Annotated in this window: 89 protein-coding genes and 1 tRNA gene (2 of these 90 cut by a window edge); 48 read left to right on the forward strand and 42 right to left on the reverse strand. The window is 40.3% G+C overall.

What is annotated here, in order from left to right:
* The 4 genes in view from ACT29I_RS11995 to ACT29I_RS12010 are tightly spaced (each overlapping or abutting the next) and all read left to right on the forward strand, a layout consistent with a single transcriptional unit that may run on beyond the window.
* A protein-coding gene (locus ACT29I_RS11995) for a ferric reductase-like transmembrane domain-containing protein (protein ID WP_430931887.1) crosses the window boundary here: on the forward strand, positions 1 to 493 show its 3' portion. Its footprint begins 233 nt before the window's first position; only the last 493 of its 726 coding nucleotides appear in the window; the start codon falls outside the window, past its left edge; its stop codon occupies positions 491 to 493.
* Positions 486 to 2,264 carry an FAD-binding protein gene (locus ACT29I_RS12000; protein WP_430931889.1) on the forward strand — a complete coding sequence of 593 codons (1,779 nt, stop codon included), beginning with the start codon at positions 486 to 488 and terminating at the stop codon, positions 2,262 to 2,264. The genes ACT29I_RS11995 and ACT29I_RS12000 overlap by 8 nt, the downstream gene beginning before the upstream one ends.
* Positions 2,224 to 3,456 carry a sensor histidine kinase gene (locus ACT29I_RS12005; protein WP_444793557.1) on the forward strand — a complete coding sequence of 411 codons (1,233 nt, stop codon included), beginning with the start codon at positions 2,224 to 2,226 and terminating at the stop codon, positions 3,454 to 3,456. Before ACT29I_RS12000 ends, ACT29I_RS12005 begins: the two co-directional genes overlap by 41 nt.
* A complete protein-coding gene (locus ACT29I_RS12010) occupies positions 3,453 to 4,169 on the forward strand; it encodes a LytR/AlgR family response regulator transcription factor (RefSeq protein ID WP_430931893.1) in 717 nt (238 codons plus the stop codon). The genes ACT29I_RS12005 and ACT29I_RS12010 overlap by 4 nt, the downstream gene beginning before the upstream one ends.
* A gap of 83 nt (positions 4,170 to 4,252) precedes the next feature.
* Here the strand turns inward: ACT29I_RS12010 and ACT29I_RS12015 are convergent, their stop codons facing one another.
* Entirely contained in the window at positions 4,253 to 4,696 is a 444-nt protein-coding gene (locus tag ACT29I_RS12015; protein ID WP_430931895.1) for a DMT family transporter, read from the reverse strand.
* A gap of 247 nt (positions 4,697 to 4,943) precedes the next feature.
* Here ACT29I_RS12015 and ACT29I_RS12020 point away from each other — a divergent pair, with 247 nt between their 5' ends.
* On the forward strand, positions 4,944 to 5,816 hold the full coding sequence (locus tag ACT29I_RS12020; protein ID WP_430931897.1) for a UDP-2,3-diacylglucosamine diphosphatase: 873 nt from the start codon (positions 4,944 to 4,946) through the stop codon (positions 5,814 to 5,816).
* Positions 5,817 to 5,837: 21 nt separating this feature from the next.
* Positions 5,838 to 6,851, forward strand: coding sequence for a glycosyltransferase family protein (locus tag ACT29I_RS12025; protein WP_430931899.1), 1,014 nt, complete (start codon positions 5,838 to 5,840; stop codon positions 6,849 to 6,851).
* 342 nt (positions 6,852 to 7,193) lie between these two features.
* Here the strand turns inward: ACT29I_RS12025 and arsC are convergent, their stop codons facing one another.
* The 4 genes from arsC to ACT29I_RS12045 form a co-directional block, all read right to left on the reverse strand.
* Positions 7,194 to 7,535, reverse strand: coding sequence for an arsenate reductase (glutaredoxin) (gene arsC / locus ACT29I_RS12030; protein ID WP_430931901.1), 342 nt, complete (start codon positions 7,533 to 7,535; stop codon positions 7,194 to 7,196).
* Positions 7,536 to 7,741: 206 nt separating this feature from the next.
* Positions 7,742 to 8,840 (reverse strand): peptide chain release factor 2 gene (prfB, locus tag ACT29I_RS12035; RefSeq protein WP_444793558.1). Its coding sequence is split into 2 segments (ribosomal slippage): positions 7,742 to 8,776 and positions 8,778 to 8,840, totalling 1,098 coding nucleotides; the frame shifts between segments, so codons are not numbered across the junction.
* A gap of 54 nt (positions 8,841 to 8,894) precedes the next feature.
* Complete coding sequence (locus tag ACT29I_RS12040) at positions 8,895 to 10,280, reverse strand: tetratricopeptide repeat protein (protein ID WP_444793559.1); 1,386 nt, start codon at positions 10,278 to 10,280, stop codon at positions 8,895 to 8,897.
* A gap of 443 nt (positions 10,281 to 10,723) precedes the next feature.
* A tRNA-His gene (locus ACT29I_RS12045) sits at positions 10,724 to 10,799 on the reverse strand.
* A 133-nt stretch (positions 10,800 to 10,932) separates the two neighbouring features.
* On the opposite strand from ACT29I_RS12045, the gene ACT29I_RS12050 reads away from it, so the two are divergent.
* The 5 genes from ACT29I_RS12050 (at position 10,933) to lon (ending at position 17,667) form a co-directional block, all read left to right on the forward strand.
* A complete protein-coding gene (locus tag ACT29I_RS12050; protein ID WP_444793560.1) occupies positions 10,933 to 11,625 on the forward strand; it encodes a DNA alkylation repair protein in 693 nt (230 codons plus the stop codon).
* Between the two features lie 93 nt (positions 11,626 to 11,718).
* Positions 11,719 to 13,188, forward strand: coding sequence for an aminotransferase class V-fold PLP-dependent enzyme (locus tag ACT29I_RS12055; RefSeq protein WP_430931909.1), 1,470 nt, complete (start codon positions 11,719 to 11,721; stop codon positions 13,186 to 13,188).
* A 198-nt stretch (positions 13,189 to 13,386) separates the two neighbouring features.
* Positions 13,387 to 14,586 (forward strand): GNAT family N-acetyltransferase, encoded by a 1,200-nt coding sequence (locus ACT29I_RS12060; RefSeq protein ID WP_430931911.1) that lies wholly within the window; start codon positions 13,387 to 13,389, stop codon positions 14,584 to 14,586.
* Positions 14,587 to 14,717: 131 nt separating this feature from the next.
* Positions 14,718 to 14,981: a type B 50S ribosomal protein L31 gene (locus tag ACT29I_RS12065; RefSeq protein WP_430931913.1), complete on the forward strand. Its 264-nt coding sequence runs from the start codon at positions 14,718 to 14,720 to the stop codon at positions 14,979 to 14,981.
* Between the two features lie 262 nt (positions 14,982 to 15,243).
* The gene (gene lon, locus ACT29I_RS12070; protein WP_444793561.1) at positions 15,244 to 17,667 is read left to right on the forward strand and encodes an endopeptidase La; all 2,424 of its coding nucleotides are present in this window, start codon (positions 15,244 to 15,246) and stop codon (positions 17,665 to 17,667) included.
* 168 nt (positions 17,668 to 17,835) lie between these two features.
* On the opposite strand, the gene ACT29I_RS12075 is transcribed toward lon, so the two are convergent.
* On the reverse strand, positions 17,836 to 18,642 hold the full coding sequence (locus ACT29I_RS12075; RefSeq protein WP_430931917.1) for an ADP-ribosylglycohydrolase family protein: 807 nt from the start codon (positions 18,640 to 18,642) through the stop codon (positions 17,836 to 17,838).
* A 616-nt stretch (positions 18,643 to 19,258) separates the two neighbouring features.
* On the opposite strand from ACT29I_RS12075, the gene ACT29I_RS12080 reads away from it, so the two are divergent.
* From ACT29I_RS12080 to ACT29I_RS12110, 7 genes are all read left to right on the forward strand, one after another.
* The gene (locus ACT29I_RS12080) at positions 19,259 to 20,377 is read left to right on the forward strand and encodes an AI-2E family transporter (protein WP_430931919.1); all 1,119 of its coding nucleotides are present in this window, start codon (positions 19,259 to 19,261) and stop codon (positions 20,375 to 20,377) included.
* Between the two features lie 172 nt (positions 20,378 to 20,549).
* Positions 20,550 to 21,689, forward strand: coding sequence for a cytochrome c3 family protein (locus ACT29I_RS12085; protein WP_444793562.1), 1,140 nt, complete (start codon positions 20,550 to 20,552; stop codon positions 21,687 to 21,689).
* A gap of 140 nt (positions 21,690 to 21,829) precedes the next feature.
* On the forward strand, positions 21,830 to 24,817 hold the full coding sequence (locus tag ACT29I_RS12090) for a Fe-S-cluster-containing hydrogenase (RefSeq protein ID WP_444793563.1): 2,988 nt from the start codon (positions 21,830 to 21,832) through the stop codon (positions 24,815 to 24,817).
* Positions 24,818 to 24,920: 103 nt separating this feature from the next.
* A complete protein-coding gene (gene nrfD / locus ACT29I_RS12095) occupies positions 24,921 to 26,300 on the forward strand; it encodes an NrfD/PsrC family molybdoenzyme membrane anchor subunit (RefSeq protein ID WP_430931925.1) in 1,380 nt (459 codons plus the stop codon).
* Positions 26,290 to 26,829 (forward strand): DUF3341 domain-containing protein, encoded by a 540-nt coding sequence (locus tag ACT29I_RS12100; protein WP_444793564.1) that lies wholly within the window; start codon positions 26,290 to 26,292, stop codon positions 26,827 to 26,829. Before nrfD (ACT29I_RS12095) ends, ACT29I_RS12100 begins: the two co-directional genes overlap by 11 nt.
* Entirely contained in the window at positions 26,819 to 27,994 is a 1,176-nt protein-coding gene (locus tag ACT29I_RS12105) for a hypothetical protein (RefSeq protein ID WP_444793565.1), read from the forward strand. The genes ACT29I_RS12100 and ACT29I_RS12105 overlap by 11 nt, the downstream gene beginning before the upstream one ends.
* Positions 27,978 to 28,550, forward strand: coding sequence for a c-type cytochrome (locus tag ACT29I_RS12110; protein ID WP_430931930.1), 573 nt, complete (start codon positions 27,978 to 27,980; stop codon positions 28,548 to 28,550). The genes ACT29I_RS12105 and ACT29I_RS12110 overlap by 17 nt, the downstream gene beginning before the upstream one ends.
* A 156-nt stretch (positions 28,551 to 28,706) precedes the next feature.
* Here ACT29I_RS12110 and ACT29I_RS12115 read toward each other — a convergent pair whose 3' ends face one another.
* Complete coding sequence (locus tag ACT29I_RS12115; RefSeq protein WP_444793566.1) at positions 28,707 to 29,384, reverse strand: hypothetical protein; 678 nt, start codon at positions 29,382 to 29,384, stop codon at positions 28,707 to 28,709.
* Between the two features lie 110 nt (positions 29,385 to 29,494).
* Positions 29,495 to 30,106, reverse strand: a complete 612-nt coding sequence (locus ACT29I_RS12120; RefSeq protein ID WP_444793567.1) for an NUDIX hydrolase — start codon at positions 30,104 to 30,106, stop codon at positions 29,495 to 29,497.
* 7 nt (positions 30,107 to 30,113) lie between these two features.
* Here ACT29I_RS12120 and pyrE point away from each other — a divergent pair, with 7 nt between their 5' ends.
* Both pyrE and ACT29I_RS12130 read left to right on the forward strand, forming a co-directional pair.
* A complete protein-coding gene (gene pyrE, locus ACT29I_RS12125; RefSeq protein WP_444793568.1) occupies positions 30,114 to 30,746 on the forward strand; it encodes an orotate phosphoribosyltransferase in 633 nt (210 codons plus the stop codon).
* 332 nt (positions 30,747 to 31,078) lie between these two features.
* Entirely contained in the window at positions 31,079 to 31,486 is a 408-nt protein-coding gene (locus ACT29I_RS12130) for an SRPBCC family protein (protein ID WP_430931934.1), read from the forward strand.
* A 137-nt stretch (positions 31,487 to 31,623) separates the two neighbouring features.
* On the opposite strand, the gene ACT29I_RS12135 is transcribed toward ACT29I_RS12130, so the two are convergent.
* Positions 31,624 to 32,373 (reverse strand): biotin--[acetyl-CoA-carboxylase] ligase, encoded by a 750-nt coding sequence (locus ACT29I_RS12135; protein WP_444793569.1) that lies wholly within the window; start codon positions 32,371 to 32,373, stop codon positions 31,624 to 31,626.
* A 162-nt stretch (positions 32,374 to 32,535) separates the two neighbouring features.
* Between ACT29I_RS12135 and rsfS the strand changes: the two genes are divergently transcribed.
* From rsfS to ACT29I_RS12160, 5 genes are all read left to right on the forward strand, one after another.
* Entirely contained in the window at positions 32,536 to 32,910 is a 375-nt protein-coding gene (rsfS, locus tag ACT29I_RS12140) for a ribosome silencing factor (RefSeq protein ID WP_430931936.1), read from the forward strand.
* Between the two features lie 22 nt (positions 32,911 to 32,932).
* On the forward strand, positions 32,933 to 34,978 hold the full coding sequence (gene ftsH / locus ACT29I_RS12145; RefSeq protein WP_430931937.1) for an ATP-dependent zinc metalloprotease FtsH: 2,046 nt from the start codon (positions 32,933 to 32,935) through the stop codon (positions 34,976 to 34,978).
* A 2-nt stretch (positions 34,979 to 34,980) separates the two neighbouring features.
* Positions 34,981 to 35,619, forward strand: coding sequence for a LutC/YkgG family protein (locus tag ACT29I_RS12150; RefSeq protein WP_444793570.1), 639 nt, complete (start codon positions 34,981 to 34,983; stop codon positions 35,617 to 35,619).
* Between the two features lie 47 nt (positions 35,620 to 35,666).
* Positions 35,667 to 36,479, forward strand: coding sequence for a phosphatidate cytidylyltransferase (locus ACT29I_RS12155; RefSeq protein ID WP_430931939.1), 813 nt, complete (start codon positions 35,667 to 35,669; stop codon positions 36,477 to 36,479).
* A 124-nt stretch (positions 36,480 to 36,603) separates the two neighbouring features.
* Positions 36,604 to 37,176, forward strand: a complete 573-nt coding sequence (locus tag ACT29I_RS12160; protein WP_444793571.1) for a hypothetical protein — start codon at positions 36,604 to 36,606, stop codon at positions 37,174 to 37,176.
* Between the two features lie 364 nt (positions 37,177 to 37,540).
* On the opposite strand, the gene ACT29I_RS12165 is transcribed toward ACT29I_RS12160, so the two are convergent.
* The 10 genes from ACT29I_RS12165 to ACT29I_RS12210 all read right to left on the reverse strand — a co-directional run bounded on the left by ACT29I_RS12165 (position 37,541) and on the right by ACT29I_RS12210 (position 54,125).
* Entirely contained in the window at positions 37,541 to 40,735 is a 3,195-nt protein-coding gene (locus ACT29I_RS12165; protein WP_430931941.1) for a two-component regulator propeller domain-containing protein, read from the reverse strand.
* Between the two features lie 5 nt (positions 40,736 to 40,740).
* Entirely contained in the window at positions 40,741 to 41,718 is a 978-nt protein-coding gene (locus ACT29I_RS12170) for a hypothetical protein (protein WP_430931942.1), read from the reverse strand.
* Between the two features lie 9 nt (positions 41,719 to 41,727).
* Positions 41,728 to 43,140 (reverse strand): PKD domain-containing protein, encoded by a 1,413-nt coding sequence (locus ACT29I_RS12175; protein WP_430931943.1) that lies wholly within the window; start codon positions 43,138 to 43,140, stop codon positions 41,728 to 41,730.
* A gap of 3 nt (positions 43,141 to 43,143) precedes the next feature.
* Complete coding sequence (locus ACT29I_RS12180; protein ID WP_430931944.1) at positions 43,144 to 44,055, reverse strand: PorP/SprF family type IX secretion system membrane protein; 912 nt, start codon at positions 44,053 to 44,055, stop codon at positions 43,144 to 43,146.
* Between the two features lie 21 nt (positions 44,056 to 44,076).
* A complete protein-coding gene (locus ACT29I_RS12185; RefSeq protein ID WP_430931946.1) occupies positions 44,077 to 46,332 on the reverse strand; it encodes a T9SS type B sorting domain-containing protein in 2,256 nt (751 codons plus the stop codon).
* A gap of 322 nt (positions 46,333 to 46,654) precedes the next feature.
* Positions 46,655 to 48,112, reverse strand: a complete 1,458-nt coding sequence (locus ACT29I_RS12190) for a TlpA family protein disulfide reductase (protein ID WP_430931947.1) — start codon at positions 48,110 to 48,112, stop codon at positions 46,655 to 46,657.
* A gap of 3 nt (positions 48,113 to 48,115) precedes the next feature.
* Positions 48,116 to 48,592 carry a pantetheine-phosphate adenylyltransferase gene (gene coaD / locus ACT29I_RS12195; protein ID WP_430931948.1) on the reverse strand — a complete coding sequence of 159 codons (477 nt, stop codon included), beginning with the start codon at positions 48,590 to 48,592 and terminating at the stop codon, positions 48,116 to 48,118.
* 205 nt (positions 48,593 to 48,797) lie between these two features.
* Entirely contained in the window at positions 48,798 to 50,231 is a 1,434-nt protein-coding gene (locus ACT29I_RS12200) for a glycosyltransferase (protein ID WP_444793572.1), read from the reverse strand.
* On the reverse strand, positions 50,203 to 51,882 hold the full coding sequence (locus ACT29I_RS12205) for a hypothetical protein (RefSeq protein ID WP_444793573.1): 1,680 nt from the start codon (positions 51,880 to 51,882) through the stop codon (positions 50,203 to 50,205). The genes ACT29I_RS12200 and ACT29I_RS12205 overlap by 29 nt, the downstream gene beginning before the upstream one ends.
* A gap of 20 nt (positions 51,883 to 51,902) precedes the next feature.
* Complete coding sequence (locus ACT29I_RS12210; protein ID WP_430931951.1) at positions 51,903 to 54,125, reverse strand: amino acid permease; 2,223 nt, start codon at positions 54,123 to 54,125, stop codon at positions 51,903 to 51,905.
* Positions 54,126 to 54,509: 384 nt separating this feature from the next.
* Between ACT29I_RS12210 and ACT29I_RS12215 the strand changes: the two genes are divergently transcribed.
* Positions 54,510 to 55,727 carry a uracil-xanthine permease family protein gene (locus ACT29I_RS12215; RefSeq protein ID WP_430931952.1) on the forward strand — a complete coding sequence of 406 codons (1,218 nt, stop codon included), beginning with the start codon at positions 54,510 to 54,512 and terminating at the stop codon, positions 55,725 to 55,727.
* A gap of 59 nt (positions 55,728 to 55,786) precedes the next feature.
* On the opposite strand, the gene ACT29I_RS12220 is transcribed toward ACT29I_RS12215, so the two are convergent.
* The 4 genes from ACT29I_RS12220 to ACT29I_RS12235 form a co-directional block, all read right to left on the reverse strand.
* Positions 55,787 to 57,991, reverse strand: coding sequence for a hypothetical protein (locus ACT29I_RS12220; protein ID WP_430931953.1), 2,205 nt, complete (start codon positions 57,989 to 57,991; stop codon positions 55,787 to 55,789).
* A 402-nt stretch (positions 57,992 to 58,393) separates the two neighbouring features.
* Positions 58,394 to 60,706 (reverse strand): tetratricopeptide repeat protein, encoded by a 2,313-nt coding sequence (locus ACT29I_RS12225; protein WP_430931954.1) that lies wholly within the window; start codon positions 60,704 to 60,706, stop codon positions 58,394 to 58,396.
* Positions 60,707 to 60,885: 179 nt separating this feature from the next.
* The gene (locus ACT29I_RS12230) at positions 60,886 to 61,572 is read right to left on the reverse strand and encodes a response regulator transcription factor (RefSeq protein ID WP_430931955.1); all 687 of its coding nucleotides are present in this window, start codon (positions 61,570 to 61,572) and stop codon (positions 60,886 to 60,888) included.
* Positions 61,572 to 62,816 (reverse strand): sensor histidine kinase, encoded by a 1,245-nt coding sequence (locus ACT29I_RS12235; RefSeq protein WP_430931956.1) that lies wholly within the window; start codon positions 62,814 to 62,816, stop codon positions 61,572 to 61,574. The genes ACT29I_RS12230 and ACT29I_RS12235 overlap by 1 nt, the downstream gene beginning before the upstream one ends.
* 192 nt (positions 62,817 to 63,008) lie before the next feature.
* Between ACT29I_RS12235 and ACT29I_RS12240 the strand changes: the two genes are divergently transcribed.
* Complete coding sequence (locus ACT29I_RS12240) at positions 63,009 to 63,221, forward strand: hypothetical protein (RefSeq protein ID WP_430931957.1); 213 nt, start codon at positions 63,009 to 63,011, stop codon at positions 63,219 to 63,221.
* A gap of 182 nt (positions 63,222 to 63,403) precedes the next feature.
* Entirely contained in the window at positions 63,404 to 65,302 is a 1,899-nt protein-coding gene (locus ACT29I_RS12245) for a tetratricopeptide repeat protein (protein ID WP_430931958.1), read from the forward strand.
* A 414-nt stretch (positions 65,303 to 65,716) separates the two neighbouring features.
* On the opposite strand, the gene ACT29I_RS12250 is transcribed toward ACT29I_RS12245, so the two are convergent.
* From ACT29I_RS12250 to cysS, 6 genes are all read right to left on the reverse strand, one after another.
* The gene (locus ACT29I_RS12250; RefSeq protein ID WP_430931959.1) at positions 65,717 to 66,352 is read right to left on the reverse strand and encodes a ribonuclease H1 domain-containing protein; all 636 of its coding nucleotides are present in this window, start codon (positions 66,350 to 66,352) and stop codon (positions 65,717 to 65,719) included.
* A 3-nt stretch (positions 66,353 to 66,355) separates the two neighbouring features.
* Positions 66,356 to 66,955, reverse strand: a complete 600-nt coding sequence (locus ACT29I_RS12255; RefSeq protein WP_430931960.1) for a MarC family protein — start codon at positions 66,953 to 66,955, stop codon at positions 66,356 to 66,358.
* A gap of 200 nt (positions 66,956 to 67,155) precedes the next feature.
* On the reverse strand, positions 67,156 to 69,309 hold the full coding sequence (locus tag ACT29I_RS12260) for a S46 family peptidase (protein WP_430931961.1): 2,154 nt from the start codon (positions 69,307 to 69,309) through the stop codon (positions 67,156 to 67,158).
* A 115-nt stretch (positions 69,310 to 69,424) separates the two neighbouring features.
* Positions 69,425 to 70,033 carry a ribonuclease HII gene (locus ACT29I_RS12265; RefSeq protein WP_430931962.1) on the reverse strand — a complete coding sequence of 203 codons (609 nt, stop codon included), beginning with the start codon at positions 70,031 to 70,033 and terminating at the stop codon, positions 69,425 to 69,427.
* 127 nt (positions 70,034 to 70,160) lie between these two features.
* On the reverse strand, positions 70,161 to 71,153 hold the full coding sequence (locus ACT29I_RS12270; protein ID WP_430931963.1) for a M28 family peptidase: 993 nt from the start codon (positions 71,151 to 71,153) through the stop codon (positions 70,161 to 70,163).
* A gap of 26 nt (positions 71,154 to 71,179) precedes the next feature.
* Positions 71,180 to 72,652, reverse strand: a complete 1,473-nt coding sequence (gene cysS / locus ACT29I_RS12275; RefSeq protein WP_430931964.1) for a cysteine--tRNA ligase — start codon at positions 72,650 to 72,652, stop codon at positions 71,180 to 71,182.
* A 251-nt stretch (positions 72,653 to 72,903) separates the two neighbouring features.
* On the opposite strand from cysS, the gene ACT29I_RS12280 reads away from it, so the two are divergent.
* Positions 72,904 to 74,244: a sensor histidine kinase gene (locus ACT29I_RS12280; RefSeq protein WP_430931965.1), complete on the forward strand. Its 1,341-nt coding sequence runs from the start codon at positions 72,904 to 72,906 to the stop codon at positions 74,242 to 74,244.
* A gap of 411 nt (positions 74,245 to 74,655) precedes the next feature.
* Here ACT29I_RS12280 and ACT29I_RS12285 read toward each other — a convergent pair whose 3' ends face one another.
* The 5 genes from ACT29I_RS12285 to hisG form a co-directional block, all read right to left on the reverse strand.
* On the reverse strand, positions 74,656 to 75,876 hold the full coding sequence (locus ACT29I_RS12285) for an alanine dehydrogenase (protein WP_430931966.1): 1,221 nt from the start codon (positions 75,874 to 75,876) through the stop codon (positions 74,656 to 74,658).
* A 355-nt stretch (positions 75,877 to 76,231) separates the two neighbouring features.
* The gene (gene hisB / locus ACT29I_RS12290) at positions 76,232 to 77,359 is read right to left on the reverse strand and encodes a bifunctional histidinol-phosphatase/imidazoleglycerol-phosphate dehydratase HisB (RefSeq protein ID WP_430931967.1); all 1,128 of its coding nucleotides are present in this window, start codon (positions 77,357 to 77,359) and stop codon (positions 76,232 to 76,234) included.
* Between the two features lie 27 nt (positions 77,360 to 77,386).
* Positions 77,387 to 78,430, reverse strand: a complete 1,044-nt coding sequence (hisC, locus tag ACT29I_RS12295; RefSeq protein WP_430931968.1) for a histidinol-phosphate transaminase — start codon at positions 78,428 to 78,430, stop codon at positions 77,387 to 77,389.
* Positions 78,431 to 78,482: 52 nt separating this feature from the next.
* On the reverse strand, positions 78,483 to 79,766 hold the full coding sequence (gene hisD / locus ACT29I_RS12300; protein ID WP_430931969.1) for a histidinol dehydrogenase: 1,284 nt from the start codon (positions 79,764 to 79,766) through the stop codon (positions 78,483 to 78,485).
* A gap of 80 nt (positions 79,767 to 79,846) precedes the next feature.
* Positions 79,847 to 80,704, reverse strand: coding sequence for an ATP phosphoribosyltransferase (gene hisG, locus ACT29I_RS12305; protein ID WP_444793574.1), 858 nt, complete (start codon positions 80,702 to 80,704; stop codon positions 79,847 to 79,849).
* Between the two features lie 455 nt (positions 80,705 to 81,159).
* On the opposite strand from hisG, the gene ACT29I_RS12310 reads away from it, so the two are divergent.
* From ACT29I_RS12310 to ACT29I_RS12365, 12 genes are all read left to right on the forward strand, one after another.
* The gene (locus ACT29I_RS12310) at positions 81,160 to 82,113 is read left to right on the forward strand and encodes a 4Fe-4S dicluster domain-containing protein (protein ID WP_430931971.1); all 954 of its coding nucleotides are present in this window, start codon (positions 81,160 to 81,162) and stop codon (positions 82,111 to 82,113) included.
* Between the two features lie 17 nt (positions 82,114 to 82,130).
* On the forward strand, positions 82,131 to 83,468 hold the full coding sequence (nrfD, locus tag ACT29I_RS12315; protein WP_430931972.1) for an NrfD/PsrC family molybdoenzyme membrane anchor subunit: 1,338 nt from the start codon (positions 82,131 to 82,133) through the stop codon (positions 83,466 to 83,468).
* Positions 83,469 to 83,478: 10 nt separating this feature from the next.
* Positions 83,479 to 84,405: a c-type cytochrome gene (locus tag ACT29I_RS12320; protein WP_430931973.1), complete on the forward strand. Its 927-nt coding sequence runs from the start codon at positions 83,479 to 83,481 to the stop codon at positions 84,403 to 84,405.
* A 12-nt stretch (positions 84,406 to 84,417) separates the two neighbouring features.
* The gene (ccoS, locus tag ACT29I_RS12325; protein ID WP_430931974.1) at positions 84,418 to 84,618 is read left to right on the forward strand and encodes a cbb3-type cytochrome oxidase assembly protein CcoS; all 201 of its coding nucleotides are present in this window, start codon (positions 84,418 to 84,420) and stop codon (positions 84,616 to 84,618) included.
* Between the two features lie 18 nt (positions 84,619 to 84,636).
* Positions 84,637 to 86,796 carry a cytochrome-c oxidase, cbb3-type subunit I gene (gene ccoN, locus ACT29I_RS12330; protein ID WP_430931975.1) on the forward strand — a complete coding sequence of 720 codons (2,160 nt, stop codon included), beginning with the start codon at positions 84,637 to 84,639 and terminating at the stop codon, positions 86,794 to 86,796.
* A 3-nt stretch (positions 86,797 to 86,799) separates the two neighbouring features.
* Entirely contained in the window at positions 86,800 to 87,003 is a 204-nt protein-coding gene (locus ACT29I_RS12335) for a hypothetical protein (protein WP_430931976.1), read from the forward strand.
* A gap of 2 nt (positions 87,004 to 87,005) precedes the next feature.
* A complete protein-coding gene (locus ACT29I_RS12340; RefSeq protein ID WP_430931977.1) occupies positions 87,006 to 87,590 on the forward strand; it encodes a cbb3-type cytochrome c oxidase N-terminal domain-containing protein in 585 nt (194 codons plus the stop codon).
* Positions 87,591 to 87,683: 93 nt separating this feature from the next.
* The gene (gene ccoG, locus ACT29I_RS12345; protein ID WP_444793575.1) at positions 87,684 to 89,048 is read left to right on the forward strand and encodes a cytochrome c oxidase accessory protein CcoG; all 1,365 of its coding nucleotides are present in this window, start codon (positions 87,684 to 87,686) and stop codon (positions 89,046 to 89,048) included.
* A gap of 99 nt (positions 89,049 to 89,147) precedes the next feature.
* Positions 89,148 to 89,588 (forward strand): FixH family protein, encoded by a 441-nt coding sequence (locus ACT29I_RS12350; RefSeq protein WP_444793576.1) that lies wholly within the window; start codon positions 89,148 to 89,150, stop codon positions 89,586 to 89,588.
* A gap of 6 nt (positions 89,589 to 89,594) precedes the next feature.
* On the forward strand, positions 89,595 to 90,347 hold the full coding sequence (locus tag ACT29I_RS12355; protein ID WP_444793577.1) for a sulfite exporter TauE/SafE family protein: 753 nt from the start codon (positions 89,595 to 89,597) through the stop codon (positions 90,345 to 90,347).
* Positions 90,348 to 90,377: 30 nt separating this feature from the next.
* Positions 90,378 to 92,765: a heavy metal translocating P-type ATPase gene (locus ACT29I_RS12360; protein WP_444793578.1), complete on the forward strand. Its 2,388-nt coding sequence runs from the start codon at positions 90,378 to 90,380 to the stop codon at positions 92,763 to 92,765.
* 46 nt (positions 92,766 to 92,811) lie between these two features.
* The gene (locus ACT29I_RS12365; protein WP_430931982.1) at positions 92,812 to 93,540 is read left to right on the forward strand and encodes a CDP-alcohol phosphatidyltransferase family protein; all 729 of its coding nucleotides are present in this window, start codon (positions 92,812 to 92,814) and stop codon (positions 93,538 to 93,540) included.
* A 119-nt stretch (positions 93,541 to 93,659) separates the two neighbouring features.
* Here the strand turns inward: ACT29I_RS12365 and ACT29I_RS12370 are convergent, their stop codons facing one another.
* The 7 genes from ACT29I_RS12370 to ACT29I_RS12400 all read right to left on the reverse strand — a co-directional run bounded on the left by ACT29I_RS12370 (position 93,660) and on the right by ACT29I_RS12400 (position 100,383).
* Entirely contained in the window at positions 93,660 to 93,803 is a 144-nt protein-coding gene (locus tag ACT29I_RS12370) for a hypothetical protein (protein ID WP_430931983.1), read from the reverse strand.
* A 31-nt stretch (positions 93,804 to 93,834) separates the two neighbouring features.
* Positions 93,835 to 94,968 carry a cytochrome d ubiquinol oxidase subunit II gene (gene cydB, locus ACT29I_RS12375; RefSeq protein ID WP_430931984.1) on the reverse strand — a complete coding sequence of 378 codons (1,134 nt, stop codon included), beginning with the start codon at positions 94,966 to 94,968 and terminating at the stop codon, positions 93,835 to 93,837.
* On the reverse strand, positions 94,968 to 96,566 hold the full coding sequence (locus ACT29I_RS12380; RefSeq protein ID WP_430931985.1) for a cytochrome ubiquinol oxidase subunit I: 1,599 nt from the start codon (positions 96,564 to 96,566) through the stop codon (positions 94,968 to 94,970). The genes cydB and ACT29I_RS12380 overlap by 1 nt, the downstream gene beginning before the upstream one ends.
* Positions 96,567 to 96,577: 11 nt before the next feature.
* Positions 96,578 to 96,781 carry a DUF4492 domain-containing protein gene (locus ACT29I_RS12385; RefSeq protein ID WP_430931986.1) on the reverse strand — a complete coding sequence of 68 codons (204 nt, stop codon included), beginning with the start codon at positions 96,779 to 96,781 and terminating at the stop codon, positions 96,578 to 96,580.
* 805 nt (positions 96,782 to 97,586) lie between these two features.
* Positions 97,587 to 98,780, reverse strand: a complete 1,194-nt coding sequence (locus ACT29I_RS12390) for an ammonium transporter (protein ID WP_430931988.1) — start codon at positions 98,778 to 98,780, stop codon at positions 97,587 to 97,589.
* A gap of 47 nt (positions 98,781 to 98,827) precedes the next feature.
* The gene (locus ACT29I_RS12395; RefSeq protein WP_430931989.1) at positions 98,828 to 99,172 is read right to left on the reverse strand and encodes a P-II family nitrogen regulator; all 345 of its coding nucleotides are present in this window, start codon (positions 99,170 to 99,172) and stop codon (positions 98,828 to 98,830) included.
* Between the two features lie 206 nt (positions 99,173 to 99,378).
* A complete protein-coding gene (locus ACT29I_RS12400; protein WP_430931990.1) occupies positions 99,379 to 100,383 on the reverse strand; it encodes an outer membrane beta-barrel protein in 1,005 nt (334 codons plus the stop codon).
* 954 nt (positions 100,384 to 101,337) lie between these two features.
* Here ACT29I_RS12400 and gltB point away from each other — a divergent pair.
* The 3 genes from gltB to ACT29I_RS12415 all read left to right on the forward strand — a co-directional run bounded on the left by gltB (position 101,338) and on the right by ACT29I_RS12415 (position 109,528).
* A complete protein-coding gene (gltB, locus tag ACT29I_RS12405; RefSeq protein ID WP_444793579.1) occupies positions 101,338 to 105,855 on the forward strand; it encodes a glutamate synthase large subunit in 4,518 nt (1,505 codons plus the stop codon).
* A gap of 102 nt (positions 105,856 to 105,957) precedes the next feature.
* Positions 105,958 to 107,385 carry a glutamate synthase subunit beta gene (locus ACT29I_RS12410; RefSeq protein ID WP_444793580.1) on the forward strand — a complete coding sequence of 476 codons (1,428 nt, stop codon included), beginning with the start codon at positions 105,958 to 105,960 and terminating at the stop codon, positions 107,383 to 107,385.
* A gap of 901 nt (positions 107,386 to 108,286) precedes the next feature.
* Positions 108,287 to 109,528 carry a PAS domain-containing sensor histidine kinase gene (locus ACT29I_RS12415; protein ID WP_444793581.1) on the forward strand — a complete coding sequence of 414 codons (1,242 nt, stop codon included), beginning with the start codon at positions 108,287 to 108,289 and terminating at the stop codon, positions 109,526 to 109,528.
* Positions 109,529 to 109,692: 164 nt separating this feature from the next.
* On the opposite strand, the gene ACT29I_RS12420 is transcribed toward ACT29I_RS12415, so the two are convergent.
* A complete protein-coding gene (locus ACT29I_RS12420) occupies positions 109,693 to 111,564 on the reverse strand; it encodes a hypothetical protein (RefSeq protein ID WP_444793582.1) in 1,872 nt (623 codons plus the stop codon).
* Positions 111,565 to 112,267: 703 nt separating this feature from the next.
* Between ACT29I_RS12420 and ACT29I_RS12425 the strand changes: the two genes are divergently transcribed.
* From ACT29I_RS12425 to ACT29I_RS12440, 4 genes are all read left to right on the forward strand, one after another.
* Positions 112,268 to 113,287 carry a hypothetical protein gene (locus ACT29I_RS12425; protein WP_444793583.1) on the forward strand — a complete coding sequence of 340 codons (1,020 nt, stop codon included), beginning with the start codon at positions 112,268 to 112,270 and terminating at the stop codon, positions 113,285 to 113,287.
* Between the two features lie 2 nt (positions 113,288 to 113,289).
* Entirely contained in the window at positions 113,290 to 114,174 is an 885-nt protein-coding gene (locus tag ACT29I_RS12430) for an acetoacetate decarboxylase family protein (RefSeq protein ID WP_430931997.1), read from the forward strand.
* A 258-nt stretch (positions 114,175 to 114,432) separates the two neighbouring features.
* Positions 114,433 to 114,939 carry a hypothetical protein gene (locus ACT29I_RS12435; RefSeq protein ID WP_430931999.1) on the forward strand — a complete coding sequence of 169 codons (507 nt, stop codon included), beginning with the start codon at positions 114,433 to 114,435 and terminating at the stop codon, positions 114,937 to 114,939.
* A 66-nt stretch (positions 114,940 to 115,005) separates the two neighbouring features.
* On the forward strand, positions 115,006 to 115,343 hold the 5' portion of the coding sequence (locus ACT29I_RS12440) for a hypothetical protein (RefSeq protein ID WP_430932001.1). 37 nt of this gene lie beyond the right edge of the window; 338 of the gene's 375 nt are visible here — the first part of the coding sequence; its start codon is at positions 115,006 to 115,008; its stop codon lies off the right edge, out of view.

Raw genomic sequence — 115,343 nt, forward strand, 5'->3', positions numbered from 1 at the left:
GCTGATGCAGTTTTATTTGGCGCGAACCAATAAAAATATGCTGAAAATCCATAAGATGAGTAAGGTGCTTAATATACACAAGATTATTGGATACGTGTTTGTTCCGATACTCCTGGTTCACCCATTTTTGATCGTAGTCCCAAGGTATTTCGAAGCAGGGATTGATCCCTCAGATGCTTTTTTAACTTTGATCACGTCTTTCAACAACACCGGGGTTGTGCTTGGAATGATTGCCTGGGTTCTGATGTTCATTATCGGTCTTACTTCTGTATTTAGAAATAGTTTACCAATGACTTACAGTAGTTGGAGGGTGTTGCATGGGGTTCTGTCCATCCTTTTTGTGGTTCTGGCTGCCTGGCATGTAATAGAATTAGGGCGTCATTCCAGTGATTGGATGACCGCATTTATTGTGATTATAGCAACAGGAGGAATCCTCCTGTTGGCAAAAACATATTTCTCAAAACCAAACAAAGGAGGACAAAGTAATGTGTAAAAAAGATATATCGCGCCGTAAATTTCTAGGAATTACAGGAGGTGCATTGGGAGCGGCAGCCTTGGGATCAATGATTTTTTCTCAAGAGGGATGGGCCGAGAACAAACCGGAATTTAAGGTGGATGAAATGCTCGAGCAAGAGCTGGACACAGATGTACTGATAGTTGGTGGAGGTATGGCCGGTCTGTTTGCAACGGTTAAAGCGCACGATGCAGGAGCAAAAGTGATAATGGTATCAAAAGGTAGGTTGGGTTCTTCAGGTCAAACTCCTTTTGCCAAGGGTATTTTTGAATATGATGCCCAAACATCAAAATATAGTATCGATGAATTTGTGGAAGCAGTCTCACACTCAGCAATTGGAACTAATAATCCCGTTTATACCCGACAAGTAGCGGAGCATTCCAAAGCCAGGGTGCAAGAGTTGCGTGATTGGGGTTTCTTTGATTCTCCACTGTACCACAAATCATTTAGCAAACCGATACAGGAAAGGAACATTTCGGTGATCGAACGAGTGACGATTACTCATCTGATTAAGCAAAACGGGAAAATAGTTGGAGCGGCCGGTTTTAGTATTGATGAGGCAAAAACATATTTTATCAATGCCAAAAGTGTTATCCTTTGTACAGGAGCCGGCGGTTTTAAACCCAACGGATTTCCGATTTGTGATTTAACCCACGATGGAACCGTGATGGCATATAATATAGGTGCTAAAGTAACCGGGAAAGAATGGAACGATGGTCATCCCGGGAGATCGGATAATGCTGCGGCATGTTATGATGGCTGGGGAAATATGTTCGAACAAAAACCAAGCACCACCAGTATAGGTATTCGTCACGACCTGGGGGTCGATCTGAATTATATGGCCTATGTTAATGGAGGTGGTGCCGTAATGGGCCCTCCGGGGGCTAATAGAAGTTCAAAGGTAGTAGGTGGCCCATACCGTCCCGAAGGAATTTCGCAAGAAGGTCCTGGAGGTGGACATGGCCCTGATGATAAAGAGCGACCGTCTGGTGGAGGTAAAGGTCCTGGTAGGGGTAAAGGACCAGAGGGTGACAAAAGAAGAGGTAAAGAAGGGGATGGCCCGCCTCCCGGGATGGGCGGTAGCCCTGTGGGGGGATCTTCTGCAGGAATGGCCATTCACAAATCAGAAGGGCTTGTACCTATCAACGATAAATGTGAATCGAATATACCGGGATTATATGCCGCGGGCGACGCACTGGGTTCGTATATGGCGGGGGCAATTTATACGCAAATAGGTTCGTCTTTGGCGGGTTCCGCTGTGCAGGGAGCAATTGCAGGAGAGGCAGCAGCCGAATATGTGGGGAAGGTTGCGGCAGAACCTATCTTCGATCAAAAGAAGAAGGAGATTTTGGAAGAAATTCAAGCACCGTTGGAGCGCAAATCGGGTTATAGTCCGGCATGGGTCACACAGACCTTACAGGGTATTATGATACCTAATTTTATTCTCTATATTAAAAAAGAAAATTTAATGCGGGCTGCATTGGCTTATGTCGAAGAATTGCGGGATCATCACTTGCCATTGCTGAAAGCTTCTGATTTGCATGAGCTACGTTTGGCCCATGAAACAAGAAACATGGTTGTTAGTGCCGAGATGAAATTAAAGGCATCGTTAATGCGTACCGAAAGCAGATGCAGTCATTATCGTTTGGATTATCCTGAGCTTGACAATGAAAATTGGCGGGCATGGATAAACATTTATAAGGGAGAAGATGGAATTATGCAGTTTGAAAAACAACCTTTTAAAGGGTGAAATAAAATTTTTTAATACATTTGAATATCAGATAGAGCCTGAAGAAAAACAAATTCCCCAAATGATAAAACTTAGAATAGGAAGATTTCAGCAAATCATAACCATTTTTGTATGGGTATTGATATTTATCATCCCACTTATGTTTGGGGAACATAGAGATGGAATAATTAACTGGGATCACATTATTCGAATTTGGATTGAGTACGGAATTGTATTCTTGATATTCCTGATCAATAGAATGATATTGTTGCCACACCTGTATTTTAAAAACAAACGTATTAAATATTTCATCTCCCTGGCGGCAATTTTTTTGGTGTTTGGATGCATTATGTATGTCCGCGAGGTGTATCTTCAATCCGATGAGCGGGAAAGGATTGAGTACGAAGATCCGCTAACTATGGAAAGATCGCACAGAGGTGTTGAAAGACCAGATATGCCAGGGTCAGCAAGGGCGATGGATGAACAGCGATTAATGAGGCCGCCTAGGGAATTTATTCCCCCATATGCCAATTTATTCATGCTAACAATACTGTTGTTAGGTTTCGATACTGGATTGAAGTTTTCAACCAAGTGGTTGGATTCGGAGCAAACCAAAATTAAATTGGAAAAAGAAAATGTGGAAAACAAGATGGCTTTTTTGCAGAACCAAATCAGTCCGCATTTTTTCATGAATACACTTAATAATATTCATGCATTGGTGGATATTAGCACCGAGGAAGCCAAAGAAGCCATCATCAAATTGTCCCGAATGATGGGCTATATGCTCTATGAATCAAAAACAGACAAGGTGCCATTGAAAAAGGAAATGGAATTTATCACGAGTTATATTGAGCTGATGAAAATTCGTTTTACCGATGAAGTGGAAGTGGAGCTGGTTATCCCTGAAGTCTTACCGCCTGTCTCGATCCCGCCCTTACTGACGATATCATATATCGAAAATGCATTTAAACATGGCATCAGTTATACAGAACCTAGCTTTGTGCGTATTTCTTTTTCCTTTGAAAAGGGTAGGATGACGTTTGATATTATTAATAAAGTGTATGATAGAAAAACGGCCGATGCCAATTCTGGGGTCGGAGTGGAAAATGCCAGGAATAGGTTAGAACTAATTTATGGTAAGAATTACAAGCTGGAAATCGGCAAACTTCCAGACGATAAGCTGTTTGCCGTAAATTTAAACGTACCGTTATGATAACATGCATAGCCATTGATGACGAGCCTTTGGCGCTAAGGCAAATAGAAGGATATATAAAGATGACTCCATACCTGGAGTTGCAGGGTAGTTTTACGAATGCCATAAAGGCAATGGAGTATATAAATGATAACGCCGTTGACTTGATGTTTGTGGATATAAATATGCCAGACCTGTCGGGGATGGATTTTGTGAAGGCTTTAAGTAATCCGCCAAAAGTGATATTTACAACAGCTTACCGCGAATATGCCGTTGAAGGATTTCAGGTAGATGCCGCAGATTATCTGGTAAAACCAATAGGGTATTCCGATTTTCTGAAATCGGCAGATAAAACCAGACAACGGTTTTTCGCAGATAAAAAAACGGCGGAAACGGTTCAAAATAACGAACAGTTTCTGTTCATCAAGTCGGAGTATAAAATTATCAGGATAAATTATAACGATATATTATATGTAGAGGGCATGCGGGATTACGTCCGTATTCATCTCGACAACCAAAAGCCTGTGATGGCTTTGATGAGCATAAAGAAAATGCAGGAGCATTTGCCCGGGCAGGATTTTATGAGGGTACATCGCTCGTTTATCGTGAATCTGAAAAAAATTTCCACTATCGAGCGTAACCGCATTGTTTTTGATGGCAAAGTCTATATCCCCATCAGCGATCAGTACAAAGAACAATTCCAGGATTTTCTGGACAATAATTTTTTAAAGTAGATCTCTATAATTAACTGGGTGACTATTGCGATAATGAAAATAGTCACCGGGTTACTTAATAATCTGTTTCCGCGCAAGGCCCGCTAATATTTCTGAATTAGAAAAATTCCTCCTAGCAAAAGCACTATCCCAATAATTTTTCCGGCAGTGATCTGTTGCACCGATATGCCAAAGAAACCAAAGTGGTCGATGATAGAGGCAGCTATTAACTGCCCTGCGATGGACGCTGCCAAAACTGTGGTCACCCCAATCTTAGGAATAAAAAAGATGACGGAAGAAACAAAGATGGCACCCAGGCATCCTCCAAGAAACAGGTAGATGGGAGCAGTTTTTATATGTCCCCAGTCCGGTACCTGTGTTTTAAACACTAAGTTAAGCCCCACCAAGGCAATCGTTCCTACCAAAAAGTTGACCAGCGCACCCTGTAACGGATGCTTCAAATAGGTGGTCAATTGCGTATTTATACTTCCTTGAACGGCCAAAAAACATCCTATAAACAAAACGATAAGCGTGTATATGTATTTCACAATATGTAATTTTAGATTGTAAACACGAAGATAGATATTTGAGGTAAGCCTGCCAACACATTTTAGCATGACAAAGTGCGCACCATTCCCTGTTGAATAAATGTATAAAAAGTATCGGTTTTGACCTATTTGTAAGGGGTTACATTAAATTAACACGGAGGTGTTAATTTACAATTTCTTTGCGTTCAGTTTACGGTCGCTTTTTGTACGGCAATTATTTTTGTTGAAATAATTGTTGGATAAAATAATGAGATCAAATCAAAAGAAGAATCCCAGGAAGATTGAGGCTGTTGTGATTTCCGATACACACCTAGGTACGCGTAGCTGCAAATCGAGAGAGTTATTAGGCTATCTGAAATCGGTTCAGCCGAAGACTTTATTGTTAAACGGAGATGTCATCGATATCTGGCAATTTTCAAAATCTTATTTTCCAAAGCCACAGTTAAAAGTTGTCCGTCAAATTATTAAGATGATGGAACAGGGCACTAAAGTGTATTACATTATCGGTAATCACGATGAGTCCTTGCGTCGCTTTGTGGGTGTTGATATTGGAAATTTGTCCATTGTAAATAAGGTGTTGTTAAATATGGACGGCAAGAAAAGCTGGATTTTTCATGGAGATGCTTTTGATGTGGTTATGCATCACTCCAAGTGGTTGGCTAAGTTGGGAGCTACTGGATATGCAATTCTTACTGCTATCAATAAAATGGTAAACGAATTATTAGCTTTGTTTGGTCAACGCCGCATTTCGTTGTCAAGGGATATCAAAAGGATGGTCAAAACCTCCAAAAAAACTGAGGTGACCACTCGTTTCGAGAAGACGGTGAGTGACCTGGCCATCAAAAAAAACTATCAATATGCCATATGTGGCCATATACACTGGCCGGCCAAAAAGGTTATTTCAAATGAGCATGGGTCTGTCATGTATCTGAATTCGGGCGACTGGGTAGAGAACCTGACGGCACTTGAGTACTTCAATAAAGAATGGGAACTGGTGTATTATAATGATGAGGATGCTGCTGTAGCCGAAGAAGAAACGGGAAAGGTGAACGCAGATTATTTGTTGGGTTCAGATAAAATATTATTCAAGTCGATGTTTAGAGACGTTCTTAGCGATTAACACAACCAAAGAACTTTTGATATGAAGATTTTATATGCCATACAAGGAACAGGTAATGGACATGTAGCTCGTGCGCTTGAGGTATTTCCTATCTTAAAAAAATATGGTAAAGTCGATATTGCCTTAAGTGGAAACCAAAGTGATATCCAGCTTCCGTGGGAAATTAAGTATCGATTTCATGGCGCCAGCTTTATTTTTGGAAAAAAAGGAGGGGTCGACTTTTTAAAGACATGCAGGAATATTAGTATCCCTAACCTAATAATGGAGATTTTAAAGGTCCCGGTACACGATTACGACTTGGTGATCAATGATTTTGAACCCGTTGTTGCCTGGGCCTGTAAATTAAAGACTAAACACTGTATCGGGGTTTCGCACCAAGCGGCGGTATTGCACAAGTTAGCTCCAAAACCTATGGTAAGGAGCTTGGTGGGCAGGTCTATACTGAAATATTATGCACCAACCCACCTTAATTACGGATTTCATTTTAAAAGTTTGGGGGATGGTTTTTTTACTCCGGTTATTCGAAAAGATATTAGGGCTGTTGTGCCAAGTGAGAACAATCATTTTACAGTTTATTTGCCCGCCTATTCCGACGAAGCCATAGTCGATTTTCTTTTAAAATACGATGAGGTCAACTGGCAAGTTTATTCCAAGCATAATAAATCTCCGTTCACTCGTATGAATGTAAGTGTACAACCTGTTGATAAAAAGGGGTTTGTAAATAGCATGGTTTCGTCCAAGGGGGTGTTGTGCAATGCAGGTTTCGAAACGCCTGCTGAGGCTTTGTTCCTGAAAAAGAAGCTTTGTGTTTTGCCGATGACAGGACAATACGAGCAACAATGTAACGCCGCTATGTTGAAATCAATGGGAGTACCGGTTTACGGTACATTAAATCAGGTAGATGAACAATCGTTTAGGACTTGGCTAAAGAGCAACGAGATTGTTGATGTAAATTACGCCGATGATACGCATTGGATAATATCGTCTATTGTTAAAGCCCACGTAATTAAACTTGAAGAACCGGTTTTTGCTTAAGTATGATGGGGTCTTTAATTGTCTTCAAATCAGTCATTTGGTTTTTAGGATTGTTATTGTTAGAATCAGATAGTTAAACGAAAAAAAATCCTGAATCTAAGGTGAAGACCGATGCTGGCTCAATTTTGGCAGGTAACAAGGGCGATAAGTAAAAAAAGATAGGTTTATTTGTGGTATAACGTAAATAGCAAAGCTACTGGATTGGAACTGCACTCAATTCAACTATTAAATAAACCAAAGGGTACGACTGAAACCATACCCTTATTATCTTTTAAAGCTAGCCGCAAATCAATTATACGCTACCGTCGCACGGGTTATTCGTTCCCCATCAAATGGGCACAGTTATAATATTTCGTCAATTTTTTCGGCCGGTCTTCCCACAATAGCTTTGGGGCCATTGATAACGATAGGGCGCTCAATCAATTTTGGGTTTTCAACCATGGCATGAATCAATTCCTCATCCGAGAAATCCTTTCCTTTGATTTCTTTTTTGAAATAGGCTTCGTTAGTTCGGATTAAATCCATTGGTTTCATGTCTAGCTTTTGCAATATTTGCTTAAGCTCTTCGTAATTCAACGGCGTATCCAAATATTTTACAATAATAGGAGTAATTCCCTTTTCTTTTAGGTATTCCAGCCCCAAGCGGCTTTTTGAGCACCTTGGGTTGTGAAGCATGGTAATCATAAATATATATATATATTGGTTTTTTACTTCTGTTGTCTTGGGATTATACTACTTTGAATATTTACCCTGTTTGATATTTTTACACAGGGAGAATGAGCACTCGGTATTACAAGAATTCACTCAGGTTTTAGTTTCATAATTTAAGTCCCTCTAATCTGATTAATCTGTAAATGATCAAATAAATATTGCATGGCAATTATCTTTAGTTACTCTTCCTTTTTTCCGCTAAATTCCATTAAATAGGCTTTGGTAAACATATCAATATCGCCATCCATGACGGCCTGAACATTGGAAGTTTCCACGTTGGTGCGTAAATCTTTAACCATTTTGTACGGCTGGAAAACATATGAACGTATCTGTGAGCCCCACTCAATCTTCAACTTGTTGCTCTCAATCTTATTCTGCTCTTCCATACGTTTGCGCAACTCCATCTCATACAATTGCGATTTTAAAAGGCGCATTGCATTTTCCTTGTTGCCGAGCTGCGAACGCGACTCTGTGTTTTCAATGATAATGCCCGTTGGTGCATGACGCAATCTAACACCGGTTTCTACTTTGTTCACATTCTGGCCACCGGCACCACCCGAACGGAAAGTCTCCCAGGTAATCTCCGAAGGGTTTATCTCAATTTCAATGGTATCGTCAATCAGTGGAGTGATAAATACGGATGAAAATGACGTCATCCTTTTGTTGGCCGCATTAAATGGGGACAGACGAACCAACCGGTGTACCCCATTCTCACTTTTTAAATAGCCATAGGCAAAATCTCCCTCAAACTGGAGCGTTACGGTTTTGATACCCGCGTCATCACCCGGTTGGTAATTTACTTCCTTTACCTTGTATTTGTGTTTCTCGCCCCAGCGAATATACATTCTCATGAGCATTTCTGCCCAGTCCTGGCTTTCAGTACCTCCTGCGCCTGCATTGATTTTAAGTACGGCTCCTAGCTGGTCCTCTTTTCTGCGAAGCATGTTTTTAAGCTCTAAGGCTTCGGTTTTTTTCAGGGTGTCGGCAAATAACTCATCGATCTCTTCCTGTTGAGCTTCGCCTTCCTTTAAAAAGTCGAACAGAACGTTGATGTCCTCCATTTGGGTTTCAATCTCTTCATAGTCTTTAACCCATGACTTCAGCTCACGTAGCATTTTCATGTGCACTTCAGCGGCCTTTGCATCATCCCAAAAATCGGGCGCTTGCGAGCGCATTTCCTCTTCCTCTATTTCAATCTTCTTCCGATCGATGTCAAAGATACCTCCTTAACGCCAGCTGGCGTCCCGCTAAATCTTTTAGCTGTTCAATTGTTGTCATGATATTAATTTTGCGGCAAATTTAGTCTTTTTTTAATTAGCTGACATGTAAATGTTATCTATCATCTCTTCTTAAAGGGGTTTTGTTACAATATCTCGACAAGTATTTAATGGACTTATAGTGTCCCATTTGTCCGGCTGTGTCCCAGTCTTTACAACATTTTTGCTTCATTCCCAAATTATAATAAGCAAGACCCCTGTTAAAAAGTGCATGAGTGTCGGCAGAGTCAATATCAACAGCTTTATCCAAGTCCGTTATGGCTTCCATATAATTTTCGGTTTGGATTTGCAGGGTTCCCCTTATGGAATAAGCCCCGGGCAAGCGATGGTTAAGTTTGATTGCTTGGCTAATATCATACATAGCCGTTTCCTTGTCATTAAAATATTGTATTTTAAGTCGGCTTCTTTCGTAAAAACCATTTGCATAAAGGGGTGTTGACTTTATGGCCTGGTCGTAACATTTTTTCGCTGTTTCAAAATCGTTTCTTAGTTTTACTGCCAGCAATCCAAATTCAATAAGTGCAGGCGAAAAATAATCGTGGTTTTCTATGCTGGCTATCAGGCTTATAAAGGCATTTTTTTCATCCTTTTTTCTGATATATTCCATAGCTTGGTAGTAATGAATCAGAAAGTGCTTCGGATTTAAACGTTTAGCGTGATTGTAATCCAGGCGCATTCCAATATAATTTTCATATTGCCTTCGGGCCTCTCCCCGGAGTATATATGCCGCAATATTAGTAGTGTCGTTCTTTAAATAGGAAGTGAAATTTCTTGCTGCCTCCACCCAATCAGAATGTATAAAGTAAGCAATACCATCAAACATATATGGGTGCAGCTCAATATTGTTCTGTTCGTTACGCGTCTTCCAGGTTTCTGTTGCCAAATGATTTATCCAAAGCGAATCATTTAAAATATGCGTGCTTGCAAACAAGTGTTTTCTGCCTTTTTTTAAAAACTTGGCTACCCCAATCAGTTCACCTGCGTCATTGATAACCGGAGCCCCTGTCGATCGTTCGCCGAAATCGGAGTTTATCCCTACGAGCCTGTCGAGGTAGGGTGCCTGAAATACCTGGGTAACCACTCCCAGGCTTATCCCCCCTTGCGCCTCCTTTGGGTCGCTAAATATAAGAACTTCGCTATTTTCATTTTCAGTGCTTTGAGACGGGATAATATAATCAAAACCTTTTTCTCTATGGTCAAACGCTTTGAACATGGTGAGGTTGGCCATCTTATGGGATGATATAATTCTGGCGATTTTGTACTTTCTGCCATTTCTCAATGTAAGCGAAACAGAGTCGGAATCTAAAAAGATGTTGGAAGGTGCTAGTGCAATACCATCGTTGCTGATAAAAAATCCCGTTCGGGATCTAATTTCGTTTTCGTTTTTATCGAACGAAGATATGGTAAATACCGCTTTTTCAAGTTTCGATATTTTATCCATAACGTTTTGAGCAACAGTATGGGTGCTCAAAAGTAATATCAATAAACACATTGTCATATGATATTGGATAGGTCTCATATTGCACTTTGAATTTTAGGGAGGGCAATATAATAAAAAAGAGATATTATACCATTTGTTCAATTGGATATAGCGCTTTGTTTAAATGCAACAAGGTAGCTTAAAAAGCTACCTTGTTCTTTGTCATTGGGTTGGTTGTGCAATCAATGCCGAATCTTACTCGTCAAGTATTCAAATGTATGACGGTTTTTTGAGGAAGTCAATAGACCGTATTATTTAAATCAATGTCGGACGATTGTAAGGAGTTGTTAAATTGAATTTAAATTAAGGACTTTCCCTTTGTAAGTGTTGGCTTGTATGCCCGGATAAAATCCCTGTTAAACAAAAAACGCAGCTTTCAAATTGAAAGCTGCGTTTTTTGTTTTGGGTGAAAGACCGGTCTCGAACCGGCGACCTCTGGAACCACAATCCAGCGCTCTAACCAACTGAGCTACAATCACCATTTTCGCTAAAAGCGATGCAAAGATAACATTAAAAAAACTAGATTTGCAAACGTTTTCTTTAAAAAAATGAATAAAATTGTACCCCCGTAAGATTTGTGGTTGAATTTTAGCCGATTATAATATAATAAAAAATGAAGTTTTATTTGCAAGACGATACTTCCGGTAAAGTAGATGATATAATTCGACGTTTAAATAAACTGATGGACGGAGATGTTTCGATCCAAATGAAGGAGCATGGACTGGAATATCGCGTTAATTATGGTGCCAGTGTTTTATGGCTTCGAAATATGGCAAAACAATATAGTGGCGACAATGAATTGGCGGATCGCCTATGGCATCGCGAAATTAGGGAAACGATGATTCTGGCCACGTTGATCGCAGACAATATATCCGATAACAAAAAGAGGATTGAAGATTGGGCGTTATTATTGGGGCAAAACGAAATTGCCGAACAGTTGGGAGCCAATTTGTTGTGGCGAATGCCCGAAATTAAGAATACGGCTGAAAGTTGGCTGAAGGGGAATAACAAACACCTGAAAGATTCAGTTTGGACGGGCTTGGCTGTTTTTCTGCAACGGGGGGGTGAAATGGATGAATCGGAGATGAACAAATATCTTGATCTGATGGAACAAAGCTTTATGGCCACCGATAAATTCACATTAAGGGTTCAGGGGCGATTCTTAAGGCAATTGTGCAGGAAATCAAATGCTTTCATGAATAGTGTTGATCAGTTCGTGGATCACGTGAAAAAACACCCAAACTGCGCCTGGCTGATAGAAGATGTTCAAACGGAAATAAAATTTTTAAAAGACAGCAGCCTATAATTTGGCATAACCATTTGGCGTACATGCCAGGTAACAAAAGTCAGTTTTTTATAGCGTATGCATGTATATCTTTAGAGGCAAATCATATATGACATGTTAAGGTACGAATCGCATTTTAAAAAATTCAGAGAAAACACCATCGGTTTTAATGCCCAAATTGAAACGCCTTTGGGGTTGAAACCTCTTTTGTATGCGGATTGGATTGCAAGCGGACGACTTTATGGTCCTATTGAGGATGTGCTAAAAGAGAAGATAGGCCCGATGGTCGCCAATACCCATTCCGAATCGAGCGATACCGGTATGATTATGACCAATATTTATAAGCAATCCCATCAGATTATCAAGAAGCATGTGAATGCCGGCGATGATGATATTATCATAACCGCCGGTTCGGGCATGACATCCGTTGTGAATAAGCTGCAGCGAATTATGGGAATGAGAGTTCCCGAGCAGGCTAAGCAATACTATAATATTCCTCCGGAGCATCGTCCGGTCGTATTCATTACCCATATGGAGCATCATTCAAATCATACTTCATGGTTGGAGTCTACTGCTGATGTGGTGGTGTTGGAGCCCAACGATGAATTATTGGTGGACCCTGAATCTCTAAAAAAAGAAATTGTTAAATACGAAAACAGGACCCTGAAAATTGGTTCTTTCTCAGCTTGTTCCAATGTAACCGGTATTGAGGTGCCCTATTTTGAGTTGGCCAAAATAATGCATCAAAATGGAGGGTTTTGTTTTGTGGATTTTGCGGCTTCTGCCCCTTATATAAATATAAATATGCATCCTGAGGATCCTTTGATGGGGCTTGACGCCATTTTTTTTTCACCGCATAAGTTTTTGGGTGGCCCGGGTAGCTCCGGAGTATTGGTGTTCAATAGATCCATTTATCATAACCAAGCGCCCGATAATTCCGGAGGCGGTACGGTGGACTGGACAAATCGCTGGGGGAAATACAGGTACGTCGACGATATTGAAGCCCGTGAAGACGGCGGGACACCGGGTTTTTTGCAATCGATAAAGGCCGCACTATGTGTAAGGCTGAAAGAAGAAATGAACTGCCAAAAGATGCGGGAACGGGAAGAGGATCAGGTAGCTAAAATATTAAAGGCTTTCAGGAAGATTCCCGGGATGAATATCCTGGCCAACAACATGGATGATCGTATCGCCGCCATATCCTTTTATCTGGATGGTTTACATTTTAACCTTGTGGTACGTCTCCTAAACGACTTTTTTGGCATTCAGGTACGCGGAGGTTGCTCTTGCGCAGGTACCTACGGACACTATTTACTTCACGTGAATTATTATACTTCAAACAAAATAACCAGTAAAATCAACAAGGGCGATCTGTCAGAAAAACCAGGTTGGGTTCGCTTGTCGGTGCACCCTACCACCTCGGAAGAAGAAATAGACTATATTATTGAAGCAGTAAAACAAGTGGCGGAAAATGCCCGCGAATGGGAAAAGGACTATGAATATGTTTGTGCAAAAAATGAATATTTTCATAAAGGAACAAGCGTAAAAGAACCGTCATATTACGATTCATGGTATAATTTGTAAGTTTCAGTCATAACATTTTTTGTTGGCGCTATAATTTTTATAGCTTTATGGTCTCATGCATTAATGCCTGCCGATCTTACTAAAAACAAATTTTAAAAGGGAACTACTAATGGAAGTATTTTGATATACTACATTTGTTTTTATGTAGGCTATTTTAGGTATTAAGCTTTGATTGTAGAATCTAATTTCAGTTTCAATATGCAGATTATAGTTGTTGATAATAGAGCCACGCGGGCAAAGTTCTTGAGGGTGGTTGAAAAAATATACGAAGGAGACGAACATTATATTAGGCCGTTGGATTCAGACGTAGAAAACATCTTCAATCCTAAAGTAAATGTTTTTTTTAAGCAGGGCTCAGCAGTCCGTTTTGTTTTGGAAGACAAAGGAGAAGTGATTGGCCGAATTGCAGCTTTTGTAAACGAGAAAAAAGCCTATGGATATGAACAGCCCACCGGAGGACTTGGTTTTTTTGAATGTATAAATAATCAGGAGGCTGCGTTTAAATTGTTTGAGGCTGGTGTGGAATGGCTAAAGTCAAAAGGGATGGAAGCGGCTGATGGCCCCATTAATTTTGGCGAGAACGACAATTTTTGGGGCTTGTTGGTGGAGGGGTTTACCGACCCAACTTATGGGATGCAGTACAACCCTCCTTACTATAAAAAGTTCTATGAAACCTATGGATTCGAGAATTACTTTGAACAGGTAACCAATAAGCTCGATTTAAAAAAGCCGTTCCCCGAACGATTCTGGAAGATAGCTGAATGGATAGGCAATAAACCGGATTACGAGTTTAAGCATCTAACTTGGGATAAAAAAGATAAGTTCATCCGGGATATGGTTGAAATTTATAACGATGCCTGGAAATTCCATGAAAACTTTACGCCTTTAAGCAAAGAAAAAGTAGAGCCTTCGTTCGATAAAGCCAAGCCTATTGCTTTGGAAGAATTGTTGTGGTTTGCTTACTATAAGGGTGAGCCCGTCGGTTTTATTTTGATGTATCCCGATGTTAACCAAATTTTTAAGCATTTCAACGGCAAGCTTAATTTAGTCAACAAGCTAAGGTTTCTATGGTTGAAGCGCAAGAATACAATGACAAGATTAAGGGTTGTGATTTTAGGGGTGAAAACCAAATTCCAAAAATCGGGTGTGGAGTCTGGCTTGTTTTACCATTTGCGCAAACCTGTTTTTTCGCGAACCTGGTTCAGTGAAATGGAGCTCTCGTGGGTGGGGGATTTCAACCCGAAGATGAGGGCACTGCAAGATTCTATGGGTGCGGAGTTTTCGAAAAAACATATCACCTATCGGTTGATATTTGATCCGTCGAAAAGGAATAAAGTAAGAGCGTCTGCCATTCCGCGCGATTCAAAGGAGCGCGTGCTAAGGTCTAAAGCAGAATAATGGATTCCAAGAGTAAAATAATTATATGTATAAAGCACAATTATAAATTTTTACTTTTTCTTTTGCAGGTTAGATTTTAATATTTACCTTTGCACTCCGTTAAGTTTTTTGAATATTAAAGAGTTAAGAAAATGAAAAAGGAAATTCATCCGGATAATTATCGCTTGGTTGCTTTCAAAGATATGTCAAACGAGGAAACTTTTATTACTCGTTCTACAGCAAACGCCAAAGAAACAATTGAAATTGACGGAGTAGAGTATCCATTGGTGAAACTTGAGATCTCTAATACATCTCACCCTTTTTATACAGGTAAGATGAAACTTGTTGATACCGCAGGACGTGTTGATAAGTTTAAAAACAGATATCAAAAGCACATGGATAGCAAAAAAAAATAGGCTTGTTATAGCTTGACTTTATGAAAGCTTCGGTATAACCGGAGCTTTTTTTTTGGGTTCAACTTAGGGTCCTAACCGAATTATTCTGCCATTTATTTGGCCAAACATTGTACTGGTCAGGTGTTCTGTTCTTCTTTTGGCATGATGAGTATAATAGCTGGTCGCAATTAATTTTTGGCATACCTATTGCCATTAATATCGGCTGTGTCGAAGTTGCGTATAATGTGACAAGATGACACTTATTTTTACATATTGCAATATTATGAATGAAATTAAAATCTCAATCGACAATTTAGGTTTAAATGATGATTATGACTCGGATGCGGAATTTATTCCTATCGTATCCGATGAGGATGAGGCGGATGTAATTGATTTTGAGGTGCCGGATACTTTGCCAATTTTGCCGTTGCGAAATACGGTGTTGTTCCCGGGTGTCATTGTTCCCATTTCGTTGGGGCGCGACAAATCCCTTAAGTTAGTTAAGGAAGTTCAGCGTAATGGAGGTGTTTTTGGAGCGGTTGCTCAAAAAGAGGTTGAGGTAGAAGATCCGCTGGAAGAGGACTTGTATAAGGTGGGTACAGTAGCCAAGGTTATAAAGGTGTTGGAAATGCCTGATGGCTCTACGTCGGCGATAATCCAGGGTAAGGTCCGGTGTCAGATCGAGGCTTTGGTCGAGTCGGAACCTTATTTCAAGGCCAAAGTGTTTCAATTGCAGGATGTAACACCCGAAGATGATAAAACCCGCGATTATGAAGCGCTTGTGAGTTCATTGAAAGATCTCTCGTTGAGGATTATCAAATACTCGTCCAATATTCCTCCGGAAGCATCTTTTGCGGTAAAAAATATTGAGAACTCTTCATTTCTGATCAACTTTATTTGTTCCAATACCGACATATCTGTTAAAGAAAAGCAAGGACTGTTAGGTATTGACGATTTGCGGGCACGGGGAATGAAGTTGTTGGAGCATCTTACGCGCGAGGTGCAATTATTGGAGCTTAAAAACGATATTCAAAGTAAGGTTAAGCTGGACATTGACCAGCAGCAGCGTGAGTACATGCTTCATCAGCAGATGAAGACCATTCAGGATGAGCTGGGTTCCAGTCCTATCGAACAGGAAGTTCGTGAGCTGAAGGAAAATGCCAAGAAAAAGAAATGGGGTAAGGAGGTTTCCGAATTGTTCTTTAAGGAAGTGGATAAGTTAGAACGATTAAACCCTGCAACAGGGGAGTATTCAGTACAATATAATTACCTGCAAACCTTATTGGATATTCCTTGGAACGAGTATACCAAGGATAAGTTCGATATGGATTCTGCCGAGAACATACTGAATAGGGATCATTTTGGTTTAGATGGCGTTAAGGAAAGAATACTTGAGCACTTGGCAGTACTCAAGCTAAGAGGGGACCTGAAATCCCCAATCATCTGTTTGTATGGGCCTCCTGGGGTGGGAAAAACATCTTTAGGGAAATCAGTTGCAGATGCCTTAGGCCGTAAGTATGCCAGAATGTCACTGGGTGGTGTCCATGACGAGTCGGAGATTCGGGGGCACAGAAAAACCTATATCGGTGCTATGCCGGGGCGAATCATTCATAACATTAAAAAAGCAGGAAGTGCCAATCCCGTATTTATACTCGATGAGATAGATAAAATTGGAAGCAGTGCCCATGGAGATCCGGCGGCAGCGCTGCTGGAGGTGTTGGATCCGGAGCAAAACGAGAAGTTCCACGATAACTTTTTGGAGGTCGATTTTGATCTGTCAAAAGTAATTTTTATTGCTACAGCCAATACGTTGAGCACAATATCGCAACCCCTGCTGGACAGAATGGAGTTGATTGAGGTGAGCGGCTATGTTCTCGACGAAAAAACAGAAATCGCCAAACGACACCTATGGCCCAAGCAACTTGAAAACCACGGAATACCCAAAGGAAAAGTCTCGCTTTCGAAAAAAGTAATGAGCTTTATAGTGGAGAATTACACGAGGGAGTCAGGCGTTAGAGAGTTAAACAAAACTTTGGCTAAGCTGGCCCGTAAATATGCGCTTAAAATTGCCACCGGCAAGGAGTTTAAAAAAGCTATTTCTATAGATGATATAAAGGGAAATCTTGGCGTGGAGCGTTTTTCAAAGGAAAAATGGCAGGATACGCATGTTCCCGGAGTAGTAACAGGTTTGGCCTGGACAGCTGTAGGGGGCGAAATACTTTATATCGAGTCGAGCTTGTCGAAAGGGAACGGTAAACTGACCTTAACGGGTAATCTCGGCGATGTCATGAAGGAATCCGCAGTGTTGGCCTTGGAATACATCAAATCTAATTGCAAGGATTTCGGGATTGAAGCCAAAACATTTGACGAGAATAATATCCACGTACATGTTCCGGAAGGTGCAATCCCTAAAGATGGTCCATCGGCCGGAATTACTATGGCAACAGCGCTTGTGTCTACTTTTTCGGGCAGAAAAGTAAAAAAACGCATCGCTATGACAGGAGAGATTACATTACGTGGTAAGGTGTTGCCCGTGGGTGGCATTAAAGAAAAAATATTGGCAGCTAAACGAGCCGGTATTAAAGAGATTGTCCTATCCAAGAATAATTTAAAAGATGTTTCTGAGATCAAGGAAATTTATATCGATGGATTAGAGTTTCATTATGTCAATAATATCAAAGAGGTGTTAGATGTGGCAATCATCTAAATCTGAAACGTAACCCGCCTTATTCAGGGTAAATCTTGCATATGGTCTATAGCCACAGGTTTTATCAGGGTTATTCCGAAATAAAAACCCGAAGCATTAAATTGTTTCGGGTTTTCTGTTTTTACGTTTGTCGTAGTTTTTTTACTCGAGTAAATAGAAGATTGAATTCTAATGTAGGTTAATCAAAATCTCCTTCTGTTCGTTGGTGTTTTGCATGTGTTTTTCCTCAAATGAATTAATTAAACGTTCCATTTCCGGGGTTAACCTGTTTAACGCCCTTCTGATTATGCTTCGGGGAATGTGTTTGTAATAGGCATGGGCAATGGCTCCGGTAATTCCCGCAATAGTATTACTAGGCCCGCCAATGGATATTGCTTTTCGTATGGCATTTTCATAATTATCAGATAATAAAAAAACGGTAATCGCGACAGGTGCCGGTGAAGGTAGATTTGCTTGTGTCACTTCTTTGTGAAGTTCCTTTAAGTTTTTTCCTAAATCGTATTTGAATGTGTTTTCGATATACTCCTTAATAAAAGTTTTGTTTTTTCCGGTTTTTGCCAGGAAAATAGCTGCGGTGACCGCTTTGGAGGCTATTATTTTTTCTGGTTGGTTGTGTGTTAAAATAGTGGCTTTTTCGGCATTTTTTAAAGCTTCTTCCAGGGTTTCGGCTGCCAAACCAATAGGGCTGATTCTTCTTGCCGCTCCATCACCATTGCTAAAATATGGTTTTGGCGAGTTGGAATCTACCCATTCTTTAAAATTGCTCCGGTAACCGGCGTACGGGTATTTTTTAACCCAGCTTTTTAGGCAGTCTTCAAAGTCTAACCCGTTTGAAACGGCATCAGCTGTAGCCATGGTTAAAATGGTGTCGTGGGTAAATGAGGAAATGGGTTTAAACAATTGGAAATCAGTCGACGTTTTGTTGTTGTTTACAAATGCCGAACCAATAATGTCTCCGATTATAGCTCCTTTCATTCTTTTGGGATTTTGGTTAATAATTATGTTGCTTTGATTGCAGTAAAATTACTTTTTTATCTTGATAATCAATACAAATGTTAAAAAATATTAAATAATACTCGATTATTCCTTTCTTAGACGCTTTCGTTAAAGTCTTCGACCGTGTGTCGTTTTATAAATATTTAATATACTAATAGATACGGTGGTGTTTTTGTTTTTAAGGGTTGCTGTTGAAAATGTTTTTTGATATATTTAATAAGGGGAATAACTTGTAGCTTTGGTAAAAAATGGCATCAAATGCATTTTAAGAAAGATTATTTCCGTTAAATAGTTGGATATTTTGATGAATAAACGTTCTTGTAAGACGAACGCACGATGAAGTCTGGCTGTGATACGAACGTGCAAATTCAATCATTTTAATGACACAAATGGGAATAGCTTGTCCCGTAATTGATTCGGGAATTAATTTAATATGGAATTTCCCCGCAATGCAGAGGGCGAGCTGACGAAAACAATTTCGGGGCCGCTTGTTTCATAGTATTTCGGAAGGCTATATGACCAATAGATTGACCAACGTGAAATCTTGAACATCTTTAAAATAGAGACTTCCGTGAACTAAAGAAAAAATGAACATATGAAAGAGAATTTAAAGTATATTTTAGGTATTCTTGCTGCTATTTTAGGAATATATTTGCTCTGGTACTTCAAAGCAATCGTATTTTTTATTTTCGTTTCTGCCATATTATCGCTTGTCACCCGTCCGCTTTTCGATTTTTTCCAAGGCAATGTTCGGGGAAAAGCAAGACGGAGGTTTGCATTGTCAAAAGCATGGAGTGCATTGGCCACGGTATTGTTTATGTGGATGTTGATTTTGGGTTTTGTAGGTTACGTGGTGCCTTTTATTGTCGACGAGGTACAGTTCTTGTCAAAAGTTGATTTTTATTTAATATTGGAAAGGTTGGAGGGTACAACCAGTCCCGTTTTGACACCCATACAGGATTCATTCGTTGGGAACATTGGTTTTCCAATGATAAAGGAACAGATAAACGATTTCTTGGTGTCCATATTCAATATCGGAAAATTACAGGAAATGCTCGCTTCGGTGGCCGACTTTGTTGGAAGTGTGTTTATAGCGTTGTTTTCAATTTCGTTTATTACTTTCTTCCTTTTAAAAGATGAATGGTTATTAATGGAAAGCATCAAGCTTTTTGTACCCGAAGTTTATTATGTGGGCGTTGACCATATGTTGTGGTCGATAAACAGACTGTTAAGAAGATACTTTATTGGCATTATGGTTCAGATAACGCTTATTTCCTTCATGGTGACGGTAGGACTTTTAATAATTGGATTGGAATTTAGGCACGCTTTGATAATAGGACTCTTCTCAGGGTTTATTAATATCATTCCATATCTGGGCCCGTTAATTGGGGGGTTATTCGGAATATTGGTTTCCATGGTGGTTTATCTGCAAATGGCAAGTCCTCCCGTGTTCTTTCTTTTTTTCGGTGGCATCATCATGTTGTACATTTTGGTGCAGCTGACAGACAATATTATTTTTCAGCCGGTAATATTTTCGTCAAGTGTCAAGGCCCATCCGCTCGAAATATTTCTGGTGATCATCATGGCCGGTTATATGGCGGGTATGGCCGGTATGTTTATGGCCATACCGGTTTATACAATAATTAGGGTTATTGCCAAAGAATTTTTTTCAAAATATAATTTGGTACAGAAATTAACGGGCAAATTAGATTGACGTATCCAGTGGAATAATGAAAAATTAAAAAATGTTAAAGAAACGTGAACATTATGCCAGCTCGTTCCTTATTTATGTTAGCAACAAATATTTGTTAGGTTGAATATTGTTTGTAAATTGTAAGTGGAGAACGGATGGGCGGGGTGGAGTAACTGTAAAACCTTGATTTAACATGAATATATTATCCTCGTTTAAACCTGTTAATACCAAGTTTATTGTAATAGCTTACCTATTGTTTTCTTTTGTACCCCTGGCATTTTCTTCCGTAGAACACACTCCTTTCAACCAATCGGAGGAATATAATTTAATGATGGGCGAACGCCTTTATCATGGATTGATATCAACCGGGGGTGATAATCCTTCCTGTATTTCTTGCCATGCCAAATTTACCGGAGAGGAGATCAATTGGAATCCCTCAGCCATGGAAATTGTTATGGCTGCCGATTCTCTTTCTGCAGAGCAGTTTAAGAGTGCGGTTAATAGCCCAATGGATGGATTTATTGCCAAGGTACATAAAGGTTATAATTTAAGCGATGAACAGTTAGCGCAAATACGCCTGTACCTGAAAAAACTGGGTGCCGAAGGCGTGGGCGAAAAACCGGAAAGCTACCCGCAGTTACTTTGGTTCCTTTTTATGGGATTGTTGATGGCATTGGCAATTGTAGATTTAATTTTCACAAAGAAAATCCGTTACAAAGTAATTCACATCCTTATTATATTAGGAGGAATTTCGGTTCATTTAAAAATGGCTTATGTCGAGGCTGCCGAACTGGGCAGAAGTCAGGATTATATGCCCGACCAGCCTATTAAATTCTCTCACCAGGTTCATGCCGGAGACAATAAAATTGATTGTATGTACTGTCATTATAACGCGGAGAACAGTAAATCAGCCGGTATTCCGGGGCCCGGTTTGTGTATGAATTGCCATGTGATTGTTCGCGAAGGGAGCCGTTCGGGAAAATCCGAAATTGCCAAGTTGGTAAAACACTTCGAAGAAGGAACGGATATTGAATGGGTTCGCATTCACAACCTGCCCGACCATGTTTTCTTTAGTCATGCACAACATGTAAATGCGGGTAAGCTCGATTGTGCCGAGTGTCATGGAGCGGTTGAAGAGATGCATATTCTTAAGCAAGAAAACGACCTTTCGATGGGATGGTGCCTGGACTGCCACAAGAAAACCAACGTTCAGTTCGCCAACGATTATTATTCAATATACGACAAGTACCACAATGAGCTTTCCCAAGGGGTTAGGGACTCCATCAAGGCCGTAGATATTGGTGCCAATGATTGTATGAAGTGTCACTATTGATAGTATGGAGTGATGAGAGACAAGTAGCGGGTTCCGCATAATGAGAGCCGGAACATTAAACAGGTGTTAAGTAATGCTAAGTAACCAGTGGATTATGAATTAATCCCGAACTGAAATAATTATTATACAAATCGTTTCGAATGAAGAAATACTGGAAAAGCATAGAAGAATATAAACAAGGAGCCAAGGATGATAATGCCCACTTGCCCAATAAAATCCAAGCCAGTGAAGCATTAAAAGCTTCACGCCGGGATTTTTTAAAGTATTTTGGATTTAGTGTTGCTTCTGCTGCCGTATTGGCCAGTTGCGAGCGCCCCGTTAAAAAAGCTATTCCTTTATTGATCCAGCCTGAAGAGGTACGTCCGGGTGTAGCTAGTTTTTATGCGTCTACTTTCTACAATGGAGGTGAGGCCGTCCCTATTTTAGTGAAAGTACGTGATGGGCGTCCCATTAAAATTGAAGGCAACGATTTATGCATGATGACCGAAGGTGGAACCTCTGCTCAGGTGCAGGCTTCGTTGTTGAATTTATATGATGAGTCAAGGCCCAGAAATCCAACTTTTAATGGTGAGGAGACGAGTTGGCAAAAAGCCAACAGCGATATTACAGCCCAATTAAAAAATATAAGTGCTGATCAAGACATCATCTTCTTAACCCAAACGGTGATTAGTCCTTCGCAGCAATCACTGTTTTCAAAACTTCTGGCTATATACCCTAATAGCAAACAGGTTACTTTGGATCCTTATTCTTATTCAGGAATTAGGGAAGCATACAAAGAAGTGGTTGGGGAAGCCATAATACCGATGTTCCATTTTAATAAGGCTGAAGTTGTGGTCTCGTTTGCTGCCGACTTTCTGGGAACCTGGCTAATGCCAACAGCTTTTACCAATCAATATGTCAAAAACAGAAAACTGGAAAACGGTCAGAAAAAGATATCCAAGCATATTCACTTTGAAGGTTTTATGTCCTTAACCGGCTCCAATGCAGATGACAGATATGTGATTAAGCCATCGGAGGAAGGCAGATATGTACTATCGCTATACAACGAAATAGCTAAATCATTACATCTACCTGCTTTGAATAAGGGTGGGTTCGAAAACGAGGTAAGTAAGGTAGCGCAACAATTGGTACATGCCATGTCATCCTCATTAGTGGTTTCAGGTTCAAACGATAAAAATATACAGCTTTTAATAGCTGGCATTAATGCCATGCTCGGAAGTTTCGAATCGACCATCGATGTTAATAAGGAGATCAATCTTTATCAAGGAAATGATGTTGCATTGTCCGAATTAGTGAAGGGTTGTAAAGAGGGTAAAGTGGGCGCTTTGGTTTGTCTGGAATCGAATCCGGCTTATAATATGCCTGATGCCGTATCTTTTAAAGAAGCTGTCAAGAACGTTGGTTTCACGGTTAATGTTACCTCGCAAAAAGACGAAACCAACGAACTATGCCAATATGTGCTTCCCGCAAGTCATTTTCTCGAATCGTGGAATGATGCGGAACCGGTATCTGGAGTGTTCAGTTTAACACAGCCTGTAATACGGCCTATCTACAATACAAAAAGCATGAATGAGATATTCTTAAGCTGGCTGGGAGAGGAAGCCAGCTCGTACGAATATCTTCATCAGTATTGGAACGAGAATATTATTGCTAAATCTGAAGAGGATAACCCGTTTATCTCAACCTGGAAAAAAACATTAAGTGCAGGAATATGGGATATGGAAACCTTAAATAGAACCAGAAAGCTCCAGGTACCTGATCTAAGTTCCCCTGCCTCAATAGCACTTGCCGAAAAAACTGAAGCCGGATTAGAATTAATGGGGTACCAATCCGTGCCCGTCGGAGATGGCAGGTTGGCTAATAATCCCTGGTTGCAGGAATTGCCCGACCCGGTTTCGCGGGTTTGTTGGGATAATTACTTTTCTGTTTCGCCAAAACTAGCAGAGGAAGAAGGATGGAGCCAGGGGGATGTTATTTCTGTGGCCGGAATGGAGCTGCCAGTATTCGTTCAACCCGGTAATCATGATAAGGTTATCAGTGTGGCATTAGGTTATGGGCGAACCATGGAAGGCCCGAATCCGGAAGTGATAGGAAAAGATATTAAGTCTTTGCTACAAAATAAAGAGGGAGAGGTAACATATTATACGCCCATCAGTGATGTTAAAAGTACCGGTGGAACGTATGAGTTGGCAACAACGCAAACCCATCATTCGATGGAAGGAAGAGCGTTGGTTCGTGAGACATCGCTGAGTGAGTACCTGAAAGATCCTGCTTCAGGCAATGAGATGCATGCCGAAATAGAGAAACTTCACACCTCCTTATATAAGAAGCATGAATACAAAGGGCACCACTGGGCCATGTTTATCGACCTAAACTCATGTACGGGATGTAATGCTTGTGTGGTGGCTTGTTCCGTGGAAAACAACGTGCCTGTTGTTGGCCGGGATGAAGTCCGTCGTTCGCACGAAATGCACTGGTTGCGTATTGACCGGTATTATACGCAAGCACCTGATGATCCGGCCAGTTTAAGAGTGGTGCGCCAGCCGGTTATGTGCCAGCATTGCGATAATGCACCCTGCGAAAATGTTTGCCCTGTTGCTGCAACCAACCATAGTTCGGAGGGAATTAATCAAATGGCATATAACCGTTGTATCGGAACGCGTTATTGTAACAACAACTGTCCGTACAAGGTGCGTCGTTTCAATTGGTACGATTATACGGGGGCAGATGCCATTCCTTATAACAGGGTGGATGTTACCGGAATGTCAACGGACTTAAAAAGGTTGGTGCTCAATCCGGATGTAACCGTTCGTGCCAAAGGAGTCATCGAAAAATGTTCATTCTGTATCCAAAGGATTCAAGAGAAGAAGCTGGAAGCTAAAAAAGAAGGAGAGCCACTGCAGGATGGAGCAATTCAGACAGCATGTCAACAGGGGTGTCCGGCCAAAGCCATCACCTTTGGCGATATGAACGACAAAAATAGTGCGGTGAGCAAAATGATGAAAGACCCGAGAAGGTATCACTTGTTAGAAGAACTGCATACCTTGCCTAGTGTTGCTTATCTGACTAAAGTGAGAAATATTGAGGAAACAGTAAAATCAGAACCTGAACATAATACCGATCATTAAATGAATTGAACGTTAATTGAATTTTGATCATTACCGCTCATCTTTTATATATCGGCATGCAAGAGTATTTTATTATTATATAAAGGTATAAAACGCATAGCTAATGTATGTATCGCCAATAAGGGAGCCTTTGGTTACCGGGTCCAAAAGTTATAAACAGGTAACCGACGACATTACAAAGCCGATGGAAGGAAAACCGGGGCCGCTTTGGTATGCTGGTTTGGGTTTGGCCTTACTGGCCTTGGGCTTTGGTGGTTTTGCTATTTATATCACCGTTTGGGACGGGATCGGTACATGGGGATTAAACCGAACCATTGGTTGGGGCTGGGGTATCACCAACTTTGTGTGGTGGGTAGGTATTGGCCATGCCGGTACTTTTATCTCTGCTATTTTATTGCTGTTCAGGCAAAAGTGGCGTACCAGTATTAACCGGAGTGCAGAGGCTATGACTATCTTTGCCGTCATGTGTGCCGGGCTGTTTCCGCTGTTGCATATGGGGCGTTTGCCGCTTGGCTTTTTTGTTTTCCCATATCCAAACACACGTGATTTATGGGTGAATTTTAACTCGCCATTATTATGGGATGTGTTTGCCATCTCAACCTACTTCACCGTTTCTTTATTGTTCTGGTACATGGGCTTGATCCCGGATATTGCCTCTATTCGTGACAGACTAAAAGAAGGAATAAGAAAACAAGTATATACTGTACTAAGTTTTGGGTGGACCGGTTCGGCGCGTCATTGGTCCCGCCACGAAAGCATGAGTCTGATATTGGCTGGATTGGCTGCCCCATTGGTACTTTCAGTACACTCCATAGTTAGTATGGACTTTGCCACATCGGTTATTCCCGGATGGCACACCACCATCTTTCCGCCCTATTTTGTGGCAGGAGCGGTGTTCTCGGGCTTTGCCATGGTGCTTACTTTGATGATAATTACGCGCAAAGCATTAAACCTGGAAAACTATATCACGGTTGGTCATGTGGAATCCATGAATAAAGTAATCATTGCTACGGGTTCTATCGTCGGAATCGCCTATCTTACCGAGCTCTTTATGGCTTGGTATTCGGGCGTCGTCTACGAGCAGTATGCTTTTGTTAACCGGGCTTTTGGGCCGTACTGGTGGGCCTATTGGATTATGATGACGTGTAATGTTATCACGCCCCAACTCTTCTGGTTTAAAAAGATCCGGCGAAATCTAGCCGCCACTTTTATCATCTCCATTTTTGTAAATATTGGCATGTGGTTCGAACGTTTCGTGATTATTGTTACGTCTCTTCACCGGGACTTTCTGCCATCGAGTTGGGCTATGTATTCACCCACCTGGGTCGAAGTCGGGGTGTATATAGGAACTTTTGGGTTGTTTTTTACCATGTTCTTTTTGTTTATCAGGTTCTTCCCGGTAGTAGCTATTGCCGAAGTAAAAAGTGTGTTGAAGAGCTCGGGTGAAAATTTTATCAGGAAAGGAGGTCAGGATGCGAAATAATAAGTTTGTAACCGGAATATTCTGGGATGATAAAGATCTCATGAATGGAATAAAAGAAATTCAGGCCAAGGGCATTTCTATTTTTGATGTGCGAACGCCTTTCCCGGTTCATGGATTGGATGATGTATTAAAGCTAAAAAGATCACGTTTGCCTCGGTTAGGGTTTGTTGCCGGAGCATTGGGAGCTATTGTCGCTTTTGGGTTTCAGATGTGGGTGTTCACCGAAAGTTGGCCCATCAATTTCGGAGGTAAACCATACTTGTCGGTACCCTCCTTTGTGCCCGTGACGTTTGAGTTGGCCGTTTTATTTGCAGCCATTTCGTTGGTGTTCGGTTTCTTGATTCGTTCAGGATTAGGGCCTGGTGCCCCTACGGTTATTTTCGATGAGAGAACATCCGATGATGCTTTTCTGGTGGTAATTCTGGAAGATGAGAACAATCAATCCGATCGGATTACGGAGGTTTTAAATAGTGTCGGAGCACAGGAAGTAAAGCAAGTTGAACCTACTAAAACGCAAAATGATGGGTAAGCAATTTATCGTTTCAAAAAAACTGACAACAACACTGACTGTAACTGCAATAGTTGGGTTGGTGCTGAGCTTAGTGGGGTATTTTGCAGGGGGGATTGATGGTCATCGTTTTTGGGCCAATGTTTTGCTCAACGGATTTATGATTATCGGTTTGTGTCTGGGAGCTGGATTTTTTGTTGCTGTTCACCTGATTGCAGAATCGGGTTGGCAAACATCTATTCAGCGTATTGCCGAAGCCATGGGGAGTAAAATATGGTTGGGCGCTGTAATGATTATTCCTATTATTTTTGGAGCACATTCATTGTACCACTGGTCGCATACCGAACATTTGGATCGTGTGTTGCAAATGAAGCAAGGTTATTTGAATATGCCGTTTTTCATTATTCGCATGTTTGTTTATTTGGGTGGATGGATATTCTTATTTCACAATATCCGCAAGGTTTCCTTATTGAGTGATACCAATCCCGACTTAAAACTGTTTAATCGCCTTCGTACATTGTCCGGTTTGTTTATTGTGTTTTTTGCTATTACCAGCTCTACATCTGCCTGGGATTGGCTGATGAGTATCGATGCGCATTGGTTTAGCACGCTGTATGGCTGGTATACTTTCATCGGTATGTTTGCCAATTCCATAGCGGTTATTATCATCTTTTTAGTGGTGATGAAAAAGATGGGTTATATGGATCACGTCAACGATGAACATCTGCACGATTTAGGTAAGTACCTGTTCGGGTTCAGCATATTTTGGGCCTACCTATGGATTTCGCAGTACCTGTTAATTTGGTACAGTAATATACCTGAAGAAACCACCTATTATGTAACGCGCATCAAAGGCTTTGAGGCTTTGTTTTATGTAAATCTGATAATTTGTTTTGTAGTTCCGTTTTTTGCGCTGATGTCGAGGGGAAACAAACGTAAAACGGATTGGTTGCTTTATACGGCTATTGTTGTATTTGTTGGGCACTGGATTGATTTATTTCTGGCCATTATGCCTGGAGCAGTTGGAGCAGAACACGCACATATTGGTCTGTTCGAAATTGGACTATCGGTATTATATGTTTCCATCTTTGCTTGGTTTGTTTTTAAAGCCTTAACTAAAGGAAATCTGGTTCCTGAAAATCATCCATACTTTAAAGAAAGTTTTGACTATGAAAATATTAAGTAAACTTAGTGTTGTCATTATAATTGTTGCGGTTTTGATTTCTTGCGATAACGACAGGAATAAACCCGGATATAGTTATTTTCCTGATATGGAGCAGTCGAGAAGTTACGAAACCTATAGCGAAAACCCGGTTCTGGAAGGTGGGGTAACCAATCTGATGCCCGTTGAAAATACGATTCCTCGCGGAATGATTCCCTATGAATTCGAGAAGACCGATGAAAACCGCAAGCTGGCCGGTCAGAAATTACAAAACCCTTATGCAGGGGAATCAGGCAGCCAGGAGCTGTTAGCTGAAGGTAAGCGATTATATAATATTTACTGCTGGCATTGCCACGGCGATAAAGGGGATGGCAAGGGCTTTTTATACACCAGTGGCAAATATGCCTATCCTCCGGCAAGTCTGTTGGCCGATAAAGTAACCGCTAATCCCGATGGCGAAATCTTTCACGTAATTTCAGTGGGCTTTGGAGTAATGGGAGCCCACCAGGGACAAATATTACCGGATGACAGGTGGAAAATTGCTACTTATGTGAGGGAGGTGTTGATTAATGGGGAGTGAACAATGAAAATGGAGAAGATAAAGCAATAGGCAAGGACGATTTATAGAAAAGCCAGAAGGATACAATAATGAAAGGGGAGGGTAAAGTAAACGCCAACTGCTTCCCTCTATCTCCTCTTTAATCCCAGTGCCCTAAGCCCTTTTTCCCAGAACTTCTCAAAACTTAGCGGCGTAAGTAGTTGGAGCGGAATTCTGGTAATTAATGGAAATAGAATCATTTTCTTTTTTAATTTCAGGCGGTAATTGTTCCAAAGGAATTCTTCTGCCATCTTTTGTGGCGATAATAAACGAGTCGTTGAACCCCATTTTCTTTATGTTGTTCCAAAATCCCAAAGCCTTTTCGTATTCATCAAACATACCTAAAGTATATTGGTAAATACTGTCGTAAGTCTCCTGGTTGATGGTAACCAGGTTTGCCGAATAGTCGTTTAGGTTAATTTCCTTAAAGGCACCTATCTGAACACGGTATTTATAACCCGTTTCGTTGCGATCTATTTTGTTCTGGTCTACCATTTTATTTAAGCTGTCCCTGTACAATACCAATGTGGTTGAAAGGGCACTTTGTCTTTTTGAAAGCTCGTTATATTTTTCAACCAAAGAATCTATTTGTTTATTGGACGATGAATTACCCGAGAAATCAATCATTCCCCTTAAGAGTAAAACCCCAAATAAGGATACAAAAAAGAAAGCCTGAAAATATAAGGATTTACGAAGATTTGTGATTTTTCCCGACTGTTTCCTGCTAATCTTTCTAAGGCGTTGTAATTCTTTATCAACCGCTTCTAACCGTAGTTTGTCCTTTTTGCTCTCGAATTCTAGTTCCTGCGCTGTCATGTGTGTTGTGATTGAACTTTAAAAATAAGGATAAAAATATAAAAAAAAATACCGTATTGGTGCAGCTATCCCTATAAAACCTACATTTTGTGTCAAAAAAGATGTATTGGTCAAAAATCCACCTCTTCCAAAACTTCTTTTATGCTTGGATAGGTATTTTGCATCGCTTTATATATTTCGTTATGGGGAATCCACTCGGCCGCTGTTATATGCTCCTCTGCTTGTGGTTTGGGGTTGTCAAACCCCTCATACTTCATCTTGTACCAATACGTTTTTTTCAGTATTAACTTTCTCTTTAAAGTGTAGGTATGCCAGGTGGGATTTAAGGCTTTAATGATTTTTAGGGGCGAAATAGCGCATTCCTCTTCCACTTCCCTCACTGCCGTTTCCTGGATAGATTCACCTTTTTCAGCCTTTCCTTTGGGTAAATCCCAAACGCCCAATCGGTGGATAAATAATATTTCGTTTTTTTTATTAAAGACTACCCCGCCGGCTGCATCTATTCTTTTAAAGCAAGAAGAAAACAATTCCATTAGCTCGTCCATATCGTGATGGTATATATAAGCCTTCTTGATTTCCAGTTTTCTTTCGAAATTTAAAATAAAGTCCTGTAACTCCTTAATATTAGAGTATTTAAATATTGCGCCAAAATCGGAGCTTAGGTCCCGTTCAATATTGTCTGTTAAAAAAACAATTCTATCCTTAAAAAAAACTTTATACATTTGCAGCATGGAAAAAGTGTCAGAAACTATAGCAAAACAATTGCTGCAAATTAAGGCAATTAAATTGCAACCGACAAACCCGTTTACATGGGCTTCGGGATGGAATTCTCCTATTTATTGCGATAACAGGAAAACATTATCTTTCCCGGAAGTGCGGGACTATATTAAGTCGGAGTTTGTAGCTTTAGTGAATGAGTTATATCCTGAAGCCGATGTAATTGCAGGTGTAGCTACAGGTGCGATTGCCCAGGGTGCTTTGGTGGCCGATGCGTTGAAAAAACCATTTGTTTATGTGCGTTCTTCGCCAAAGGGGCACGGTATGGAAAACCTGATTGAAGGGGATATTGCGCCGGGTAAAAAAGTCGTGGTTATCGAAGACCTGATTTCGACAGGAGGAAGTAGCTTAAAAGCGGTTGAGGCTTTGCGTAAAGCAGGTTGCGAGGTGTTGGGTATGGCAGCTATTTTTACCTACGGTTTTCAAACCGCGGTTGATAATTTTACCGAAAAAGTAGTGAAACTGAATACGCTAAGCGATTACCAAACCTTAATAGCGGTTGCTGCACAAACCGGCTACGTATCGACCGATGATGTTAAAACGTTATCAAGCTGGAGAAATGATCCCGCTCATTGGGGTAAGTAAAGCTTGGTGCATAGTTCGCAGAGTTCAACAGTATAAAGTTTGAATGTGAAATTGTTATTTCTAACCTGAATACAATCACTTGCAATCATTTTTTTACTTTGAAATTCATTACGGAAATCATTGAGCCTTATAGCAGAGAGTTAGATTATAGATGACTTGTCGCGCAGTATTGCAAGAAGATGCTAATAACTCAATTTTAAGAGTTTTGAACTTGTTAACACATACCGTTGTTTTTGTAACGTGGGTATATGTTTGTTTTATTTTTTGAAGAAAGCTCACAAAAACAAAGTTTACAAACTTTTCACTTTAAACTTTAAGAACTAAAAGGAGATATGACAAAGTTCGAAAGCGAGATTAAAAAAGCTTTACATGGCGAGGAGAAGATTTTTACTTTTATTTCAAACTTCAATAATTTTGAAGATCTGATTCCCCAGGACAAAATCAAGGATTGGCAAAGCACCGAGGATACCTGCAGGTTTAAGGTGGATGGAATAGGTGAGGCCGGACTTAAAATTGTGGATAAAGAACCTGTAAAAACAGTAAAATATTCCACCGACGGAAAAGTGCCGTTTAACTTCTTTTTATGGGTACAGCTAAAGCAGGTGGACGTTAATGATACGCGAATAAAACTGACGTTGAAAGCGGATTTAAACCCGATGATGAAGATGATGGTGGGCAAACAGGTCGACAAGTTCCTGAATATGCTGGGAGACGCGATTGCCAATTATCATTATAATTAACGTATTATATTTGTCAGTGGTCGCTAGTCATCGGTCAATAGTTAACGGTCATTAGTCGTTAGTGGATTGTTCATTAGTAGGTTGTCAATAGTTGTTGGTAACATAACCGGTGGCTAATGACCAGTGACCAATGGCTATTAACTAATCACAAACTCCACCTCCTTAAAAGCGTAACTTCTTTTATCTCCATGGCTGGTTTCTAATTCCAGGTGCCCGTACTCGTTAATTCCGGTTATTCGTGCCATGAATTCACCATTTGCATCTTTGTAGGGATGAAACCCTTCTTTTCGATACAGGTTATTGAGGTATTGACGGTTTAATGAATCCGAATTTAAGGTTTTAATTTTTTCCAGGTATTTTAATATGGCGTTGACAACTTGTTCCAGCAAATTATTCAATTCAATATCAGTTCCGGTTATATTTTTTAATGAAACCGGATTTGGTGCGTCACTGGTAAATACTTCTTGATTGATGTTCAGGCCAATCCCAACAATGGATTCGGTAATAATATTCCTTGATATGGCATTCTCGATCAGGATCCCGCCTATTTTTTGATTTCTATAATAGATATCATTGGGCCATTTGATAGAAAAATCCTGCGAAAAGTTCATAAAAACATCTATAATACCTAGGGCAACAGCTTTGGAAATAACAAACTGGTTCTGAATTTCGATATAGGTAGGCTTCAACAACAAGCTAAATGTGAGGTTTTTGCCCGGTTCACTTTCCCACGAATTACCGGCTTGTCCTTTTCCCGCTGTTTGTGCACAGGTAATTACTACCGTAAATTCCGGTATTGCTTGATCTTTGCGTAGGGATTTAAGTTGGTTGTTGGTCGAAGGCAAGCGCTCAAACCTTACTATGTTAAAAGGATATTTTACTGACATACTAAAAAATAATTCCGCCAAATTGTCATCATGGCAGGTGTTTATAATTCCAGGAACAAAAGTAGTTAGTAAAACCGAATATAAAAAAGTAGTATCTTTGTGTTTTTCTAGTAATTTAGCAGCTTCAAAGGTAGGCGTAATTAAAAAAAACGGAAAGATTTAATGACAAATAAAGAGAATAACTCAACTGAACAATTGGTAGACGCCGTTGTTGAAGGTATTCAGGAAAAAAAAGGCACAAATATTGCTATTTTGGACATGCGGGAAATTGACGGAAGTATCTGTCAGTTTTTTATTATTTGTGATGGGGACAGTAACACTCATGTTGGTGCCATCGGAGATTCAGTTGAAGATTTGGTGAGAGAGAAACTGGATGAAAAACCATATCATATCGAGGGAAAAGAAAATGCGGAGTGGGTTTTGGTAGATTATGTGGATGTGGTTGTTCATGTTTTTCAGCGTCCTATACGCAGTTTTTACAATCTGGAGGAGCTGTGGGCAGATGCCAAACGTACCGACATAGAAAACTTATTTTAGTCAGTTATTTATTATTTAGCGGATGAGCGAAGAGCAAAAACAAAAGAACGAACCTGTTAATCAGGGCGGGAACAATTCAAATCCTAAGTTTCCTAAGTTTAACGGGTATTGGATATATGGTATAATTTTATTGCTACTGATTTCCTTTTTTATGGTAAAGCAGGAGGAGGTAGTGAAAAAATTGCCCTATAGTAAATTTACCGAACAGGTTTTACCTTCAGGTGATATTGAAATGTTAACGGTAATTACCAATGAAAACGCATTGGAGGTTATCATTAAAAAGGATAGGCTCGAAAATTATAAAGACGAATTTGGAGACAGCTTCTCAACCTTAATGGAAGGGGGGCCTCATTTTGTGGTGAAGGTTCCTTCCGTGGATAGCTTTGTGGAAGATTTGCGTCGTGTTGAGCAAAGTAAGCAAATAACCATCCCGAACCGTTACGAGCAACGATCAAACTATTTTAATGAGGTGTTGAGTTTTCTCTGGCCACTTTTGTTATTACTGGTTATTTGGATATTTATCTTCCGAAGAATGGGCGCTCAAGGCGGCGGAGGAGGAGCAGGAAATATCTTTAATGTTGGAAAATCAAGGGCTAAGGTTTTTGATAAGGAATCCAATATTAATGTAAATTTTCTGGATGTTGCTGGTTTGGCCGAAGCCAAACAGGAATTGGAGGAAATTGTCGAGTTTTTGAAAAGACCCGAGAAATATACTAACCTTGGCGGTAAAATACCTAAGGGTGCGCTGTTGGTAGGCCCTCCGGGAACAGGAAAAACATTATTGGCGAAGGCGGTTGCGGGCGAAGCAAATGTTCCGTTTTTTAGCATGTCAGGATCTGATTTTGTGGAGATGTTTGTGGGCGTGGGCGCATCACGTGTAAGAGACTTGTTTAAGAAAGCCAAGGAAAAGGCGCCTTGTATAGTGTTTATCGATGAGATTGACGCCATAGGTAGGGCTCGTGGTAAAAGTCCCAGTATGGGAGCAAATGATGAGCGCGAGAATACATTGAACCAATTGTTGACCGAGATGGATGGTTTCGGCACCAATTCCGGGGTTATTATTCTTGCCGCGACTAACCGTGCCGATATTCTCGACAGGGCTTTGATGAGAGCTGGGAGGTTCGACCGTCAGATACATGTGGAACTGCCGGATATTAAAGAACGCCAGCAAATCTTCGACGTGCACTTGCGCCCGCTAAAATTAAGCGAGGAGGTTAAGTCTGAGTTTTTGGCTAAACAGACTCCGGGTTTCTCCGGAGCGGATATAGCCAACGTTTGTAACGAAGCAGCTTTGATCGCAGCTCGGGGAGACAAGAAGATTGTGGAGAAAGAAGACTTTTTAAGTGCCGTAGACAGGATTGTTGGCGGTCTTGAGAAAAAAAATAAGATCATCTCCAAAGATGAGAAAAAAGCGATTGCCTATCACGAAGCAGGTCATGCGGCCACGAGTTGGCTGTTGGAATATGCGCATCCATTGGTAAAAGTCACCATTGTGCCCAGGGGAAAGGCGTTGGGCGCCGCCTGGTATTTGCCCGAAGAGCGTCAGTTAACCACTACGGAGCAAATGCTTGACGAGATATGTTCTGCATTAGCCGGGAGGGCAGCGGAAGAACTGGAATTCGGTAAAATATCCACGGGGGCTTTAAACGACCTCGAAAAAGTGACCAAACAAGCGTATGCCATGATTACTTATTATGGTATGGGTAAGGGATTGGGTAATGTGAGTTATTTTGATTCCAGCGGTCAGAACGAATACGGATTTACAAAGCCATACAGTGAAAACACGGCTCAGGCCATTGATAAAGAGGTGTCTAAGATTATTGAAGAGCAGTATGAGCGAGCCAAAGATATTTTAAGAGAGCATAAAGATAAACATACCCAACTGGCAAACCTACTGCTGGAACGTGAGGTTATTTTTAGTGAGGATTTAGAAGCTATTTTCGGAAAAAGAAAAGTCAGCAAGCATATTGTTCAGTTGGATGATTCGGGTAATGATACCCAAGCGGTGAACGATATAAAAATTGTTGAAAGTAAGCAAAAGCCTTCAGCGTCAGAAAGCAAAAAATAAACATGGATAGTGGCAAGTCAAGAGAGGCTATATTGTCCAAATTAAAAAAATCATTGGAGGAGGGAAGGGGTTACCCTGTCCCTCCTCATGATATAAATACCCCGGTTTTTCCCGTCCCGAAAAACTTATTATCCACGTTTAGCGAAGAATTAACTGCGATTGGAGGTCATGTTATCTGTCATGATAATCACAAGGAACTTGTGGCCCACATAGAACAGATTTGTGAAGATTACGGTACAAACCAAGTTTATTGTTTGGATACCGCCATACAAAGACAATTGGCAACGGCAGCATTTGATGTAAAGAGTGGTGGGGAGGATTTCAAAGCAATGCAGGTTGGGGTTACAGCGTGTGAATTCCTGATTGCCCGAACGGGTACGGTTGTGGTTAGCAGTGCCCACGCTTCCGGCAGAAAGATGAACGTGTTCCCTCCGGTGCATATCGTATTGGCCAAAGCATCCCAGTTAGTTGCCTTTGCCGAAGATACTTTAGAACTATTGGAAAAGAGATATAGCGATGACTTTCCCTCGCTGATTTCTTTTATTACCGGAGCAAGCAGAACCGCAGATATAGAAAAAACATTGGTGATGGGGGCACATGGACCAAAAGAATTATTTGTTTTTATTGACAAAAATGAATGAAAATTGGTTTAACTGCTTAATTTTGTAGCCGCATCAATCCTTTACAAATGAATAATTTTTGGCAACGGGTTCTTACAGGTATCCTTTTTGTTATTGTAGTCGCAGGTGGAATATTTTATCACCCCTTTTCCTTTTTTGCTGTTTTCTTTTTGGTTGTATTGGCCGGTATTTACGAGCTTAACGGTTTATTGGTTTTGGCTAAAATAAAGACTAATTTCTTATTCGCTTTGGCAATCGGCGTTTTTTCTTACGTAGCGGCTTTTCTTGTGAAGTCTGGAGTATCGGAAAACTCAATTTATTATCTGTTGATACCCATTGTTTCGTTACTTTTTATTCAAGAATTGTTTGATGTTCAAAACAAGCCATTTGAAGGTATAGGCACAAGTTTAGTTTGTGCCATATATATTGGGGTTCCATTTGCCATGTTAAACTCGCTTGCTTTTTTGGATGGGGTTTATAATTTCAAGTTACCCCTTTCTGTATTTATTTTGGTTTGGATAAACGATACAGGTGCTTACCTGTCTGGGGTAACATTGGGGAGGCATAAGTTTTTTGAAAGGATATCTCCCAAAAAAACATGGGAGGGAACGGTGGGCGGTTTTGTGCTTACACTGGTTGCTGGTTATGTAATATCTATCTTCTGGAAAGATCTAAGTGTGCTAGAATGGATTATTTTTAGCAGTATTATTTCTATTATGGCTGTTTTAGGCGATTTAATAGAGTCGCTGTTTAAAAGAAGTATCGGCATTAAGGATTCGGGCAATATTTTTCCGGGACATGGGGGCGTACTTGACCGTTTTGATGCTGTGATATTTGCCATACCCATGGCAGTATTTTATATTGAAATGTTTGTTAGGTAAACATTCGAATTTAACCCTTTACCATATAAACAATACAAGGAATATAGGATTTTAGCCAAGGAATGTTGCAATTGTCCAATATTTTTTCGAATTTATCGAAGATATTCTCTTAACTTATCAATCGATGAACAGTTCCTCAGTTTCTCAGGTATTAAACAGTAAAATAAAAGTCTTTAATTTTTTTGCTTTTGTTTTTTTTGGTGGTCTCGCTGCATTGTTTCTATATTACAAAATATTAGGCGGTGTTGGATTTGCTATGTCAACAGGATTCTTTGGACTAACACAAGGGATAATTAATCTTATTCTGGCAGTTTTATCACTTGGTCTGGCTTATGTGGCATGTAAAAGCCAAAGGCACTGGATTAAACCTGTATTTGCCATGCTCTCTATTTTATTGTTAGGAGTGGTTTTTAATCAGCTTAATATTTGGTGGGTAAAGTATAACGAAGGTTTGTTTATTGGAGGAGGTGTGTTGAAAACCTTGACGGTAGACGATGTTCTGTACTTTACACTTTACTATTTTATTACGGCCTTTCAATTGATTTTTGCTCTTGTATTGGCTTTGTCTTATACAATAAGCTCAATTTTGGGAGAAAACCATTCAAACTACTTAAACAGGTTTAGTTTGTTCTCAATATTAAAGCCTTTTGTTTTTTCGGTGCTTTGTGTTTTTGCATTCTATCATTTATGGAACTAATCCCGAAAATTCATGGTATGATTTCCTGACTTTCATTATCCATGTGTGGTAAGCACCTGTATGGCTTGCTGTGAAAGCGGTTTCTGAACCCGAGTTTCGAGAATCTTCACGAATTAGGAATGGCTTCGCAATGGCTGTTTATGGATGATAAACATATAGGTGTTAATTCGGGATTAAACCCGCAATATGCATTAGAAATTATATTACACATTGAAATTACTTTAAAACAAGACACTTCGTTGCATTACTTCAACTCACCAGAACGAGGCATAGCACAGCTCTGGTGAGTTGAAGTAACTCAGTGAAACGCCTTGTTTTGAGGCAGTTTACTCGCGTAACAGGATTTCTAATGCATCCTGTGGTTTTATAGTTTGATACCCATAAACAATACATCGTCAATTTGATCCAGGTCGCCCTTCCAGTTCTCAAAGTAATCTTTTATCAGGCTGCCCTGTTTCGCCATCGGTTTTTCGCGAATTTCCTCAAGCAAGTTTTTGACACCTACTTTCATAATTTTCTTGCCTCTGGGGCCACCAAACTGGTCGGTATATCCATCGGAGAAAACGTACACGGAATCTCCCTTGGAACAGTTGTATTCGTAATTTAAAAATTTGGAATTTAAAGCCAGCACATCATCACCGATACTTCTTCTGGTTCCGTTGTATATGGATAACTCGTTGTTGATATACACGAAAACAGGACGTTTAGCGGATGCTATTCTTACTTTATTTGAATTCATATCAATTTCGATGACTGAGATGTCCATTCCGTCTTTGGCATTCTCGCTATTTTCTTTTTGAAGCAATACCCGAATGTTGGTGTCCAGCTTTTCAAGGATATCGGCTGGAGAATGAACCTTTTCAGTTTTGTATATATCGTTGAGCAACGTTGTTCCAATCATTGACATAAAAGCTCCAGGGACACCATGGCCTGTGCAGTCGGCACAACATAATAAAAATGTATCCTTATTTTTGGTAAACCAATAGAAGTCACCACTTACTATGTCTCGAGGAGCAAAGAATATAAACGATTCCGAGAAGGCGTTTTTCAGGTCGTTAACGGGTGGCAAAATAGAGCTTTGAATACGCTTGGCATAATTAATGCTGGCTGTAATATCCATGTTTTTGCGTTCTATCTCATTTTTTTGTGCCCGCAGAACTACGGTTTGTGAGTCCACTTCTCTCTGAAGCGCCTCTTTCTGCATCCTTAAATTTCGCTCCCTGATTTTAATAATCCAATAGAATGATAGGCCAAGTAAAGCGGTTAACACGAGATAGAACCACCATTTCTTCCAAACGGGTTCCGCAATTTCAATACGGATTGATAACGGATTATTGTTTGGGATACCATCCGCATTGAATGCCCGGATTTTTAAATCGTATTTACCGTCGGGCAAAAATTCGTATTCTCTAAAGTTGGTAGCTCCCAGGTCTATCCATTCTTGTTCTTTATCCCCGTTTCGTAAAAGTTTATATTGATAGGTTACGCCAAGTGGATCTTTGAAGCTAATACCGGTAAAGTCAAATCTAAACTTAGCGTATTTCCTGTTATAGGGATATGGAAGTTTAATCGCTTTATTCAGAGGATAGCTAGTTCCGGAAATATCTATCCTGTTTAAGTTGATTTTAGGCGGAACCAGGTTTTTTTTATCTCTATCCGGGAAATACTTAATAATGCCATGGCTCGATGCAAACCATATATTTTCTTCCTGATCTTCCCAAATATCGTAAAAATCACCGCCCATTTGTTCTTTGAAACCGAAGGTTCTGATTTGTGAATTCCTTAAATCAATGGTACTAATGCCAGGTTGATGGGCAACCCAAAGTCTGTCGTTTTTGTCGCAGACAATATCGTAACAGTAGTTTTTGGTGAGACCGTCAGAAATATCTATGGCAACCAAAGTATCCTGGTTGTATTTTAATACCCCTTTACCAATAGTGGATAACCAATAGTTCCCCTTGGAGTCTATCGTCATTCCGGAAACATCGAGTGGTGACTTGGAAAGCCTGTGAACCTCAATGCTAGTGCTGTCAAGCAAACATATCCCGCTAGATTTAGGTCCGATCCACACTTGATTACGATCGTCAATAAACACAAAGCGAATGTTGTTGTGGGGCAATTGATTTTCCGTTGTTAATAACCTTGTTGCCTTGGTTTTCCGGTTCACGAGGTAGAAACCGGATGTGGTCGCCAGGTAAATCTGGTCATCCACAATGGCCAGGTCATTAATCTTCGGCTCGCTTACTCCTTTTGTGTAATTGAATTTTTTAAAACCTAAATTCCCGTTTTCTCTGAAATACAAGCCCGATTCGAATGATGCCACCCAAAAAGTACTGTCGGCATCATATTCAAAACCTGTAATTTCATCGTTGGGAATACCCTGTGCTGTATCGTAGTACTCATGGTCGGAAAAACAAAATGGGTCGGTACGTAATATTCCGTTGTCCAACCCTATCCATAGGTTGGAATGGGTGGCTATTACCGACTTGGCCTTGTGTTGTTTAAAACCGATATTATCCAGGTCGTAATGGATAAAATAGTCGTTCAGCAACACCGAAACACCGCCACCATAAGTTGCGAACCAATAATTATCTTCGCGGTCACCTAAAATCGCTCTGATAAAATCATGGTTCAAACCGTTTTCTGTATCGAATTTAAAAGATTCTATAAAAGTTTGAGTGGCTGCATCCAGAAACAATTTAATCACCCCATTACCCCAGGTGGCAAGTAACAGATTGCCATCTTTTTCCTCGTAAATATCCAGTATGTTTTCATATTCGATATTAAACTTGACACATAATTTGTTATTGGCATAGTGCTTTGCGGTGTTTTCATCGTACTGGAACATGTAAAAGCCTTCATCTTCTGTCGCTATCCAGTATTCTCCTTCAATAGCTTTGCGTTTTACAATCGTATTTATTTTTGTGGGAGGAATGTCCATTATCTCCTCTACCCTTTCAGCATTGCCATCCTGGTTCAGTTTCAGATGTAAAAGCCCTTCTGAAGTTCCCAGCAAAAAATTGAAAGGGTCTACGGATGATATGGAATAATATAGCTTGTCTTTAAAAATATCGTGTTGGAAATAGGCAGTTATCTGTTTTTGTTTGTTTATTTTTAGTAAACCATTGTTTTGCACGGTTGCCCAAATATTACCCATGTTATCCTGACAAATATCATTAATAGGGCTTGTTGCCCTTTCGGCAGGAATTATTTTGTGGAAAGATCCGTTTTTAAAATACGATAACGCACCATTGTTATGTCCAACCCACAGGATGCCATCAATATCCACAAAAAGCGAATATACAAAGTCGGATGCCAACGAATCTTTTTGTGTATAAGTTCTGAAATGAATACCATCGTAGCGCACCAAACCTTCACCGGTTCCTATCCATAGGTAACCATTATGGTCTTGAACCAGGCAATATACAAAGTTTTGTGGCAATCCCATGTCCGAATCAAAATTTTTAAAATCAAAGGATTGAGCCGGAACTTCACAGGTTGTTGCAAATAGCAAGATGGTAAAAAGCAGTTGTGTTAATCTTTTATAAATATATGTCATGCCCCCTAGTTTCGTATTATTTTCGGTTTCATACCAATGCTATATTTATATTTTGGAATACCTCCAATCGGAACACTGTAGAACTCGATTAATTCACCATATTGGTTTTTGAGATAAATGACTACATTGTTGTTTTTGATATTGGCACCTTTCTTTTTTATCATTTGAATATCGTATGACTTGTTTTTTTCGGTAGGATGAACCATATGCTGACTATTACCCCAATTGTCATCACCTGATGTTTTCATGAATTCCCCGTTTTTGGCAACCGAAATAATTCTGATGATGCCATCGTTGTCCCAGTCGAAGTTGGCTTGTTTAACCGATTGAACTTTTTCGTCGATAAAAGGATAAATGTGCGAAACTTCATTTGAGTTATCGTGTAACCTAAATTTATATTTATAATAAAATGCGAACGCACCTTCAACGGCTTGGTTTTCGGTAGACCTGCTACTTAGAAACAGGTTATATAAGTTGCCGTCATCTCCCGAAATACCTTCCACAACTACTTTAAAAACGTATCCGCCATATTCATCGGGCAAAAACTCGCCTTCAGTAGGGTTAATAGGTCCAAAAGTATACCAACTTTTATCGTATCTGGGATTTGCGGTAAAGGACTTTGTGCCAAGCAAAGTCCCACTTTTATAGTTGCCTTTTAAATTTATATGTTTGGCATCTTTGTCAGAGCATGCACCATTACCTCCATAAATACTATATTTCATGCGGGTTTCCCATTCTCCTTTCTGTTCGTCTATCTCGCCGCCGGTATCCGGATCATAAACCCTGATAAAGATAGGTTCTGTATGATCTTTAGGCACAGAGTAAAATATGACCTGACAATAATCGTCATCCCCCCAAGCCGTTTCACCTTTGTTTCCGAATGTTACCAGATGTGGTATGTTTTCGTCTATGGCCGGAACGGGCTGGGCAATAGCGCTAAACGCAATTGCTATAAATAATAATAGTACCGTTGTTTTATGCATGTGTATTGATTATTCTGTGACAACAATCTGTCGTGTTGAACTTAGTTTATCGGTAGGATCAAATTTTGAAATGGCCCCACACGTAATTGTGTATATACCCTTTTTTCGAAAAATATGATGAATGGTTACACCTTTTGCTTTATTCCCGTCTCCAAAATCCCAAAAATATTGTTTTGGTATGAAATCTCTTAGTATTGATTTCTCCGTAGAAAGGCTAAAGGAAGTGCCCGCTTTAACGGTGTCGGGAGCCGAAATATAAATTTGTTGGGTGAGTTCGAGGTTTACATCGTAACTGGCCACCGTATATAAATCTTCGTTAGCCAGGGTATCAACCACATTTAGCTCCACCTTATAGTTTCCCGGCCCCGGAAAACAATGATCCACTTCTAGCCCGGTAGCGGTTTCCCCATCGCCAAAATACCATTTGTATTTATAGGGCAAGGTATCTGAAACATAAGGGCCGTTTTCAAACAAGGTAAAGCAAAAAGTATCATCAACCTGCGGTTTAGCATCCGGAAAGGTAGGGTGGGGGTTATTGAATTTAAAAATATTGGCACTCCCCGTTCGGTCGGATGCAAAATACCCTTCTGTTTGAGAATCGTAAATAAAGCACGAAAAGTCGTTGCTTTCGGTATTGATAGGATATTCCATCTTTACGGGTGCGCTCCACCGGCCATTGTTTTTAGAGGTGTAGAATATATCCAGTTTACCGGTGCTGTTGTGGCCTTCCGACGAAAAGTATAATTTACCGGAAGGATGATAGTATGGAAAAACCTCATTTCCTTCTGTGTTGACCGTTTTACCCAAATTTACCGGTTCTGTCCATTCCCCATTTACGACAGTAGATTCGTATATATCGGCTTTGCCAAATCCATCGGGTCTGTCCGAGACAAAATAAATAGTTTGTCCGTCTGGTGTAATGGTGGGGTGAACGTTGGAGAAATCTCTTCTTGAGTTGTGCTTGAATGCTGAAGGTCTGCCCCATTTACCGTTTATATTGGGAATGAAAAATATACCCAATAGGTTCTTTCTACCTTTGCTTCGTTTTATGGTACTGTACTGATTTTGGGTAATTACAATGGTAGAAGTGTCGGCGGACCAGCAGATGGATGCAGTGTTTAATTTAGAAAGCTGCGGGTTTTGAAGGGCCGTTTCTTTACCCATACCGTCGTTTGGTAAAATGCTTGACTTGTACAAACGGTACACCCATTCGTTGTCCTGGTTCAGGTACGATTTTAGCAGCTCATGTTTTCTGTTTGAGGTGAAATACAATACAGAATCGACCACGTATGGGGCAAAATCGTTTTTAGAAGGACTGTTTGTCTTCAGGTTCACAATTTTAATGTCTTGGGCATAAACCGAAAGGCTGAATAGGGCCAACAAAATAAATGTGAATATATGTTTTAAGTTATGTGTGATCATTTTTTAAAAGAATTTTGGATCCGGTGAGTCGATTTTAAAACCAAAGTCAAACTGTAAGGCTACCTCATGCGTACCTCCGTTATATGAGCCAATCGGGTCAATGTCGTAGTCGTAACTGTAGGTAAAACGGAGTTGTGGTGATATTTGAAAACCGGCAACACCAATAACTTGGTTGGTGGTGCGATAAGAGGCTCCCAGAATTACGGAATTCATTATAAATGTTGTTGCACTTAGGTCGGCAAATGTTTCATCGTCCAAATTAACTCTGACCAATGCAGATGGTTGTATCGAAAAATTATCGCTTATTTTATAGAGATAGCCTGCCGTCAATAAGTAATCTATTTTTGTAAACTCTAAGGTGCTTTCTCCGGTTCCAAATCTATCATGATACAGTAAAGAGGGTACCGACAGTCCGGCAAAATATCTGTTGTGATAAATAGCGGCTCCAAAACCAACCCATGGGGCCATGGTTTGCTCTCCATCAATAAACTCACTATCGTTACCATCTGCCAAAACAACATCGTCCCAATCGGATTTGTAGTTCACCATACCCGCTGTGATACCAAGTGCCAGTCTGGTTTCCTGATTGAGTTGCAGCCTGTACGTGTAAGAAACATTAAAGCCGGTGTTTTGAGACGTGGCAAATTTATCGTTAAAAAACTGGGCTCCCAAAGCCACTTTTTCATTTTTTAAAGGGCTGTTGATGGAAAAGAAAGCTCCCGCAGGAGAATTTTCGAAACTCGCATATTTCTTGCGATAGGATGCATAAGCCGATAAGGTTTCGTGAGAACCACCAAACGCCGGATTAACGGTGTACCTGTTATACATATACTGACTCATAATAAGCTCTCGTTGCCCCAGGGCAGGGGACAAAAGCGTAATGAGAAGAATTATTATAAGGCTAATCTGTTTCATTATATTGTGATGTGTGTAATACTAGTATTTGACTGTTATGTAATTTTTTACCGTGGAGATTCCTTCTCCCTCAAATACATATAAATATATTCCCGGATCCGGAATTTCATAACCGAATTCCTCATCAGGCCACCTTTTGTATTTTCCCTTTAGGTGATCCCATTCTCCATAATTATTGATTGAAATAACTTGTTTGCCATGTTTGTCGAAGACCGATAATTTATTGTTGGTGATGTTTTCGGCTCCCTTAATTTTTAGTACATCATTGTTGCCATCATTATTGGGCGATATGCCGGTTGGGGCAAACAGAGGATGGGTTTCGATATATACGTTGTGAACTCTCTCGCGACATGTTTCGGGAGCCGAAGCCAAGGTGGCTTTCCATTGCAAATGATAGGTTTCATCGGCGGAAAAATTAGAGAACTTTGATTTGAACGAAGTGTCATCTTCAAATGTAGCCCCGGTTACCGTAGGCTCGATGATGCTCCATTGCCCCGTACCAACGGTTAAACTATCTGCCGGCAGTATGATGAAGTTGGCCGCGTAAATTACAGTGTCGGTAATTTCTTTAACGGGTCGCGGTGTGTCATAAAAGCTAACTATAACTGTATCTGTGTCCGTGCATCGTCCATTGGTCTCCCTCCACACTAGATTTAACGTTCCTGTGTTGTTGGCAGTGAATTTGCTGGTAGGGTCGTACACATCATCAAAAAGCCCTTCGCTTAGCAACCATTCACTGTCATCGTATTGTTGCACTGCCAAAAGATCAACTTCTACCCCACAAGTATCAATGGGTGGTCCGGCATTGGCTACCGGCATCTCATCTACCCAGATATCCTGCGACAAACTCAGGTCTGAAACACAATCATGACTATCTGTTATCCTTGTGATGTTTACGGTATTATTTCCAAGGGCCAGTTCGGGGTACATCAAATCCAGCTCCGGATCCGAAGTGCTTAAGGATTCGGTGATGGCAGACCCGCCCAAATTATAAACTATTTCAAAAGGGGCATTACCTGTTGGATCCAGCACTAGAGTGGTCGATTTATCTTCGCATATTTCGTCGTCGGTAACGGAAGTTATTGCAAGAGTAGGTGACTTAATGAATTTAATGGCTACCTCATCAAAATCGGCACATTGCAATCCGTCGGTGGTTGTTTCGGTCCATCTTAATGGCACCGTTCTGTAATATTCGTCAGCTGCAAAAGAAGCTGTCGCTGTGGCGTTGGCTTGTGTATCGTCTGAAAAATTGATTCCCGTAACCAAGGCTGTCCATTTTCCTGTTGTACCCGGGCTGGCTTCAGCCTCTAAAGTAAAATCAGCTCCGCAGATAGGGTTCTCTCCGATTCTATCTTCTCCGGCCCTTGCATCCGGTTTAACATCCACAGCGGTTCTTTGTCCAATCATGTCAGCAGACTCGGCAGTACATCCGTTACCATCTTCGATGGATTGAAATGATATGGTTTCGGTATCGGAAACCGGAATGGAAATGGAGATGTCTTCGTCAGCTTCAGTGGCAACAAATGAACCTTTGGCTGTGCCTGCATCATTTTTTAGGATATAACTGAAATCACTGTTACCCTCAAAATTTAATTCTAATGGTATGGTATGTGTTGGTGCATCGGTTGAACAGTACTTCCAATCGCTGATGTCTTTTATAGTTCCTTTCGGCCTTCCGTATAGGGTAATTTCCACTTCGTCATAAAGGTCTTTACAGGCACCGTTTTCGGCATTCAACCTTAGAGAATAAGTGTCCGCAACATCGCCTGTAAACTTTGAAGTGGGCGAGGCATCATCCTCAAAAGTCGTAGATGCACCCGGGTCGCTCCACCATATTTTTGTAGTAGAACCCGTTATAGATCCATTCATCGTGTGTTCATACCCGCACACCGCAGCATCAACACCTGCTTCAACAATGGGGCTGTTATCAATGGTTACATTTACTGCGCCAGACACTTGCGTTGAACCTTCACCTGAAGGTGGATAATTAGCGTCAAAAACTTTTACCAGTTCAAATGACGTGCTATTGGAGATGCCGGCAAATGGAAAATCAAATTCATATTCGGATGTGGAAGGAGAAGTGCTTGTTGCACTTCCTCGTTTGTAATGAAAGGAAAAAGGAGGTTCTCCTGTAAATTTCACTTTGAGAATTACATCCCCGGATTCGCAAAAAGATAAATCCTCACTTACAATAGTTGCCGTAGGCTTTTCTTGTGCTAAGGTGGTGTTAGGCAGTGTTAGTATAGTAAATACAAATATGATTAGAAAATACTTCATTTGTTCAATGTTGGATTCAATGGTTACTTGTCTGATTTTGTTTCATAACTTCTTTATACTAAGGTTTTAGGTAAATGGTTTTACTTATCTGCAAAATTACTCTGTTAAAGAATTGTGCTTAAGAAGACAAAACGTAGTATATAAAGGGCTTATAGCTTGTTTTCAACGCAAACAAAAATAGTTAATTTTCTGGAGGGAATAACAGTGATTCTCTCACGGATAGGTTTGTTAATCCATCGATATGGAGCTTTCGTCAAAATTTCGACCCATTCTGGCTGTGGGACAGCAGCGAGGGTGCTTATGAATTTATCCTAACACCAAATTATAGGTCGTAGATAGTCCTCTTTTGGGGTTTGTTTTTACGTAGCTGTTTCCTGCGAAAGTTATTGTAGATTTCGGAAAAAACTTGCGCAAAATTCTCTTCCGGAGCAGGGGCGGGAGAAAGCACCATATTACCTTCCGGATTTATTAAGTAATAGGTAGGTAACACTTTGATATTATAATCCAGGAGTACCTTGGCGTTTTGTCCAAAATGAAGGAATTGCCAACTGAACTTGTTATTCTTAACATAGGCCATAGCCTCATCAGGATCTTCGTCGGTTAGTATGGTCACTATTTCCATATCCTTCTTATAGGTCTGTGCCATCATCTCCAATACCTGAAAATCTTTCTTGCAGGCATAGTTTTTGGTGTTGGCAAAATTAAGGTAGACAAATTTCCCTTCGTAGTCCTGAAGCACCATGGTCTTTGATCCTGATAGATTTTGAAGTTCAAACTCGGGAGGAGCCTTGCCAACATTTAATTTGGTGATTTTGTCTAATATATCGGATGCAATTTTGTTGTTTTGATCATTGGCACAACTGTCTTTTGCACTCTTCACAATGTTGGTGATTTTAAGTTTGGAATAGGCATTGGAATAGTAACCTGTATATAAGTTTTTTAGCACGATCAATTCGGCCAGTTCCCTGTTTTTGAAAAGCGTGTCCTCGGAAAGCGATAGCGTAATTAATTTAAAGGATTCGGATTTGTTCCATGTATTTTTAAAACTTAGACCTTCTTTCGAGGAAAGGTAATAATGGAAAAAATTATTAAACTGACGGTTAAAGGATGCCCAATACGTATCTAAATAATATAAAACAGGTATTGTAGAAAATCCTTTATAAATGGCACTTCGGGGTTTACTGGAATAAACATATTCGTACAGGTTTTGGTATTTAAAATGTTTGTAATAATAAAACCAACTTCCATTTTCTGCAGGAAATTCAACATCGGTTTCGTTTTTTATTTTAAACAATTCTTTTTTATTTCCCGTTAAAACAATGCGTTTGATGTTTTTGTTAAACAGGGAGTTGTATTTTTCTTCAAATGTAGCAGTTCTGCGGTTTATTTCGTCGGGTGAAGAATTTTGCACCCCCAAAACTACAGATTCCGGATTGAAAAAAGGATTTAGTTTGTCTTCCGGTTTTATTGGCCTGTATAAGGGTAGGGTTACGACGTATGTTCTGCCAGGTTCTACATATAGGTGGCTCCTTAATACACCTAAATTAATATATATCTTGGTTATTTCGTCAACGGGAAAAGTGGTGCTAAAGTTTCCTTGGGGATCAACGGAAAAGGTTTTTAAGTCTTCAAAACTGCGGGTTATGTAATTGCTTTGTCGTTCAATAGTCAATCGCATATTGGAATAGCCGGGTGCATTGCCTCGCAAAGTGACCTGGTCGCTTTGCGCGTTGGTAATTCCCCAACTGACAAATAATATGACTATCCAAATCCCTCGCATCGTTTATCTGTTGTATTCGGCCATTTTTTGTCTAATCTTCTCGGGAATAAACTGGCTGGCATCCCCGTTGTGGCTTATAATGTCCCTGACGATAGATGAGTTGACCGGTGTGTGTTCCGGTGTTGTTAATAAAAATACGGACTCTATTCCGGTCATCGCTTTGTTGACTTGCGCAATCGCTCTTTCGTATTCAAAGTCGGCAGCGGTACGTATCCCTCTAAGGATATAACCGGCATTAACGGTTTTAGCAAAATCCACGGTAAGTCCCTGATACTTGGATACTTTAACATTAGGCAAGTCGTTAAACAGGTATTTCACCCACTCAATACGGGTATCCACAGGATAAAAATCCCGTTTTTGGGCGTTATAGCCAAGGCCAATAATTATTTCATCAAAAAGGTCAACGGCCCTTTGTACAATATTTTCGTGACCAATTGTAAAGGGATCAAACGAACCTGGGAAAATTGCTATGCGTTTCATGGGTATAAATTATAATATTCCATTTCCTTACCTCTATAACATTGGGGTAACTCACCAGTATAGTGCAAAGAAACAACGGTTCCGTTGATCTTTGAGTTCAATAGGTTCGTTTACTTTTACTCGTTTTAACCGAGGGAATTCAATAGCTATGCCATCTTTCAACGAGCGTAAAGTTGTAAAAATACCTTTACTCCACAAAGAACTATTACCAAAACTTAATTTTAAATGTGGCAAAAGCAGCCATCCGCAACAGGATAACCCCGTGTTTAAAACGGCTAATGTTGGTATCGCCGTATTTTCTTTCGCGATACCTTATGGGCAGATCTATTATTTTCAGATTCAGTTTATAAGCTCCGAATAAAAGGTCGAAATCTCCGAAGGGATCAAATTCCCCAAAAAATTTCCTGTTGGCCGCCAGCTTTTCATAATCGGACCTAAACATTACTTTAGTCCCGCACAGCGTATCTTTAATAGGCCGTTCCAAAATATAGGAAAAGAATTTGCTAAAGAAATGATTGCCGATGGTGTTTAACGGGCGCATGGCATTTTTTTCCATGGGGTAAACCAGACGGACCCCATTAATAAACTCTCCTTTACCGGAGGTGATAGCGTTGTAAAACTTGGGCAAATCTTCAGGTGGTACGGTTAGGTCGGCATCCAATATCATCAGGATATCTCCGGTAGCAGCGGCAAAGCCTTTCCGAACAGCATCCCCTTTACCTTTCCCATCCTGCTGCATTATCTTGATGTTGTGGGATGATTTATATTTCTCATGCGCCTTTTGGATGGCTTGCCATGTGTCGTCGGTGGAGTTACCCTCTACAAAAATAATTTCAACTTCCTTTCCGAACATGGGTATTCGTACGATGGCATCTTCAATGTTCCGTGTTTCATTTCTGGCAGGAATAACCACTGTTGTACTATATCTGTTATCTAATTCATTAAGGGAGATTGATGGGGGAGTTGGCCGTGCAAAAACGAATTGGTTTAGACCCATTCGGTTGAGTAAGGGCAAACGACTGAGAAAACGGTTGAAGAAAGGAGACAGAACAGGAATATGGTACGGTAGAAACATGCTCCTGTTTTCTTTGTAAGTTTCAAAACCCGAAAGGTACAGTAGGTTTTGTATATCAGAGGAAGAGAGCCAGTTCTGTCGCGGGGATTTTCGCTTAACGCCAATGGTTTCGGCAAAACGGATAAATGGTTCCCACATCCGGTTGTAATAGGTTACGATTATTCGGGTTTTTTCGTGCGATACTTTAGCCAGTTGCAAAAATACCGATTCTACATCGGGCAGCACCCCGATAATATTTGAAAGGATAATAACGTCGTATTTTTTATGCAGTTTAATGTCCTCGGCAGCCATCTCATGAAAATGGATGTGAGGAAACCTCCTACGAGCTATTTCAATCATTTTAGGCGAAAAATCGATGCCTGTCTTTTCTTTCCCATTTATGGAATCCAAAAGATCGCCTTGGCCGCACCCTACCTCTAATATGGAACAATCGGGATGAATGAAATAACTACAGTATTTTGAAATGGAGTTCCAGTAATATGATCTTCTTCGGCGGTATTTGATCCACTTTTCCGAAAAGTTGTCCCAATATTCTTTAATTTCCCGATTGCTGTATGGTGTCATTTTTTATGATGGTTTTGTCGGGCTCGGTGGCCGCATAATTTATTTTAAATAGATAGGTAGGCTCTTGGCTGCCAAATTTCTTAACGACCTCTAGAGAATTAGGGTATTGTTTAACGATGACTGCCAAGAATCGCTGAATGGTATTAATGGATTGCCCGGTGTATCTTTGCGGATTTTTCCTCAGGCTTGCCATCATCACATGACTAATGTCTCGTTCTTTAAGGTATTGAACCAGTTCGTCGGCATTTTTTGAAGGGATGCGGTAAATGCCGTGGAACTTCTTTCCTTTGCCATAAATGCGGGCCATGTTGGGCTTTCTGCACGCCACAAACATTTTTTCATCAAGCTCATTGTGGCAGTATTCGGCCATCTTTAAATAATTGACCCAGTCAGGAGTATAGCCATATAGCTTGTCGCCATTTAAGTTTTTAGACAACGTTGTAATATCAATTGTTTTAGTGCCGTTGTTAAAGGTAAGCACTGCCGAAACAAGGAATGCCGCCAAAACTAAATTGTCGATAAAAAACAGTTTTTTGTCTTTGCCGGGTGAAATCAAACTTTCAGAAAGAACCAGCAATGCAAGGGGCACAAAAGGGATTATCAATCGATATTGATCCCATGTTTTTTGCAAAGAGAAAAATGTAATCCCCAGCATAATAGCCAGGTAAATGGATGTGAAAAACAATGCTTTATTTTTTCGGGCAAAATAGACAAGGCCAATTAAAAAAATAAGATATAGGGTTATGGTAAGAATAGGCGAAATGTTTCTATTGCCTTCGGATCTAAACCCGGCAATACGCATTAAATGCTTCGAGAGGTATAAGTTCGAGTTGTCCTTATACCGTGTTAAAAACCCTTTGAAATCTTCTCTGCCTTCCGTTTTTTCATAAGGGTTTTTTTGCAGCAGTTGCGAGGATTGTTCACCCGATTTCACAGGGATACCCCAACCCGCGTATCTGACGGTGTAAAAAAGAAAGAGTATCCCGGCAAAAAAAATACTTAAATACAAAACTCTGGCAAATTGTTTTTGAAGCAGATAAAAAACAACAATGGCAACTATTGCCCCAAACCCTACGGTTCTGGTTAAAAATAAAGCTACGCAGAGTAGCGAGATGCAAACCAAAAAAGTTATTTCTATTTTGTCAGGAATCCAGATATTGGGACGGCTCGACATTCCCTTAAACACAAAATAGAAAAGGATGGCCTGAAGCACTATAAAGAAGGCTTCGGAATAGGTCTGGCTCGCAAAAAACAAGAAGTGATGGCTTGTGCTCAGAATGGCCATTGTATAAAACAAAGATATATAAGATACCTTGCCTCTAAAACTTCTGTAAAAGATAAAAATGAAACCGATCATAAAAGCTGTTGATGTTAGCTTTAGAATAATCAGGTTCATGCCGGCTATCCAAATTATTAAGGATAGAAACAGCGGGTAGGCCGGGCCTTGGTAGGTCGGAAATTTATTTGTTTCAATAAAGTTGATGGCCCGTATGATATAGGATGAGTCATCTCCGGCAATGCTGGGTTTGACATTGAAGTACAATAAGCTGAAAAGAGTATACGCACCCAACAATACATAAAAAAGGAGATTGGATTTGCTGCTCAGCCAGTTCTCGGTTTTAAGCGCGAATGTGCTATGTTTTTCTTGCATAGATAATAAAGAGTGACTGGTTATTCTAATTCTCTTTTACGATAAGCATTCACAAATAAGATATTACCCATACCATCATACTGTGTAAATCTCTCGGTTCCATTTTGAATGTCTTCCGGCGAGAACCCTATGATGGTAAGGTCGGCATCGTGACTTTGTTTTCGCACGATGTTCTCTTTGTTTGCCCCTTCGTTAAAAGGTATCATCTGAACGTTGCCTGGTGCTATAGGAAGCCTTCCTGATTTGATGAGGTCGAGCCATTTTTTCTTTTCACCATCGAAATCTTTGGATGGAGCCAGGGAATATATCTTAATAAAACCTTTGTTCCATTCTGGATGCCCGAGAATAATATAGGCCAGTAGAATCATTAGGTTGGCATTGTAGAAGTCGTGCCTGCCTATCCATACATGTATTTCCTTTTTATAACCAAATCCTTTTAACGATGTGTTCAGAAAGCAAACGTCCATATTACAGGAGTTGAACAAAGCGTAATTGTTCAGGGCGTTTTTAAGCGGTTCCGGGTTGTCGCTCGGGAACTCGAAAAGAATGAGGTTGCTTCCTTTGCCAGAAATGCCGGAAAGCTGTATTACCTGGGCAATGGCGCTGGTATAGGAAGGACTGATAATCGTATCGATGTACACTCTCGTATTACTGCCCTTAGCCCTCGTGATAAGTCGTTCCAGGGTTTTTTTCGATTCAAGGTTAGTCTGGTAATTAAGCAATCCCTGGATGTAATGAATATACGTTCCAAAACCATATTTATGCGATATCCAACCCAGGAGGTCAAAAGCGGATTGTCTTGCGAAAGAATCGGCACTGACACATACGGCGAAAGGCCTCCAATTATATTCCTGCTCATCTTTGTTGGCCTGCTGAACAAAGATTTGAATTTGCCGGCTTAATTGAAAGGCTACCCCTTTGAATAATTTTTCCAAACCACGTCGTTCTGGACGGTATTTGCTTATTATCAAATAGATAACGACCATGATACTAAGCGAGAATAAAGAATACGTCCACTCCATCTGAAACATTAACCAAAACGAAAATAGGGCACCTGCCAGGGAATAATACCATCTATTGTGCTTAAAAGTTGGTCGATAGGAAGGGTCTGCGGCAAAATGTTCCAGAAAACTGATGAGGCAAATAACACCATAGGTTACCATAAAAAACATGGAGATAATTTGTGCCACGAAGTTAACATCGCCAATGCCAACAAAGAAAAATGCAATAATGATGGTGACTATGGTACCGTTTACCGGGTCATTGTCTTTTTCCTTCCCTTTTGCCAACCATTTGTTTAGGTGTGGGTAAGGCAGGATATCGTCGAAACCGATGGCCTGCAACGTGCGGGGTGCGACCAGTATAGAGCCAATAGCCGATGATAAAGTCGCAGCTGCTAATCCAATAGGGATAATCGGTCCCCAGATGGCAATGCGTTGCATAATAAGTTGATCCGCAGCCAGCTCTTCAGGAGTAGCAGAGATAGTCAGTTTGTAAGCAATAGCGATGTAGATGATCATTCCAATTAAAGTAGCCCATAATGTACCTCTGGGGATAGAGGTTTTGGGATCTTTAAGATCGCCGGATAAGCCCAAGCCTGCCGCAATACCGGTAAATGCCGGAAAAATAATTGTGAAAACGTAAAAGAACGGTTTTGCATCGGTTGCGGTGGTGTTAATAAGGAAGGTGTGGTTTTCGTTGGTGGGTGAACCCATGAAAAAGAAAATGATGGAAAGAAATAGCATGCCAACAACTACATATAGGGCTTTCATGCCTATGTTAGCACCCCTAATCAAAACCACCACACTTAATATGGCCATCATAAGAAGCGTCACCATCTTTTTGAACACTTCCGGAGCCATGTTGATGGAAATGTAAGGTAAAACTGCGTCAAATGCTTCGCCAAAAGCAATGATATAAAAAGCAACGCTAATAGCCTGCGACAAATAAAGTGCGATGCCTATGGCTCCTCCAATATTAAGACCGAACGATCGGGATATGATATAATAGGCACCTCCACCCTGTACCTTTTGATTGGTGGCAATTTCAGCCACCGCCAGTGCTGTGGGTATGGTAACCAGATGGCCAACAATTACTATGGTAATTACGCCAAGAAAACCAACGTTGCCGACGGCCCAACCAAAACGTAAAAATAGGATGGCCCCAAGTATAGTTGAAATAGCTGTCATAAAAACAGGCATGGATCCAAACGATGCATTGGGGTTTGTCAAAGTTTTTTGCATATATGTTTAGTTTGATATTCTCAAAAATAGGAAAAAATATATAATGAAGCCGTTATTCTAAAATAATTAAAATTTAGTTGTGGCGATGAGCTGAATATTTATGGGTATTGGATTTTGTTGGTCTGAATGTAACTGATTTGAGAATAAATTATGGTTAAAAGTCATATTTTTTTCGGTCTTTATAATTGACAACGAGCCTTAAAATTATTATCTTAGGGGCACTCTAAATAGGTTTAGATTACACAGAAATCTTTGAGGAAGCCGGAAAGTCAGGGGTGTCTTTCCGGCTTTTTTAATGGGGTAAAAATAAAACTATTAACTTTCCATGGTCGCGAGCGTTTATTATTTTTTTATACTTTCGCACAAATTTCCAAATTGTAATTTATGCATTCACAAAATCACTTATCGCAACCTAAGCAAATATTGTTGGGTGTGCAATTTCTTTTTGTTGCCTTTGGCGCAACTGTTTTGGTTCCGTTGTTAGTAGGAATAAATCCATCCATTGCTCTTTTTTCGGCTGGTGTGGGAACTTTAATTTTTCATTTAATAACGAAAGGCAAGGTGCCTGTGTTTTTGGGAAGTAGCTTTGCTTTTATAGCCCCAATTACCGCTGCTACCGAGAAATTTGGTTGGGCAGGTACGCTATCTGGGATAGTTGCGGTAGGTGTTGTTTATTCAGTGGTTTCCGTTCTGGTAAAAATTAGAGGGGTTAATTTTATTAAAAAAATATTCCCGTCGGTTGTGGTAGGGCCGGTTATTATGGTTATCGGCCTGTCGTTAGCTCCGGTGGGTGTCAACATGTCTAAGGGAAACTGGATAATCGCGGGCGTGTCACTGTTGTCGGCAATTATTGCAGTAGTTTATTTTAAAGGAATTATTAAGCTTATTCCGGTTTTTATAGGAATTGTTGTTGGGTACTTGTTGTCACTGGCGATGGGGAAAGTAGATTTTACGCCCATCCAGGAATCGGCTTGGTTCTCGCTACCTAATTTTACCTTGCCTTCTTTCAGTTGGGAAGCTGTTTTGTATATGATTCCTGTTGCCATTGCCCCCTTAATTGAGCATGTTGGCGATATCTATGCCATTGGGGCAGTAGCGGAAAAAGACTTTATGGACGATCCGGGCCTAAATAGAACTATGTTAGGTGATGGCATTGCTACAGGTTTTGCAGGTTTAATCGGGAGTGTTCCAAATACAACTTACTCAGAGGTTACAGGGGCGATTGAGCTTACTAAAGTCACGGATCCGCGGGTTCTGCGGATATCAGCTGTAACCGCCATCGTGTTTTCGTTGGTAGGTAAGGTGAGTGGAATCTTAAAGTCCATCCCCTCGGAGGTGTTGGGTGGTATTATGCTGTTGTTGTTTGGTATGATCGCGAGTGTAGGTGTTAAAACCTTGATCGAATCAAAAGCGGATTTCCATAAGACGCGTAATATGGTAATTGTTTCGGTAATACTTACAGTAGGAATTGGTGGTGCAACCATTGATTTTGGCGGGTTTTCGCTGGCCGGTATTGGATTGGCATCGGTTGTGGGGGTGTTGCTTAATTTGATATTGCCGGGAAAATCCAGAGGGGTTCATTTGCAGGGAGAGGAAAACTAAATGATATAATGGTAGAAGTCTGCCTTTCCAGATAATCACGCTTGGATTAATATTATAGCCTATAGCCCCTTCTTTTGTGTAGTAAAGAGGGGGTTGTTTTTATCTGTTAGTGTTTCAAAATCCTTGGTTGGCCTTATCCAAATATCATCAATTTGATTATATTTTAACATCTCGTTTTTCAACTCCAGACAGGCCTTGTAGCTGTTGAATTCACCAAATGTGTATCTGGTAAATCCATCATTGCAATAATATACTTTCACGTTTTCAATACTTCTTTTCTTAAAATAGTTAAGATCGGGGAGAGGTCCTCTTTTAAGCGCCATGAGCTGCAGGGTATAGCGTTTAATCCGGATTGAATTTTTAGCATGGTTTGCGTTGCCGTAAACATGTTCTTTATCGGCTTTAATGTTTTCGGGGTGAGAAGATACACCTTTTTTGTTAGGGCTTTGTTTATCAACTTTGTCGGTTGTTGCCAAAGCGGTTTTCTTAACAGGCTTTGGCCCTGTTTCTTGCCCGGTAATTGTGGCGTTGGTACTGGCAGGTACATTGCTGTTTGAAGCTGTTAATTCGCTATCTTTTTCTAGTTTTTGATCTATAGCGTTTCGTGCATTGTCAAGAACTGTTTTTATGGTCTTAATCAGTGGGGCGTCCATGGCAATATCCGTAAAACTGACAGGCATTTTTGTTTTCACATAGTTCATGTTGCTGGTTACATTTATATAGGAAACTTTTTCCTTGTCTTCTATGTTTAGTTGCTTTACCTGATATTCATGGCCATTCTCAAGGAACATCATATATTTGCCATTGCCGGGGCCCGGTCTGTAATCCCCCACCAGTTGATTATCTGTTGTTCTGGTCACCAATACGCGCATTCTCGAATATTCTTTCCCCAATATGCTATCGACCTCGCCTTCGATGACAGCAAGTTCAGCGTCCGAAGCGGCATCGAATTCAACGCGGTAAATGTCTGAACCTCCGTAGTTATCGGCAAATTTTGAAGAGGCGTAATACGCATGGCTTTTATTGATGGTTGGAACAAAAAAGAAGTCGTCGTCAGGAGTGTTAATTGGATAGCCCATATTTACAGGTAATACCCAGGTCGAATCTTCATTCATCTGACTGTAAAACACATCTAACCTGCCCATGGTGTTATGTCCTTCGGACGAAAAGTACAGGGTTTTTCCATCGTAGTGAATCATCGGGGTTTCCTCATCAAACTCGGTATTAATATCAGGGCCTAAATTTCTTGGTGTGCCCCAATTTCCATTTGGTAGCTTTTTTACCATATATATGTCCAATCCACCAAAGCCACCTTCTCTGTCGCTTGTAAAAAAGAAAGTGCTTTTATCCGCGGAAATGGAGCCGTGTGTTTCTTCGGAATAACTGTTGATAGGGAAGGGCAGCTTCTCTGGTACCGACCAGTCTTTTCCATTGTAGTTACTGATGTAAAGGCTTTTTCCGTGTTGATCGTTTCTGAATAAAACCATCTGATTGCCATCCGGGGATAGTGATGCCGCAGCTTCGTGTTCGTTTTGTTTAAAGAATGTCTTGAGCAGACGGGCTGATTCCCAGTTGTTAGAGGCCAGTGGAACGGTGTAAATTTTTTCGGCATACTGGCCGTCGGAAAGGAGGCTCTGCTTAATCCAGTTTCTACGGGAAGTAAAAAACAATAGGCTTTCGCTAACCGTTATTAGCGGACTGTGATCGTCGTACATGGAGTTTACATTGCTGCCCATGTTTTTAACGGTAAGCTGAATTGGATTTTTAATAAAGAAATCGGCGTGATGACATATTTGAATCTCTCTTTCTACTTCTTCGATAAAAGCGCTGTCTTTTGGGTCGATGTTTTCAATTAGTTCTTCGTAAATCGAAACTGCTTGTAACGGTTTTAGCAATACCTGGTATGCTTTTCCTAATGAAAGCCCCAGCTCGGTTCCCAAATAACCTTCCTTTTCCTCTTCGGTGAGCATGTCGATACCTTTGTTGAAGCAAATTACAGCTGTGTCGGCACCGTTAGAAGTGTTCAAATACGATAGGCCCATGTTAAATAACGCATCCAAATCTTTTGGGTCATCTTTTACAATTATTTTGAAAACTTCGATGGCCTCCTTGTAATTGTCTTGAGCTGCCAAGGACATTGCATTTTTAAACAGCTTGGTATTTCGGTTGCTTCTCGATTGGCTTGAAGATTGCGCGTGTAAGGCATTTGTCAACAATAAGATGCACGGTAAAGACAAAAGCAATTTTAGGATTGTCTTCTTCATTAGATATGATTTAAGCAATTGGTATTAAGTGCAATGTAATGTAAAAATACGACGTTTATAAATGCACATATACCTTGAAGGGGAATGTTGGCCAAATTTAAAGGTTTCAAAAAATAAAAAGTACTAATAAAAAACACTGGATATTGGTAATTGGCATATATTCAGCAGTATACTGTCTGTCCAAAAAATGGAATGACATTCAAAACTCATGAAAAAAATGTAATGAGTATTGTGGTTTTCGTATTGATAATGTTATTGATACGAGTTGTTAGGATAAATGTTTCGTCATTATTTATCTTTCAACACACACGCACACACAACAGCAGATATGCTGTGGTTGTCTTCTTCGGATATATTCTTATTTCAATATGAACATCTCATCTTCTGCTGTACAAGTAATCATTACTTCTCAAACATCTTCAATTCATAAGAAACTCCCAGCGGAATAATATTGATTTCAGTATTTTCAACACCATAATTAATCAGTTTTATTATTTCCTCGAATGCATATTTGACTCTTAATGCACTAAGTGCAGGATTTAGCGACTGTTCTTTGTTTCCTATTTTAGCAATTTGATGCCTTAGCTCCACTGGTAAATTCATTAATCTGGTATTTCCTGCATCGGTATAACCAGAAATACTTAATTTATACATTTCCGGGAACTCCACAATTTCAATTTCAACCCGTCGTGAATTTTTATATAGCTTGAGTTGTTTTTTAGAGTAATAATTTTTTTTGTCGGCATATATATTGGGATGGTTAATGGTATCCACACCCATTGCCCGCAAATTTAACTCGATGTTTTTCTTATCTGATTGGTTGCTTATTTTTTCTAAAATTCCGCACTCTTCAGGCAAGAAGGAGATAGACACAAAATCGTTGGGGGAAAAGTATTTTATGCTTCTGAGCAAAGTGTCGGATTTTTTAACAATATGCTCGGTTGCCTCTTTGTGCAAGTCAGCAAGATTTGTTTTTTGCGGCAAATTCACGAATATTTTGTGCTTGGTCTCAATCTTTTGTTTGGTTTCATTCTCGACAATGGGCCATTTATTCCGGGTGCTTATCGAAGTAATTTTGGGTGTGTTTATCAAAGGAACATCCATGGCCACATCTTTAAAAGTGACGGGCATTTTGGTTTCTAAATAGTTCATGTTGCTGGTGACATTCACATACGAAATCTTTTCTTTGTTTTCGATATGTAATTGTCTCACCTGGTATTCGTAGCCGTTCTCCAGGAACATCATATATTTCCCATCCTTAGGATTCGGACGATAATCACCGACCAAACTGTTATCGTTGGTTCGGGTAACCAATATGCGCATTTTGCTGAAGTCACTACCGAAATTAGGGTCTATTTCTCCTTCGATTACGGCCAGTTCGGTATTGGATTCTGCGTCGAATTCGACCTTATATATGTCGGATCCGCCATAAGTATCATCAAATTTGGCTGACGCGTAATATGCATGACTTTTATTAATAGTAGGAACAAAGAAAAAGTCGTCGCCAGGTGTGTTAATAGGGTACCCCATGTTAACCGGAAAGGCCCATGAGGAATCAGGTGCCATCTGACTGTAAAACACGTCGAGCCTGCCCATGGTGTTATGTCCTTCCGACGAAAAATAGAGTGTTTTGCCATCGTAATGGATCATAGGTGTTTCCTCATCGAATTCGGTGTTGATATTTGAGCCCAGGTTTCTGGGGTGTCCCCATTTTCCATCAGGCAGTTTTTTTACCATATAAATGTCAAGTCCTCCAAAACCGCCTTCTCTGTCACTTGTAAAAAAGAAGGTGCTTTTATCGGCCGATATGCAGCCGTGTGTTTCCTCGGAATAACTGTTGATGGGGAAGGGCAGTTTTACGGGGCTAGACCAGCTATTGTTGCTATAGTCACTTAGATAAAGGCTTTTGCCATGTTCGTCATTTCGGAACAAAACCAGTTGGTTCCCATCAGGAGACAAAGATGCCGCTGCTTCGTGTTCATTTTGTTTAAAAAATACTTTTAGCAGTCGGGCAGATTCATAGTTGTTGGCCAGTAAAGGTACGGTATATATTTTCTCGGCGTACTGGCCATCAGAAAGAAGGCTGAGCTTGATCCAGTTTCTGCGGGAAGTGAAAAATAATTGATTTTCGCTCACTGCGATCAACGGACTGTGATCGTCGTACATAGAGTTTACACGGCTGCCCATGTTTTTAACGGTTAGGTTAATCGGGTTTTTGATTAAGAAATCGGCATGGTGACATACCTGAATCTCTCTTTCAATTTGCTGAATAAGAGCGGTATCCTCTGTGGGGGTATTTTTTAAGACCTCCTCGTATATGGATACGGCCTTTAAAGGTTGCAGAGATACCTGGTATGCCTTACCCAATGAAAGTCCAAATTCGGTTCCTAAATAGCCTTCTTTTTCATCTTGGTTAAGGGCATTTAATCCTTGGTTAAAACAAATAATGGCAGTATCAGCGCCGTTGGATGTGTTCAGATATGAAAGCCCCATGTTGAACAATGCGTCCAGGTCTTTCGGGTTATCTTTTACAACGAGTTTGAAGAGCTCAATAGCTTGCTTGTAGTTGTCTTGATAAGTCAACGCCATAGCCTTTTTAAATAACTTTTTATTTTTTGAACTTCTTTGTTCCGGAAGGTTTTGGCCGGTTAAGGCAAAGTAACTAACAATTATATATAGTAATGAGAAAAGAGCCTTTAAAATTGTCTTGTTCATTGAATAGATTTAAGCAGTTGGTAATTAAATTAATAACTTAAATATAGGTGGATTTAAATTATGGTTCGGTATGTTACCATATGCGAGTATACTATATTTTCACGAAAATGTTTGTTTTATTTCAGTGAATTCAACGTTTTTGCTGATGTAATAATATGTAGTACAGTTGATAAGGAGATTTATATGTCTTTCAGCACGTAACCAACCGTGGGTACGTTTTCAATTGCAATATGCTCGTCTCGTTTTAGGTATTTTCTTAGTTTGGCGATAAAAACATCCAGACTTCTGCTGTTAAAGTAATCGTTATCACCCCAAAGGGAAAGTAAAATATCATTCCGCTTAACCACTGAATTTTTTGAAGAAGCTAGCATTTTTAACACTTCATTTTCTTTTTGCGTTAATCGTTTTTGTTCTGAATCATAGGTCAGCAATAAATTTTGTGGGTCGAAAACGTATTCCCCAATCTTAAAAGTTTTAATATCTTCGGTATTGGGCGAACATCTGCTTAAGATGGCTTTAATCCGGCATAGTAATTCGTCCTCATCAAATGGTTTAACAATATAATCGTCAACTCCTATATTAAACCCTTGTAGCTTGTCTTGCTTAAGGGTTTTGGCCGTTAAAAATACAATGGGTACGCTTTTGTTTTTCTCGCGGATGCGCTTCGCTAAGGAGAATCCGTCAAGTCCGGGAAGCATAACATCCAATATGCAAAATTCGTAAGAAGACTGATTAAAGGCATTGATACCTTGTAGCCCGTCATTGTATAATTTAACATCAAAACCATTCGATTCCAAAAAGTCCACAAGCAGAAACCCCATAGTGGTGTCATCTTCCACCAGTAATATTTTAGTTTTTGAACTCATTAATCCTTAATATATTTAAATGCCAATGTAAATGTACTCCCTGTATTCAGTTTACTACTAATGCTTATACTGCCTTTATGGTTTTCTACAACAGTTTTAACGAAATCTAACCCTAGCCCAAAACCTTTGGTGTCGTGAATGTTTCCATTGGTGACCCGGTAATATTTTTCAAATATACTTTGATAATCTTTGGGAGCAATGCCAATTCCATTGTCTGTAATAGAAAAATAAAATTTATTATTCTTGTTGTAGGTGCTTATTTTAATTTTAGGATGGGTTGGAGTGTACTTTAAAGCATTGTCTATTAGGTTGCTGATGGCATGGTTAAGGTATTGTTCCTCGCCCTTTACAAAATAATGGTTTGCCCCCAGATTCAGTTCAAAGCTGCCACCTAATTCATTCAGCGAGTCTTTATATGATTTTACATTCCTGTAAATTACTTTGTGCATGTCAACATTGGTCAATTGTGTTTTGCAGGTTGTCATAGCGGCAACACTAAGAATGTCTTTCACATGATTCTCTATTTTATTGTTTTCGATTTGAATTAGAGACGTATAGTTGGTTACCTTTTCGCTGCTTATTCCGTTGCCGGCGTTTTTTTGAATAAGATTGGAGGCTAGTTTTATATTGGCAATAGGTGTTTGGAATTCATGAACCATATTGTCGATGAAATCCTTGGTGTTGGTAAGGATGTGTTTTTTCTTACGGAATAACCTGGAGGTAAAGATGAAGGATATCATTACAAAAACGATGGCCCCCATGGATATATAGAACAGTATACCAACTTGTGCCAATAAAAACTGCTTGTGCTCCGGAAACTGAATAAGCAGTTTGATGCCGCTTTGAGCCAACAATCCATTTAACGACTGTTCGTAACAGGTAACGCAAAGTTGTTTCTCCTCACCTTTTTCTTCGTTAATAAATTCAAAGGTATAGTCCAGTTCAATTTTGTGTATGGCAAGATTGGAGCTAATAATGCTGTCAGCTTTCTGAAAATTGATAGATTGAAGATCGCTGGGGCAATGATTACCACAGACATAGTTGCGCATGTGATTGCAAGCGTTGGCTTCACGGGCAATTTCGTTTCTGGCCTCACTCAAGGCAAGTACAACCCTGTGGTTAAAATGCTTCTCCTCTAATTTGGCCGATCTGGCCAAAAAAAGAAATTGAATTGCCATTAGGCAAATTAGGGTACCAAAGGTAATTCCCGCCAAAAGCGATTGCTTGTCAATTTTTTTTGCCATAATCATTTAAAAATAAAAATATTCCCCCGGGCTTCAAAATATTAGGCAAATTTATCAATAAAAAAGCAATGGCGTACTTTATTAACGTTTCGTTAACATGCTATAACAAGTAAATAACATATATTGCGAATGAATCATTGAATATTTGCAATGACAACAAAATCAATTATTAATAATACAAAATTTATCGTTATGAAAAAGACAGTTGCTGTATCGTTTCTTTTTATGTTTATGTTGGCCATCGCTTCTCCTGTAATGGCAACCGATACTATCCAAGAGCCGCAAAAAACGGAGAAAAAAGTTAAAAAATGTGGCGAAGACTGCAAAAAAGAATGCTGTGCTGAAAAAGAGTGTAGCGGTGAAAAGAAAGCTGAATGCAAAAAAGAATGCAGTAAGAAAAAATAAAAGACATTATTTAATATTGAAAAAGGCCGTTCAAAAAGTTTGAACGGCCTTTTTTTTATTCATTTAATTGGCTTACTTTTAACCTGCTTTATTCACCATATTGCAGTAAGGTGAATACAATAGTGGGTTACCCCAACATAGCTAAGTCCAATTTTCCGGGGTAAAGTTTTAAATGTAAGCCAATGCACTTCCGTATTATTCTCCTGATTGTTTTGTTGCCAACACCTTTTTTTAATTTGTACTCGAAACAGAATCCCGGGGCTGAGCATATTTTTAAAGATGTAATTGACGATAGGCTTGAGCAAATGCAAGAGTTGGCACTAGAGATAGTTTCTACACAAACGGATAAAGCGGATAGCATTGCCAGGGAAATATTGTCGAAATCAAAAAAGTCGCAAATTCGTTACAAAGCTTTAGGGTATTATATTCTAGGAGAAGCAGAATATTACCGAGAGCATTACAACCTCGCTTTAAAATATTATAGGAAAGCCGAACCCTATCTGGAAATGAACAGTGATAGTGTTAAAATGGCCGCCAACTTCAGCAACTTAGGCTTAATGTACTTGTATAAGGCTAACTATAAAAAATCGCTTTTATATTACGAGAGAAGTTTTGAGCTTGAAAAATTGATAAGCGACACCCTTGGTATGGCAAAAAGTCTGCAAAACATGGGTTTGATAGTAGGGCATTGGGGCAAATACGAAATGCAAAACGACTATTACAAACAAGCCATAGCACTATATGAGGAGCTGGATGATAAGAAGTCGATGGCAGATATGGCATTAAATCTTGGTGTTTCGTTAATTTTTCAGGACGAATTAGATGAGGGCTATAATTATTACAAAAAAGCCTTACATACCTACGAAGAGCTAAATGATAGTGATAGAATTGCTTCGGTATATACCAATTTAGGATACTATAAAATCAGGGTTAAGGAATATGGCGAGGCTTTAGGTTATTTTAACAAAGGCATCGGTATTTTTAAAACGTTGGATAAGAAAAGCGGACTCATTCAATCTTACACAGGCTTGGGTGATTTGTACGTTGCCATGGGGCAAAGAAGAAAAGCCGTTGACATTTATCAGAAATGCGAGTTGATAAACCAAAAAGTGGGCTTGTTAGATACGCGGGGGGAAAACTTATTTAGCTTATACGAAGCATACAAAAGCATGGGCGATGTGGAAAACGCCCTACGTGTGTTTGAACAACATCAGCTGATCAAGGATAGTATTTTTAATTTGGAACAATTCGAAAAAATTCTGGAACTTGAAAACAAATATGTTTTACAGAAAAGCCAAAGCCAGGTGTCGGAATTAAAAGCCAGGAACAGGTTATATACCATCATTTCGTTGGGGGTTTCTTTTTTGGTGATAAGTGGTGGGATTTTTATGTTTTTTTATACCAGGGATAGGAGCATGAAGGAAAAACAGCGTCTTCTCAGTCTGGAACAAAAAGTGCTTCGTACACAAATGAATCCTCATTTTATTTTCAACTCCTTGTCGGCCATCCAATGTTATATTCTTGAAAATAAAACAATGGATGCGGTTGATTTTTTAGCTGATTTTGCCAGCCTGATGCGGATGGTCCTGCATTATTCAAAGGAGGAATATATTAGTTTGGAGCAGGAAAGAGAGATATTGGATTTTTATATCGACCTGCAAAACAAACGCTTTGGCGATAAAGTGAAGTATGAGATTCAGATTGATGAAGAATTGGAGAACACCAAGATTATGATACCTCCTATGCTCGCACAACCGTTTATTGAAAATTCCTTTGAACACGGGGAACTTTATAAAAAAGACGACGGACATATCTCGGTAAAGTTTAAAAAGAAAGGCAAGAATCTGTCGTACATGATAGAAGACAATGGTGTGGGGATATCCTCAAAAAGGAGGGAAAGCAGCAGTCCTTCCTCCAAAAAACACAAGTCGCTGGCACTAAAAATTACTAAAGAAAGACTTAAGCTGATCAATAATAATCATACAGGTGCACGTGTGGCATTGTTGGTGGAAGACAGGATTAAATACGGTGAAAACGGAACGCGTGTTGAATTTACGATTCCTCTTCAGGTGTTAAACTAGGTCCCGTCACGCCTGATCTGACAGCCCCAATATTGTTCTTTTAACTTTTGACTACGTTAAAAAAACGTTTACAGAACGCTGCTAGGCGCAGATTATTTTTCATGAGCAAAAATCAAAATAGGTTCAACTCAACCGTCATTTCATACATGACGCTAGTAATGTGTTGATGAAGTTGAGTTTATGTAGGATAAAGATTCAGGCGGGTTTAACCCGGGTTGTCGTATTTGAGATACGTAATGAGCATTTAAAATACCATAAAACAAGACGTTGCTGAAACGAGGCATAACTTGTCCCGATTACTTTCGGGAGCATCGTTCTGGTGAGTTGAAGTGATGCAACGAAGTGTCTTGTTTTAAAGTAATTTCAATGTGTAATAGAATTTCTAATGCATATTGCGGGTTTAAACAATAGGTGCTACTTACGTCCGAAATCGGCAGGTATCTCTCCCCAGTTTTTGGTGTCCCATTTTAAAATGGGTTGCGAGTAATTATGGCTTTTGAGCCAATCTTCAGCTCTTCTTATCACTGCAAACAACTCTTGTGTTTTATCGTTCAAGGGAAGTTTGGATCGGCACTTTTTAGCTTTGATCCAGCTCATAGCTATTTTGGAATCCGTATATATCGGGATGTTTAACTGGTGTTTTTCCTGATAGGCCAAACCATGAACAATCGCCAAAAATTCGCCAATGTTATTGGTGCCCATCGGAAATTTCTGAACAAATACCTGTGTTCCCGAAACGGTATATACGCCTTGATACTCCATTATTCCGGGATTGCCGCTGCAAGCCGCATCCACCGAAAGGCTGTTGCTAATGATGTCGGGATTCTCGTCGATGGATGCAAACCGTTTCTCCGAATCAGCTTCTTTCTTATTGCCCCAGTGTTTTTCGGGAGCTTCTTCATAGGCTTCTTCGGCTTCCGCCAAAGTAGGGAAGCCTTTATAGCGAACATTACTAACGCCCCTGATGTTTTTTTGGCATTCGACCCAGCTGGTATATATGCCCGGACTGTGTCCGTTCCACACTACATAGTATTTGTTTTTTTTGGCCATTGATTAACCTTTTAAAGCCGGAAGGAATTGTGTTAGCAGATTTGCAAAATTTGAAAGGAACAATCGTATGGCCATAGCCAGGAGTATAATTCCAAAGAACTTTTGAAGAACATACACACCGCCCTCTCCTATTATCTTTTCAACCCTATCTGTTGACCTAAGAACGAAAAATACAATAATAATGTTTAAAACCAACGCAATTATAATATTTATCGAATCAAATTCTGCCCTCAGTGAAAGTATAGTGGTAAAAGAACCGGCACCTGCAATTAATGGAAAGGCGATGGGTACGATGCTTGCTCCAACTGGAGAATCGTGCTTGAAAATATGAATACCGAATATCATTTCAAAGGCTATTACCAACAGCACAAAGGAGCCCGCAATTGCAAAAGAAGAAATATCTACACCAAAAAGTCCGAGTAACGGTTCTCCCATAAAGAAGAATGCCAACAAAATGATTAAAGATATTGATGCAGCTTGAAACGCATTGATTTTATTTCCTTTCTTTTCTAAGTTGATAATTAAAGGGATGGAGCCCAAAATGTCGATTACGGCAAAAAGCACGATAAATGCCGAAACAATTTGTAAAAACTGGATATTCATAATGCGTACTTATTAAGGTTTAAATTAGAGGTAAAAATAAGTATTGTTATTCCGACCATGCATTTTTGTGTTGTTGCCGCATTTGGCCGTGTTGATTTTCAATTTAGACTATTGCATGGTACTTCATGTTTGATAGGTGTGAATGGTACATAAAAAAGGGGATGCCTTCACATCCCCTTTAATATTTTTGTCGAGCGGGATTATTTAACCAGTGTCATTTCATTTATTAAATGGGTTGCCCCGGCATACTTGTCTACAATAAAAAGAACATATCGAATGTCTACGTTGATACACTTTTGTAATTCTGTTTCAAAAGCAATATCTCCGCTCATAGCTTCCCAGTTGCCGTCAAAGGCCAAACCAAACAATTCGCCATTGGCGTTGATAACAGGGCTGCCCGAGTTTCCTCCTGTGATGTCGTTGTCCGTTGTAAAGCAAACTCGCATCGTTCCGTCGGTATGGGCATACTGGCCGTAGTCTTTGTTTTGGTACAATTCAATAAGCTTGTCCGGCACTTCAAATTCAAAGTTTCCTGGTTGATGTTTTTCCATCACTCCCGCGAGTGTTGTATAATGTTTGTAAATAACTGCATCGCGTGGTTCGTAGTTGCCTACTTTTCCATAGCTCAATCGCATGGTGAAGTTTGCATCCGGATAAAATACGTTGTCCGATTTCATTTCCATTAGGCCTTTTAAGAACAACCTGTTGTTTTCAGCCTCCAATGCATTTGCCGCCATAACTTTTTCGTAAAGATTGCGGTAGGTATCAACAGTCGATTTCGCCGCTATAAATACCGGGTCTTTCCGAAGTTTTTTTAGGTTTGGTTCTTCCAAAAATGCCTCCAGGTTTTTCTGATCGGCAAATACCGATTTGGAAAAAACAAAATCGCCATACTTTTCAAAGTCGCCATTGAATTTTTTTACAACGACATCGTTAAAAAAACCCGGGTGGTATTTTTTGCTGATTTCGTCATGGTATAATTCCAACAAGGCAGAAAAAACTTTATGGTCGGTAGATGCGCTATAATCCTTGAAAAAAGCATCTAAGTCAGCAGCAATGCCGTTGGCTGTTGCTATAGCTTTTTCCCGATCATCGTCTTCCAAATCTTTTTCCAGTTTAAGTGCTTTGGTGCCCAATGAAATAATTTCAGTTCCTCGGAGCATACACTCAACCAAATAACTTTGGGCTTTTAAATCATCTGACCTGCCGGTGTAGGCTTTTTCCAAATTACCCAATACATTACCATATGTCCTGGCTCTTTCAGGTGAAGAAGCGACCCACTCGGCAAAATCTTTTTCAATTTCCTGTTTCTGGGCTACAACATTCAACTTTTTAAGGCCGCGGTTCATACCGATACTGTTTTTCCAGTAATTTGAACTGCGGCTGAACTTAGAGGCATATTGAATGTTAATTTTTTCGTCGGCTAACATGTCCTCTTGCCAAATGTCTTGTTTCAATCCGCGAGGAACAATACGCGCATCGTTGACAATATTCATTCTTTCTTGGATGCCCCAGGAAGTTAAATATCGGTTTGTGCTTCCGGGATATCCAAGCGTCATGGCAAAATCGTCAGGCTGAACCCCTTTTAAAGAAATAGGTAGGTGGTGCTTAGGCTTTAAAGGAACATTGTCTTTTGAATAGGCGGCAGGCTTACCCTCTTTGTCGCCATAAACCCTAAACATACTAAAGTCTCCTGTATGGCGGGGCCACATCCAGTTGTCGGTGTCGAAACCGAATTTTCCGATAGATGATGGGGGAGCGCCCACAAAGCGGACATCGGAATACTTTTCGGATATGATCAAAAAGTATTGGTTGCCTTCAAAATAGCTTTTAACGTCAATAGTGTAATCATTGCCTTCCGAAGCCTCTTTTTTAATGGCACTGATATTCTTGCCCATTAATTCCCTACGCTTTTCGGTTTCGGTGTTCTCGTCTACCCCTTCAAAAACTTTATCGGTTACATCCTCCATCCTTTTCAGGAAGGTAACTGATAATCCTTCTGCAGGAAGTTCCTGGTCAAACGAGCTGGCCCAGAAACCATCTTTTAGGTAGTTGTTCTCGACCGAACTTAATGCCTGAATATTTCCGTACCCGCAATGGTGATTGGTTAAAATCAGGCCCTGATCAGAGATAATTTCCCCGGTGCAGCCTCTGCCAAAAATCACGATGGCATCTTTTAAGCTCGAATTGTTTACGCTGTAGATGTCTTCGGCGGTAAGCTTCAGCCCCATCTCGTTCATCTTGTCCATGTTTAGCTTCGTGATTAATGGAAGAAGCCACATCCCTTCATCTGCCTTAGCGGTTCCCGCGAAAACCATAACAATGGCAATGAATAAAACCGTTAGTTTTTTCATTCGATATATTTTAATATAATTTTAGTTTACAAGACAATACTGCAGTTTACCACAGCAGGGCGAATATAATAATTAAATCATAATTGAAACAATGATAATTATTACATCTGTTTCGTTAGAAGTCAAGCTTTAATTGTGTATCCAATAATTTAAAGGTTTGTCTGTGAAAAGGGGTTGTGCCCAACTTCACGATTCCAGCCCTGTGTGCTTTGGTAGGATACCCTTTGTTCTTATCCCATTGGTAACCGGGATACGCCTTATCCAACTTCATCATCAATTCGTCTCTGTGTGTTTTGGCCAGTATACTGGCCGCTGCAATGGGCAAAAATTTACCATCTCCTTTAACAATGCAGGTATGCGGAATGTTTTTGAAAGGTTTAAATTTGTTGCCATCGATGAGCAAGTGCTCAGGGGTGGTGTGCAGCTGTTCAACAGCCCTTTGCATGCCTGTAATGGATGCGTTGAGCACGTTTATTTCGTCCACTTCGTTGTTGTCCACAATGGAAACGGCCCAGGCAACCGCTTCTTTTTCGATGATTGGACGTAGTTTTTCTCTCTGTTTTTCTGTAAGTTGTTTGGAGTCGTTGAGTAAGGGATTCTCAAAGTCTTTGGGGAGAATGACCGCCGCAGCCACCACCGGCCCCGCCAAACAGCCTCTGCCTGCCTCGTCGCACCCGGCCTCAATTTTATCTTTATGTAAAAATAGTTCAAGCTTTGATTTCATGACAAAGTACTAAAGTATATAATCCGGGTTTAAAAATGCAGTATTACTATTTCCAACGCTCCGTTGCATTAATGGGTATTGACCATAGGGCTAATGATAAATGACCTGTGACTATTGGCCATTAAAATCACTGTTCGCTGTACACAAATTCAAGCACGGTTTGCCCAACTGCTTTCAGTGTATTTTTGTCGATTACATCCATGTCGTCATCATGCGTGTGCCAGTAGCTTCCAAAACTGGAATCGGTAGTCGGGTCGTACTGGATGATATTGATACATGGGATGTTAAGATGTTTGTTTACGTACACATGGTCATCTGTTATTCCACCTCCATCTTCAAAAATAAAATAATTACCATATCCCAGTTTGTGACCCGTGTTCCATACTTTTTTAAGGATTCGGGGAGCAAAGTATTTAGAATTCATCTCTTTATAGAATGTTGCATTAGGAGCGCCAACCATATCTAGCAGAATACCAAAGCGGGCATAATAATTTTTTACGTGAGGGTTTTTTCCCCAATACTGGGAACCCAAACACCAGGTATCTTGTTTTGGATTCTGAATCTCAATGTGGTCAGGGTTCCCATAATCTTCCGCATCAAAAAAGATGATGTCCACCCCAAATGGTAACGGGGTCGTGTTAAGTTGGCGTGCAATTTCAAGCAATACGCCCACGCCGCTGCCACCATCATTAGCGCCTAGAATAGGTTCGTTCTGTCTGCTCCCGTCCGGACAGTGATCCGCAAAGGGCCTGGAATCCCAGTGTGCAAACAGTAATATCCGGTCCCTGATCTCCGGCTTATACTGACCGATAATGTTTTTTGCATGCAATAAAGTGTTGTCGAATGCAGTCACCTCGGCATCCTGCACAATTACGTCCGCTCCAAAATCCTTCAATTTTTGGGCAAGATATTCGGCGCACAAACCATGGGCTTCCGTGTTCGGGACTCTTGGTCCAAAATCAACCTGTTGCTGGACATACAAATAGGCGGAATCAGCATTAAAAGATGGGGTTGAAACAACCTCCTTTTTTTTCTTTTTTTCGGCTGTGCTGTTCTTGGCAGGCGTGAAATCGCAGCTTGCCAAAATCACCAATAATATAAGGATTAGATGCTTTATCATGTACTCTGATTAATTAGGTTGATAATTTATTTTAGTTCCCAGGTAGCTCCATCGCTACCGTCTTTAATCACAAACCCCAGGTTGCTTAACTCATTACGTATCTTGTCGGCCGTTGCCCAATCTTTGTTTGCTTTGGCATCGTTACGCACGTTCATCAACAATTGCATAACGTCGTCGAGCTTTTGGGTATTGTCCGCACCTTGCCCGGATGATAATTCCAGCCCAAGTATTTCTGTCACAAACAAGTGCATCAAAGAATCTAGTTCGTCTAAATCGGTTTGCGAAATCTTATAATTACCTGCAATCAAGCTGTTAATCATTTTAACGCCATCGAAAAGATGTGCCAATAAAACAGGACTGTTTAAATCATCCAGTATTGCGGCATAACATTTTTCTTTTAGGGAAGCAACATCCACATCAGATTCCTTGGAAACAGATATTTTGTTTATATTGCTCATGGCTTCCGACAACCGGTTGAGTCCCTTTTCTGCTGCTTGCAGGGCTTCGTTTCCAAAATCAAGCGTACTTCTGTAATGGGCCTGTAATATAAAAAAACGAATGGTCATTGGGCTGTACGCTTTTTCCAGTTTCTCATGTTCGCCAGTAAAAAACTGTTCCAATGTTATAAAGTTGCCCAGCGATTTACCCATTTTCTGACCGCCGATGGTAATCATATTGTTGTGCATCCAGTATTTCGCTGGGACCTTTCCGTTGTCGACAGTGCTTTGGGCTATTTCACACTCGTGGTGCGGAAACAGGAGATCCATACCGCCTCCGTGAATGTCGAATTGCTCGCCTAAATATTTTTTACTCATGGCAGAACATTCCAGATGCCAACCGGGAAATCCGTCGCTCCATTCTGAAGGCCATCTCATGATATGCTCGGGGGCAGCTTTTTTCCAAAGCGCAAAATCAAGGCTGTCACGCTTTTCGCTTTGTCCGTCAAGGCTCCTGGTGTTACTTAACAGGTCTTCCACCTTTCTGCCCGAAAGAATTCCGTATAAATGTTTTTCGTTATACTTTTTTACATCAAAATAAACAGAACCATTGCTTACGTAGGCATATCCTTTGTCGATAATTGATTTGATCACCTGGATCTGTTCGATGATATGACCGGATGCATGCGGTTCGATACTTGGACTTTTTACGTTCAAAAGTTTCATAAAGTCATGATACCTGTTGGTGTAAAATTGTACCACCTCCATAGGTTCCAATTCATCGAGCTTGGCTTTTTTCGCAATTTTGTCTTCCCCTTCGTCCGCGTCATTCTCAAGATGTCCTACGTCGGTAATGTTCCTTACATATCTAACCTGGTATTCCAAATGTGTCAGTACCCTGGTTAAAAGGTCAAAAGTAATGGCGGGACGGGCATGTCCGAGATGGGGGTCGCCATATACGGTAGGGCCACATACATATAACCCGACTCTCTGAGGAATTAGGGGTTCAAATAGTTCCTTCTCTCTGGAGAGCGTGTTGTAAATATATAATTGGTTCTTCATTTTAATAATGATTACATTTATGGTGCTCAAAATTACAAAAAAGTACTAGTTTGAATTCAAATAGTAGTTAATATATTAACGATGGGAGTTGTAAGTTCAGATAGTCAGCTGTTTATGTAAGGGCATAAAGAGTTTTTTTATTATTGGGCATTGAACACGTGAAAAGGTGTATTTATCAAAAAAAACTAATAATTGGTTAAGCTTTTCATTTCTTTGGGTAACCATTTTAGTAGGAATTAGTAATTAATGGTATGGCAGAGCATAGGCATAAGGAATTCATAAGTCAACAATTACGGCAGGATAGTGATTTGGAATCATGTATCTATACGTTGTTCAATCCAAACAATCCGATGATGGGTGAAGGGTTTTTCGAATCTGCCATATTGTCTTTAAGTAATTATTTGAAAGCTGATTATGTTTTTGTAGCTCGCCTGAACAAAAAAGAGGGGATGTTGGATACGGTGACTCACTGCCATAATAATAAAATACTGCCACAGCAGTCCTTTCCCTATAAAGATACGCCATGCGACCCGGTAGTTGCAGATAAAGCGGTTACCTATCAGGAAAAGGTGAGAAAAGAGTTTCCCAATAGCAACATGTTGGCGGAATATAAAGTGGAAGCGTACAGTGGTATCCCCTTGTACGGTTCTTCGCGAAAACCGATCGGTGTTTTGGTTGCCTTATTCTGCGATAGAATACCGGACGTAGAAAAAGTGGAAGCCTTGATGTTTATGTATTCTTCCCGGATCGGGTCGGAGTTGGAACATGTGGATAGGCAGCAGGAGCTGACCAGGAGGAATATGGAGTTGTTGGTTTTTAAAGAGGAGCTCATCAGAAAAAACATGGAATTGGACCAAATGAACAATGAACTTAAAGAAGCCACGCTAAAAGCCGAAGAAAGCAATAAACTTAAATCTTCCTTTTTGGCCAACCTAAGTCACGAGGTGCGAACCCCCATGAATGCCATCATTGGTTTTACCGAACTTTTAAAATCGAATCACCTGAGCATAGAAGAAAAAGACGAATATTTGAATATCATACATCAAAACGGAAATCAAATGATGCGTGTAATGGATGCATTAATTGATATCTCAAAGCTGCAGGCAAAAGTTTATGTGGAGCCAAAACAAAAGGTGCGGGTAAATCATATTATTACCGAATTATACCAGAGTTATTGTCAAGAGTTGGAGGCGATGAAAAAACCCATAAAACTAAATATACTCTTGGGAGCCGAAAACGGTGCGGATATCCTAATCGCACACAAAGAAGCATTGTATAAAATATTTGATCACATGTTAGATAATGCCATCAAATTTACCCCTCAAGGAAATATATACATAGGGTACACACTTGGCGATGATTTCTTCGAGTTTTTTGTTAAGGATACCGGGGTAGGTATTGAGGAAGGCCAGGAAAAGAGCATTTTTGATTTATTCAGACAAGGGGATCTTAAAAAATCAAGGGAGTTTGGCGGAAATGGAATCGGCTTGTCTATTGTGAAAAAATATGTAGAAATAATGGGCGGCAAAGTTTGGGCAGAACGCGACCAAAAAGAAGGCACCTTGTTTAAGTTTACGATACCTTGCCGTTAAACCCGCAATATGCATTAGAAATTCTATTACCCATTGAAATTACTTTAAAACAAGACACTTCTTTGCATCACTTCAACTCACCAGAACGATGCTCCCGAAAGTAATCGGGACAAGTGATGCCTCGTTTCAAGTAATGCCTTGTTTTATTGTACTTGCAATGCTCATGACGAACCTCCAATGCATAATCCGGGTTAAACAGAAAATTGGTCGCCGGTTATTGGTCTTTTGGAGTCACAGGGGAGGAATGGGCAAAGAAGCGGTATTCTGTCTTTTCGTTATTCTAAACATATAAAGGGAAGATATGTAAAGTTTTATACCGAATACCGTAAAATAAGAGAGTGGGAGATGCCGGGGATGCAGTTTTCCCGTTTGCGATTTTGAATCACCCGGAATAAGTGAACAACACGCCCGTTAAAAAGCAGCCATCAGCAGGCCTATGTCTTTGGATGGCAATGAAAATGTTTCCCCTATGTAATGGTTGGTAAGAATACCTTTGTACACATATATTCCATGGCTAAATCCCGGATCTTCCTTAATCATATTATTGATACTTCCTGCCTCCGCCATCTGTAAAACCATTGGCGCAAAAATGTTACTTAGGGCAATGGTAGCGGTTCTGGCCACGTGAGAGGCCACATTGGGGACGCAATAATGGATTACGCCGTGTTTTATAAATACAGGATGGGCAAAGTCGGTACAGATAGAAGATTCGAAACATCCTCCCTGTCCCATGCTTAGGTCAATTAAAATAGAACCCTGTTTCATTTGCGACACCTGATCTTCTGTTACCATGTAACTCAGGCCTGATTGCAGATATCGTAAGTTGCCAATAACGGCATCCGCCGATTTTAATGCTTTGGTAAGGGCTTTAGGGTATAGTACCGATGTAAAAACACGTTGCCCGATGTGTAGCTCCAGGTCTCTCAGGTTCTTGAATGAGTTGTCAAATATTTTAACGGTAGCACCTAACCCCAGGGCTGCACGAGCAGCGCTTTCTCCGGCTGTTCCGGCTCCTAAAATGACCACTTCGGCAGGAGATACTCCGGTAATTCCCCCCAATAATACACCTTTCCCGTTATGTGCCTTACTTAAATATTCGCTGGCAATCATGATGGAAGCGGCTCCCTCTATTTCGCTCATACTACGGGTTACCGGATAAAAACCGTTATTGTCCTTAATAAGTTCGAAAGCAATGGCATTTACTTTTTTGCTCATCATTTTTTTGATGAGCTCGCGCGATTGCTGATGGAGTTGAACCAGTGAAATAATAGTTTGGCCGGGAGATAATAAGTCCAGCTCCTCGTTGGTAAAAGGAGATATTTTTAAAACTATTTCCGCCTTAAAAATTTCGCTATTATTTTTGACGATGGTAGCTCCGCATTCCGAAAAGTCCTGATCGGATAAGTTAGCGGGTATGCCAGCACCCGATTCAAACAATACGGTATGTCCGTTCTCCACCAACAATTCAATTCCCTGCGGGGTCAATGCGAGACGATTTTCGAATTTTGACTTTTCCTTAGGTATCCCTATGGTCAGTTTTTTTTCCGATTTTTTTACCTCTAACATCTCCGCCTGCGGCATCAAACCTGTGCTGTAAAGCGGAAAATTTGACTTGTCACCTATACCTGCCATTTACACCAATTAATCAGAACAACATTCAATCGGAAAGTTAATAATTATTTCCTTAAAATAATAGGTAAAAAAATAGTATATCCATCTAACCTGAACAAGCCATAAATCAAAATGCTTTTGGCTTGTTCAGGTTAGATGGTAAAATTACTATATAATTTTTGTTTCTCGGCATTGCTCAGTCACGCCTGGCCCTGACTTCACTTGCCACAGCTTTGAAATATTTACCGTTATCGAAACTATGCTGTTAAATGCTTAGCCGCAATCATTTTAAAGTATGGCTTCCATACTGAAACCCGAAAATTCTGCCATAAAAAGTACGGTCAATCCTGCTGTGGCAAATAAGGGGAACAAGGCATTAAAGCGCACCTTTTGTGCTCGGGAGCGTATTGTTAAACACGTCTTTTCTGATAGCCATTTTTAATGCTCTGGCCAGGGCTTTAAATATTCCTTCTATTTTATGGTGTTCATTGTCACCTTTAGCCTGAATTTGAAGATTGCTCAACGAAGCGTCGGAAAAGCTCTTGAAAAAATGTAAAAACATTTCGGTGGGCATGTCTCCCACTTTTTCGCGTTTAAAATCGGCTTCCCACACCAGCCAGGGCCTTCCGCCGAAATCAAGAGCCACCAAGGCCATGCAATCGTCCATGGGCAGGCAATACCCATAACGTTCTATCCCGCGTTTGTCGCCAAGGGCTTCCTTAAAAGCCTGACCGAGTGCCAGGGCGGTGTCCTCAATTGTATGGTGTTCGTCTACATGTAAGTCACCATTGACCTGGATACTCAGGTCGCACCCTGAGTGCTTACCGATTTGTTCCAGCATATGATCAAAGAAATGTAAACCGGTTGATATGTCACACTTGCCGGTCCCGTCGAGGTTTAGTTTTATATTTATGTCGGTTTCGGATGTTTTACGGACCACTTGTGCAGTTCTTTCTTTGGAGAACAGGAATTCGCATATTTTATCCCAGTCTGTTGTTACCAAAGCGCAAACATCAGTTAATTCTTGCTTATGAAGTTCCTCGTTGGCTTCATCTTTGTCGGCCATAAAAATAGCTTTGCAACCCATGTTTTTTGCCAATTGAACATCTGTGACCCTATCTCCAATCACAAATGATTTTGCCAGATCGTATTTGTCATCAAAATACTGGGTAAGCATGGCGGTGCCCGGTTTTCTTCCAGGAGAATTTTCTTCGGGCAACGATGGGTCAATGAAAACCTCGTCGAATACAATGCCTTCGCCTTGAAGGGTGCTCATCATCATGTTTTGTGCCGGCCAAAATGTATTTTCGGGAAACGAGTCAGTACCCAGGCCGTCCTGGTTGGTCACCATGGCCAATTCAAAATCAAGCTTTGAGGCAATCTTCTGAAGGTTAGTTATAGCCTTGGGATAAAACTCCAGTTTCTCCAGGCTGTCCACCTGAAAATCTATAGGCGGCTCTTTTATGATAGTTCCGTCGCGGTCAATAAAAAGTACTCGTTGCATTTATTATGATGTATTTTGAATCGATGTTTATGATCTATGTTGATATTTATCCAACCCCGCATACAGCGCGTTGTTTTCTTCTTCGGAACCAATCGTTATTCTCAAACAGCCTTCGCAAAGCGAAACGGTTGAACGGTCTCTGATAATAACGCCCTGATCTACCAAAAAGTTGTATATCTCTTTTGGGGCGTCGGTTTTTAATAAAAGATAATTGGCATCTGACGGATATATTCTCTTTACAAAAGGATACACTTTCATTTTTAGAGCCATTCTTTCTTTTTGTTTCAGAAGCTCTTGAACCCAGGCATTTTTATCCGCTACTTTTTGCAATAATTCCAACGCCGTTTTCTGCGTGAGAATATTAATATTGTAAGGATATTTAATGTGATTAAAAATCGTGACCACCTCAGGAGATGTAAATGCCATTCCCAAACGGATTCCCGCCATTCCCCAGGCTTTGCTAAATGTTTGGAGGATAATCAGGTTTGGATACCTATCTAATTCAGGCAAAAAACTCTTCTCCGGCGCAAAATCAATGTATGCTTCATCTAAAACAACAATGCCATCAAAATTTTCAACTATGCTAACAATATCCTCCTTTTTAAAACAATTGCCTGTAGGGTTGTTGGGAGAGCATATAAACAGCAATTTCGAATTTTGATCGGCAGCAGCCAACAATCCATTTATATCTAATCCAAAATCAGGGGTTAGCTTTACTTTTCGAATTTCAATATTATTAATATCGGCAGCTACCTGGTACATGCCATAGGTAGGATCTATCGATATTACATTGTCTGTTCCTGGTTCGCAAAAAGCCCTAAAAGCCAGGTCGATGGCCTCATCACTTCCGTTGCCCAGAAAGATGTGTCGGTCTTCAATACCTTTTAACTCAGCTATTTTTTTCTTGAGCTTACGCTGATAAGGATCAGGATAACGATTATATGGCGCGTTAAATGGATTTTCGTTGGCATCCAAAAAGATGGCTTCCTCCCCCGAAAACTCATCTCTTGCGGATGAATATGGTTTAAGGGACTTTATGTTGGGGCGAATAAGTTGTTCTATTGATTTCATGTATGAAGTATCAGGGTTCAATTATCAAGATGTTAGACGATTTACAGTGGTTTTATTTCAAAGTGTTTAACCGGATAGTAACCGCATTTTTATGGGCATCCAGTTGTTCGGTAGCTGCCATTTTCTCGATAGCCGGACCTATATTTTGCAATCCTTCCGGTGTGATTTTTTGGAAGGTAATTTTTTTAACGTAGCTGTCCAGGTTTACCCCGCTATATGCCCTGGCATAACCGTGGGTTGGGAGGGTGTGGTTGGTGCCTGAAGCGTAATCACCGGCGCTTTCGGGTGTGTAATTACCAATAAATACGGAGCCTGCATTGGTAATGAGATCTGCTATTTCATCATCGTCGCGCATAGCAATGATTAAGTGCTCCGGTGCATACCGGTTAGTCATCTCAATCATCTCCTGCTTGTTTTTCAAAAGTATGATACGGCTGTTTTCCAATGCTTTCTCCGCTATTTCTTTTCTGGATAATTCCTTGAGCTGATTGGCCATTTCTTCCTGTACCTTCGGGATGAGGTCTTTACAGTTAGTGATTAAAATCACCTGGCTGTCAATACCATGTTCTGCTTGGCTTAAAAGGTCGGAAGCAATAAAAGCGGCATTGGCAGATTCGTCGGCCAGTACTTCAACTTCCGATGGTCCGGCGGGCATGTCAATAGCCACATCTTTTAAACTGACCAATTGTTTGGCAGCCGTGACATAACTGTTGCCGGGGCCAAAAATTTTATCCACCTTTGGAATGCTCTCTGTTCCATAGGCCATTGAACCAATGGCTTGGACTCCACCTAGTTTAAAAACATTGGTAACGCCTATCAACGATGCGGTATACAAAATGGCAGGATTAATTTTGCCTTCTTTGTTAGGGGGAGTGCACAACACAATTTCTTTGCATCCGGCAATAATGGCAGGTAGCGCCAACATCAATACCGTTGAGAAAAGCGGTGCCGTACCTCCCGGAATGTAGAGTCCAACTTTTTCGATAGCTACACTTTTTTGACGACAAACTACGCCAGGCATGGTTTCTACAACCTTTTCGGGTGAGATTTGAGCCTGATGGAACTTTTCAATGTTTAGCTTGGCCATGTATATAGCTTCTTTTAATTCCGAAGAAACCTGCATACAAGCCTCGTCAGTTTCTTCCTTCGAAACCAATAGATTTTCGGGAGCAAAGCCATCGAATTTTTCCGAGTAGGCCCTTGCCGCGTTTTCACCATTTTCTTTTATGTCGTTCAAAATTCCTTGAACAGTTTCGAACAAAGCGCTCAAGTCATTTTCCGGGCGTTGAAGTAGGTGAGCCCAATCGCTCTTTTGTGGATATTCAAATACCTGCATTTGATTTAATTAGTGCAGACTGGACAAAAGAAATGTCCAGTCCAATTTCTATTATCTAAAATATTGTATCCTGATTCGTTTTACAGAATCATTTTTTCAATCGGGAAGGTTAATATTCCCTCAGCACCGTTTTCTTTTAGCTTACCAATGATTTCCCAAAACTGCTTTTCGGATATCACCGAGTGAATGGAGCTCCACCCTTCCTCGGCCAATGGCAACACCGTAGGACTCTTCATGCCAGGCAGTACCTGAACAATTTCGCTAACTTTGTCGTTTGGAGCATTCAATAAGATGTACTTGTTAGAGTTAGCTGCCATTACTGAATTTATGCGAAACAGTAACTCATCGAGTAAAGCCTTTTTCTCATTAGAAAGACCTTCTGCTTGCACCAATAAAGCTTCGGATTTCATAACCACCTCAACTTCTTTTAGTCGGTTTGCAACTAAAGTACTACCCGAACTCACAATGTCAAAAATGGCATCGGCCAATCCAATGCCTGGTGCTATTTCAACAGATCCTGCGATTTCATGTATATCGGCATCGATTTTTTTCTCGGCAAAGTATTTTTTAAGGATCACCGGATAGGAAGTAGCTACTTTTTTGCCCTGAAAATATTCTAAACTGGTGTATTCATCTGCTTTGGGGATAGCCAAAGAAATTCTGCACTTGCTAAACCCCAGTCTTTTGGCGATAGTCAGTTTAAAATCTTTTTCTTCAACCTCGTTTTCGCCAACAACACCTATATCGGCCACTTTATCTGCTATGGTTTGTGGTATGTCATCGTCACGTAAAAACAATACTTCTATCGGGAAGTTGGGAGATTGTGCAACCAGTTTCCCACTTCCAATATTAAATTTTATTCCAGCTTCTTTTAAAAGCTTCATCGAATCGTCGTGTAATCTTCCTTTCTTCTGTAAAGCAATTCTTAATTTCTCCATTTTAATTTAGACTTTTAGATAATAGATGAGAGATAAGAGACATTATAATTGTGATGCTAACCTAGCTCAAATCTAAAAATGAATTTTTGTTTTTAATTAATGACAAAAAAAAAGAGGGCTTCCCATACGGTAAGCCCTCCTATATTATTAAACACAACAATCTCGGACCACCTATGGTAGATTAAAATGATGTCCGTGATGATGTGTGAAATTTGTCATGGTTTATTATTGAATCGATACAAAAGTAAATGTAATATTTTAAATTCCAAATATAAAAGGGGTAATAAATGTTAATTTACAATTGTGAGCCATGCTGTGCTTATTCAGACTCTCTATAAATTACCCGATGATGTTAAATGTTAAAAGATATTCAACTATTTTGAAACTTGAAATTTATATATTCGGCAATGAATTACTTAATTAAGCGATAGTTTTAAAAAAAATAAACTTATATCATGAGTTCTGATCATATGAAAAAAAATGAGGCCACAAATTCAAGCGGCAAAAGATCCAGAAGGGATTTTATGCGCAAACTTGGATTGATAGGTGCTGCGGCTTCAACGGGTGCGGTGGCTTCCGGGTTTACATCTTCGGATGTTTCGGGCGAAGAGTACGTTAAGGTAATGACATCCGACAATAAGCTGGTCGAGATTCCAAAGTCCCAGGTTAAAGAAGTGAAGTTGGACACGGAGGCTTTGCAATCCCGTGGTAGGCTCGGGATTGCGGGAAAACGATGGGTGATGGTAATAGATCTGGCTAAATGCAGAAATGCCAGGGAATGTATTAAAGGTTGCCAGGAACATCATCATTTGCATCCTTACCAATATCATATTAATACTCTGGTGATGCAGGACAATCCGCAATCGGCACCGTACAATATGCCCAAGCCATGCATGCATTGCGATAACCCTCCATGTGTTTCGGTTTGTCCGGTAGATGCCACTTTTAAGCGTCAGGATGGAGTGGTGCTCATAGATAATGAACGTTGCATAGGTTGTAGGTTTTGTATGGCAGCATGTCCGTATTCGGTTAGGGTATTCAATTGGGAAGAACCTTTTCAGGCACAACTTTACAAGGAGCAGCCAATGGAGTATGATGTAGAAGCAAATATCCCACAGAAAAAAGGAACCATTACAAAATGTTTGTTTAGTGCCGACTGTCTGCGTGATGGCGAACTTCCAACTTGTGTTCGTGCCTGTCCTAACGAAGTGTTTTATTTTGGGGATGAAAACGAAGATGCGGTAACTAACGGTACTACCCGCGAAACTGTTGTGTTAAGTAAATTACTCGAGAAAAATGCCGGGTACAGATTGATGGAAGAGCTGGGAACGAAACCTCGTGTATACTACCTGCCTCCCAAGGACAGGGTATTTGACGCCCCTGAGAAACCAGATCATCATCATCGCTAATCTATTAAACCCAGAATATGTCCGAACATAATATTAAAATTAATAAGGAAAAGCTTGATAAGATAGCAGATGACGTGCTTAGACCTGTGGGTTTTAACAGTGCGTACGTCAATTGGATGTTGTTTTTGACCGTGGCTTTATTGGCCTGTATCTATGCCTATGCTATACAGTATAGGGAGGGATTAATCGTGACAGGCATGCGCGATATGGTAAGTTGGGGGATGTATATTGCCAACTTTGTGTTTTTTGTAGCTACTGCTTTGGTAGGCATGTTAATAAGTGGGGTAATTGGCTTGTTGGGATATAAGTGGATTAAGCCGATCTCCCGAATTGCTGAAATTATTGCCGTTGCTTTTGCTGCGGTAGCTGGTTTGGTTATTGTTTCAGATATGGGACGACCGGAAAGGTTGCACCATGTGTTTTTATACGGAAGGGTGCAATCGCCTATTTTATGGGACGTTACTGTGGTGACGACTTACCTGGTGATAAGCACATTGTTATATCTGCTTCCTTTGATTCCTGATCTGGCCATTGCCAGAGGCAGGATGCAAAATGCGCCCAAATGGATGATGAAACTATATGAGATTTTATCTTTTAATTGGACCCATCACCCCAAACAATATCAACTGTTGTTTAAGGCCATTCGTCTGTTGATTATCCTGGTAATACCTACAGCATTCGCCATCCATACCGTAACATCCTGGTTGCTGGCGGTGAATTCGCGCAGTGGTTGGGACAGTACCATATTTGGCCCTTACTTTTTAACGGGTGCTTTTGTAACCGGTATGGCAGCAGTTATTATTGCCGTATTCTTTTTCAGGAACAATTACAAACTGAGGACTTACTTAGATGAACCATTGTTTGATAAAATGGGTAAGCTTTTGGAGTTTGTTTGCGTGGTATATTTTTATTTCAACCTAAACGAGTTTGTAGTTCCTGCATATAAAATGAAGGAGTTTGATGCCATTCATATTCATGAATTGTTTTTAGGTAAGCATGCCATCATGTTCTGGTTTTGCCAAATATTTGGCTTGATTGTGCCCATGATAGTGCTGCTATGGAAACCTTTCCGAAAACCGGTACCCCTCTTTATAATATCATTGTTTGTATTGGTGGGGGCATGGTTTAAGCGATACATTATCGTAATCCCAACCATGGAACATCCGTTTTTACCCGTGCAAAATTTGCCAAACGAGTGGGTTGTCTACCAGCCAACAGTAATTGAAAGTGCTGTAACGATTGGTTCAATCATTATGGGTATCATGATTATTTCGGTACTGGCTAAACTTTTTCCTGTAATTCCAATATGGGAAATGGCCGAAGAGGATGAAGAAACTAAGTCAAAAATAATTTAATAGCAGTACAATGAACAAGTATTTAATGGTAGTTATTTGTGTTTGTGCTGGATTAAAACTGTCAGCGCAAACGTCCTGGTTAGTTCCTCAGGACCAGAGAGAAAAGTTAAGTCTGGTGGAGTTTACCGATGCGATGAGGACTTCCGGCAAAGAGGTATTCTCGGCCAAATGTACGGCTTGTCATGGAACTCCCGGGCAAGGCAATTATAATGCATTGCTTAATCCTTCGCCGGGTGACCCGGCCTCGGAAAAGTTTCAGATGAATACCGATGGAGCGCTTTTTTACAAGATTAGTGAAGGACGTGTAACCATGCCTTCGTTTAAAAGCGCATTAAGTAAAGCCGACATTTGGAATGTGATCGCTTACATTCGCAGTTTCAACCCAACATACGTTCAGGAAACAGCAGAAAAAATAGAGACAAATATTCCGGAAGGAACGGAACTGGCTTTAAATGTAACATTTGATGAAACAAAAAAAGCGGTAGCGGTAAAACTAACCGGTTCTTTAAATGGTGAAGAAAGTGATATTGGTGGAGTAGGAATAAAATTAATGGCCAAGAGGTATTTTGGAAACTTAACCATTGGTGAAGTTAAGAATACGAACAAGGCCGGTTTAACCTATTTTTCATGGGATGATTCCTTACCGGGAGATTCATTGGGTAATGTACAGTTAATAGCACAGGTAGACCAGGCAGAAGTGTATGGTGATGTGAAAACCGAAGCGACTATGCAAATTGGTAAGGTCAACAACAACCCTCCTTTAAATAAGGATAGAGCCATGTGGAACACGGTTAAAAAGGCACCTATATGGATTCTCGTTGGATTTACGGGAGCTGTTGTAACGGTTTGGTTCTTTATTTTTTATGTGCTTTTTACCATGAAAAAAGTGTTTGCTTTGGGTAACGAGCCTATCGCAGAAGAAGAAAAACTAGTTTAAAATGAATCAGCCATGAACATACTTTATCTGTTAGTTGGGGTAAGTTTATTGGCTGCACTGTTTTTTCTGGCCTTGTTTATATGGGCTGTTAAATCGGGCCAGTATGAAGATATGTTTTCACCATCGGTTCGTATTTTGTTTGATGATGAAGAGAACACCAAAAACGAGGCAGAAGAGGATGAGGAAAATGAAATTGAAAAAAATGAAATGTAAACCCTATCGCATATAATAATGGAAATTCAAAAATTTAAATACGATAATGCAATTGTAAGAAACTTTACGGTTGCAACAATAGTTTGGGGGGTCGTGGCTTTAATAGTTGGGCTATTGGCGGCATCACAGCTGGCCTGGCCGGTTCTTAATCTGGGACTGGAGTATACATCCTTTGGAAGGGTGAGACCCATACATACCAACGCGGTCATATTTGCCTTTATTGGCAACGCCATGTTCGCCGGTATTTACTATTCGTTGCAACGTGTTCTGAAGGCCCGTTTATTTAATGATATCATTAGCAAGGTTCACTTTTGGAGTTGGCAGTTGATCATTGTTTTAGCAGCCATTACTCTATTCCTCGGTTTCACTACCGGAAAGGAATATGCCGAACTGGAATGGCCTATCGATATATTAATCGCTGTTTCATGGGTGTTGTTTGGATGGAACATGATTGGTACCATTATCAAACGTCGCGTTAAGCATATTTATGCAGCGGTATGGTGGTACCTGGCTACCTTCTTGGGTGTAGCTGTTTTGCACATCGTTAACTCGATTGAAATACCTGTTTCTTTGTTCAAGAGTTATCCGGTATATGCGGGTGCACAGGATGCGTTGGTGCAATGGTGGTATGGGCACAATGCCGTGGCTTTTTTCTTAACCACTCCATGGTTGGGACTGATGTACTATTATTTGCCTAAGGCTTCTAATCGCCCCATATATTCTTACCAATTGTCTATCATTCACTTCTGGACATTGATATTTTTATATATGTGGACAGGCCCACATCACCTGTTGTATAATGCTTTGCCAGATTGGCTTCAGGCACTGGGGGTTACTTTCTCGGTGATGCTGATTGCTCCTTCATGGGGGGGGATGATAAACGGATTGTTAACACTTCGTGGTGCTTGGGATTCAGTAAGAGACAGAGCCGACCTTAAGTTTATTGTAGTGGCCTTAATTGCCTACGGAATGGCCACATTCGAAGGGCCAATGATGGCGCTGAAAACAGTGAACTCCATCAGCCACTTTACCGATTGGACCGTAGCGCATACGCATATTGCCGGAATGGGATGGAACGGTGGACTCATCTTTGGAATGTTGTATTGGTTGGTGCCAAAGTTGTTTAAAACAAAATTATATTCCAGCAAGTTGGCAAACGCCCATTTCTGGGTAGCTACACTGGGGATTTTGTTGTTTGCCATACCTTTGTATTGGGCGGCCATTACACAATGGTTAATGTTAAAAGAATACACACCAACAGGTTCACTTGCCTATCCTAATTTTTTGGAAACAACCATTCAAATTTTACCACTGTACGCCTTTAGGGTAGTGGGTGGCGTGTTGTTTTTCGTTGGTTTCGTGTTGTTCTTATTCAATATAGCGAAGACAATGGCTGTTGGAAAAATGGAAGCGAATGAGGAATCGGAAGCTCCGGCTTTGGTGAATACAAAAAAGAGAAATGTGGCAGGGGAAACAGTGCACAGATGGTTAGAGCGCAGAGGTGTACGATTTTCTGTATTCGTATTTATTGCGGTTGCTATCGGAGGTGCGGTAGAAATTATCCCATTGCTAAGCGTTGAATCCAATATCCCTAAAATAGCGGCGGTAAAACCTTATACTCCGCTTGAACTTACGGGCAGGGACATATATCTGTCTAATGGTTGTTATAACTGTCATTCGCAGCAAATACGTCCGTTGCGATGGGAAACCGACCGTTATGGAGAATATTCTAAAATCGGAGAGTTTGTTTACGATTATCCTTTCCAGTGGGGCTCGCGCAGGACAGGGCCGGATTTGGCCAGGGCAGGTTATCTGGGTGATGTGTCGATTGGTGGGTCAACCACCTACAAAACCGCCGTTTGGCATTACAATCACTTTATGAAACCGTTGGAAATGAACCCGCAGACCATTATGCCGGCTTATCCTTGGCTGGCCGAAAATGACGTGGTATTGGATTTGGTCCCTAAAAAAATAAAGGTGATGAAAACCCTGGGCGTTCCTTATCGAGATGGTTTTGAAGATGAGGCGATTGAGGAATACATGAAACAGGCCAATAATATTGTTGAAGACCTGAAAGCCTCAGGAATTGAAGTTGAACCCAACAAAGAGATGGTTGCCTTAATAGCATATTTACATAAGCTGGGCAAGGATATTTCGGGTGTTGAAGATGAAAAGTAAGTTATGGGATTTGTAAGTGAAGTATTAAAAGATGTAAGCGGTATTCAATGGTATTATATAATTGGGATATCCATTTTTATCATCTTGTTCATCATCATAGTGTACAAGACGATACGAACACCCAAATCTATAATGATGCAATATAAAAACGCGATATTAGAGGATGAGATTGTAACTGATATCCAACAAAATAATTCAAACGAATAACAATGAGCCAAGATAAAAACAATAAGCCCGACGAATTCCATGACGATATCGAATCGCATGAATATGACGGAATTAAAGAGCAAAACAATCCTGCGCCATTTTGGATAACACTTTTATTTTTGGTGACCGTAGGTTTTTCTTTATTTTACTTTGTGCATTACTTTGGATACCCGGGTAATGAAAGAGACCAGGCCAGTGAATATGCTAAGTCGGTTGCTAAGTTTGAAAAAAAGCAAGCAGCTATGAAAGCGGCCAATAAAGCTAACTTACCGGAATTGAGCATGGCTGAGATGGTGGATAAGGGTAAAGCGCTATATGTTAAGAATGCTTGTATGGCCTGCCATGGAGCAAATGGAGAAGGCAATAATATCGGTCCTAACCTGACGGATAATTTTTGGATAAACGGTTGCAGCGTGGACGATCTTATGAATATCATATCCAATGGCAAACCCGCTAAGGGGATGACACCTTATAAAAGCATGATGCAGGAAGAGGAAATAAAATATGTGGCCAATTATATACTAAACGAGCTGGTGGGCTCTTCTCCTGCAAATCCTAAAGAAGCGCAGGGCGAAGAGTGCAAGTAGATGATTGATTGTTTTTCGTTCCAAATAAAATAATTACCCCGTTATTCTTTCAAGTGTACGTTTGGATAACAGGGTTTGTATTCAACAATATCTATGACAATCCATCAAGATAAAACATTTCGTGAACGTCCCGACAATATAGACGAACATGGTAAGCGAAAAAGGATAAAGGCACGACAGCCCAAAGGGAAATGGTACACCCGCAGAACCATAGTTGCTTTTTTACTTTTGTCGTTTTTTATACTGGCACCCATTATAAAAATTGGGGGCAAGCCTTTTATGTTGTTGGATGTTATCAACAGAAAGTTTCATTTGTTTGGTGCCACGGTGTATTCACAGGATGGTGAAATAATGGCCATTGTAATGGCCACTGCGGTTATTTTTATTGTTCTTTTTACCGTTGTTTTTGGGCGTTTTTGGTGTGGATGGGCTTGTCCGCATACCGTTTTTATGGAGATGATATTTCGTAGGATCGAATATCTTTTTCACGGAAATTATCAAAGAGGTAGAAAAATTAAAAACCCAGGCAGAATAGCACTTGCGTTAAAGCATGTTATTTATTTTTTGGTAGTACTGTTTTTTACCAATGTGTTTATCATGTGGTTTACAGGCCCCCAGGGATTGATAATAATATGGAAAAGCGCGTTGTTAGATTATTGGCAAGTATATACAGCCATGACGGTTGTAACAGTATTTTACTATTGGATATACTCCCATATACGCGAAAGCGTGTGTACCCTTTTTTGTCCTTATGGTAGAATGCAAGGGGTGTTGCTAGATTCAAAATCGATAACGGTGGCGTATGATTATAAACGGGGAGAACCGCGTAAGGTAAAAGGTGACTGCGTTGATTGCGGTGGATGTGTGGCGGTTTGTCCAACAGGTATCGATATTAGAAACGGTACCCAGTTGGAGTGTGTAAATTGCACGGCATGTATCGACGAGTGCAATATTATTATGAAAAGAATGAAGCGACCTCCTAATTTAATTCGCTTTGCATCTAATTACAGCATAGAAACAGGAAAGAGCAGTATAAAAAACCTGAGGACTTATGCCTACAGCGTTGTTTTGGTAATTCTTTTAACGGCTTTGGTTGTTGCTTTGTCGGGTAGAACCGAAGTGGATGTATCTTTATTACGTATGCCAGGCACAATATACCAAGAGGTGAGTGCAGATAGTATTTCAAATATCTATCAATTAAAAATTGTAAATAAAACGGAAGGACTGAAAAAAATAGAACTAAAGTTTCTGAAACCGCGAGAGAGTGCGTTTTTCTTGTCGGAACATCCTATTCACCTTGGCGAAAATGGTAGCTTTGATGGTGTTATTGTTCTTAAACAGGCCAAAACCGACATAAAAGCCAGGAACACACCGGTCGAATTAGGATTATATGTAGAGGATAGAATGTTGGACAGCACTATGGCAACTTTTATTGCCCCCAAACGGAGTAAATTGTAATGGTCTGTTGTCGGATGATTGTTAAGGTAATCGAGTTCGGGAGGTAGCAGTATTAATCTTGAGATTTAACAGGTAAATCTTAATACGAATAGAAAGAATATGAAATTTAATTGGGGACATGGGATTATAGTTTTCTTCGTCATCTTTTTTACATGGATCATCTCTTTTGTAATTTTTACTTTGGGGGAAAATAACGACCTGGTAACTAAAGATTATTATCGACAAGGAGCTGAGTATAGTTTAACAATGGATATTAACAAACGCTCTGCCATTTATCGGGACAGCATCTCCATTGTTAATGTAGAAGATGGGGTAGTGATTGAGCTGGCCTCTTCTGTGGCCAACTTGCCTAAAGGTAAGGATGTTTATTTTTATCGTCCTTCAGGAAAAAAAGATGATGTTAAATTATGGCTTGATCAAGGGAAAAAAGAACTTTTTGTGCCGAATAGTAAATTAATAAAGGGCAGGTACAACGTGTCGGTTTCGTGGAATGAGAGCGATAATAAATACAAGGTGTCAAAAGATTTTATGGTTAGATAAATAGCTATGGAAATAATATTATCAGGCTTTGTTTTAGGTATTATGGGGAGTGTGCATTGCGCAGGAATGTGTGGCCCCATTGCACTTAGCTTACCGCTGTACGGGAAAGGTGCAGTTGCCAAGGTTAGTGGTGGTTTAATGTACAATATTGGCCGTACTGTCACTTATGGTATTATGGGCGCATTTTTTGGGATAATAGGACAAGGCCTTTCCCTGGTAGGATTTCAGCAATGGGTTTCGGTAATCATGGGGGCGTTGATGATTGCCTCGGTATTGATACCTTCTTTGTTTAAAAATGTGAATGGCGCAAATATTCCAATAGCAGGTTTGATAAGAAAAGGAATACAGAAGCTCTTTGTTAAGAAATCGTTTGGAAGGCTTTTTTTTATTGGGTTACTGAATGGTCTTTTGCCTTGCGGCCTGGTTTACCTGGCCATTGCAGGAGCTATTGGTACGGGAGATGTAACCACCGGAACGTTGTTTATGGTTTTGTTCGGGTTAGGTACATTGCCTCTCATGTTAGGAATTTCCCTGATTGGTAACTTGGTGGGTTTAAAAGTCCGGGACAGAATTAATAAGTTAATTCCGGTCCTGGTTGTGGTAATTGGAGTTATCTTTATGCTTCGAGGTTTAAGTTTGGGGATCCCGTATTTAAGTCCGCCAGAAACAAAGCTAAACCCCCAAGTGCATATGAAACATGAAGAAGGTGTTGCCAATGAAGCGGTGAAGGGTGCATGTTGTCATGCCGAAGAAGAGTAAAATTTAATTGAGTTCTGTTTAAGTTATCCGATGTCAGATAATAAGTGTATTCATTGTGGTGCCGACTGTGGTGCGCATCCAGTAAAATGGAACGATAAAAAGTTCTGTTGTAACGGGTGTTGGTCTGTCTATCAGCTATTAAATGATAGCCAGATGCAGCAATACTACGAATTTCAAAAGCAGCCGGGTATTCGATTGAACGAAGCCCCGCATTTAAGCAAATATGCTTATTTGGATAAGGATGAAGTAAAAGAAAAGCTATACGAGTTTTTCGAAAACGGAATAGCCAAAGTCACGTTTTATATTCCTTCGATACACTGCGCTTCGTGCATATGGTTGTTGGAGCATCTGAGCAAATTAAACGAGGGGGTAAAGTATGCGACCGTAAATTTTGTCCAAAAGAAATATACCGTAAGTTTCGACACAAATATAATGTCATTGCGCGAACTGGTGGAATTACTGGTTTCCATCCATTATGTTCCGGATATTTCACTTCAGAACCTGGAAAGCAAAAAAGGGGATAAGCCTCAAAATAAAAGTTTGCTATATAAAATTGGCGTTGCTGGTTTTGTGTTTGGAAACGTCATGCTGTACAGCTTGCCCGAGTATTTCAACGGTGAACCTATCGAAGGTACCTTTGGTACCTTTTTGTACTACCTGATGTATGTACTCACTTTTCCTCTGGTGTTTTATAGCGGTAGCGATTATCTGATCTCGGCTGCAAAAAATCTGGTGAAGGGAATCGTTAATATTGAATTACCCATAGCTATCGGTATTTTGGCTTTGTTTTTTGTCACCAGTTATGAGGTTGTAATGGGTATTGGCCCTGGATATTCCGATAGCCTCTCCGGTTTTCTATTCTTTTTATTGCTGGGTAGATGGTATCAGAGTAAAACCTATCAGGCACTGGCTTTTGACCGCGATTACAAATCGTATTTTCCGGTAGCGGTGACCCGCCTTAACGGACAAGAGGAAAGTGTTCTTTTGGAAGAAGTTAAAGTAGGGGATTGTTTGTTGATCAGAAACAAGGAGCTGATTCCGGCCGATTCTACATTGGTGGATGGAACTGCATTGGTGGATTACAGTTTTGTGACCGGTGAGTCGGCGCCGGTTTTAAAGAAGAAAGATGATTTCTTGTATGCGGGAGGTGTCCAAACTAGCGGTGCCATAACGGTTAAGGTCATCAAGGAGGTAGCTCAGAGTCACCTGACCCAATTGTGGAATCAAAGCCGGAAAAACGAGTCTGGCCCAAAATCACTTACTTCGATCGTGGATAAAATCAGCGGCAAGTTCACCCTCGCCGTAATCATTATCGCACTGGCTGGCTTTTGCACCTGGTTGTATCTGGATAGTTTTAAAACCGCTTTATTGGTGCTGACCTCGGTACTTATTGTAGCCTGCCCGTGTGCCTTGGCCCTATCCATACCTTTTACTTTTGGCAGTGCCATGCGTATTTTTGGGGAGAAAGGTTTATATATTAAAAATACAAGCGTTATTGAACGGTTAACACATATCGATACGATTGTTTTTGATAAAACGGGTACATTAACCAAACCGGAGGAAAGCAAGGTTGTATTTGTAGGCTTGGATCTCAGGCAGGAAGAATTGTCCAAAGCAGTTTCGTTGGCGCGGCAATCTACACATCCATTGAGCAATGCTATCAGTTCTTTTTATACAGATGTTAAAGTGCACGAAACAACCGGGTATTCAGAAGTAGCCGGAAGGGGAATATTTGCAACTATTGAGGATGCACGAATAAAGCTGGGAGCATTGGAGTATGTTGATGAGGTGAGTCACCTTAACATTAAACCGGCACCTTCCTCGGTGTATTTATCTATCGATGGAAAAATAAAAGGGTATTTTAAAATTGGGAATAAATACAGGCAGGGAATAAAAAATGTTATAGATAGCCTAAAGAGTAAGTACGATCTTTACTTGCTATCAGGGGATAACGATGCCGAGAAAGAAAACTTGAGGGAAATGTTCGGGAATGACAGGATGTATTTTGAGCAGAAACCACAGGATAAGATGAATTTTATTACGGATTTAAAACAGAAAGGTAAATCGGTTTTGATGACCGGAGATGGGTTGAACGATTCAGGGGCTTTTATGAGTAGTGATGTGGCGCTTTCCCTGGCCGACGATATCTATCATTTTTCCCCGGCCGGCGATGCCATCCTCGAAGCCTCTAAGTTTAGGAACTTTCATCAATATATCCGTTTTGCCCAAAAAAGTTTGACCATTGTTAAGCAAAGTTTTTTAATTTCGTTTTTTTATAATGTCATAGGGTTAGGATTTGCAATCACAGGGAATATGTCCCCTGTAGTTGCCGCGATATTAATGCCTGTGAGCTCCATTACGGTGGTGGCTTATACAACATTTAAAACCCGAATGGCAGGAACAAAAATATTAAAATAACGATTAGGCTTTTATTGAAAGTCTAATGTGTAACGATTAATGTCTAATGACTATATTTAAACATGTCCCTAATTTTTTAACCAGTCTCAACTTGTTTTGTGGTACGTTGAGTGTTTTTACGGCTTTTCATGGAATGTTAATGGAAGCTTCCGTTTTGCTTTTTGTAGGCGCGTTGTTCGATTTTTCGGATGGTTTTGCAGCGCGTGCACTAAAAGCTTATTCTCCTATGGGTAAAGAGTTGGATTCGCTGGCCGACATGGTAAGTTTCGGGTTTGCGCCCATGGTGATGCTGCATATGATGCTCAAAAAAGTGATGTTGGGTAGTTTCGAGGCCGACTTTTTTGTGCAGCTACCAACAACTCAAATTTTGATTTTATCCCCTTTTGTTGCTACGGTATTTTCAGGATTACGTCTGGCAAAGTTTAATGTGGATACCCGTCAATCGGAAAGCTTCATTGGACTGACAACCACCGCAACAGGTATGTTTTTAGCTTCACTGGCTTTTGTGTTTGATAGTGGTAGCGGATGGCTGTTTGATTTATTGCAAAACCAATGGATGCTGTTGGCTTTTGTTCCGCTATTTTCGTTTTTGCTGATTTCTGAAATTCCCATGTTCTCACTGAAGTTTAAAAACTTCGGTTTTCTTAATAATGCGGATAAATATATTTTGCTGGCGGCAAGTTTGTTTTTTCTTATTTGGTTAGGAATGGGGGGTATAGCCGTTGCAATTGCTTTGTACGTGAGTTTTTCCATGGTTAAGTTGGTGGTGAAATAAGCTTATGTCAAGGTAAGTAAAAATTCTTTAACGCTATTTCAGGACTAGGCATATGTTAATAACATAAAAAGCCCCAAGAACTTCCTGGGGCTTAACAGTTGATTGATATTATTTAATAGCTAGATATCAAAATAGTCGGCATTGTTTGACTTTTCAAGGTTGGTTTTTTCAAACTTTTTAAGTGCCCATTTAACGGCCTGATAGCTGATAATTATAAGTAAAGGCCAGCTTAGGTACCATAGTATTTCGTGTAAATATTTCATGTGATTAAATTTATTATACCAAATCTCTTAACTAATAAATATGTATATCATCCGATTCGATTTCTTCCTGATCGATCTTGCGGTTGTTGATGGCTTTCCACACGTACCAGATGTATGCGATTACAAAGGGAATCATCAGCGAAACGTAACTCATCGCAGTTAAGGTAAAGTGACTGGAACTGGCATTTTCGATGGTCAGTGAACTCTGTAAACTGCTAATGGATGGATAAAACGAAGTGTTGTTAAATCCTGCCAACAGAAATAACATCAAAACGGTAATAACTGTACCTGCCCCGCTAAACCAAATTCCATTGGTGTTAGGTTTTAAGTAGCTGGTTATTATTCCATACAATACCAGTATCACTCCGGCCACGAATCCAATGCCAACGAACGGCATCTCAATTAAGTTGTTGAAATACTTAAAAGGTTGTAAAAATACTTCTTTGGTATCCGGGTTCACCGCAAATCCATCCCTTACCAGCAGCCAAACGGTAAAGGTTAAAAACAAAACCACAAACGGGATTCCGTTGCTCAAAAGCTGCTTTTTGGCCCGTTCTAATATTTCTTTCTGATCCACAGCATTCATAAAATAAAGAATGGCCAATACTCTGGCCAAAAAGAAAACAGTGAACCCGAGAGATAAATTATGTAGGTTCAAGGCAGCCTCAAGACCGTGAAAGCCATTGTCCCATTTTGATTGATTGTATTCATTTACCGAGAAATTAGAGCCGGTAAAGAACGTAGATACTGCTGTTCCTATAAATATGGTGCCGATCAAGCCGTTGATGAACAGAAAGGTTTCATAAGTTTTAGGGCCGTACACATTGCCGGGTCTGTTGCGGAACTCGTATGAAATGGCCTGAATAATAAAAGCAAATAGGATGATCATCCAAACCCAGTAGGCACCTCCAAAACTGGTGCTGTAAAATAACGGGAAGGATGCAAAAAACGCCCCTCCGAAGGTAACGAGTGTGGTGAACGTAAATTCCCATTTGCGTCCAAGAGCGTTCACCAAAATGGTTTTTTCATCCTTGGATTTACCTAGGGCGGATATCAAAGTCTGCCCACCCTGGACAAACATCAGGAATACCAGGATGGCCCCCAATAACGAAACCAGGAACCACCAATATTGCTGTAGTGCTAAGTGCGATAATTCTTCGAACATTACTGAAGTCTCCTTTCTTTTTTAGGTCCTAATTTAATTTGTTTGGTCAATATTTTTATTTCGGCAATCAACAATGCGGTAAAGGTGATGGCAAACAGGAAAAAGGTGATCATCACTGAACTTGAGTCAATCTGCGAAACTGCCTGGGCGGTTGTCATTAAATCCTGGATAACCCAAGGCTGCCGACCTACCTCGGCAACTACCCACCCCGCCTCGGAAGCGATGTAAACCAAAGGGATGGTCCATACGGCAGTCCAAAGCACTATTTTATTGCTCTCCAGTTTGTTTTTGAATAATAGCCACAGGATAATAATAAATAATATAAGAAAATGCCCGCCCAAAATAACCATTATATGAAAAGCGTAAAAAGTAAGCGAAATGGGAGGTATCATTTTAAAAGCGTTTTTCTCTAGTTGAACCGGATCTGGATCGTAATAGCTTCCGTACCCGAAGTATTTAAAATAATTGTTAATCCATTCGTCGTTGTCAAATTTAGCCCTTAAGTCGGCCAGCGTTGGGCTATTTTCCTTTTGTGCCTTTTTATAGGCGACAAGGGTTTGTTGCGCTTCGTAACCGCGTCGGATCTTTTCTTTATAGGACATGATGCCTCTTGATTCGTTGCCCAGGATTAAGTCTTTTATTCCTGCAACATAAGCATCCGGTTTTAAAAAGGCCATATAAGAAAGCATGTTTGGAATTTCTATTTTGATCCTGAAATCTTCTTTTGCCGTGCTGTCCATCGGGTCGTCCTGGGGGTCTCCAATAATTCCGATAGCAATCAAAGGAGCGTTGGTTGTACCCTCGTATAGTGCCTCCATGGCAGCAAATTTCATGGGTTGTTTTTCGGCCATTTCGCGGGCTGAGCTATCACCTGACGCAATCAGCATGATGGAGGAAATAACGCCAAAGGTGGCCGCAACAACAATGCTTCTTTTGGCAAAAAGTATTTCCCTTTTTTTGAGTAAAAACCAAGCGCTAACACCCACCACAAAAATAGCGGCTAGAACAAAACCTGAAGTTGTGGTATGTAAAAATTTGGTTACGGCACTTTGAGAGAGAAAAATATCCCAAAAGTTAATCATCTCGTTACGCGCCGTGTCAGGATTAAATTTCATTCCTTGAGGATCCTGCATCCAGGCATTGGCCACCAATATCCACACTGCCGAAAGGTTTGCGCCGATAGCTGTTAACCATGTGGCGGTAAGGTGGAATTTTTTGCTCACTTTCCCCCATCCAAAAAACATAACGGCAATAAAGGTGCTTTCCATAAAAAAAGCCATAATGCCTTCAATGGCAAGAGGCGCACCAAAAATGTCCCCCACAAACCAGGAGTAATTACTCCAGTTGGTTCCGAACTCAAACTCGAGGATAATTCCGGTAGCCACGCCAATAGCGAAGTTGATCCCAAACAGTTTCATCCAGAATTTGGTGATTCTCTTCCATTCGGGATGGCCGGTTTTAACGTAGATGGTCTCCATAAAAGCTATGATGAGTCCCAACCCAAGTGTCAACGGCACAAAAATCCAATGGTACATGGCCGTCAATGCAAATTGAGCTCTGGACCAATTGACCAATGATAAGTCTACAGATTCTAACATTTAAAAATATTTTACGGTGTTGTAATTTGTTCAATAACGTGATCTGCCCTTTCAGTGTCTGTGTTAAAATCTTTTTTTAACTTGTTCTGAAAGAAGAAAACCTTAAACACTACAAAAATGATAAACAGTTTTATCAGAATAATAAACCACATGGACCTGGCCCAATCGGGTAAATTTTTAAAGCCATTTAAGTAGAAGTCGATAATTTTCTTCATCACTTGTTTGATTATTTGTCATGAAAAAACAAGTGTAAGCGACATTTGTTTTTTGATTTAAGAAAAATTAAAGATTTTTTTCCGTAATTAATTAGAGAGTGGTAATATAGGGAATTATGTTTGAAAGTTCAATAATCTTAATTTTGATGTTTCGTTGCCGCAGGCTTCTGTTCGAAAAAGTGGAAAAGATTCAGGGTGTATCCTGAATTAATATAGATATGTAATGAATTCGAAGAGTTGAACCCTTTCAGGGTACCCGGTCTACATGATTATGAATCCACGGGTTTCACCCGCGGTTATTCATATTAAACCCCATTCTGAGTTTTTTATGAGGCTTGATTATATCTTTGTTGATATAAGAATTCATATAAATCAACCACGTAGTGGTTAAACCTTGAATAACCCTGGGTGAAACCCAGGGAAAAAAGGCAATGGAATCACAACCCTGAATGGGTGGAACTTTTATTCTAACCCTTGATTCGAATAATGAATATTGAAGTACCCTAAAACAAGATACTCCGCTGCTTCACTTCAACTCACCATAACGATGCTCCCGAAAGTAATCGGGACAAGTTATGCCTCGTTTCAGTAAAGCCTTGTTTTATTGCACTTTCAATGTTCACGACGAAGTTTCTAATGCATAATCCGGATTTAACGCTTTGTAAGTTGTAAATCAGTATGAATTACAATCGAAAAATGGTAAGTCAGCGCATAAAAAAAGCAGCCGGAAAATTCCCGGCTGCTAACATCAAGTATTTAAAAGCTATGGTTATGTGCTAATTTAAACTGTGCTTTGTTCCAAAGATTAATTGTAAGAACTCTGCCCGTGCTCATGTATATCAAGACCTTCTCTTTCTTCTTGCTCAGAAACTCTAAGTCCAATTGTTGCTTTAAGTACCTGGAATAAGATTAAACCTAAACCGAAGGCCCATGCGCCAATTACAAGAACACCGATGGCCTGACTTATCAATAAAGAGGCACCGCCACCATACAAAAGACCACCGTCTGTAGCAAGTAAGCCTACAAGTAATGTACCTAGGGCACCACATACACCGTGCACTGAAATAGCACCTACGGGATCATCCACTCTTAGTTTCTTATCTAGAAATTCGATAGAGAATACTACAATAAGACCTGCAAGAGCACCGATAATAGCGGCTCCACCCGGGCTTACAATATCACAACCCGCGGTAATTCCAACCAAACCGGCTAAGGCGCCGTTCAGTGTCATAGAAAGGTCTGGTTTTCCGTAACGGAACCAAGTTACAAACATGGTAACAACAGCACCAGCTGCTGCGGCTAAGTTTGTTGTAATAAATATTTTTGCTACTGCATTGGCATTATCACCGCTGATAGCTAATTGTGATCCGGGGTTAAATCCAAACCATCCCAACCAAAGAATGAATACACCAAGTGCACCTAATACCATGTTGTGACCAGGTATGGCATTCGTGCCGCCATTGTATTTGCCAAGACGAGGGCCTATGGTCCAGGCTCCTGCCAAGGCCATCCATCCACCCACAGAGTGAACAACAGTTGAACCGGCGAAGTCATGGAATGGTGTTTCCAAAGTAGATAGCCATCCACCTCCCCAAACCCAGTGTCCTGAGATAGGATAGATGATACCTGTAATAACAACAGAATATATCAGGTAAGTACTAAATTTTGTTCGTTCGGCCATGGCCCCTGATACAATTGTTGCGGCAGTTGCAGCAAAAACTGTTTGAAAGAAGAGGTTGTGGTAGTCGCCATCAACGTTGTAGAACAAGTCGAAAGCGCCAAAGAAAGCACCTTCGCCACCGTACATGATACTGTAACCGATGATCCAGAACAACAATGAGCCAAAAGAAAAGTCCATGAAGTTTTTCATGATAATGTTTCCTACGTTTTTGGCCCTTGTAAAACCTGCCTCAACCAAGGCAAATCCTGCCTGCATAAAAAATACTAAAATACCAGCTACCAGTATCCATAATATATCTAAAGCTGCGTTTGCATCCATAATATTTGTCTTTTAATGTTTTTTAAATCAGATTAATAATAGGTTGTTTACTTGATATAAAGTGTTTCCGGTCCGGATTCGCCAGTGCGAATTCTGTAAGTTTCTTCAACCTCGGTTACGAATATTCTACCGTCACCTATTTCGCCGCTTCTGGCAGCAGACATCAGTGCTTGTACTGTTTTGTCCAGGTTTTCATCGCGTACGATAATAGAAATCAGGCGACGCTCGATAATACTTGTGTCATAAACGGTACCTCTGTATAAGTGACCTTCCCTGGCGGTTCCGGTACCTCTAACATCCCAGTACGAAAAGAAAGTAATGTCTTGCTCCTCAAGGGCCTTTTTTACATTTTCGTATCGTGTTAATCTGATAATAGCTTCAATTTTTTTCATGATAATTTTATTATAGTTATTTGAACTATTTATATTTTTAACAAAAGAAGGTGAAACAATTGTTTTGCATTGGAAACAAAAGGAGGAAAAATTACCCTTTCTTTAATTTAACGCATATTGGAGAGAACAATCGCTTGGTTTTCAAGTATTGAGAAATGAGCGCAAAAGCAACTACCTCACCTTCTTTTAAATTTTAAAGTCTTTTTTTAGAATGAATAAATAGCAGCTAATAAGAATTGTGTAGCTGATTTGGTAGGATCACCATTTTCTTTGCTGAAGATCTCATCTTTTGCAGAATCTAATCTAATCTCAGAAGAGAAAGTAAAGGGTCCTTCGTAGAAGTTTAATGTGAGCGTGCTAGAAAATACACTTTCCGTACCTACCATCCATGACTCAGCCACTTCTTTTTCCTTAAAATACTCAGCTCTATAACCTAAAGCAACTTTGTCTGAAAAGCTATATTGTGGGTATAGTGCGAATCCTGTATATCCGCCATCTCCTTCTGCTGCAGAAAAATCAGCAGCATTTAATCCCAGGTAAAAATCGTCAGTAATCTGATACCCTGTAGTTAGGTCTAAAATAGTGCCTGAATCAGGACCAGTTAAAAAGTTAATGTAAGCGTCCCATCCTTCAACTGGAGAAAGTGAAAGTTGAGCCCCAAAATCCGAAATGCCATCTATTTCCTGATACACGTTCCAGTCATTAAATAATCCTACCATCAAACCAACTCCATCGGCAATAGCCCAGTCCATTTTAAAACCTGCATTTTGAAACGGTCCGGCTGAGAACAGGTAAGAAGTTGAGTAGTTAAAGTTAGCAGCAGGAGAGATAACTTCATATCCTACAAAAGTACCCATATAACCCCCTGTTAATGAAACAGCATCGCTTAATGCATAACTAACATAAAGATTTTGGATGTTGATACCACCGTCCATTGGAATAGATTGTGCGCTTCTAGGGCCAAAAGATAATTCTCCGTAGAAACTTGCTTTGCCAACTGTTTTGGCGAATCCTAAATCAATCATACCAATTGAAATTGAATTTTGCTCGTCCGCAAAAGAGGTTGGAATTTGGCTTTCACCAGAAAAGTCATACTTAAAATAAGTATCTACAGAACCTGTGATTTCTACTTTAGAAGATTCTTCTTGTGCCTTCAATGTTGTTGCTCCAAAAGCTAAAACAACGGCAAAAAATAAAATTACTTTTTTCATTTTAATAGGTATTAATATAGGTTACACATATAATTTGTAATTCTGGAAAAACGAAGGGGTGTTGTTGTTGGGGTGATCATTATATAAAAGGAACTTTTTCCTTGTTGGGGTATCGTTTTTCAATAGTTACGCTACAAAAATGTGGTTTTTTTTAATTCTACCCAAATAATTTAGGGGGTAATTTTATTAAAAGATGTAAAAAAGTAAATTATACCCTATAAAAAGTAACGATCTGAAAGTAAAAACGCATTAATAGTTATAGCTTTATGTTTTAAATTGAGGTAGGTAAAGAAAAAGTGATATAAATGGTAACCTTGTCATCCCAATAATTTTATTTGACCTTTTCACACTCGTGTCGGACGATGCGTCTATTGTTAGGGCAAAAGTGATGATGTTTATCTATCTGCAAGTTAATCTGCCGCGCTTATTATTATTATTATTAATTATTATTGGAGTGATTTTACGAAAGTATTGGTTGTCATTCCTGGTTGTTCATATCTTTACGGTACACTTTGAGTTGATGTCGAATTAGTTTGTCTGAGTAAGATTGATCCCGATTACGAATAGAACTGCCAACTATCTTCGTTTCCAACAAAAAACAGAATGAATATATATGCACACATTCTGTATTTTATACACATATTGGTAACAGCTAGTAATTCAGTGGTTAACGCCTAGCTTTTTTATCTACCGCATGACAAATGTCATGTAAAATGCATCAAATAAGTCATCTTTTAACGTATATTATAGGTCGCATCTTGGAATATATAATCGAAAATGCTATTTTTGCTTCGTTTTCAAAGTAAATATGTTGAAAAAATTATAATTGTCATCTTATAAGGGTTAGTGTCTAATGGTTTGACAAGAGCCAGGGAGATGATTGAAATGGGAGATTGACTGCTACGCTTGGTGGATCAGGTTTCAGTATTATTCCTTCTTTATTAATATGTAGATATGATGCAAAAGAGATTTCCAAAGGCAATAGGGTTGTACGACCCTGCCAATGAGCATGATAACTGTGGGATAGGTTTTGTGGCAAATATCAAAGGACAACAGTCGCATGATATTGTCAACAGGGGTCTTGAGGTGTTGGTTAACATGACGCACAGGGGTGCAGAAAGTTCAGATAATAAATCCGGTGATGGAGCCGGAATATTGATACAAGTGCCGCATGAATTTTGTAGTTCACTAGGTTTTGAATTACCGGAACCAGGTAAGTATGGTACGGGATTGTTATTCTTGCCCGAAGAAAACAGGGTAGCGTTACTTTGTCAGGAAATATTGAATGCCAGCTTACTGGAAGAGGGGCTGGAGCTGATTGGATATCGTGATGTTCCGGTAGATGGCAGTGTGATAGGGGAGATTGCAAAAAGAACCGAGCCCAGAATTCGCCAGATTTTTGTGAAAGGCAATTACGAACAGAATAAACTGGAACGTAAGCTTTATATTGCCCGTAAGGTAACTGAAAGAAAGATCAGGGAATCGGAACTGAAAGAAAAAGAGGCCTTTTACATTCCGTCTTTATCTAGCAAGATATTTATTTATAAAGGGATGTTAACACCTGACCAGGTAGGTGCCTATTTCCTGGATCTTCAAAATCCAAAACTGAAGAGTGCCATCTCATTGGTTCACTCCAGGTTTAGTACCAATACTTTCCCGGCATGGGATTTGGCTCAACCTTTCCGCATTATGGCGCACAATGGTGAAATTAACACCATTAAGGGTAACCGTTTGTGGATGCAAGCACGCGAGTCCCTGTTGAAATCCGATCTTTTTGGAGAAGATTTGAAAAAGATTTTCCCGGTAATTGAGCCGGGCAAAAGTGATTCCGCCTCACTGGATAACGTATTGGAATTCTTGTTCCTGACCGGAAGGAGCTTGCCACAAGCATTAAGTATGCTTATTCCGGAGTCATGGAACGACAAAAACCCGATACCCAAAAGTCTAAAGGCATATTATGAGTTCCATTCCACAATTATGGAACCTTGGGATGGTCCTGCATCCATCGTTTTTTCCGATGGACGTTACATTGGAGGTACCCTGGATAGGAACGGTTTACGCCCATCACGTTATGTGATTACAAAGAACGATATGATTATTATGGGTTCTGAAGTGGGCGTGCAGACTTTTGCTGCGGAAGAAATTAAGGAAAAAGGTCGCTTAAAACCGGGAAAACTACTGTTGGTAGATACGAAGTTGGGCATCATTATTCCTGACCAGGAAATTAAAGCACAGATTTCTCAAAAATATCCATTTGAGAACTGGTTGAAAGAAAATCGTATTCGTCTTAAAGATATAGAAGTTAAACAAAGGGTTAAATCATCCATCGATAATTTTAATACCTACTTAAAAACATTCGGTTATTCCAAGGAAGATGTTGAAACCTTGATTACACCCATGGCGCAAACCGGCATGGAACCGATTACTTCGATGGGTAACGATACCCCTATAGCCGCCATGTCGGAAAAACCTCAAAGGTTATTCAACTATTTCCGTCAGTTGTTTGCGCAGGTTACCAACCCGCCTATTGACCCAATACGCGAAGGATTGGTAATGGCATTGACCAACTATATTGGCTCTGCTTCTAAAAATATTCTGGAGTATACACCTTCGCACTGTCGTCTGATCAAGTTCGAAAGTCCCATTGTTACCAATACCGATTTGGGTAAGATTAAGGACTACCGAAGAGAAGAGTTTACACAGGTGACTATTCCAATGCTTTACCCTGTAAAAGAGGGTGGGGATGGAATGAAAAAAGCGATTGAAGCCATGTGTTCTGCGGCTGAAAAAGCAGTTGACGATAAAAAGAACTTTGTTATTTTATCGGATAGAAAAATCGATAAAGATATGGCACCTGTACCGTCGTTGCTAGCCGTAGCTGCAGTACACCACCATTTAATTAAGACAAAAAAACGAATGCAGACCGGACTTGTGGTGGAAACCGGCGAAGCCCGTGAAGTAATGCATTATGCCTTGTTGCTGGGTTTTGGGGCAAGTGTTATCAACCCATATTTGAGTTTTGCTGCAATTGACGATTTGGTGAAGAAGGGCGAAATTAATATGGGTTATGCCGAAGCGCGGGAAAACTATATCAAGGCGGTAGACAAAGGATTATTGAAAATCCTTTCCAAAATGGGTATCTCTACCTTGAGAAGTTATCATGGAGCACAAATCTTTGAGGCTGTAGGTATTTCTCAGGAAATCATTGATAAGTATTTTACCGGAACGTCGTCTAAAATTGGAGGCGTAGGATTTGAGGAGTTGGCACGTGAGGCGGAAATGTTCCACGAAAAAGCCTATGGGGAGACAGCTGCTAATGAGTTGTTGAACAGCACAGGTAGCTACGCTTATCGCAAATATGGCGAAAAACACGGATGGAACCCTGAAACCATTGGCTTGTTGCAATGGTCAACAACTAATGGAGACTACAGTAAATTTAAAGAGTTCAGTAAGATTGTAGATGAGGACAATAAAAACCCTCTGTTTTTACGTGGCTTATTAAAACTAAAAGACCGTCAGCCAATTGATATCAGTGAGGTTGAGTCGGTTGAAAAAATAACCAAGAGGTTTGTAACAGGAGCCATGAGCTACGGTTCAATCTCTAAGGAAGCACATACCGCATTGGCAAAGGCCATGAACGAAGTAGGTGGAAGAAGTAACACCGGGGAAGGTGGCGAAGATGCGGAAAGGTTTAAGTCGAATGCGCGCAGTTCCATCAAACAGGTGGCTTCGGGAAGGTTTGGCGTAACCAATAATTACCTGGTGAATGCCGATGAGCTTCAAATCAAAGTAGCACAGGGCGCTAAGCCAGGTGAAGGCGGTCAGCTGCCGGGATTTAAAGTAGACAAGATTATTGCCAAGTTGAGAAATTCGACCCCGGGTATTACACTGATTTCGCCTCCTCCCCATCACGATATTTATTCAATTGAGGATTTGGCCCAGTTGATATTCGACCTGAAATGTACTAACCCATCAGCGAATGTGAGCGTTAAGTTAGTTTCGGAGACGGGAGTAGGAACAATTGCTGCCGGTGTGGCCAAAGCCCATGCCGACCTGATTGTGATTGCAGGAACCGAGGGAGGAACAGGTGCCTCCCCAACAAGTTCTGTAAAACACGCAGGTATGCCGGTCGAGGTAGGTTTGGCTGAGACCCAGCAGACTTTGGTAATGAACAACCTCAGAGGTAGGGTTAAATTACAAACCGACGGTCAGCTAAAAACAGGATTGGATGTCATTAAAATGGCTATTCTTGGCGCTGAGGAATTCGGTTTTGCCACTTCAGCATTAATAACTTTAGGATGTATAATGATGCGAAAGTGTCATTTGAATACGTGTCCTGCGGGTATCGCAACCCAAAATACTGAGTTAAGAAAACGATTCATAGGTAAATACAAGTATGTGGTTAACTACATGAACTTTATTGCCGAGGAGGTTCGTGAATATCTGGCACAGTTAGGATACAAATCATTGGACGAGGTGATCGGACGTACCGACTTGATGGAGCAAGATCCGACAGTTGGAAACTGGAAAACCAAGGGGATTGATATGAGCAGACTGCTTCATTTCCCTGACGAAGCCAAGATCTATCCTTTACATCATACATCGGTGCAAAAGCATGGTATTGATGAAGTGATGGATTGGCAGTTGATTGAAGAGGCACAACCGGCATTGTTGAATCAATCTAAAGTGTGGATTGCCAAAGAAATAGGAAACACGGACCGTACTGTTGGTTCTATGTTATCAGGCGAAGTCAGTAAGCGATATGGTGAAGAAGGCTTGCCTAAAAACACCATCAACTGTAAGTTTAGCGGTTCAGCAGGGCAAAGCTTTGGGGCTTTCCTAAGCAAAGGATTAGCGTTTAAGCTGGAAGGAGATGCCAATGACTATCTCGGTAAAGGACTTTCAGGCGGTAAGATTATGGTAATTCCACCGGCAGGATCGACGTTTAAACCTGAAGAAAATATCATCATTGGTAACACGGTTCTTTATGGAGCCACGTCCGGTAGTGTGTATGTACGAGGTGTGGCCGGTGAGCGATTCTGTGTACGAAACTCTGGAGCTTCTGCTGTTGTTGAGGGAGTGGGAGACCACTGTTGTGAATACATGACTGGAGGTAGAGTAGTCGTTATCGGTAAAACGGGTAGAAACTTTGCCGCAGGTATGAGCGGAGGTATTGCGTACGTGCTGGATGAAGAAGGTAATTTCGAATACTACTGTAATAAAGGCTTGGTGGAGTTGTCGCCGGTTGAAGACGCCGCAGATGTGCAAGAACTTCAGTTTTTGTTGAATAAGCACCTGCTGCACACCAATAGCGAAAAAGCCCAGGATATTTTGGTGAACTGGAACAAATATTTGCCAAAGTTTATTAAAGTTATACCTTTTGAGTACAAGAAAGTACTTCAGGAGCTTAAAATAAAAGAGCTTGAGCAAAAGCTTAAGGAAACGGAGGATGCTCCTTTCGTAAACGAATAATAATTTTTCAAAAGTCTTGAATAAAGAAGGAAGTCCGGAAACATGCCGGTACTCAATGATGGGTGCGGGCCAGTTGGACTAACTTTTCAAAAAAATATAAATATGGGTAATCCAAAAGGTTTTATTGAGGTAGCACGAAAGGAGAGTGGCTACCGCCCCGTAGCTGAGCGTACTGATGATTATGGTGAAGTGGAACAAACGCTCAACGAACAGGATCGAAAACTGCAGGCATCCAGATGTATGGATTGTGGTATTCCTTTTTGTCACTGGGCTTGTCCTGTAGGAAGCAAAATTCCGGAATGGCAAGATGCCATTTATAAGGGAGATTGGAAACTCGCAAGCGATATATTACATTCAACCAATAGTTTTCCTGAGTTTACGGGACGTATTTGTCCCAATCCATGTGAGAAATCATGTGTGTTAGCTATTCACAAGGAATCGGTAACTATCCGCGAAAACGAAGCTTCGGTAGTTGAAAAAGCATTTGCAGAAGGTTATATTCTGCCTCGTATCCCTAAGGTGCGCACCGGAAAAAAAGTGGCGGTAATTGGTTCGGGACCTGCAGGCTTGTCTACAGCCGATGTGTTAAACCAAATGGGACATACGGTAACTGTATTCGAGAAGGACGAAGCCATTGGTGGCCTGTTACGCTTCGGTATCCCTGACTTTAAGCTGAACAAAAAAATTATTGATCGTCGTCTCGAATTGTTTCAGCAGGAAGGGATCAAGTTTAAAACCAATCAATATGTTGGTTTTGATGTGAAATGTTCGAAGTTATTGAACGATTTTGATGCGGTAGTACTGGCTATTGGAGCTATGCAACCACGTGATTTACCTGTTGAAGGGCGAGAATTAAAAGGGGTTCATTTTGCGATGGATTTTCTTACACAACAAAATAGGGTAAACCGGGGTGCGAAAGTTGCAGTTAAAGACCGTATTGATGCCAAGGGTAAGAATGTATTGGTGATTGGAGGCGGTGATACAGGTTCCGATTGTGTAGGAACTTCGAACCGCCAAAAGGCCAGGAGTGTAACCCAAATCGAGATTCTGCCTAAACCACCGGAGGAAAGGGCTGCAGGAAATCCATGGCCTTACTGGCCTACAACGCTTAAAACATCCACTTCGCACGAAGAAGGTTGTGAGCGTAAATGGAGCTTGTCAACCAAAAAGTTTATCGGTTCAAACGGTAGCCTTAAAAAAGTGGAGCTCGTGGAGGTAGAATGGACCAAGGATGAGAAAGGGGCCTGGAAAATGAACGAAGTGGCCGGATCGGAACAAATCATCGATGTGGACCTGGTATTCCTATCCATGGGGTTTGTGCATGCCATACACAGAGGTGTAGTGGAAGAATTGGCTATTGAAACCGATCAAAGAGGTAACTTGAAAATAAATAACAATTATCAAACAAGCGTTGATAAGGTATTTGCGGCGGGCGATTCGCACAACGGTGCCAGCTTGGTGGTTACAGCCATCCAAAAAGGTAAAGAGGCGGCGGAAAATGTAAATAATTATTTATCTGGTTTAGTTTAGTGGAAACAAAACAATATTAGAATAGCTCTCTTATGGGCAAAAAAAAGGAAGGTCGTGTTGGCCTTCTTTTTTTTTTGCTTAACCCAAACAGGCCAATAGACTTTATCTAAAAATTCCAATTCGAATAACAAAATATATGCAATACTTAATCCCGGATTATGCATAGAACTTTGTTGTAGATCTGTTAGGATCAATAAAACAGGATTTTACTGAAATAAGGCATAGCATCGTTTTGGTGCCATGAAGTGAGGTAACGAAGTGTATTGTTTTGAAGCAATTTCAGTGTGTCACAGATTTTTTAATACATATTGAGGGTTAAATACGGCAATCTACGATTTTCAATCCCGCTAGCAACGGAGATGACTTATGCCCGCTGGCAATTGAATTTTTAAAATTCCTAATGACAGAATTCGGTTTAACATTCATCTATACAAGTTAAAAGAACGAAAATGGGGTTATGTCAACGGAATAGTGTCATATATCAAAACAAAGCAGCCGATTAAAGACAGAGACAGTATATGGAAGTAATCGGTATGCGATAAAACCTGCCAAAAAATAATGAGGTGCTTAACGCGACAAAGATGCCGTAAAAAATGTTGCATAATAACACAGTAATCAGCTATATATAGCTATCGTATTACTTGGGGATTTATTCTAATTTCAATATATTAAAACCCATCAAAAACTTGAATTTTAATTAAGCAACAAAGAATAACTTATGACAATTCCCTAAAAAGGAATTATAAAAAGATTTGTTATCCTTTGTATAAGTTGTTTTATAAAGTTAAGTGAACGTATTATATGAGAGATAAAAACCATATCCAACTTAATAGGTAACAGGAACAAGTGCCAATTCATTAACCAAACCCATAAATAATATCGGTATTAAATAGCAGATATCATGATTGAATTAGATAAAAGCGATCCAGAACTAATTAAAGAGTTACAGGCATTGAAGCGAGAGAATAATGCCTTAAAGTCTTTATATCAAAAAGATATAGCCAAACGCAATAGGATGGAAGAGGCTTTAAGGCAAAGCGAGGCACGATTCCGGTGTTTATTGCAAGATATAGAAAACATATCCGTGCAAGGGTACGGCCCTGATGGCACAACACAATACTGGAATCGAGCATCTGAGAAATTATATGGATACAGTGCCCAAGAGGCGATTGGCAAGAATGTGGTGGATTTAATTATACCGCCCGAATTGAAAGATTTTGTAAATAAGGCGATAAAGGAGATGGCCGTGTCAGGACAACCCATTCCTGCGGCCGAATTGTCACTGTTAAGAAAGGACGGCTCACGTGTATCGGTTTTTTCAAACCACTCTATCATTAATATACCCGGACGGAAACAAGAATTGTTCTGCATCGACATTGACCTTACCAAACTAAAACAGACAGAAAAAGAATTGCTCCAAGCGGAAGAAAACGAAAGGTTAAAATCAGCTTTTCTTGCCAATATGAGTCACGAAATCAGAACCCCAATGAACGGTATTCTTGGCTTTGCTGAAATACTCAGAACGCAGAAGTTGACTGTACATAAACAGCAAGAGTACATCCGTATAATTGAGCAAAGTGGCGTCCGTATGCTAAGTATCATCAACGATATCATTGATATTTCAAAAATTGAGGCTGGACTTATGAAATATGATATCAAAGAAACGAATATCAACGAGCAGTGCGAATATATTTATACTTTTTTTAAACCAGAGGTTGAAGCCAAAAAAATAGAGTTTTCGTTAAAAACCAGTTTGCCGACAATAGATGCCTTCATTACAACCGATAGAGAAAAAATATTTGCCATTCTTACCAACCTCGTTAAAAATGCCATTAAATTTACATCTGCAGGCTCAATAGAATTTGGGTATAAATTGACGGGTTCGCTAAAGCAAATACAATTTTATGTAAAAGATACCGGTATCGGGATCCCCAAAGACTGGTGTCAAGCCATATTTGACCGTTTTATTCAAACTGATATATCCAATAATGTGGCTCGACAAGGCGCAGGTTTAGGATTATCGATTAGCAAAGCCTATGTGGAAATGCTTGGCGGCAAAATTTGGGTAGAAAGTGAAGAAGGCATTGGCTCAACATTTAATTTCACGATACCTTACCACACGAAACCCAACAAAAATAATTGATGGAAAAAAGCACATGGCCATCATCGAAATTCTAAACTTTCGTCACCCTTGGGGGCAGATTGGCCATTTCCGAATAACAAACCTGGGGTTATGAAAAGCAATAGAGGTTAACCTTTAACGATTAACCTCTAATTTCTAGCCTATAATATTGCGGGTTAAATCTCCTATTTACAGAACGCCATATGATCCCAAATGTCATGGTGTGTCCATTCTCCATTTGTAAGTTTCAGATCGGCATGTACATATACTATGTATGCACAATTGGGTAATGCTGCTACACTTCCGCTGTAAGCCACTTCCCCGTGTGCTTCTTCTCCGGCTGTATCGTGTGCTATTGCCGGGAATACGTGCGGGCCACCGGGACCTGACATAGTAACTCTCACATTTCCAAGGTTTGGATTAGCGGCAGTGTATTTAACAGTTAATGAATTTGTTATTTTAACACATCCGCTACCGGTCATTTCTTTAATGTCCAAACAGGCTACACCTCGTTCTGTTGAAGTGCCTGGCAACCACGATCCGCGCTGTGGAACTCCTGAGTATAACAAGTTAAACAGGGCGATCTCTTTGGAAGTGCCCGCAATGGTTTCCGTGGCTGCATTTCCTTCTTCCCGTTTAATCATGCGCAATTTGAAGTAGCGATTCTTTTGCAAAGGTTGTACGCTTGCCGCATTATTGCCCGGAACAAGACCCGCCATATTCACTGTCCCGCTCATTAGTTTCGAAGAAATCAGGTTAATCAGCAACCCGTTCGTATTTACCACAAAGTTACTCAGCTGAGGTACCTTAACCCAAGTGTCAGAAGCATCAAAAAATACCTCCATCTCACCTGGATGAGGGTGTATCGCGTAATCGGTGATTTTTATGGGGTTAAATATGTCGCCGGTAAGTTCTTGTGTGTAACCAATTACCGTATTGGCGATGTCGGGCTTCATAATATCAGTCCATGGGGTTACCACAGCGCCACCCGGAGCATTCCATTCTTCATATTGGAATTTATATTCAAGCGGTTTGCTGTTGATTTTTTTGTTTAAACTGCCCAGTAAACTCAGGTTAGAAAAAAACGCAAGGTCGTTCCATCCTGCGACTGCTTTACCCATGGTTCTGCCTGTAGTAGAGTCAATGTTATTCAGGATATGGTATGCCCTGTTTTGTCCAATCTTGAAAAAACCGGGAATTACGTCAGTTTCAGGAGGATCAAGCGGCCCTTCTTCCAAACACAGATTTACACAGAAACAATTGCCAACGTTTTCCCTATCTTTCATCCTGCCCCTCGATGAGGGCTCCTTGTGAAACTCTCCTGCAGAGGTCGCATATTTGAAATATACATCTGGACCGTTGCCCCATGGGAACAATGGTGTTTCTACATTGATCAATGGAGAAAGGAAAGTTTTTTTAAATTCTTTTGAAGTATAAACAATAATAAACTGACCGTTTGAGTTGGTGACCGCACTTCCCAGTTCATCATCGCTTATCACATCATCGTCCATTGCGGTTACCGTAACGCCGGGAATGGGAGTGTTGGTTTGGCAAACGGTGAGTTGTCCGAATATAAACCATAAGTCATGTAGAGACAAAATGTAGCACCAGTTTTTAGTGCTGATAATATAATTAAAGGTGGCGTACAAGTTATTGTCGTTGGTTTGTCTCCAGCCGGGCTGGAAAATGTTGAGACGGACACCAAATTCTTTAAAGTTCTTATGAGGCTTCTGGTTGGCTTGGCCATAATCAGGAACATCGGGGTAGTAAAGTATAATTTCAACAGGTCCCCCATCATACTTGAGTTTGTTCCCATCCAGATCGAATGTGTACATGCCATTTTCATCGGTTTTGGTTTCGGCTAGCAAATCATTCGATTTTTCGCTCACCTCAGCTTTGGAGTAAATTTGAAATAATTCCTTGGGAAGCGCATTGGTAGCTGCAACCACTGCATCTTGGTTATTGTAGCGATAAAGTCGTACAATAGTGTTCTTTACCGGAATTCTGTTTTCGCGGCAAAGCAATCCGTAAAGGTTTCCTCTTAAAATAAATCGCATGACTTTTAAATTTTAAGTTAGTAAATGTGAGTTTGTTAAGCTTGTCTGTAGGATCGCTTAAATAATTATACCACTTACAGTTTTATTTGTAGGTAGTTATGTCATATATAGTTGAAAAGTAATATGCTTTAGGTCATTCCGTATGACCAAGTTGGGTCGACAAATGATATCTGAATAAATGGATACCATATATGGTAAGTTACAACGTTTGATTCCATCTGTCAACACGGTATTACGTAAACATAATTTACATAGACATAAATAGCTTGTTTCTATGGATGAAATTTGAGTAAGTGATGAACCATTAAAGAAAAGAGCCTAATTCATCATTTAAAGTTTTGCAACTAACTTGCGGACAACATAACATGCCGGTATAGGTAAGGTTTGGTATTTCTCTTTGGTTGATGATATATGCAACTTTCATTGATTGGTCAATTATTTTAATACGTACGAAATACAATCATTGACATTCATTCAATTAATCATTATATTCAGCAAATTGTTGAGTTTTAGACTCGTTTTAGGGATGTTCCTTGCTTCTTTCAAGTGACGAATGTTACGAAACGAAGGAGCCTGACATTTCCTATAAACCCCAGATGATTTAATCTTTAGCAGTTAATGCTTATAACGTGTGCCAACATCATGCGTGTACATTAACGGTTATGTTGCTGACTGTTCATGCAATTTAATGAGATTATAACCAATGGATCATCATTTTGAAACAATAGAGTTCGATGCTTACGATGGGGTAAAGTGCAATTTAAAACACCTTATTCATAACAATATCTCCCGAGGTCCGGTACTTTTGGTGCATGGTGCGGGTGTGCGTGCCGATATCTTTAATCCTCCTATCAAAGATAATCTTGTTACTCAATTGGCCCGGGAGGGCTATGATGTGTGGCTCGAAAATTGGCGAGCGAGTATCGACTTACAGCCGAACCAATGGGATTTGGATCAGGCAGCGCTGAATGATCACCCCGCGGCAGTTCAAAAGATTATGGAATTAACGGGCAGGCAGGAAATGAAGGCCATTATTCATTGTCAGGGAAGCACCAGCTTTATGATATCGGTGGCCCTGGGTCTGGTTCCACAGGTGAAAACCATCATAAGCAATGCCGTTTCACTTCATCCTGTTGTCCCTAAATTTTCCATTTTCAAGATTAATTATTTGCTGCCGTTTATAAAGCTTTTTTACAAATATCTTAACCCTGCCTGGGGACTTCATGCGCCTGATTTTAAATCAAAAATTCTCCGTTTCATGGTTTCTGCCACACATTGGGAAAGAGATACACCGGTGGGCAAGTTTGTGAGCTTTACCTATGGTGCCGGGTTTCCTGCCTTGTGGCGACTTGAGAATCTGGATGAAAAAACGATGGACTGGATTCAGCATGAGTTTGCCGAGGTACCCGTTTCATTTTTTGAACATATTAAAATGTGTATTCACAAAGGCGCACTCATGTCGGTAGATCCGGCTAAAAAGCAAACTACCTACGTGGACGAGCCCATAAAAAGCGACGCAAGGATAATACTCTTTGGGGGAAAGCAAAACCTTTGTTTTTTGCCCGACAGCCAAAGAAATACTTTTAAATATCTGGAAAAAATACATCCCGGATATCACAAGCTGTACATACTTGATAAGTATAGCCATTTGGATGTTTTTTGGGGCAAGGATGCCCCCGCGGAAGTTTTTCCGCTTATGATTGAGGAACTAAATAAAAATTAACTATGGCAGTACCAAAACGAATAAAGCGATACGAAGGGCGATATGCCCTGGTGGACGATATCCCATATAAGTTGCCGGTGAGTGCAAAAAATTCTCCTGCACTGATGGCCGGGTTTTCCTGTGATTGGGAAAAGGCTAATGCCTTGCTGCCCGGAAATGAAATTCATGCCCTAAAGTTGCCCAACGGAAGAGCGGCGCTCCTGATAACTGTAATCAATTATTTGGATACCAGTATCGGTAAGTATATCGAGTACAGCATTGCCATTGGATGCACGCATGGTAAAAAACCAGCTCCGCCCATCCTTAATGCCATGATGATGAAAACCTATGGCACGGGGCAGTATATATTGGACTTACCTGTTAGCTCCGAAATATCGGTAAAAGGTGGCAAAGGAATCTGGGGGATGCCCAAACACAAAGCCAATCTCGATTTTAAGATAGATGACCACATGGTCAGCAGTCAGTACGAAAAGGATGGACACTTTGCCTTTCGCATTGAGATTATCCGTCCCAGGTCATCCTCGTTAAAGCTGAAAGTGGGCACCGTCAATTATTGCCGTTTCAGAAATATGTTGATGGCTTCTTACATTTATTTTAATTCAAAGGCAGGCGTAAACCTATTTGGCAAAGCAAAGGCCAACCTGTTTATTGGCGACCATCCTAAGGTGTCGTTCCTGCGGAATATTGATGTTAATCCTGATCCGTTTTTTACCATGTTTATGCCTCAGGCCAACGGCATACTCGATGATCATTTCGATTGCTGGTTTATGACTTATGATGAACCTCCCAAAAGCATGCCCGAGGGACTCGAAAGCATTTTCCATCTCGGGCTAAGCGAGGATTGGCTAGAACCGCCGTCAATGGATTATAATAATTTCAAGATATAACCGGCAGTGGGTCAATAACTGGGGAGAGCACAACTGTAATTATATAGCACAACGTCTGCTGTATCGACAGTAGGAAGTTAATTATAAGCTGCCTGGGATATCAGTGCTTTCCTATTTTTACGGATGCAACCTTATGATTATTGTGCGTTCAATACATTAAAGTATACATTCCTCCATGGAGGGATTTAATAAGAAAAAATTCTGAGCATTCGTGTTTGGCGACTATTATTTATCAGTCTCTTATCTAATTTCAAGCGTATGAAAAAGTTACTGACATTAAACAAAGTGGTATTATTTGCCTGTGTTTCCATGTATTTTGGGACCGGCTGGTCGTTGGTCTTATTCTCATTTCCTGCTGCACCGGAATTAACCCCGGACAATTACTATATGCAGTTTGTTCCGCAGGTGCAGGCCGCCACCGATTTTTTTACGTACATGACCATGCTGATGATGCTGTGCTGTGCCATATTTATTTTTGGAGAATGGAAAACAAGCCTGAAATGGTATCCCATCATTGTTTTAACATTGGTGATTCTGGCCACACTCCTCACCATCTATTTTATTTTTGAATACAACCAAGAGATGGCAGCAGGAGTTGATGATCCGGTGCGGCTTAAAATAGTTTTAAATCAATGGATGAATCTCAATAGAATTAGGGTAAGCATTTGGACTTTACAGTGGGTCACCATGGCGATTTACTTTTTCCGAACAGACATTAAATTAAAACAAGCCCATGAAACAGGCGTGGCCGGTGCAATTATTTAGATCATTCTAAAAGAGCGATAGAAATAAAGCACAGGCAATATGATCAATGAAAATAAATTAAAACACATGCGTAGATATTTAAACCTTGTCGTTATCATAATTTCCATTGCCACCATACTTTCCGGTTTGGTGCAAATGTTATCGCCCCAAACTGTTCTAAACATCATTCAAGGAGAAATTACAGAAGCGTCGTCGCATTTTTTTGCCATTGTTGGCATGTTTATGACCCTGTTTGGCGGCTTGATGATACATGCCATTTATAGCCCGTACCCGCAAAAACCTGCCATTCTGTGGTGTGCTTTGCAAAAACTCGGTGCATTTGTTGCAGTAGGTGTGGGGATTTTAAACGGAATATTTGCACCCATTGCAGCAGGAGTGGCGTTGTTTGATTTATTCTCCGGTCT

It is taken from the genome of Saccharicrinis sp. GN24d3 (genome assembly GCF_052400645.1).
Lineage (GTDB): Bacteria > Bacteroidota > Bacteroidia > Bacteroidales > Marinilabiliaceae > Saccharicrinis.

Coding starts and splice junctions, on each gene's coding strand:
- ACT29I_RS12000 (WP_430931889.1), top strand. CDS start 486: ATGTGTAAAAAAGATATATCGCGCCGTAAATTTCTAGGAATTACAGGA.
- ACT29I_RS12005 (WP_444793557.1), top strand. CDS start 2,224: ATGGAATTATGCAGTTTGAAAAACAACCTTTTAAAGGGTGAAATAAAA.
- ACT29I_RS12010 (WP_430931893.1), top strand. CDS start 3,453: ATGATAACATGCATAGCCATTGATGACGAGCCTTTGGCGCTAAGGCAA.
- ACT29I_RS12020 (WP_430931897.1), top strand. CDS start 4,944: ATGAGATCAAATCAAAAGAAGAATCCCAGGAAGATTGAGGCTGTTGTG.
- ACT29I_RS12025 (WP_430931899.1), top strand. CDS start 5,838: ATGAAGATTTTATATGCCATACAAGGAACAGGTAATGGACATGTAGCT.
- arsC (WP_430931901.1), bottom strand. CDS start 7,535: ATGATTACCATGCTTCACAACCCAAGGTGCTCAAAAAGCCGCTTGGGG.
- ACT29I_RS12040 (WP_444793559.1), bottom strand. CDS start 10,280: ATGGATAAAATATCGAAACTTGAAAAAGCGGTATTTACCATATCTTCG.
- ACT29I_RS12050 (WP_444793560.1), top strand. CDS start 10,933: ATGAAGTTTTATTTGCAAGACGATACTTCCGGTAAAGTAGATGATATA.
- ACT29I_RS12055 (WP_430931909.1), top strand. CDS start 11,719: ATGTTAAGGTACGAATCGCATTTTAAAAAATTCAGAGAAAACACCATC.
- ACT29I_RS12060 (WP_430931911.1), top strand. CDS start 13,387: ATGCAGATTATAGTTGTTGATAATAGAGCCACGCGGGCAAAGTTCTTG.
- ACT29I_RS12065 (WP_430931913.1), top strand. CDS start 14,718: ATGAAAAAGGAAATTCATCCGGATAATTATCGCTTGGTTGCTTTCAAA.
- lon (WP_444793561.1), top strand. CDS start 15,244: ATGAATGAAATTAAAATCTCAATCGACAATTTAGGTTTAAATGATGAT.
- ACT29I_RS12075 (WP_430931917.1), bottom strand. CDS start 18,642: ATGAAAGGAGCTATAATCGGAGACATTATTGGTTCGGCATTTGTAAAC.
- ACT29I_RS12080 (WP_430931919.1), top strand. CDS start 19,259: ATGAAAGAGAATTTAAAGTATATTTTAGGTATTCTTGCTGCTATTTTA.
- ACT29I_RS12085 (WP_444793562.1), top strand. CDS start 20,550: ATGAATATATTATCCTCGTTTAAACCTGTTAATACCAAGTTTATTGTA.
- ACT29I_RS12090 (WP_444793563.1), top strand. CDS start 21,830: ATGAAGAAATACTGGAAAAGCATAGAAGAATATAAACAAGGAGCCAAG.
- nrfD (WP_430931925.1), top strand. CDS start 24,921: ATGTATGTATCGCCAATAAGGGAGCCTTTGGTTACCGGGTCCAAAAGT.
- ACT29I_RS12100 (WP_444793564.1), top strand. CDS start 26,290: ATGCGAAATAATAAGTTTGTAACCGGAATATTCTGGGATGATAAAGAT.
- ACT29I_RS12105 (WP_444793565.1), top strand. CDS start 26,819: ATGATGGGTAAGCAATTTATCGTTTCAAAAAAACTGACAACAACACTG.
- ACT29I_RS12110 (WP_430931930.1), top strand. CDS start 27,978: ATGAAAATATTAAGTAAACTTAGTGTTGTCATTATAATTGTTGCGGTT.
- ACT29I_RS12115 (WP_444793566.1), bottom strand. CDS start 29,384: ATGACAGCGCAGGAACTAGAATTCGAGAGCAAAAAGGACAAACTACGG.
- ACT29I_RS12120 (WP_444793567.1), bottom strand. CDS start 30,106: ATGTATAAAGTTTTTTTTAAGGATAGAATTGTTTTTTTAACAGACAAT.
- pyrE (WP_444793568.1), top strand. CDS start 30,114: ATGGAAAAAGTGTCAGAAACTATAGCAAAACAATTGCTGCAAATTAAG.
- ACT29I_RS12130 (WP_430931934.1), top strand. CDS start 31,079: ATGACAAAGTTCGAAAGCGAGATTAAAAAAGCTTTACATGGCGAGGAG.
- ACT29I_RS12135 (WP_444793569.1), bottom strand. CDS start 32,373: ATGTCAGTAAAATATCCTTTTAACATAGTAAGGTTTGAGCGCTTGCCT.
- rsfS (WP_430931936.1), top strand. CDS start 32,536: ATGACAAATAAAGAGAATAACTCAACTGAACAATTGGTAGACGCCGTT.
- ftsH (WP_430931937.1), top strand. CDS start 32,933: ATGAGCGAAGAGCAAAAACAAAAGAACGAACCTGTTAATCAGGGCGGG.
- ACT29I_RS12150 (WP_444793570.1), top strand. CDS start 34,981: ATGGATAGTGGCAAGTCAAGAGAGGCTATATTGTCCAAATTAAAAAAA.
- ACT29I_RS12155 (WP_430931939.1), top strand. CDS start 35,667: ATGAATAATTTTTGGCAACGGGTTCTTACAGGTATCCTTTTTGTTATT.
- ACT29I_RS12160 (WP_444793571.1), top strand. CDS start 36,604: ATGAACAGTTCCTCAGTTTCTCAGGTATTAAACAGTAAAATAAAAGTC.
- ACT29I_RS12165 (WP_430931941.1), bottom strand. CDS start 40,735: ATGACATATATTTATAAAAGATTAACACAACTGCTTTTTACCATCTTG.
- ACT29I_RS12170 (WP_430931942.1), bottom strand. CDS start 41,718: ATGCATAAAACAACGGTACTATTATTATTTATAGCAATTGCGTTTAGC.
- ACT29I_RS12175 (WP_430931943.1), bottom strand. CDS start 43,140: ATGATCACACATAACTTAAAACATATATTCACATTTATTTTGTTGGCC.
- ACT29I_RS12180 (WP_430931944.1), bottom strand. CDS start 44,055: ATGAAACAGATTAGCCTTATAATAATTCTTCTCATTACGCTTTTGTCC.
- ACT29I_RS12185 (WP_430931946.1), bottom strand. CDS start 46,332: ATGAAGTATTTTCTAATCATATTTGTATTTACTATACTAACACTGCCT.
- ACT29I_RS12190 (WP_430931947.1), bottom strand. CDS start 48,112: ATGCGAGGGATTTGGATAGTCATATTATTTGTCAGTTGGGGAATTACC.
- coaD (WP_430931948.1), bottom strand. CDS start 48,592: ATGAAACGCATAGCAATTTTCCCAGGTTCGTTTGATCCCTTTACAATT.
- ACT29I_RS12200 (WP_444793572.1), bottom strand. CDS start 50,231: ATGACACCATACAGCAATCGGGAAATTAAAGAATATTGGGACAACTTT.
- ACT29I_RS12205 (WP_444793573.1), bottom strand. CDS start 51,882: ATGCAAGAAAAACATAGCACATTCGCGCTTAAAACCGAGAACTGGCTG.
- ACT29I_RS12210 (WP_430931951.1), bottom strand. CDS start 54,125: ATGCAAAAAACTTTGACAAACCCCAATGCATCGTTTGGATCCATGCCT.
- ACT29I_RS12215 (WP_430931952.1), top strand. CDS start 54,510: ATGCATTCACAAAATCACTTATCGCAACCTAAGCAAATATTGTTGGGT.
- ACT29I_RS12220 (WP_430931953.1), bottom strand. CDS start 57,991: ATGAAGAAGACAATCCTAAAATTGCTTTTGTCTTTACCGTGCATCTTA.
- ACT29I_RS12225 (WP_430931954.1), bottom strand. CDS start 60,706: ATGAACAAGACAATTTTAAAGGCTCTTTTCTCATTACTATATATAATT.
- ACT29I_RS12230 (WP_430931955.1), bottom strand. CDS start 61,572: ATGAGTTCAAAAACTAAAATATTACTGGTGGAAGATGACACCACTATG.
- ACT29I_RS12235 (WP_430931956.1), bottom strand. CDS start 62,816: ATGGCAAAAAAAATTGACAAGCAATCGCTTTTGGCGGGAATTACCTTT.
- ACT29I_RS12240 (WP_430931957.1), top strand. CDS start 63,009: ATGAAAAAGACAGTTGCTGTATCGTTTCTTTTTATGTTTATGTTGGCC.
- ACT29I_RS12245 (WP_430931958.1), top strand. CDS start 63,404: ATGCACTTCCGTATTATTCTCCTGATTGTTTTGTTGCCAACACCTTTT.
- ACT29I_RS12250 (WP_430931959.1), bottom strand. CDS start 66,352: ATGGCCAAAAAAAACAAATACTATGTAGTGTGGAACGGACACAGTCCG.
- ACT29I_RS12255 (WP_430931960.1), bottom strand. CDS start 66,955: ATGAATATCCAGTTTTTACAAATTGTTTCGGCATTTATCGTGCTTTTT.
- ACT29I_RS12260 (WP_430931961.1), bottom strand. CDS start 69,309: ATGAAAAAACTAACGGTTTTATTCATTGCCATTGTTATGGTTTTCGCG.
- ACT29I_RS12265 (WP_430931962.1), bottom strand. CDS start 70,033: ATGAAATCAAAGCTTGAACTATTTTTACATAAAGATAAAATTGAGGCC.
- ACT29I_RS12270 (WP_430931963.1), bottom strand. CDS start 71,153: ATGATAAAGCATCTAATCCTTATATTATTGGTGATTTTGGCAAGCTGC.
- cysS (WP_430931964.1), bottom strand. CDS start 72,652: ATGAAGAACCAATTATATATTTACAACACGCTCTCCAGAGAGAAGGAA.
- ACT29I_RS12280 (WP_430931965.1), top strand. CDS start 72,904: ATGGCAGAGCATAGGCATAAGGAATTCATAAGTCAACAATTACGGCAG.
- ACT29I_RS12285 (WP_430931966.1), bottom strand. CDS start 75,876: ATGGCAGGTATAGGTGACAAGTCAAATTTTCCGCTTTACAGCACAGGT.
- hisB (WP_430931967.1), bottom strand. CDS start 77,359: ATGCAACGAGTACTTTTTATTGACCGCGACGGAACTATCATAAAAGAG.
- hisC (WP_430931968.1), bottom strand. CDS start 78,430: ATGAAATCAATAGAACAACTTATTCGCCCCAACATAAAGTCCCTTAAA.
- hisD (WP_430931969.1), bottom strand. CDS start 79,766: ATGCAGGTATTTGAATATCCACAAAAGAGCGATTGGGCTCACCTACTT.
- hisG (WP_444793574.1), bottom strand. CDS start 80,704: ATGGAGAAATTAAGAATTGCTTTACAGAAGAAAGGAAGATTACACGAC.
- ACT29I_RS12310 (WP_430931971.1), top strand. CDS start 81,160: ATGAGTTCTGATCATATGAAAAAAAATGAGGCCACAAATTCAAGCGGC.
- nrfD (WP_430931972.1), top strand. CDS start 82,131: ATGTCCGAACATAATATTAAAATTAATAAGGAAAAGCTTGATAAGATA.
- ACT29I_RS12320 (WP_430931973.1), top strand. CDS start 83,479: ATGAACAAGTATTTAATGGTAGTTATTTGTGTTTGTGCTGGATTAAAA.
- ccoS (WP_430931974.1), top strand. CDS start 84,418: ATGAACATACTTTATCTGTTAGTTGGGGTAAGTTTATTGGCTGCACTG.
- ccoN (WP_430931975.1), top strand. CDS start 84,637: ATGGAAATTCAAAAATTTAAATACGATAATGCAATTGTAAGAAACTTT.
- ACT29I_RS12335 (WP_430931976.1), top strand. CDS start 86,800: ATGGGATTTGTAAGTGAAGTATTAAAAGATGTAAGCGGTATTCAATGG.
- ACT29I_RS12340 (WP_430931977.1), top strand. CDS start 87,006: ATGAGCCAAGATAAAAACAATAAGCCCGACGAATTCCATGACGATATC.
- ccoG (WP_444793575.1), top strand. CDS start 87,684: ATGACAATCCATCAAGATAAAACATTTCGTGAACGTCCCGACAATATA.
- ACT29I_RS12350 (WP_444793576.1), top strand. CDS start 89,148: ATGAAATTTAATTGGGGACATGGGATTATAGTTTTCTTCGTCATCTTT.
- ACT29I_RS12355 (WP_444793577.1), top strand. CDS start 89,595: ATGGAAATAATATTATCAGGCTTTGTTTTAGGTATTATGGGGAGTGTG.
- ACT29I_RS12360 (WP_444793578.1), top strand. CDS start 90,378: ATGTCAGATAATAAGTGTATTCATTGTGGTGCCGACTGTGGTGCGCAT.
- ACT29I_RS12365 (WP_430931982.1), top strand. CDS start 92,812: ATGACTATATTTAAACATGTCCCTAATTTTTTAACCAGTCTCAACTTG.
- ACT29I_RS12370 (WP_430931983.1), bottom strand. CDS start 93,803: ATGAAATATTTACACGAAATACTATGGTACCTAAGCTGGCCTTTACTT.
- cydB (WP_430931984.1), bottom strand. CDS start 94,968: ATGTTCGAAGAATTATCGCACTTAGCACTACAGCAATATTGGTGGTTC.
- ACT29I_RS12380 (WP_430931985.1), bottom strand. CDS start 96,566: ATGTTAGAATCTGTAGACTTATCATTGGTCAATTGGTCCAGAGCTCAA.
- ACT29I_RS12385 (WP_430931986.1), bottom strand. CDS start 96,781: ATGAAGAAAATTATCGACTTCTACTTAAATGGCTTTAAAAATTTACCC.
- ACT29I_RS12390 (WP_430931988.1), bottom strand. CDS start 98,780: ATGGATGCAAACGCAGCTTTAGATATATTATGGATACTGGTAGCTGGT.
- ACT29I_RS12395 (WP_430931989.1), bottom strand. CDS start 99,172: ATGAAAAAAATTGAAGCTATTATCAGATTAACACGATACGAAAATGTA.
- ACT29I_RS12400 (WP_430931990.1), bottom strand. CDS start 100,383: ATGAAAAAAGTAATTTTATTTTTTGCCGTTGTTTTAGCTTTTGGAGCA.
- gltB (WP_444793579.1), top strand. CDS start 101,338: ATGATGCAAAAGAGATTTCCAAAGGCAATAGGGTTGTACGACCCTGCC.
- ACT29I_RS12410 (WP_444793580.1), top strand. CDS start 105,958: ATGGGTAATCCAAAAGGTTTTATTGAGGTAGCACGAAAGGAGAGTGGC.
- ACT29I_RS12415 (WP_444793581.1), top strand. CDS start 108,287: ATGATTGAATTAGATAAAAGCGATCCAGAACTAATTAAAGAGTTACAG.
- ACT29I_RS12420 (WP_444793582.1), bottom strand. CDS start 111,564: ATGCGATTTATTTTAAGAGGAAACCTTTACGGATTGCTTTGCCGCGAA.
- ACT29I_RS12425 (WP_444793583.1), top strand. CDS start 112,268: ATGGATCATCATTTTGAAACAATAGAGTTCGATGCTTACGATGGGGTA.
- ACT29I_RS12430 (WP_430931997.1), top strand. CDS start 113,290: ATGGCAGTACCAAAACGAATAAAGCGATACGAAGGGCGATATGCCCTG.
- ACT29I_RS12435 (WP_430931999.1), top strand. CDS start 114,433: ATGAAAAAGTTACTGACATTAAACAAAGTGGTATTATTTGCCTGTGTT.